The 105087-nt window shown below is 68.7% G+C and carries 95 protein-coding genes, 1 tRNA gene and 3 pseudogenes (1 of these 99 cut by a window edge); 47 read left to right on the forward strand and 52 right to left on the reverse strand.

The genetic code is table 11. From position 1 onward, the window contains the following. A protein-coding gene (locus ASV56_RS02415; protein WP_062560641.1) for an ABC transporter substrate-binding protein crosses the window boundary here: on the reverse strand, window positions 1–179 show its beginning. Its footprint begins 1432 nt before the window's first position; only the first 179 of its 1611 coding nucleotides appear in the window; the start codon lies at window positions 177–179; the stop codon falls past the left edge of the window. Window positions 180–351: 172 nt separating this feature from the next. Here ASV56_RS02415 and ASV56_RS02420 point away from each other — a divergent pair, with 172 nt between their 5' ends. From ASV56_RS02420 to ASV56_RS02435, 4 genes are all read left to right on the forward strand, one after another. Continuing rightward, window positions 352–1575 carry a glutathionylspermidine synthase family protein gene (locus tag ASV56_RS02420; protein ID WP_062560642.1) on the forward strand — a complete coding sequence of 408 codons (1224 nt, stop codon included), beginning with the start codon at window positions 352–354 and terminating at the stop codon, window positions 1573–1575. Window positions 1576–1578: 3 nt separating this feature from the next. After that, window positions 1579–2226, forward strand: coding sequence for a DUF1190 domain-containing protein (locus tag ASV56_RS02425; RefSeq protein WP_062560643.1), 648 nt, complete (start codon window positions 1579–1581; stop codon window positions 2224–2226). 177 nt (window positions 2227–2403) lie between these two features. Beyond that, window positions 2404–3042, forward strand: coding sequence for a bifunctional 4-hydroxy-2-oxoglutarate aldolase/2-dehydro-3-deoxy-phosphogluconate aldolase (gene eda / locus ASV56_RS02430; RefSeq protein ID WP_062560644.1), 639 nt, complete (start codon window positions 2404–2406; stop codon window positions 3040–3042). 7 nt (window positions 3043–3049) lie between these two features. Further along, a complete protein-coding gene (locus tag ASV56_RS02435) occupies window positions 3050–4276 on the forward strand; it encodes an MFS transporter (protein WP_062560645.1) in 1227 nt (408 codons plus the stop codon). An 87-nt stretch (window positions 4277–4363) separates the two neighbouring features. On the opposite strand, the gene xseA is transcribed toward ASV56_RS02435, so the two are convergent. Then, window positions 4364–5911 carry an exodeoxyribonuclease VII large subunit gene (gene xseA / locus ASV56_RS02440; RefSeq protein ID WP_062560646.1) on the reverse strand — a complete coding sequence of 516 codons (1548 nt, stop codon included), beginning with the start codon at window positions 5909–5911 and terminating at the stop codon, window positions 4364–4366. A gap of 93 nt (window positions 5912–6004) precedes the next feature. On the opposite strand from xseA, the gene purD reads away from it, so the two are divergent. Continuing rightward, window positions 6005–7267 carry a phosphoribosylamine--glycine ligase gene (gene purD, locus ASV56_RS02445; protein WP_062560647.1) on the forward strand — a complete coding sequence of 421 codons (1263 nt, stop codon included), beginning with the start codon at window positions 6005–6007 and terminating at the stop codon, window positions 7265–7267. Window positions 7268–7613: 346 nt separating this feature from the next. Further along, window positions 7614–9176 (forward strand): 2-isopropylmalate synthase, encoded by a 1563-nt coding sequence (locus ASV56_RS02450; protein ID WP_062560648.1) that lies wholly within the window; start codon window positions 7614–7616, stop codon window positions 9174–9176. A gap of 46 nt (window positions 9177–9222) precedes the next feature. On the opposite strand, the gene ASV56_RS02455 is transcribed toward ASV56_RS02450, so the two are convergent. Further along, complete coding sequence (locus tag ASV56_RS02455; RefSeq protein ID WP_062560649.1) at window positions 9223–10062, reverse strand: putative rhamnosyl transferase; 840 nt, start codon at window positions 10060–10062, stop codon at window positions 9223–9225. A 252-nt stretch (window positions 10063–10314) separates the two neighbouring features. Between ASV56_RS02455 and ASV56_RS02460 the strand changes: the two genes are divergently transcribed. From ASV56_RS02460 to ASV56_RS02495, 8 genes are all read left to right on the forward strand, one after another. Beyond that, the gene (locus ASV56_RS02460) at window positions 10315–11349 is read left to right on the forward strand and encodes a rod shape-determining protein (protein WP_017997914.1); all 1035 of its coding nucleotides are present in this window, start codon (window positions 10315–10317) and stop codon (window positions 11347–11349) included. A gap of 10 nt (window positions 11350–11359) precedes the next feature. Continuing rightward, window positions 11360–12298, forward strand: a complete 939-nt coding sequence (gene mreC, locus ASV56_RS02465) for a rod shape-determining protein MreC (protein ID WP_062560650.1) — start codon at window positions 11360–11362, stop codon at window positions 12296–12298. Further along, the gene (locus tag ASV56_RS02470) at window positions 12291–12821 is read left to right on the forward strand and encodes a hypothetical protein (protein WP_062560651.1); all 531 of its coding nucleotides are present in this window, start codon (window positions 12291–12293) and stop codon (window positions 12819–12821) included. Before mreC ends, ASV56_RS02470 begins: the two co-directional genes overlap by 8 nt. Then, window positions 12821–14767, forward strand: coding sequence for a penicillin-binding protein 2 (gene mrdA, locus ASV56_RS02475; protein WP_017997911.1), 1947 nt, complete (start codon window positions 12821–12823; stop codon window positions 14765–14767). The genes ASV56_RS02470 and mrdA overlap by 1 nt, the downstream gene beginning before the upstream one ends. A 3-nt stretch (window positions 14768–14770) precedes the next feature. Then, window positions 14771–15913 (forward strand): rod shape-determining protein RodA, encoded by a 1143-nt coding sequence (gene rodA / locus ASV56_RS02480; RefSeq protein ID WP_062560652.1) that lies wholly within the window; start codon window positions 14771–14773, stop codon window positions 15911–15913. A gap of 13 nt (window positions 15914–15926) precedes the next feature. After that, a complete protein-coding gene (locus ASV56_RS02485) occupies window positions 15927–16847 on the forward strand; it encodes a 2-hydroxyacid dehydrogenase (RefSeq protein ID WP_062560653.1) in 921 nt (306 codons plus the stop codon). 73 nt (window positions 16848–16920) lie between these two features. Then, complete coding sequence (locus ASV56_RS02490) at window positions 16921–18342, forward strand: mannose-1-phosphate guanylyltransferase/mannose-6-phosphate isomerase (RefSeq protein WP_062560654.1); 1422 nt, start codon at window positions 16921–16923, stop codon at window positions 18340–18342. Window positions 18343–18409: 67 nt separating this feature from the next. After that, window positions 18410–19396 (forward strand): ABC transporter substrate-binding protein, encoded by a 987-nt coding sequence (locus ASV56_RS02495; protein WP_062560655.1) that lies wholly within the window; start codon window positions 18410–18412, stop codon window positions 19394–19396. A gap of 112 nt (window positions 19397–19508) precedes the next feature. Here the strand turns inward: ASV56_RS02495 and ASV56_RS02500 are convergent, their stop codons facing one another. From ASV56_RS02500 to ASV56_RS02505, 3 genes are read right to left on the reverse strand one after another with little or no spacing between them, the layout of a single operon-like run. Continuing rightward, complete coding sequence (locus ASV56_RS02500; protein WP_253879832.1) at window positions 19509–19853, reverse strand: arsenate reductase family protein; 345 nt, start codon at window positions 19851–19853, stop codon at window positions 19509–19511. Then, entirely contained in the window at window positions 19853–19966 is a 114-nt protein-coding gene (locus ASV56_RS23370) for a lipoprotein (protein ID WP_156429050.1), read from the reverse strand. The genes ASV56_RS02500 and ASV56_RS23370 overlap by 1 nt, the downstream gene beginning before the upstream one ends. Continuing rightward, window positions 19950–21245 carry a DUF3422 family protein gene (locus tag ASV56_RS02505; protein ID WP_062560656.1) on the reverse strand — a complete coding sequence of 432 codons (1296 nt, stop codon included), beginning with the start codon at window positions 21243–21245 and terminating at the stop codon, window positions 19950–19952. The genes ASV56_RS23370 and ASV56_RS02505 overlap by 17 nt, the downstream gene beginning before the upstream one ends. Before the next feature lie 179 nt (window positions 21246–21424). Here ASV56_RS02505 and ASV56_RS02510 point away from each other — a divergent pair, with 179 nt between their 5' ends. Both ASV56_RS02510 and ASV56_RS02515 read left to right on the forward strand, forming a co-directional pair. Then, window positions 21425–21931: a L,D-transpeptidase family protein gene (locus tag ASV56_RS02510; protein ID WP_062560657.1), complete on the forward strand. Its 507-nt coding sequence runs from the start codon at window positions 21425–21427 to the stop codon at window positions 21929–21931. Between the two features lie 148 nt (window positions 21932–22079). Then, complete coding sequence (locus tag ASV56_RS02515) at window positions 22080–22349, forward strand: hypothetical protein (protein ID WP_062560658.1); 270 nt, start codon at window positions 22080–22082, stop codon at window positions 22347–22349. Window positions 22350–22413: 64 nt separating this feature from the next. Here ASV56_RS02515 and ASV56_RS02520 read toward each other — a convergent pair whose 3' ends face one another. From ASV56_RS02520 to ASV56_RS02540, 5 genes are all read right to left on the reverse strand, one after another. Further along, the gene (locus ASV56_RS02520) at window positions 22414–23847 is read right to left on the reverse strand and encodes an NAD(P)(+) transhydrogenase (Re/Si-specific) subunit beta (protein ID WP_062560659.1); all 1434 of its coding nucleotides are present in this window, start codon (window positions 23845–23847) and stop codon (window positions 22414–22416) included. A 13-nt stretch (window positions 23848–23860) separates the two neighbouring features. Further along, window positions 23861–25435 carry a Re/Si-specific NAD(P)(+) transhydrogenase subunit alpha gene (locus tag ASV56_RS02525; protein WP_062560660.1) on the reverse strand — a complete coding sequence of 525 codons (1575 nt, stop codon included), beginning with the start codon at window positions 25433–25435 and terminating at the stop codon, window positions 23861–23863. Between the two features lie 92 nt (window positions 25436–25527). Continuing rightward, window positions 25528–26208: a D-lyxose/D-mannose family sugar isomerase gene (locus tag ASV56_RS02530; protein ID WP_062560661.1), complete on the reverse strand. Its 681-nt coding sequence runs from the start codon at window positions 26206–26208 to the stop codon at window positions 25528–25530. Between the two features lie 100 nt (window positions 26209–26308). Further along, window positions 26309–28444, reverse strand: coding sequence for a malate synthase G (locus ASV56_RS02535; RefSeq protein WP_062560662.1), 2136 nt, complete (start codon window positions 28442–28444; stop codon window positions 26309–26311). Between the two features lie 167 nt (window positions 28445–28611). Beyond that, on the reverse strand, window positions 28612–29268 hold the full coding sequence (locus tag ASV56_RS02540; RefSeq protein WP_062560663.1) for a hypothetical protein: 657 nt from the start codon (window positions 29266–29268) through the stop codon (window positions 28612–28614). A gap of 175 nt (window positions 29269–29443) precedes the next feature. Between ASV56_RS02540 and pepN the strand changes: the two genes are divergently transcribed. After that, a complete protein-coding gene (gene pepN / locus ASV56_RS02545) occupies window positions 29444–31987 on the forward strand; it encodes an aminopeptidase N (protein WP_062560664.1) in 2544 nt (847 codons plus the stop codon). Window positions 31988–32040: 53 nt separating this feature from the next. Next, entirely contained in the window at window positions 32041–32946 is a 906-nt protein-coding gene (locus tag ASV56_RS02550) for a 1-acyl-sn-glycerol-3-phosphate acyltransferase (protein ID WP_062560665.1), read from the forward strand. Between the two features lie 144 nt (window positions 32947–33090). Here the strand turns inward: ASV56_RS02550 and proB are convergent, their stop codons facing one another. Further along, on the reverse strand, window positions 33091–34203 hold the full coding sequence (gene proB / locus ASV56_RS02555) for a glutamate 5-kinase (protein WP_062560666.1): 1113 nt from the start codon (window positions 34201–34203) through the stop codon (window positions 33091–33093). Further along, window positions 34191–35222 carry a GTPase ObgE gene (gene obgE / locus ASV56_RS02560; protein WP_062562201.1) on the reverse strand — a complete coding sequence of 344 codons (1032 nt, stop codon included), beginning with the start codon at window positions 35220–35222 and terminating at the stop codon, window positions 34191–34193. The genes proB and obgE overlap by 13 nt, the downstream gene beginning before the upstream one ends. A gap of 120 nt (window positions 35223–35342) precedes the next feature. Between obgE and ASV56_RS02565 the strand changes: the two genes are divergently transcribed. From ASV56_RS02565 to eno, 4 genes are all read left to right on the forward strand, one after another. Continuing rightward, window positions 35343–35681 carry a DMT family transporter gene (locus ASV56_RS02565; protein ID WP_062560667.1) on the forward strand — a complete coding sequence of 113 codons (339 nt, stop codon included), beginning with the start codon at window positions 35343–35345 and terminating at the stop codon, window positions 35679–35681. A 54-nt stretch (window positions 35682–35735) separates the two neighbouring features. Beyond that, window positions 35736–37151: a protein adenylyltransferase SelO gene (locus ASV56_RS02570; protein WP_062560668.1), complete on the forward strand. Its 1416-nt coding sequence runs from the start codon at window positions 35736–35738 to the stop codon at window positions 37149–37151. Window positions 37152–37165: 14 nt separating this feature from the next. After that, a complete protein-coding gene (locus tag ASV56_RS02575; protein ID WP_017997889.1) occupies window positions 37166–37945 on the forward strand; it encodes an endonuclease/exonuclease/phosphatase family protein in 780 nt (259 codons plus the stop codon). A 69-nt stretch (window positions 37946–38014) separates the two neighbouring features. Continuing rightward, window positions 38015–39292 (forward strand): phosphopyruvate hydratase, encoded by a 1278-nt coding sequence (gene eno / locus ASV56_RS02580; protein ID WP_062560669.1) that lies wholly within the window; start codon window positions 38015–38017, stop codon window positions 39290–39292. Window positions 39293–39339: 47 nt separating this feature from the next. Here eno and ASV56_RS02585 read toward each other — a convergent pair whose 3' ends face one another. From ASV56_RS02585 to cysS, 3 genes are read right to left on the reverse strand one after another with little or no spacing between them, the layout of a single operon-like run. Further along, on the reverse strand, window positions 39340–40194 hold the full coding sequence (locus tag ASV56_RS02585; RefSeq protein WP_062560670.1) for a squalene/phytoene synthase family protein: 855 nt from the start codon (window positions 40192–40194) through the stop codon (window positions 39340–39342). Then, window positions 40191–41807, reverse strand: coding sequence for a citramalate synthase (gene cimA, locus ASV56_RS02590; protein WP_062560671.1), 1617 nt, complete (start codon window positions 41805–41807; stop codon window positions 40191–40193). Before cimA ends, ASV56_RS02585 begins: the two co-directional genes overlap by 4 nt. 33 nt (window positions 41808–41840) lie before the next feature. After that, entirely contained in the window at window positions 41841–43226 is a 1386-nt protein-coding gene (gene cysS, locus ASV56_RS02595) for a cysteine--tRNA ligase (protein WP_062560672.1), read from the reverse strand. A gap of 156 nt (window positions 43227–43382) precedes the next feature. On the opposite strand from cysS, the gene ASV56_RS02600 reads away from it, so the two are divergent. Then, a complete protein-coding gene (locus ASV56_RS02600) occupies window positions 43383–43724 on the forward strand; it encodes an MmcQ/YjbR family DNA-binding protein (RefSeq protein WP_017997884.1) in 342 nt (113 codons plus the stop codon). An 88-nt stretch (window positions 43725–43812) separates the two neighbouring features. Here ASV56_RS02600 and ASV56_RS02605 read toward each other — a convergent pair whose 3' ends face one another. From ASV56_RS02605 to rmuC, 6 genes are all read right to left on the reverse strand, one after another. Further along, a complete protein-coding gene (locus tag ASV56_RS02605; protein WP_062562202.1) occupies window positions 43813–44280 on the reverse strand; it encodes a pore-forming ESAT-6 family protein in 468 nt (155 codons plus the stop codon). Window positions 44281–44377: 97 nt separating this feature from the next. Beyond that, entirely contained in the window at window positions 44378–45475 is a 1098-nt protein-coding gene (locus tag ASV56_RS02610; protein WP_172823753.1) for an ABC transporter ATP-binding protein, read from the reverse strand. A gap of 56 nt (window positions 45476–45531) precedes the next feature. Beyond that, window positions 45532–46338 (reverse strand): ABC transporter permease, encoded by an 807-nt coding sequence (locus ASV56_RS02615; protein WP_062560673.1) that lies wholly within the window; start codon window positions 46336–46338, stop codon window positions 45532–45534. Continuing rightward, entirely contained in the window at window positions 46335–47204 is an 870-nt protein-coding gene (locus ASV56_RS02620; protein ID WP_062560674.1) for an ABC transporter permease, read from the reverse strand. The genes ASV56_RS02615 and ASV56_RS02620 overlap by 4 nt, the downstream gene beginning before the upstream one ends. Before the next feature lie 93 nt (window positions 47205–47297). After that, the gene (locus tag ASV56_RS02625) at window positions 47298–47720 is read right to left on the reverse strand and encodes a secondary thiamine-phosphate synthase enzyme YjbQ (protein WP_062560675.1); all 423 of its coding nucleotides are present in this window, start codon (window positions 47718–47720) and stop codon (window positions 47298–47300) included. A gap of 63 nt (window positions 47721–47783) precedes the next feature. Beyond that, window positions 47784–49232 (reverse strand): DNA recombination protein RmuC, encoded by a 1449-nt coding sequence (gene rmuC, locus ASV56_RS02630; RefSeq protein ID WP_062560676.1) that lies wholly within the window; start codon window positions 49230–49232, stop codon window positions 47784–47786. A gap of 141 nt (window positions 49233–49373) precedes the next feature. Between rmuC and ASV56_RS02635 the strand changes: the two genes are divergently transcribed. Further along, the gene (locus ASV56_RS02635) at window positions 49374–49922 is read left to right on the forward strand and encodes an NADPH-dependent FMN reductase (RefSeq protein ID WP_062560677.1); all 549 of its coding nucleotides are present in this window, start codon (window positions 49374–49376) and stop codon (window positions 49920–49922) included. Window positions 49923–49993: 71 nt separating this feature from the next. Here ASV56_RS02635 and rpoD read toward each other — a convergent pair whose 3' ends face one another. The 3 genes from rpoD to ASV56_RS02650 form a co-directional block, all read right to left on the reverse strand. Beyond that, window positions 49994–51979, reverse strand: a complete 1986-nt coding sequence (rpoD, locus tag ASV56_RS02640) for an RNA polymerase sigma factor RpoD (protein WP_062560678.1) — start codon at window positions 51977–51979, stop codon at window positions 49994–49996. A gap of 150 nt (window positions 51980–52129) precedes the next feature. Further along, window positions 52130–54055: a DNA primase gene (gene dnaG / locus ASV56_RS02645; RefSeq protein WP_062560679.1), complete on the reverse strand. Its 1926-nt coding sequence runs from the start codon at window positions 54053–54055 to the stop codon at window positions 52130–52132. A 155-nt stretch (window positions 54056–54210) separates the two neighbouring features. Beyond that, window positions 54211–54795: a TetR/AcrR family transcriptional regulator gene (locus ASV56_RS02650; protein WP_062560680.1), complete on the reverse strand. Its 585-nt coding sequence runs from the start codon at window positions 54793–54795 to the stop codon at window positions 54211–54213. A gap of 100 nt (window positions 54796–54895) precedes the next feature. On the opposite strand from ASV56_RS02650, the gene ASV56_RS02655 reads away from it, so the two are divergent. Both ASV56_RS02655 and ASV56_RS02660 read left to right on the forward strand, forming a co-directional pair. Next, entirely contained in the window at window positions 54896–55246 is a 351-nt protein-coding gene (locus ASV56_RS02655; protein ID WP_062560681.1) for a hypothetical protein, read from the forward strand. A 10-nt stretch (window positions 55247–55256) separates the two neighbouring features. Then, window positions 55257–56420, forward strand: coding sequence for an alpha-hydroxy acid oxidase (locus ASV56_RS02660; RefSeq protein ID WP_062560682.1), 1164 nt, complete (start codon window positions 55257–55259; stop codon window positions 56418–56420). Between the two features lie 12 nt (window positions 56421–56432). Here ASV56_RS02660 and ASV56_RS02665 read toward each other — a convergent pair whose 3' ends face one another. Further along, on the reverse strand, window positions 56433–57431 hold the full coding sequence (locus ASV56_RS02665) for an acyltransferase family protein (protein WP_253879834.1): 999 nt from the start codon (window positions 57429–57431) through the stop codon (window positions 56433–56435). Window positions 57432–57612: 181 nt separating this feature from the next. Here ASV56_RS02665 and ASV56_RS02670 point away from each other — a divergent pair, with 181 nt between their 5' ends. The 3 genes from ASV56_RS02670 to gluQRS all read left to right on the forward strand — a co-directional run bounded on the left by ASV56_RS02670 (window position 57613) and on the right by gluQRS (window position 60509). Then, window positions 57613–58224 (forward strand): 50S ribosomal protein L25/general stress protein Ctc, encoded by a 612-nt coding sequence (locus ASV56_RS02670; RefSeq protein ID WP_062560683.1) that lies wholly within the window; start codon window positions 57613–57615, stop codon window positions 58222–58224. 105 nt (window positions 58225–58329) lie between these two features. Then, the gene (trmFO, locus tag ASV56_RS02675) at window positions 58330–59682 is read left to right on the forward strand and encodes a methylenetetrahydrofolate--tRNA-(uracil(54)-C(5))-methyltransferase (FADH(2)-oxidizing) TrmFO (RefSeq protein WP_062562205.1); all 1353 of its coding nucleotides are present in this window, start codon (window positions 58330–58332) and stop codon (window positions 59680–59682) included. Then, a complete protein-coding gene (gene gluQRS, locus ASV56_RS02680) occupies window positions 59670–60509 on the forward strand; it encodes a tRNA glutamyl-Q(34) synthetase GluQRS (RefSeq protein WP_062560684.1) in 840 nt (279 codons plus the stop codon). The genes trmFO and gluQRS overlap by 13 nt, the downstream gene beginning before the upstream one ends. Here gluQRS and hisI read toward each other — a convergent pair. After that, on the reverse strand, window positions 60498–60857 hold the full coding sequence (gene hisI, locus ASV56_RS02685; protein WP_062560685.1) for a phosphoribosyl-AMP cyclohydrolase: 360 nt from the start codon (window positions 60855–60857) through the stop codon (window positions 60498–60500). The two genes, gluQRS and hisI, sit on opposite strands and share 12 nt — an antisense overlap. Window positions 60858–60917: 60 nt before the next feature. Between hisI and ASV56_RS02690 the strand changes: the two genes are divergently transcribed. Beyond that, on the forward strand, window positions 60918–61355 hold the full coding sequence (locus ASV56_RS02690; protein ID WP_062560686.1) for an iron-sulfur cluster assembly scaffold protein: 438 nt from the start codon (window positions 60918–60920) through the stop codon (window positions 61353–61355). 359 nt (window positions 61356–61714) lie between these two features. Here the strand turns inward: ASV56_RS02690 and recG are convergent, their stop codons facing one another. From recG to sciP, 4 genes are all read right to left on the reverse strand, one after another. After that, window positions 61715–63829, reverse strand: a complete 2115-nt coding sequence (recG, locus tag ASV56_RS02695) for an ATP-dependent DNA helicase RecG (RefSeq protein ID WP_062560687.1) — start codon at window positions 63827–63829, stop codon at window positions 61715–61717. Then, window positions 63805–66201: an NAD-dependent DNA ligase LigA gene (gene ligA, locus ASV56_RS02700; RefSeq protein WP_082724712.1), complete on the reverse strand. Its 2397-nt coding sequence runs from the start codon at window positions 66199–66201 to the stop codon at window positions 63805–63807. The genes recG and ligA overlap by 25 nt, the downstream gene beginning before the upstream one ends. Window positions 66202–66317: 116 nt before the next feature. After that, the gene (gene ctrA / locus ASV56_RS02705) at window positions 66318–67034 is read right to left on the reverse strand and encodes a response regulator transcription factor CtrA (protein ID WP_062560688.1); all 717 of its coding nucleotides are present in this window, start codon (window positions 67032–67034) and stop codon (window positions 66318–66320) included. A gap of 83 nt (window positions 67035–67117) precedes the next feature. Then, window positions 67118–67402: a CtrA inhibitor SciP gene (gene sciP, locus ASV56_RS02710; RefSeq protein WP_062560689.1), complete on the reverse strand. Its 285-nt coding sequence runs from the start codon at window positions 67400–67402 to the stop codon at window positions 67118–67120. A gap of 165 nt (window positions 67403–67567) precedes the next feature. Between sciP and mnmA the strand changes: the two genes are divergently transcribed. Then, complete coding sequence (gene mnmA / locus ASV56_RS02715; protein ID WP_062560690.1) at window positions 67568–68737, forward strand: tRNA 2-thiouridine(34) synthase MnmA; 1170 nt, start codon at window positions 67568–67570, stop codon at window positions 68735–68737. 6 nt (window positions 68738–68743) lie between these two features. Here mnmA and ASV56_RS02720 read toward each other — a convergent pair whose 3' ends face one another. Next, window positions 68744–69157, reverse strand: coding sequence for a SufE family protein (locus tag ASV56_RS02720; RefSeq protein WP_062560691.1), 414 nt, complete (start codon window positions 69155–69157; stop codon window positions 68744–68746). A gap of 163 nt (window positions 69158–69320) precedes the next feature. Between ASV56_RS02720 and ASV56_RS02725 the strand changes: the two genes are divergently transcribed. Continuing rightward, window positions 69321–69803: a hypothetical protein gene (locus tag ASV56_RS02725; protein WP_062560692.1), complete on the forward strand. Its 483-nt coding sequence runs from the start codon at window positions 69321–69323 to the stop codon at window positions 69801–69803. A 912-nt stretch (window positions 69804–70715) separates the two neighbouring features. Here ASV56_RS02725 and ASV56_RS02730 read toward each other — a convergent pair. The 6 genes from ASV56_RS02730 to ASV56_RS02755 all read right to left on the reverse strand — a co-directional run bounded on the left by ASV56_RS02730 (window position 70716) and on the right by ASV56_RS02755 (window position 74300). Then, on the reverse strand, window positions 70716–71261 hold the full coding sequence (locus ASV56_RS02730; RefSeq protein WP_017997858.1) for a GNAT family N-acetyltransferase: 546 nt from the start codon (window positions 71259–71261) through the stop codon (window positions 70716–70718). Between the two features lie 111 nt (window positions 71262–71372). Then, a complete protein-coding gene (gene rpmA / locus ASV56_RS02735) occupies window positions 71373–71645 on the reverse strand; it encodes a 50S ribosomal protein L27 (RefSeq protein WP_026155066.1) in 273 nt (90 codons plus the stop codon). A gap of 12 nt (window positions 71646–71657) precedes the next feature. Continuing rightward, complete coding sequence (rplU, locus tag ASV56_RS02740; protein ID WP_062560693.1) at window positions 71658–72041, reverse strand: 50S ribosomal protein L21; 384 nt, start codon at window positions 72039–72041, stop codon at window positions 71658–71660. Between the two features lie 188 nt (window positions 72042–72229). After that, the gene (locus ASV56_RS02745; RefSeq protein ID WP_062560694.1) at window positions 72230–73294 is read right to left on the reverse strand and encodes a CaiB/BaiF CoA transferase family protein; all 1065 of its coding nucleotides are present in this window, start codon (window positions 73292–73294) and stop codon (window positions 72230–72232) included. An 18-nt stretch (window positions 73295–73312) separates the two neighbouring features. Continuing rightward, window positions 73313–73388, reverse strand: a tRNA-Val gene (locus tag ASV56_RS02750). Between the two features lie 45 nt (window positions 73389–73433). Then, window positions 73434–74300, reverse strand: a complete 867-nt coding sequence (locus ASV56_RS02755; protein WP_062562207.1) for an NAD(P)-dependent oxidoreductase — start codon at window positions 74298–74300, stop codon at window positions 73434–73436. Window positions 74301–74429: 129 nt separating this feature from the next. Here ASV56_RS02755 and ASV56_RS02760 point away from each other — a divergent pair, with 129 nt between their 5' ends. Both ASV56_RS02760 and ASV56_RS02765 read left to right on the forward strand, forming a co-directional pair. Further along, window positions 74430–76883, forward strand: a complete 2454-nt coding sequence (locus tag ASV56_RS02760; RefSeq protein ID WP_062560695.1) for a penicillin acylase family protein — start codon at window positions 74430–74432, stop codon at window positions 76881–76883. A gap of 73 nt (window positions 76884–76956) precedes the next feature. Next, entirely contained in the window at window positions 76957–77904 is a 948-nt protein-coding gene (locus tag ASV56_RS02765) for a nucleoside hydrolase (protein ID WP_062560696.1), read from the forward strand. 194 nt (window positions 77905–78098) lie between these two features. On the opposite strand, the gene ASV56_RS02770 is transcribed toward ASV56_RS02765, so the two are convergent. The 8 genes from ASV56_RS02770 to pyrH all read right to left on the reverse strand — a co-directional run bounded on the left by ASV56_RS02770 (window position 78099) and on the right by pyrH (window position 86690). Continuing rightward, window positions 78099–78782, reverse strand: coding sequence for an OmpH/Skp family outer membrane protein (locus ASV56_RS02770; RefSeq protein ID WP_062560697.1), 684 nt, complete (start codon window positions 78780–78782; stop codon window positions 78099–78101). Continuing rightward, on the reverse strand, window positions 78782–81118 hold the full coding sequence (gene bamA, locus ASV56_RS02775) for an outer membrane protein assembly factor BamA (RefSeq protein ID WP_062560698.1): 2337 nt from the start codon (window positions 81116–81118) through the stop codon (window positions 78782–78784). The genes ASV56_RS02770 and bamA overlap by 1 nt, the downstream gene beginning before the upstream one ends. Before the next feature lie 103 nt (window positions 81119–81221). After that, window positions 81222–82547, reverse strand: coding sequence for an RIP metalloprotease RseP (gene rseP / locus ASV56_RS02780; RefSeq protein WP_062560699.1), 1326 nt, complete (start codon window positions 82545–82547; stop codon window positions 81222–81224). After that, window positions 82544–83716: a 1-deoxy-D-xylulose-5-phosphate reductoisomerase gene (gene dxr, locus ASV56_RS02785; protein ID WP_062560700.1), complete on the reverse strand. Its 1173-nt coding sequence runs from the start codon at window positions 83714–83716 to the stop codon at window positions 82544–82546. The genes rseP and dxr overlap by 4 nt, the downstream gene beginning before the upstream one ends. 4 nt (window positions 83717–83720) lie before the next feature. Next, a complete protein-coding gene (locus tag ASV56_RS02790) occupies window positions 83721–84575 on the reverse strand; it encodes a phosphatidate cytidylyltransferase (protein WP_062560701.1) in 855 nt (284 codons plus the stop codon). After that, window positions 84572–85306 (reverse strand): polyprenyl diphosphate synthase, encoded by a 735-nt coding sequence (uppS, locus tag ASV56_RS02795; RefSeq protein ID WP_062560702.1) that lies wholly within the window; start codon window positions 85304–85306, stop codon window positions 84572–84574. The genes ASV56_RS02790 and uppS overlap by 4 nt, the downstream gene beginning before the upstream one ends. Window positions 85307–85311: 5 nt before the next feature. Continuing rightward, complete coding sequence (gene frr, locus ASV56_RS02800) at window positions 85312–85875, reverse strand: ribosome recycling factor (RefSeq protein WP_062560703.1); 564 nt, start codon at window positions 85873–85875, stop codon at window positions 85312–85314. A gap of 80 nt (window positions 85876–85955) precedes the next feature. Further along, window positions 85956–86690, reverse strand: a complete 735-nt coding sequence (gene pyrH, locus ASV56_RS02805; RefSeq protein WP_062560704.1) for a UMP kinase — start codon at window positions 86688–86690, stop codon at window positions 85956–85958. A gap of 84 nt (window positions 86691–86774) precedes the next feature. Between pyrH and miaA the strand changes: the two genes are divergently transcribed. From miaA to ASV56_RS25015, 3 genes and pseudogenes are all read left to right on the forward strand, one after another. After that, window positions 86775–87668: a tRNA (adenosine(37)-N6)-dimethylallyltransferase MiaA gene (miaA, locus tag ASV56_RS02810; RefSeq protein ID WP_062560705.1), complete on the forward strand. Its 894-nt coding sequence runs from the start codon at window positions 86775–86777 to the stop codon at window positions 87666–87668. Window positions 87669–87856: 188 nt separating this feature from the next. Next, window positions 87857–88846, forward strand: a complete 990-nt coding sequence (locus tag ASV56_RS02815) for a helix-turn-helix domain-containing protein (protein ID WP_253879836.1) — start codon at window positions 87857–87859, stop codon at window positions 88844–88846. A gap of 302 nt (window positions 88847–89148) precedes the next feature. After that, a pseudogene (locus tag ASV56_RS25015) lies at window positions 89149–89502 on the forward strand (integrase core domain-containing protein); the annotation flags it as partial. Between the two features lie 228 nt (window positions 89503–89730). Here the strand turns inward: ASV56_RS25015 and ASV56_RS02820 are convergent. Then, entirely contained in the window at window positions 89731–90519 is a 789-nt protein-coding gene (locus ASV56_RS02820) for an RlmE family RNA methyltransferase (protein ID WP_062560707.1), read from the reverse strand. A gap of 1 nt (window position 90520) precedes the next feature. Continuing rightward, on the reverse strand, window positions 90521–91645 hold the full coding sequence (locus tag ASV56_RS02825; protein WP_062560708.1) for a Ppx/GppA phosphatase family protein: 1125 nt from the start codon (window positions 91643–91645) through the stop codon (window positions 90521–90523). An 84-nt stretch (window positions 91646–91729) separates the two neighbouring features. Between ASV56_RS02825 and ASV56_RS02830 the strand changes: the two genes are divergently transcribed. The 5 genes from ASV56_RS02830 (at window position 91730) to ASV56_RS02850 (ending at window position 96473) form a co-directional block, all read left to right on the forward strand. Next, window positions 91730–91915 carry a hypothetical protein gene (locus tag ASV56_RS02830; RefSeq protein WP_017997838.1) on the forward strand — a complete coding sequence of 62 codons (186 nt, stop codon included), beginning with the start codon at window positions 91730–91732 and terminating at the stop codon, window positions 91913–91915. Continuing rightward, a complete protein-coding gene (locus ASV56_RS02835) occupies window positions 91915–93096 on the forward strand; it encodes a vWA domain-containing protein (protein ID WP_062560709.1) in 1182 nt (393 codons plus the stop codon). The genes ASV56_RS02830 and ASV56_RS02835 overlap by 1 nt, the downstream gene beginning before the upstream one ends. 87 nt (window positions 93097–93183) lie before the next feature. Continuing rightward, complete coding sequence (locus ASV56_RS02840) at window positions 93184–93867, forward strand: M48 family metallopeptidase (RefSeq protein WP_062560710.1); 684 nt, start codon at window positions 93184–93186, stop codon at window positions 93865–93867. Window positions 93868–93906: 39 nt separating this feature from the next. Continuing rightward, a complete protein-coding gene (locus tag ASV56_RS02845; RefSeq protein ID WP_253879838.1) occupies window positions 93907–95130 on the forward strand; it encodes a hypothetical protein in 1224 nt (407 codons plus the stop codon). Further along, window positions 95127–96473, forward strand: coding sequence for a cytochrome P450 (locus ASV56_RS02850; protein ID WP_062560711.1), 1347 nt, complete (start codon window positions 95127–95129; stop codon window positions 96471–96473). Before ASV56_RS02845 ends, ASV56_RS02850 begins: the two co-directional genes overlap by 4 nt. Before the next feature lie 75 nt (window positions 96474–96548). Here the strand turns inward: ASV56_RS02850 and ASV56_RS02855 are convergent, their stop codons facing one another. Genes ASV56_RS02855 through ASV56_RS02865 form a run of 3 tightly spaced genes read right to left on the reverse strand, consistent with a single transcriptional unit; the run spans window position 96549 to window position 99959 of the window. Continuing rightward, window positions 96549–98021, reverse strand: a complete 1473-nt coding sequence (locus tag ASV56_RS02855) for a carboxypeptidase M32 (RefSeq protein ID WP_062560712.1) — start codon at window positions 98019–98021, stop codon at window positions 96549–96551. After that, window positions 98018–99163, reverse strand: a complete 1146-nt coding sequence (gene ctaA, locus ASV56_RS02860) for a heme A synthase (RefSeq protein ID WP_062560713.1) — start codon at window positions 99161–99163, stop codon at window positions 98018–98020. The genes ASV56_RS02855 and ctaA overlap by 4 nt, the downstream gene beginning before the upstream one ends. Window positions 99164–99215: 52 nt before the next feature. Beyond that, window positions 99216–99959 (reverse strand): RNA methyltransferase, encoded by a 744-nt coding sequence (locus ASV56_RS02865; RefSeq protein ID WP_062560714.1) that lies wholly within the window; start codon window positions 99957–99959, stop codon window positions 99216–99218. Between the two features lie 75 nt (window positions 99960–100034). Here ASV56_RS02865 and ASV56_RS02870 point away from each other — a divergent pair, with 75 nt between their 5' ends. From ASV56_RS02870 to ASV56_RS24885, 4 genes and pseudogenes are all read left to right on the forward strand, one after another. Beyond that, window positions 100035–100646: a thiamine phosphate synthase gene (locus ASV56_RS02870; protein WP_062560715.1), complete on the forward strand. Its 612-nt coding sequence runs from the start codon at window positions 100035–100037 to the stop codon at window positions 100644–100646. 187 nt (window positions 100647–100833) lie between these two features. Continuing rightward, window positions 100834–102393 (forward strand): glutamine-hydrolyzing GMP synthase, encoded by a 1560-nt coding sequence (gene guaA / locus ASV56_RS02875; RefSeq protein WP_062560716.1) that lies wholly within the window; start codon window positions 100834–100836, stop codon window positions 102391–102393. Window positions 102394–102582: 189 nt separating this feature from the next. Beyond that, a pseudogene (locus tag ASV56_RS25020) lies at window positions 102583–102861 on the forward strand (Arm DNA-binding domain-containing protein); the annotation flags it as partial. Beyond that, the gene (locus ASV56_RS24885; RefSeq protein WP_437435915.1) at window positions 102795–103535 is read left to right on the forward strand and encodes a tyrosine-type recombinase/integrase; all 741 of its coding nucleotides are present in this window, start codon (window positions 102795–102797) and stop codon (window positions 103533–103535) included. The pseudogene ASV56_RS25020 and the gene ASV56_RS24885, both read left to right, overlap by 67 nt. Here ASV56_RS24885 and ASV56_RS22455 read toward each other — a convergent pair. After that, entirely contained in the window at window positions 103463–104056 is a 594-nt protein-coding gene (locus ASV56_RS22455) for a DUF6088 family protein (RefSeq protein ID WP_082724714.1), read from the reverse strand. The two genes, ASV56_RS24885 and ASV56_RS22455, sit on opposite strands and share 73 nt — an antisense overlap. Window positions 104057–104147: 91 nt before the next feature. Between ASV56_RS22455 and ASV56_RS02895 the strand changes: the two are divergent. Further along, window positions 104148–105087, forward strand: a pseudogene (locus tag ASV56_RS02895) (IS3 family transposase); the annotation flags it as partial.

Consider the following 105087-nt stretch of genomic DNA (forward strand, 5'->3'; position numbering starts at 1 on the left):
TGCCCCGACAGCTCGAAGCTTTGCGCCGGATCCATGCTGATGATGTCGTCGATCTGGCCCGCCACGACCAGCGTATCGGCCGGCGTCTCGGCCCAGGCCGCCGGCGCGGCCGCAGCCATGGCCACGGCCGAAGCCAGAAGCAGCGCGCGAAGCGGGAAACGGTTCTGCATGATGGTCATCCCTGTTGTCGCGCCCCGTTGTCCCGGGGCTGGAATGGCAGCAGCTTGGCCCGAAGCCTCGCGCCCCGCAAGCCCCCCGCAGGCACGGCACCCGGCCGGCGCCCGGCGAATTTCCAGATGCGGGCTTGCGCCCCCCGGCGCCCACGCCCTATCTCGGAACCAAGGAGTGACCATGGAAAAACGCAATCTTCCCGAACGCCCGGGCTGGCGCGACGAGGCGGTGAAGCTCGGCTTCACCTTCGCCGACATGGGCGGGGAACCCTATTGGGACGAAACCAGCGCCTATCGCTTCACCCTGCAAGAGATCGAGCAGGACATCGAGGCGCCCGCGACCGAACTGCATGCCATGTGCCGCGAGGCGGTGGCGCTGGTCGCGCGCGACGAGGCCTGGCTGACCCGGCTCGGCATCCCGCAGCGGCACTGGGACCTGGTCGCCGGCAGCTGGGCCGAAGGACAGCCCGAGCTTTATGGCCGCATGGACCTGGCCTATGACGGCACCGGCCCGGCGAAGCTGCTGGAATACAACGCCGACACCCCGACCGCGCTTTACGAATCCGCCAGCTTCCAGTGGCTCTGGTTCGAACAGCAGCAGGCGGCGGGCGTGCTGGACGAGGATTGCGACCAGTTCAACAGCATCCACGAGGCGATCGTGGCGCGCTGGACCCAGATCTGCGCCGATGGCGAGGACGTGCATTTCGCCGCCGACCCCGAGAACCCCGAGGATTACGCCACCGTCGAAACCCTGGCTTGGGCCGCGCGCGAAGCCGGCCTCGGCGCGCATTTCACCGCGCTGGCGCAGATCGGTCTGACCGATGAGGGCCAGTTCGCCGACGAGCAGTCCCGCGTCATCGGCACGCTCTTCAAGCTCTACCCCTGGGAGGACATGCTGCGCGACGAATTCGCGACGCATCTGCAAAGCGCCGGCGCCCGCTTCATCGAGCCGCCGTGGAAGGCGATCCTGTCGAACAAGGGCATCCTGCCGCTCTTGTGGCAGATGTTCCCCGGCCACCCGAACCTGCTGCCGGCCTTCTTCCTCGACGACGTGGCCGAGGCGATGCGCGGCGGCAGCCCCGCCCCCGCCGTGGCCCAGGCCTTCGCGGCCGCGCAGGACGACCTGGCGCGCGGCCATGTGCTGAAGCCGATCTTCTCGCGCGAAGGCGCGGGCGTCACCATCTTCGAGGCCGGCCGCGAGGTCGCCCGGACCGAGGACGACAGCTATTCGCATCACCCGATGATCGTGCAGGGCCTGGCGCCGCTGCCCACATTCGACGGCTTCCACCCGGTGCTCGGCGCCTGGATCGTGGGCGAAAGCTGCTGCGGCCTCGGCCTGCGCGAGGACCGCGCGCGCATCACCCACAACCTGTCGCGCTTCAAGCCGCATTTCATCGAGGGCTGATCCATGACCGCTCCCGCCACCCGCCCCGCCCGCAAACGCTCGCGCCATGTCGCCCTGGCGCTGGCCGGCGCCGCGACGCTCGCGCTCGCCGCCTGCAAGGACGACCAGGTCGACGCGCAAAGCTTTCCCGACCTCGAAAGCTGCATCGCGGCGGCCAAGGACAACAGCCTGTGGTTCACCGAACAGGACTGCCGCACCAATTTCGCCGCCGCCCAGCAGGAATTCCTGGAAACCGCGCCGCGCTACGAGTCGAAGGAGCTCTGCGAACAGGAACATGGCGCCGGCAACTGCGGCAGCGATCCCGCCGCCCAGCAGCCCGCGACGGGCGAGGCGCAGGCGCAGAACTCCGGCGGCGGCTTTTCCTTCATGCCGCTGCTCGTCGGCTACATGATGGGCTCGATGCTGTCGCGCGGCGGCGGCATCTTCTCGCAGCCGATGGTCAAGACCGCCGACGGCCGCTTCTCGACCCCCAAGGGCGACCAGAGCTTCGCCACCAACCGCGGCGCCGGCAAGGTCGCGCCCTCGACCTTCCAGCGCGCGCCCTCGACGCTGGGCAAGCCGCCGATGTCGGCCGCCCAGGTCAGCCAGCGGGGCGGCTTCGGCGCCAGCGCCACCGCGCGCTCGGGCAGCCGCACCAGCTTCGGTGGCTGATGGCTTCTCTTTTGTGGAAAAATATCCTCGGGGTGAATTGCGGCGAAGCCGCAAGAGGGGCGGAAAGCCCCTGCCCTTTCCGACGCGGTGCCGATTCCAGTTACCGCTAACATCAACCCTTGAAACGAGGCGCGGAAAAGCGCACCCTGCCGCCGAATTTTCAGGAACGAGGCCGCCATGACCCCAGAGATCCAGTCCCAGAAATCCCGTGCGCTTTGCGAGCTCGCCCCGGTGATCCCGGTCCTGGTGGTGGGCGACGCCGCCCGGGCCGAGGGCCTTGCCACCGCCTTGGTCGCGGGCGGGCTGCCGGTGCTCGAGGTGACGCTGCGCACCCCGGCCGCGCTCGCCGTGATCCGCGAGATGGCCAGGGTGCCGGGCGGCCATGTCGGTGCCGGCACCGTGCTGACCCCCGACGACGCGAAACGCGCCAAGGAGGCCGGCGCCAGCTTCGCCGTCTCGCCCGGCCTGACCGAGACCCTGGCTCGCGCCTGCGCCGAGATCGAGCTGCCGCTGCTGCCCGGCGCCGTCACCGCCTCCGAGGTGATGCGGGCGATGGAGCTTGGCTATTCCATGCTGAAATTCTTCCCGGCCGAGGCGGCGGGCGGGGCGAAATCGCTGAAATCCCTGGCCGGGCCTTTGCCACAGGTCAGCTTCTGCCCGACCGGCGGCATTACGCTCGCCAATGCCCCGGATTACCTGGCGCTGCCGAACGTGGTCTGCGCCGGCGGCAGCTGGATCGCCCCCGATGCCGATGTCGCCAGCGGCAACTGGCAGGCGATCGAGGCCCGCGCCCGCGAGGCCGCCGCCCTGAAATGAGCCGGTCATGATCGCCTCCGAACCGATGACGGATCCGATGCGCCGCGCCCGGCGCAATGTCGTGGTGCTGCTGATCGCCCAGGCGGTGATGGGGGCGCAGATGTCGATGATCTTCATCGTCGGCGGCCTGACCGGGCAGATGCTCAGCCCCAACCCCTGCATCGCCACGCTGCCCTTGTCGATGATCGTGCTGGGCTCGGCGCTGTCGGCGCGGCCGCTTGCCGGCTTCATGCGCCGGCACGGCCGGCGGGCCGGCTTCGTGCTGGCCTGCGGCGCCGGTGCGCTGGGTGCCGCCGCCGCCGCGACCGGCATGATGCTGGGGAATTTCTGGCTTTTCATGCTCAGCGGCCTGCTGACCGGAGTCTACCAAGCGGCGCAGGGCTTCTATCGCTTCGCCGCCACCGATTGCGCCCCGGCCGAGTTCCAGTCGCGCGCCATTTCCTGGGTGCTGGCCGGCGGCCTCGCCGCTGCCCTGACCGGCCCGCTGCTGGTGCGGCTGACCGCCGACCTGACCGCGGTGCCTTTCCTTGCCACCTATGCCGCCATCGTCGGGCTGAACCTGTTCGGGCCGCTGCTTTTCGGTTTCCTGGACATCCCGCGCCCGGCGGCGCCTGCTGCCGGCAGTCCCGCCGGCCGGCCGCTGCGCGAACTCATGCGCGAGCCGCGCATCCTGGTCGCGATGATCTGCGGCATGGTCGCCTATGCGCTGATGAACCTGGTGATGACCTCGACGCCGCTCGCCGTGGTCGGCTGCGGCTTCCAGACCGCGGATGCCGCCAATATCGTCTCGTTCCACGTGCTGGCGATGTTCGGGCCGTCCTTCTTCACCGGCCATCTGATCGCGCGCTTCGGGGCCACGCGCATCGTCATGCTGGGCCTCGCCATCCTGGCCGGCGCCGGCGCCGTGGCCCTGTCCGGGGTGGAACTCGGGCATTTCTACGCCGCGCTGGTGCTTCTGGGGCTGGGCTGGAACTTCGGCTATATCGGTGCGACCGCCATGCTGACCCGCGCCTATCGCCCCGAGGAGCGCGAGCGGGTGCAGGGCCTGAACGACGCGGTGGTGTTTTCCGGCGTGTTCCTGGCCTCGCTGTCCTCGGGTGGGCTGATGAACTGCATGGGCGGCTCGGCCCAGGCCGGCTGGAACGCGGTGAACTTGGCCATGCTGCCCTTCCTAGTGCTGGCGGGCGGCGCGCTTTTGTGGCTCATGCTGCGGCCGCGCGAGGTTGCGCGGTAACGGGGGGCTCTGCCCCCCGCGCCAGCCGCACCCCTCGACGGGGTGCGGCTGGCGCTCCCCCCGGGATATTTCCCCACAAAAGAGAAATCAGAACAGGGACTGCTGGCCCTTGGGATCCCGCGGCTTGCGGGCCGGTTTGGCCGTCGGTCTTTCGGGACGCGCGGCGATGCGGCCGTCGTGGAATTCGATCTCGAACCCGGGCGCCTTCTCGGCCTCGGTCGCGCTGGTCAGCAGGTGGTCCGGGCCGTGGACCACCGCGAAGCCGCGTTTCAGCGTCTCGGTATAGCCCAGGGTCTGGCGCAGGCGGTCCAGGCGGTCCAGGCTGTCGCGGCGTGGCGGCGCGATGCGGGCGGCCGTTGCCGCCAGCCGCGCCGAGAGCCGCGCGAGCTCGGTCCGGTCGCGGCTCGATCCGGCCAGCAGCCGTGCCCGGGCGCGGTCCAGGCGCGGGCCGAGATCGGCCAGGCGCTCGGCCTTGCGGCGGGCGAGCCGGGACAGCCCGGGGGCCAGGCGGTTCTCCTGGGCCTGCAGGTTCTGCCGGCGGTTGCGCAGGTTGCCGCGCAGCGCCGCCAGCGACAGCGGCAGCCCGGCCAGACGGTCGCGGCAGCGGCGGGTGAAGCCCTTCAGCGCCGGTTCCAGCCGCTCGGCAAAGAGGTCGAAGCGTTGCCGGGCCGGGTCGGTCAGCGCCTGCGGCCGGCCGAGCGCGCGGCCCAGATCGGCCAGGCGCTGCCGGTGGCGTTGGCGGGCCTGCTGGCCGGCGCGGATCATGCGCGTGCCGCATTCGCCCAGCCGCGCGGCCAGTTCGGTGCGCACCGGCACCGCCATTTCGGCGGCCGCCGTCGGCGTCGGCGCCCGGCGGTCCGAAGCGAAATCGATCAGCGTGGTGTCGGTTTCATGCCCCACGGCCGAGATCAGCGGAATGGCGCTTTCGGCGGCGGCGCGCACCACCGATTCCTCGTTGAAGCCCCAGAGATCCTCGAGGCTGCCGCCGCCGCGGGCGACGATCAGCAGGTCCGGGCGCGGAATCGGCCCCGCCGGGCCCAGCGCGTTGAAGCCGCGAATGGCGGCCGTGACCTGCGGCGCGCAGTCTTGGCCCTGCACCGCCACCGGCCAGATCAGCACCCGGGTCGGGAAGCGGTCGCGCAGCCGGTGCAGGATGTCGCGGATCACCGCGCCCGAGGGCGAGGTGACGACGCCGATCACCCGCGGCAGATAGGGCAGCGGCCGCTTGCGCGATTCGTCGAAGAGCCCCTCGGCCGCCAGCGCCTTGCGGCGCTTTTCCAGCATCATCATCAGCGCACCGGCGCCCGCAGGCTCGATCTCGTCGACGATCAGCTGGTATTTCGACTGGCCGGGAAAGGTGGTCAGCCGGCCGGTGGCGATGACCTCGATGCCTTCCTCGGGTCGGGTGGACAGGCGCGCGGCCTGGCCCTTCCAGGTCACGGCGGCGATGCAGGCGCGCTCGTCCTTCAGATCGAAATAGAGGTGACCCGAGGACGGGCGCGAGACGCGGCCGATCTCGCCGCGCACGCGGACGCGGCCGAACTGGTCCTCGAGCGTGCGCTTGATCGCCCCCGAGATCTCGGAAACGGTGAACTCATGGGCATTGCTGGCGGCGGCGTCGTCGATCAGGTCCATGGCTCTGGTTCTGGCGCGGGCGGGCCGCGGGATCAAGGCTTGATCCGGGGGGCCGCGCTTCCTAGAAGGCGGCAGGCAGCGGAAGGGGCGCGCATGAACATCCTGATCCTTGGCAGCGGCGGGCGCGAACATGCGCTGGCCTGGGCGGTGCGGCAAAATCCGAAATGCGACCGGCTGTTCGTCGCCCCGGGCAATGCCGGGATGGAACCCCTGGCCCGGCTGGCGGATCTGGACATCCTGTCCGGCGCCGCCGTGATCGGCTTTTGCGAGGAGAATGCCATCGACCTGGTGATCGTCGGTCCCGAGGCCCCGCTGGCCGCCGGGGTCGCGGACGATCTGCGCGCGGCGGGGCTCTTGGTCTTTGGTCCCTCGAAGGCGGCGGCGATGCTGGAAGCCTCGAAAAGCTTCACCAAGGCGGTCTGCGACGCCTGCGGCGCGCCGACCGCCGCCTGGGCGCGCTTCGACGCGGCTGAACCTGCGCGGGATTATATACGGGCGCAGGGCGCGCCGATCGTCATCAAGGCCGACGGGCTGGCCGCCGGCAAGGGCGTCACCGTCGCCATGACCGAGGCCGAGGCCATCGCCGCCGTGGACGACGCTTTCGGCGGTGCCTTCGGCGCGGCCGGGGCCGAGGTGGTGATCGAGGAATTCATGGCCGGCGAGGAGGCGAGTTTCTTCATCCTCTGCGACGGCACGGACTGCCTGCCCATTGGCACCGCGCAGGACCACAAGCGCGTGGGCGAGGGCGACAGCGGGCCGAACACCGGCGGCATGGGCGCCTATTCCCCGGCTCCGGTGCTGAGCCAGGCGATCCAGGACGCGGTCATGGCCGAGATCGTGCGCCCGACCGTGGCCGAGATGGCGCGGCGCGGCACGCCGTTCCAGGGCGTGCTCTATGCCGGGCTGATGATCGAGGACGGCCGCGCCCGGCTGGTCGAATACAACGTCCGTTTCGGCGACCCGGAATGCCAGGTGCTGATGATGCGGCTGGGCGCGCAGGCGCTGGACCTGATCCTGGCCTGCGCCGAGGGCCGGTTGCGCGATGCCAGCGTCACCTGGGCCGAAGACCATGCCCTGACCGTGGTGCTGGCGGCGAAAGGCTATCCCGGCGCCTATGAGAAGGGCAGCGAGATCCGCGGGCTGGAGGCCCTGCCCGAGGATTCGAGCCGCATGGTGTTTCATGCCGGCACCGCGCGCCAGGACGGCGCGCTGGTTGCGACGGGCGGCCGGGTGCTGGCGGCGACCGGGCGCGGTGCGACGCTGGCCCAGGCCCATGAGCGGGCCTATGCCCTGGCGGATGCAATCGACTGGCCCGGCGGATTCTATCGCCGCGACATCGGCTGGCGGGCGCTCTAGCGTCCTTTCGAGTATTTGGGAAACGGTGAAATTGCGGACCTCCGGCGTCGGTGTCGCGGTTGCATGGGTATTTCGGGAGCAAAGAAGCCCGGTATCGGCGCGGCGCGGGGGAATTTTCGGTCTTTTCAAGCGCGGGGCGGCGCGCTTATAGTCCCGGCATGACTCGGATGCGACAGATCATTGCCGGTATCGGGGACGCGCAGGACGGCGCGGCCTTTGGCATGCAATCCCGTGGTCTGCTTCTTCTTACGCTGCGCTGAGCGGGTCTTCCGGGCCGCCGCTCAGTCTGGTTCGTGCCCGGTTTCACGAACGAGCAACGATTCATGCGTAAGAAAGACCGACAGCCATGACCGACAAGAATCACGTCCTGATCTTCGACACCACCCTGCGCGACGGCGAGCAGTCGCCCGGCGCCACCATGACCCACCAGGAAAAGCTGGACATCGCCCAGATGCTGGACGAGATGGGCGTGGATGTGATCGAGGCGGGCTTCCCCATCGCCTCGGAGGGCGATTTCGCCGCCGTGTCCGAGATCGCCCGGCGCGCGCAGAACAGCATCATCTGCGGCCTGGCCCGCGCCCAGTTCCCCGACATCGACCGCTGCTGGGAGGCGGTGAAACACGCCAAGCGGCCGCGCATCCACACCTTCATCGGCACCTCGCCCTTGCATCGCGCCATTCCGAACCTGGACATGGACCAGATGGCCGAGCGCATCCACGAGACCGTGACCCACGCCCGCAACCTGTGCGACAACGTGCAATGGTCGCCCATGGACGCGACGCGGACCGAGCATGACTATCTGTGCCGCGTGGTGGAAATCGCCATCAAGGCCGGCGCCACCACCATCAATATCCCCGACACCGTGGGCTATACCGCGCCGCGCGAAAGCGCCGCGCTGATCCGCATGCTGCTGGAGCGGGTGCCGGGCGCCGACGAGGTGATCTTTGCCACCCATTGCCACAACGACCTGGGCATGGCGACGGCGAACAGCCTGGCCGCGGTCGAGGCCGGCGCCCGCCAGATCGAATGCACCATCAACGGGCTGGGCGAGCGGGCCGGCAATACCGCGCTGGAGGAGGTGGTGATGGCGCTGAAGGTGCGCCATGACATCATGCCCTTCACCACCGGCATCGACACCACCAAGATCATGGGCCTGTCGCGGCGGGTGGCGCAGGCCTCGGGCTTTGTCGTGCAGCCGAACAAGGCCATCGTCGGCAAGAACGCCTTCCTGCACGAATCCGGCATCCACCAGGACGGCGTGCTGAAGAATGTCGAGACCTTCGAGATCATGCGCCCCGCCGACATCGGGTTGAACGAGGCCAATATCGCCATGGGCAAGCACTCGGGCCGCGCCGCGCTGCGAGCCAAGCTGCGCGACCTGGGCTATGACGTCGGCGACAACCAGCTGAAGGACGTCTTCGTGCGCTTCAAGGCCCTGGCCGACCGCAAGAAGGAGATCTACGACGACGACCTGGTCGCCCTGATGCAGGACAGCGCCGCCAATACCGAGGACGACTATCTGCAGGTCAAGCACCTGCGCGTGGTCTGCGGCAGCGATGGGCAATCGGCCGACCTGACCATGAGCGTCGGGGGCGAGGAGAAGACCGTGCATGCCACCGGCGACGGCCCGGTCGATGCCTGCTTCAACGCGGTCAAGGCGATCTGGCCGCATGGCGCCCGGCTGCAGCTGTATCAGGTCCATGCCGTGACCGAGGGCACCGATGCCCAGGCCACTGTCAGCGTGCGGCTGGAGGAGGAGGGCCGCGTCGTCACCGGCCAGGCCGCCGATACCGACACCATCCTGGCCAGCGTCAAGGCCTATGTCGGGGCGCTGAACCGGCTGAAGGTCCGGCGCGAGATGGTCGGCGAAGGCGCCGATGCCAAGCAGGTCAGCATGTATTCGCACTGAAAAGTGCGGGCGTCGGGCTGCCTGCAAACGGCGATCGGGGGCGGCGTCAGGCCGCCCCTTTCCTTTCGACGAAGCCCAGGTCGAGCCCTTGCAGGAAGGGGAAATCCTCGGCCAGGTCGCGCTGGAATGCCTCGGCCGTCAGCGGCTGGAACCATTTCGGGAACTTGGCCCAGATGGTCGCGACCGAATCGCCCTCGTCCCAGCGGGTCTGCACATAGCCGAGCCCGCGCACGTCGGTCAGGCCGGGGAAGTGCTTGGGCAGCTGAAAATGGTTGAAGGCATAGATGCTGCGCCCCGGTCCCCGCATCCGCACCGCGGCGCCGGCGCCGATGAAGGGCTGGTGCGCGCGCCAGAAGCTGACCGGCTCGCCCTCGTAGCTGCCGAAGACCAGGCCCTGCGGATAGCTGATGGCGAAGGCCGGCAGGTCGGCGAAGCGGCGGGCATGGCGGCGCAGCCGGGCGACATGGTGGCGCGAGAAGGCGTCGTCATCGTCGACGCGGAACTGGATCAACGGCCGTCCCGCCGCCTCGGCCGCCTGCAACAGCGGCTGGCGCAGCGCGTCCTGGGTATCGCGACTGTCCGAGACGATCACCCGCACCTGCGGCAGGTCGGCGCACAGCCCGCGCAGCCGGGCAAGCCACTCGGCCGGCAGTTCGGGCGAGGTCAGCAGCCAGAAGCTGAAATCCGCATCGGTCTGCGCCCGGATCGAGGGCAGGCAGAGCCGCTCGAAGGCGGCGAAGCGCCGGGCCAGGCGCTCGGGCGCGTAGAGCATGGCGCGGCGGCGTTGCATGGTCTCGGCCGTATTGCCGTCCTTGCCCGTCGTCTCGGCCCAGTCGCATTTCCCAAGAAAGGAAAACCGGCAGATCCCCACGATATCGTCCCGCAATCCCTGCCCTTTCCCCGCCAACCGAACCCGGGGCAGGCTAGGCACCGGGCCCGGCGCGGTCAAGCGCGGGACGCCCGCGAAAGCCCGCCCAAGCCCGCGGCGCATCAAAATTTACGGGTTTTCCCCGGACAGGGCTCGGCCTATATGTCGCGCACCTTCGGCGGGGCGACTCATCGGGGCAATCGGGCAATGGCCGTCGGCAAACGACGGCGAACCGCCGTCATGGCAGGGACGGCAGAAGGGGTAGTCATCATGGCCTTTGGCGGGTTGTTTTCCACCGACATCGCAATCGACCTCGGGACCGCGAACACGCTGATCTACGTCAAGGGCAAGGGCATCATCCTGAACGAGCCTTCGGTCGTGGCCTATCACGTCAAGGACGGCAAGAAGCAGGTCCTGGCCGTGGGCGAGGACGCCAAGCTGATGCTGGGCCGCACGCCCGGCAGCATCGAGGCCATCCGGCCGATGCGCGAGGGCGTGATCGCCGACTTCGACAGCGCCGAGGAGATGATCAAGCATTTCATCAAGAAGGTGTTCAAGCGCACCAGCTTTTCCAAGCCCAAGGTCATCGTCTGCGTGCCGCATGGCGCGACCCCGGTGGAAAAGCGCGCCATCCGCCAGTCGGTGCTGTCCGCCGGCGCCCGCCGCGCCGGGCTGATCGCCGAGCCCATCGCCGCCGCCATCGGCGCCGGCATGCCGATCACCGAGCCGACCGGCAGCATGGTCGTGGACATCGGCGGCGGCACCACCGAGGTCGCGGTGCTGTCCCTGGGCGACGTAGTCTATGCCCGTTCCGTCCGCATCGGCGGCGACCGCATGGATGACGCGCTGATCAATTACCTGCGCCGCAACCACAACCTGCTGATCGGCGATTCCACCGCCGAGCGGGTCAAGACCCAGATCGGCACCGCCCGCATGCCCGACGACGGGCGCGGCGCCACCATCATGGTGCGCGGCCGCGACCTGCTGAACGGCATTCCGAAGGAAATGGAGATCACCCAGGCCATGGTCGCCGAGGCCCTGGCCGAGCCGGTGCAGCAGATCTGCGAGGCGGTGATGGTGGCGCTGGAGGCGACGCCTCCGGACCTGGCCGCCGATATCGTCGACCGCGGCGTGATGCTGACCGGCGGCGGCGCCATGCTGGGCGAGCTGGACCTGGCGCTGCGCGAGCAGACCGGCCTGTCGATCAGCCTGGCCGACCAGCCGATGAGCTGCGTCGCCCTGGGCACCGGCAAGGCGCTGGAGTTCGAGAAGCAGCTGCGCCACGTCATCGACTACGACAGCTGACCCGCGGATCATGGCGCGCAAGGGCCCCGACTACGCGGCTCCGGTCCGCCGCATCCTGGTGTCGCTGCTGGTTCTGCTGCTGCTGGCGGTCTTTCTGTTCTGGCAGATCGACAGCCCGCGAGCCGAGCGCATGCGGGCGGCCTTCATCGACCGTTTCGTGCCCAGCTTCGACTGGGCCATGGTGCCGGTGACCAAGCTGTCGCGCATGGTTGCGGGCTTCCAGTCCTATTCCCGGCTCTACGAGCAGAACCAGGAGCTGCGGCGCGAGCTGCAGAAGATGTCGGCCTGGAAAGAGGCCGCGGTGCAGCTGGAACAGGAAAACGCCAAGCTGCTGGCGCAGAACAACGTGCGCATCGACCCGGCGCTGACCTCGGTCTCGGGCGTGGTGATGACCGACAGCGGCACGGCCTTTCGCCAGTCGGTGCTGCTGAACGTCGGCGCGCGCGACGGCATCCTGGACGGCTGGGCGACCATGGACGGGCTGGGGCTGGTCGGGCGCATCTCGGGCCTGGGGCAGACCACCAGCCGGGTCATGCTGCTGACCGACCCGACCAGCCGGATCCCGGTGACGATCCTGCCCTCGGGGCAGCATGCGCTGCTGACCGGCGACAACACGGCCCTGCCGGCGCTGGACTTCATCGAAAGCCCGGAAAACATCCGCCCCGGCGACCGCGTGGTCAGTTCCGGCGACGGCGGCGTGTTCCCGGCCGGCTTGCTGGTCGGGCAGCTGGCGCTGGCCAGCGACGGCCGGATGCGGGTGCGGCTGGCGGCCGATTACGGCCGGCTGGAATTCCTGCGCGTGCTGCGCAGCCACCCGGCCGAGCAATTGCCCGACACCGGCCTGCTGATCCCGCCGCCGCCGAGCGATTTCATCGGCCCGCCGATGCCGCCGGTCATGGACCTTGATGCCGTGCGCGCCGCAACCGAGCCCGAGGTTGCGAATGATTGATCCGGGCCGGCGCCGGCGGATCCTGGGACAGGCGCTTTACGTGGCGCTGTTCCTGGCGATCCTGTTCTGGCGGCTTTTGCCGCTGGCACCGGGCCGCGTGGTCTGGCCCGGCCCCGACCTAGGGCTGTGCCTGACGCTGCTCTGGGTGCTGCGCCGGCCCGAGCAGGTGCCGGTGCTGACCATCGCCGCGCTCTACCTGATCGAGGACATCCTGCTCATGCGCCCCATCGGCCTTGCCGCCGCCATCGCCGTGCTAGGCACCGAGGCCGCACGAAAGCGCGAGCACCGTTGGCGCGAACTGCCATTCATGGTTGAATGGCTGCGGGTGACCATGCTTCTGGCGCTGATGATGCTGGCCTATCGCTTTGTGCTGACCACCTTCTTCCTGTCCCCGCCGCCGCTGGGCCAGGCCATGCTGCAATTCATCGCCACCACCGCCGCCTATCCGCTGGTCGCGGGGCTGGCCGCCTGGGGGTTGGGCCTGCCGCGCAGCACCGCCGACCGCGACGCGAGGGCCCGCTGATGCGCAAATCCGACCGCGAGATCGTCGAAAGCAGCCGCTCCATCACCCGGCGCGTGCTGATGCTGGGCGTGATCCAGGCCGCCGTCGTCTCGGTCCTGGGGCTCAAGCTGCGCTCGATGCAGATCGAGCATGCCGACGAATACCGCATGCTGTCGGACGGGAACTCGATCAAGATCCGGCTGTTGCCGCCGGCGCGCGGGCTGATCCTCGACCGCCACGGCACCATCATCGCCGGCAACGAACAGAACTACCGCGTCACCCTGACCCGCGAAGAGGCGGGCGACGTGTCCGCCGTCATCGCAAGGCTGCGCCGCATCATCCCGATGACCGACCGCCAGGCCGCCGAGATCCTGGAAGAGATCCGCAAGCGCAGCGCCGTCACCCCGGTCATGGTCGCCGACCGGCTCAGCTGGTCCGAATTTTCCTCGATCGCGCTCAATGCCCCGGCCCTGCCCGGCGTGACGCCGGAATCGGGCCTGTCGCGCAGCTATCCGCGCGGCGGCGATTTCTCGCATGTGCTGGGCTATGTCGGCCCGGTTTCGGATTACGACCTCTCGAAGATCGAGAACCCCGACCCGGTGCTGCGCCTGCCCGAGTTCCAGCTGGGCAAGGTCGGCATGGAGGCGAAGCTGGAAGAGGCGCTGCGCGGCAAGGCCGGCGCCCGCCGGGTCGAGGTCAACAGTGCCGGGCGCGAGATGCGCGAGCTGTCGCGGCAAGAGGGCCAGCAGGGCGCCACCGTGCAGACCACGCTGGACGCCGGGTTGCAGAATTTCGCCACCCAGCGTCTGGGCGAGGAAAGCGCGGCGGCCGTGGTCATCGACGTGACCAATGGCGATATCGTGGCGATCTCCTCCTCGCCGGTGTTCGATCCGAACAAGTTCGTGCGCGGCATCTCGGGGCCGGACTATCGGATGCTGATGAACCACGACCACCGGCCGCTGGCCGACAAGACCGTGCAGGGCGCCTATCCGCCCGGCTCGACCTTCAAGATGGTCACGCTGCTGGCCGGGCTGGAATCGGGCGTCATCAATCCCGGCTCGCGCTTCTTCTGCCCGGGCTCGCTGCAGGTCGCCGGCCGCAAGTTCCACTGCTGGAGCCGGGGCGGGCATGGCATGGTCGATGCGGTGCAAAGCCTCGAGCGGTCCTGCGACGTCTACTATTATGAGCTGGCGCAGCGCGTCGGCATCGACCGCATCGCCGCCATGGCCCGCAAGCTGGGCATCGGCGTCAAGCACGACCTGCCGATGTCGGCCATCACCGAGGGCATCGCCCCCGACCGCGCCTGGAAGCGGGAACGCTACGGCCAGGAATGGCAGGTCGGCGATTCCATCAACGCCTCGATCGGCCAGGGCTATGTGCTGGCCTCGCCCCTGCAACTGGCGGTGATGACGGCGCGGGTGGCGACGGGCCGCGCGGTCTCACCCCGGCTGGTCAAGGCCATCGACGGCGTGCCCGAGCCGGTGCCGGAATGGCCCGAGCTTGGCATCAACCCGCTGCACCTGCGCACCGCGCGCGGCGGCATGGATGCGGTGATGAACAGCAGCCACGGCACCGCGCGCCGCGCCCGCATCATCGCGCCGGAATGGCAGATGGCCGGCAAGACCGGCACCAGCCAGGTGCGCAACATCACCGCTGCCGAACGCGCGCGCGGCGTGATCTCGAACGACCAGCTGCCCTGGAACCGCCGCGACCACGCGCTTTTCGTCTGCTTCGCGCCCTTCGACATGCCGCGCTATGCGGTCTCGGTGGTGGTCGAACATGGCGGCGGCGGCGGTGCGGTCGCCGGCCCCATCGCCCGCGACATCCTGCTTTACGCGCTGGCCGGCGGGTTGCCGCCGATCTCCGCCTATCCCGACGACGGCACCCGCGCCAAGGTGCAGGAGATGTGGTCGAAGATGAACCTGGCCCCCTCTGCCCGCCCGGCCGAGACGCGCGCGAAAGCCTGAGCGATGAGCTATCTGAACTATCACGTCGCCCAGGTGCCAAGTGGCTGGCGCAAGATCCTGCACCTGAACTGGCCGCTCGTTTTTCTTGTGACAGCGGTCAGTTGCATCGGCTTCCTCATGCTCTATTCGGTCTCAGGCGGCGATATCGACCGCTGGGCCATGCCGCAGATGGAGCGTTTCGCTGCCGGCATGGTGCTGATGTTCGCCCTGGCCTTCGTGCCGATCTGGTTCTGGCGCTCGATCTCGGTGATCTCCTACGTGATCTGCGTGCTCTTGCTGGTGCTGGTCGAGATCATGGGCGACATCGGCATGGGCGCGCAGCGCTGGCTGGTGCTGGGGCCGATCCGCATCCAGCCCTCCGAGCTGACCAAGATCGCCTTCGTGATGACGCTCGCCGCCTATTACGACTGGCTGCCGGTCGAAAAGGTCTCGCGCCCGTTCTGGGTATTGATCCCGGTGCTGCTGATCCTGCTGCCGACCGGCCTCGTGCTGATGCAGCCCGACCTTGGCACCTCGATCATGCTGATCGCCGGGGGCGGCATCGTGATGTTCGCGGCCGGGGTCAGCCTGTGGTATTTCGCCGCCGTCATCGCCATCGTCGTCGCCAGCGTCACCGCGGTGATGGAGAGCCGGGGCACCGACTGGCAGCTGCTGCACGACTACCAGTTCAAGCGCATCGACACTTTCCTTGACCCCAGCTCCGACCCCTTGGGCGCGGGCTACAATATCGCCCAGGCGCAGATCGCGCTGGGGTCGGGCGGCTGGTCGGGGCGCGGCTTCATGCAGGGCACGCAGTCGCGGCTGAACTTCCTGCCCGAAAAGCACACCGACTTCATCTTCACCTCGCTGGCCGAGGAATTCGGCTTTGTCGGCGCCGGCTCGCTTCTGGCGCTTTACGTGCTGATCCTGGGCTTCTGCCTGCATTCGGCGCTGACCAACCGCGACCGTTTCGCCAGCCTGTTGACCATCGGCATCGCCGGGACGTTCTTTCTGTATTTCTCGATCAACATGGCCACGGTCATGGGCATGCTGCCCGCCAAGGGCTCGCCCCTGCCGCTGGTCAGCTATGGGGGGACCTCGCTGATGATCCTGCTGATGGGCTTCGGCATCCTGCAATCGGCGCATGTCCACCGACCTCGTGGATAAGGAGGCCCCGCGGATGAAGGTGCTGTTCGCCGCCCCCGCCCGGCTGTGGGACGCCTGGGCCCCCGCCCTGCGCGCCGCCTGCCCCGAGATGGCGCTTTGCCGCGACGGCGACCCGGCCGGTTTCGACGCGCTGATCTATGCCCCGGGCTATCCCGAGGGTGGCGCGGCGCTGGACTTTTCGCCCTTCACCCGCGCCCGCGTGGTGCAAAGCCTCTGGGCCGGGGTCGAGCGCATCGTCACCAACCCGACCCTGACCCAGCCCCTGTGCCGCATGGTCGATCCGGGGCTGGCGCAGGGCATGGCGGAATATTGCACCGGCTGGGCGCTGCGGGCGCATCTGGGCATGGACCGCTATGCTCAGGACGGCGTCTGGCGCAACGCCGTGACGCCGCCGCTGGCCAGCGCGCGGCGGGTGACGGTGCTGGGCATGGGCGAGCTGGGCCGGGCCGTGGCGGCGGCGCTGGCCGGGCTTGGCTTCCGCGTCACCGGCTGGTCGCATTCCGGCCGCGCCGTGCCGGGGATCGAGGTTCTGGCCGGCCCCGACCTTCCCCGGGCGCTGGCCCGGGCCGAGATCCTGATCTGCCTGCTGCCCGACACGCCCCAGACCCGCGACCTGCTCGACGCCGAACGGCTGGCGCTGCTGCCGGCGGGCGCCACGATCATCAACGCCGGGCGCGGCACGCTGATCGACGAAACGGCCCTGCTGGCGGCGCTCGACTCGGGGCATATCGCCCATGCGGTGCTCGACGTGTTCCGGCAGGAACCCCTGCCCCCGGATCATCCGTTCTGGTCGCATCCGCGCGTGACGGTGACCCCGCATGTCTCGGCCGAGACCCGCCCCGAAAGCGCCGCCGCCGTCGCGGCCGAGAACCTGCGCCGCGCCATGCGGGGCGCGCCGCTGCTCTACCGCGTGGACCGGGCGCGGGGCTATTGAAAGGTCAGGTTTACCGGCGGGCCGCGGCCATGCTATCCGGCGAAGGACCGCCTTGCGCCTTGGAGTTGATTTCATGACGATTACCCCCGTTCTTCTGGCCGGAGGCTCGGGCACGCGGCTGTGGCCGGTGTCGCGCAAGAGCTTTCCCAAGCAATTCGCCCCGCTGATCGGCGAGGAGAGCCTGTTCCAAGCCTCGGCCCGCCGGCTCAGCGGTCCGCGCTACGCCGCGCCGCTGGTCATGACCAATGCCGATTTCCGCTTCATCGTGGCCGAGCAGCTGGACCAGATCGGCATCGCGCCGGCAGCGATCCTGATCGAGCCCTCGGGCCGCAACACCGCGCCGGCGATCCTGGCCGCGGCGCTGACGGCGGCCGAGACCGATCCCGAGTCGGTGCTGCTGGTCGCGCCCTCGGACCATGTCGTGCCGGATGCCGAGGCCTTCGGCCGCGCCGTCGACCTGGGCCTGCCGGCCGCGCAGGCGGGCCGCATCGTCACCTTCGGCATCTCGCCGACCCGCCCCGAGACCGGCTATGGCTATATGGAGGCCGAGGCGGCCGGCGAAGGCCCGGTCACGCTGAAGCGCTTCGTCGAAAAGCCCGATGCCGAGAATGCCGCAAGGATGATCGCGCAGGGCAATTTCCTGTGGAACGCGGGGATTTTCCTGTTCTCGGCCCGGACCATGATCGAGGCCTTCCGCACCCATGCCCCCGAATACCTGGCCCCGGTGCAGGCGGCGCTGACCGAGGCGCGGCCGGATCTGGGTTTCCTGCGCCTCGCGCCCGAACCCTGGGACCGGCTGCCCGACCTTTCGATCGACTATGCCGTGCTGGAAAAGGCCGCGAACCTGTCTGTGGTGCGCTTCTCGGGCCATTGGTCCGACCTGGGCGGCTGGGACGCGGTCTGGCGCGAGACGCAGGACGCCGCGCCGGCCGAACGCGGCGCCGTCACCGACGACCGCTCGACCGCCATCGACTGCGACAACGTGCTCTTGCGCTCGCAGGACGAGGGTATCGAGGTCGTGGGCATCGGCCTGCAGGACGTGATGGTCGTCGCCACCAATGACGCGGTGCTGGTCGCCGGCATGGATCGCGCGCAAGAGGTCAGGAAGGCGGTCTCTGCACTGAAATCCAAAGGCGCGCGCCAAGCCGAAAGCTTCCTGCGCGACCACCGCCCCTGGGGCTGGTTCGAGACCCTGGCCCTGGCCGACCGCTTCCAGGTCAAGCGCATCGTGGTGAACCCCGGCGCGGCCCTGTCGCTGCAATCGCACTTCCACCGTTCCGAGCACTGGATCGTCGTTTCCGGCACCGCCCGGGTGACGGTAGACGAGACGGTGACGCTGGTGACGGAAAACCAGTCGATCTATGTGCCGCTGGGCGCCGTGCACCGGATGGAGAACCCTGGCAAGGTGCCGATGGTGCTGATCGAGGTGCAGACCGGCGTCTACCTGGGCGAGGATGACATCGTGCGTTACGAGGACGTCTATTCCCGCAACTGACCCTCGCGGTTTCGTGCGGCGGGCTTCGCTTGCAGGGCGCGGGCCGGCCGTCTAACCATGGCCGGCGATGAAACTGCGTGTTCTTTCCTTGTTGATCGCCCTGCTCGCGCCGCTTGCCGCCCGGGCCGACGCCCTGACCGTGCAGCTGCGCGGCCCGGCGCTGGCGGAATCGGCCGGCTTCCTGCTGGCGCAGGCGCGCGGGCATTACGCGACCGAGGGGCTTCAGGTCACGCTGCTGCCGGCCGATGACGCGCCGCCCTTCGAGTCGCTGGCGCGCGGCGCGGCCGACCTGACGGTCGAATGGATGCCCATGGCGCTGGTCGCGCGCGAAAACGGCCTGCCGGTGGTGAATGTCGCGCAGATCCTCGCCAAGCCGGCATTGCGGTTGACCTGCACCCGCGACAGCGGCGTCGCGGCGGCCGCCGACCTGCGCGGCAAGACCGTCGCGAGCCCGTTTCGCGGCGCGGACTATCCGCTGCTGGCCTGGCTGAACCGGCTGGGACTGAAACCCGATGACAGTCTTTCGGGGGTGGCGCTGCTGGGGCAATGGCCGGCGGCCGGCGAGATGCTGCGCCACCGCCAGGCCGCCTGCGCGACCACGCTGGCCTATGACCCGCTGCCGGGCGACGGGCTGGTGGTGCTGGACCCGGCAACCGAGGGGGCCGCGACCCTTGAAGACGGGCTCTATGCCCTGCCCGCCACCCTGTCCGACCCGCAGGCACAGGACCGGCTGGCCCGTTTCCTGCGCGCCAGCATGAAGGGCTGGCATGAGGCCGTGGCCGATCCCGAAGCCGCCGCCGGGCTGATCCTGGGTCCGGACCCGGACGCAGGCGCGCTGCGCCGCCAAGCGGCGATGATCGAGGCCATCGGGCCGCTGCTCTCGCCCTCGGGCGCATTGGACGAGGGCGATTACCGCCGCACTGTCGACAGCCTGCGCGCGGGCGGCGGGCATGCCGTCCTGCGGCGGGATCCGGGCGACGCCTTTACCTCGGCCGTCACCGCCCGGACGGCTTTGCCCGAAGCGGCGACCAGCACGGCAGACGCTGCGCCCTGAGCGCAGCCTCGGCATTTGGGTATTTAAGGAACAAAGAAGGCGGGGCGCGGCCTTGGTCTTCTTCGTTGCCCAAATACCCATCCTGCCGTGACGTTCCGGCCCAGTTCGCCCTTCAGGCGGCGACCCCCAAAGCGCGCTTGACGTTCGCGGTCCAGCCGAGCAGGTGCAGATCACCCGCGACAATCGCCGGCCGCTTCATCAGCGAGGGTTTCGCGGACAGCATCTGCAGGGGCGTGCCGGCGCGTTCCGCCTCGGACATGCCGCGCCAGGTCAGGCTGGCGCGGTTGACCAGCTTCTCGCCGAAATCGGCGATCATGCGCTGCCATTCGGCCTCGTCCAGTGGCGTCTTGGCGACATCGCGAAATTCGACCTGCCAGCCTTGAGCCTCAAGCTCGGCCTGCGCCTTCTGGCAGGTCGAGCAATGCGCCAGCCCGTACATCTGCAACGCCCCCGCCATCAGACCAGCGGGACCAGCGGCACGTTGCAACCCGACAGCGCCAGCATGGCGCCAAGCAGCAGGATGGTTTTCAAGATGGGCTCCTTCGTGGTGAAATCAGTGACCGCCGGCATGCAGCCGGGCCTTGATGCGGCGCATGGCCAGCCAGACGCCGGCGACGACCAGCGGTGTCAGCGCCGCGACCATCACCGCCTTGTCGACATGCAGCGCATGGGCGACCGGATATAGCGCATAGCCCAGAAGGCCCACGGCGTAATAGCTGATCGCCACCACCGACAGGCCCTCGACCGTGTGCTGCAGCCGCAGCTGCAGGTCGGCGCGCCGGTCCATGCGCTCCATCAGCTCCTGGTTCTGGGCGCTGCGCTGCACGTCGACCCGGGTGCGCAAGAGTTCGCCCGCGCGCTCGCTGCGGTCGACCATTGCCGCCAGCCGTTTCTCGGCCGATTTCGCGGTGCGCATGGCGGGATGATAGCGTCGCGCCATGAATTCGGTCAGCATCTGCCCGCCCATGAAGCGCGATTCGCGCAGCGAGGCGACGCGGTCCATCACGATCGCCTCGTAAGCCGCGGTGGCGCCAAAGCGGAACGCCTGCTGCGTCGCCGTGCGCTCCAGCCGGGCCGAGACCGTCAGCAGCTCGTGCAGCACCGCGTCGGCCGGCCGGCTCTCGTCGGCCATGCCTTGCAGGATGCCGTTCAGCTGCGGATCCAGCGCATTGAGCTGCTGCGTCAGCTGGCGCGCGCCGCCCAGGCCCAGCATGGACATGGCGCGATAGGTTTCCAGGTCGGTCAGCCGCTGCACGATGCGGCCGATGCGGCCCGATTGCGTCCCGGGCTTCACGAACAGCGCGAAGCGCATCCAGCCGTCGGGATCGATGCGGAAATCGCCCGCGACCACCGCCGCCTCTTCCAGCACCCAGACCGAGGCCAGGCTGTCGGCCGCGAACCATTCGCGCAGCCGCGGCATGATGGCGGCCGGATCCTCGGGCAGGAAATCGACCTGGATCATCACCGCCGCGATGCGCTTGCCCGGGGCGTGATGCTGCCAGTCCTCGGGAAAGATGGCGCCGGCCGAGGGGTCGAAGGGCCGCGGCGGCAGGCCGGGCGCGAAGGCGGCATAGGTCACGAATTCGGTATGGCTTTCCCAGCGCAGCTGATGCCGGCCCAGCTGCGCGGTGTAATGGCCGGCGCTGGTGTCGGGGCTGGGCGCGCCGTGGCGGGCGCAAAGCTCGGCCAGATGCGCGACATCGCGGGCGCGGTCGCGGTTCGCCGCGTCGCGCGGCTCCTTCACCGCCAGGAAGACGGCCGTGCAGGGCGCCTTGAGCCGCGGCGAGGGCCGGGCGTGCAGCTCGTTGACCAGCGCATAGCGCAGCGGGTGTTCGTCTTCGTCGTTCATGGCGGCATGTTTAGCCGCAGCCGGATTTCCCGCAAGCCGAAAGCCCAAGGCGCGGGCCGGCTTTGGCAATTCTGCCACCCGCCCGGGCAGCCGCATCAGGATTTCGTGAACCGCCGGCGGATTGCCCGTCACCCGCAGGACAGGCAAAATGCCGCAAAACACCGATCGAGGGGCATCACATGGGCTGGCTGGGCCGTATCGTCGCCATTGCGCTTTTGCTGGGGCTTGCCGCTTGCGGGCCCAGCAAGTTCAAGACCTATTCCGGCCCGCCGGTGACCCAGGTCGTGGTGAACAAGGGCGCGCGGCAGATGCTGCTGCTCAGCGGCAATAGCGTGCTCAAGGCCTATCGCATCGGGCTTGGCAACGAACCCCTCGGCCACAAGCAGTTCGAGGGCGACGGCAAGACCCCGGAGGGGCTTTACTATATCGACCGCCGCAACCCCGACAGCCGCTATCACCTGTCGGTCGGCGTGTCCTATCCGAACCCGAACGACACCGCCTTCGCGCTGGCGCAGGGCAAGGCGCCGGGCGGCGACATCTTCATCCACGGCCAGGGCCCCGAGGGCCGCGCCCTGTCGCAGCGCATGCAGGACTGGACCGCCGGCTGCATCGCCGTGCGCGACGAGGAGGTCGAGGACATCTATGCCATGGTGCGTGACGGCACGCCGATCCTGATCACGCCCTAGCGCGATACGACCAAGGCACGAAAGCCGGGTGTGCCATACGCGCTGAACTTGTATGGCACACCTGTTCAAAAGGGCAGATACAAATCCGCGCCGGCTCGGACTAACAAATTGGATGTATCCAATTTTAAGTTTCCGAGTAGCCGTGCCCATGTACCTGCCCCCCGTCATCAGTGAAGCGCTGATCGATTCGGCCGAAACCGAGGGCTATGTCCCCGGCGCCATCGAAAGCGTGCTGCGGTTCGGCCCGCATTCGCGCTGGCGGGCGGGGGCCATCGTCACCGGCTCGGCCAAGCATTCCCATGCCATCGCCACGCGCTGCGCGCTGCTGATCCCGCGCCGGGGCAAGCGCACGCGCAAGCTGGCGCTGCACCCGGCGCTGCCCACCGACGTGGTCAAATCCATGCTGGACGCTTATTAGCACCCGGAAAACGCGAAGGGCGGGCCGCGATGGCCCGCCCCTGTTTGCCTCGTGTCTCGCCCCTTCACTCGATCATTGGCAGGAGCTGGTCGAGGGATTTCTTGGCGTCGCCGTAGAACATGCGGGTGTTGTCCTTGTAGAACAGCGGGTTCTCGATGCCGGAATAGCCGGTGCCCTGGCCGCGCTTGCTGACGAAGACCTGCTTGGCCTTCCAGACCTCCAGCACCGGCATGCCGGCGATGGGGCTGTTCGGGTCCTCCTGCGCCGCCGGGTTCACGATGTCGTTCGAGCCGATCACGATCACCACGTCGGTCGAGGGGAAATCCTCGTTGATCTCGTCCATCTCCAGCACGATGTCATAGGGCACCTTGGCCTCGGCCAGCAGCACGTTCATGTGCCCGGGCAGCCGGCCCGCCACCGGGTGGATGGCAAAGCGCACGCTCTTGCCGCGCGCGCGCAGCTTGCGGGTCAGTTCCGACACCGATTGCTGCGCCTGCGCCACCGCCATGCCATAGCCCGGCACGATGATGATCTCGTCGGCGTCGTTCAGCGCCGCCGCGACGCTTTCGGCATCGATGGCGATCTGCTCGCCCACGATCTCCATCGCCGGGCCCGACTCGCCGCCGAAACCGCCCAGGATCACCGAGACGAAGCTGCGGTTCATCGCCTTGCACATGATGTAGCTCAGGATCGCACCGGACGAGCCGACCAGCGCGCCGACCACGATCAGCAGGTCGTTCGACAGCGAAAAGCCGATCGCCGCCGCCGCCCAGCCGGAATAGCTGTTCAGCATCGACACCACCACCGGCATGTCGGCGCCGCCGATGCCCATGATCAGGTGATAGCCGATGAAGAGCGCCGCCAGCGTCATCACCACCAGCGCCAGCGTCGAGCCATTGGCGAGATAGACCAGCAAGAGCACCAGCGACAGCGCCGCGGCGCCGGCGTTCAGCACATGGCCGCCAGGCAGCTTCCTGGCCTTGCCGTCGACCTTGCCGGCGAGCTTGCCGAAGGCGATGACCGAGCCGGTGAAGGTCACGGCACCGATGAAGACGCCGAGGAAGGTCTCGACCCGCAGGATCGACTGCTCGACCGGGGATTTATGCGCCAGCACGGCGGCAAAGCCGGTCAGCGCCTCGCGCGCCGTGGGATCGAGGCTCAGGACGCGCGCCAGCTCGATATGGGTGTTGAAGCCGATGAAGACCGCGGCCAGGCCGACCAGCGAATGCATGGCGGCGACCAACTGCGGCATCTCGGTCATCTGCACGCGGGTGGCGACGATCCAGCCGATGACGCCGCCGACCGCGACCAGGATCAGCGACAGCAGCCACAGGCCCGAACCGGGGCCGATCAGCGTGGCGGCGACGGCCAGCGCCATGCCCACGATGCCGTACCAGACCGCGCGCTTGGCGCTTTCCTGGCCCGAGAGCCCGCCCAGCGACAGGATGAACAGGATGGCCGCGACGACATAGGCGGCGGTGGTGAAACCGAATTCCATTGCGCCGGCCTCCTCAGGATTTCTGGAACATGGCGAGCATCCGGCGCGTGACCAGGAAGCCGCCGAAGATGTTGATCCCGGCCATGAACACCGAGAGCGCCGCCAGCACGATCACCAGCCCCGAGCCCGAGCCGATCTGCATCAGGGCGCCCAGGATGATGATCGAGGAGATCGCGTTCGTCACCGCCATCAGCGGCGTGTGCAGGCTGTGGCTGACGTTCCAGATCACCTGGAAGCCGATGAAGACCGACAGCACGAAGACGATGAAATGCTGCATGAAGCTCGCGGGCGCGACCAGCCCCAGCGCCAGCATCAGCACGCCGCCGACGACGAGCAGCCCGACCTGGTTGCGGGTCTGCGCCCTGAAGGCGGCGGTCTCGGCCGCGCGGCGCTCCTCGGGGGTCGGCTCCTTCGGCTTTTCCTTGGGCTTCGCGGCGGCGATGGCCGCGACCTTGGGCGGCGGAGGCGGCCAGGTCACGTCGCCGTCATAGGCCACGGTCGAGCCGCGGATGACGTCGTCCTCCATGTTCTGAACGATCACCCCGTCCTTGCCGGGGGTCAGGTCCGAGAGCATGTGGCGGATGTTGTTGCCATAGAGTTCAGAGGCTTGCGCGCCCATCCTCGACGGGAAATCGGTATAGCCGATGATGACCACGCCATTCTCGGTGACGATGCGCGCGTCCGGCACGGTCAGGTCGCAATTGCCGCCGCGCTCGGCCGCCAGATCGACGATGACGCTGCCGGTCTTCATCGCCTGGACCATGTCCTCGGTCCACAGCTTCGGCGCCGGCCGGCCGGGGATCAGCGCCGTGGTGATGACGATGTCCATCTCGGGCGCGAGCTCGCGGAACTTCTTCAGCTGCGCCTCGCGGAACTCGGGGCTCGAGGGCGCGGCATAGCCGCCGGTCGCGGCGCCGTCCTGGGCCTGTTCGGCGAAATCCAGATAGACGAATTCCGCGCCCATCGATTCGATCTGCTCGGCCACCTCGGGGCGGACGTCGAAGGCATAGACCTGGGCGCCGAGGCTGGTCGCGGCGCCGATGGCCGCCAGCCCCGCGACGCCGGCGCCGACGATCAGCACCTTGGCCGGCGGCACCTTGCCGGCGGCGGTCACCTGGCCGGTGAAGAAGCGGCCGAAATTGTTCGCCGCCTCGATCACCGCGCGGTAGCCGGCGATATTGGCCATGGACGACAGCGCGTCCATCTTCTGCGCCCGGCTGATGCGCGGCACCATGTCCATGGCGATGGCGGTGACGCCCTGCTCGCGCGCGAGCTCCAGAAGTTCGGCGTTCTGCGTCGGATAGAAATACGAGATCAGCACCTGGCCGCGCCGCATCGCCTTCAGCTCGGCAGCCTCGGGCGGGCGGACCTTGACCACGACATCGACGTCGGCGATCAGCGCCTGGGCATTCGGCGCGACCGCGACCCCGGCGGCCTGATAGGCGGCGTCCGAAAACCCCGCCCCCGCGCCCGCGCCCGATTCCACAAAGACCTCATGGCCCAGCTTCCTCAGATGCGCGGCCGAGGACGGCGTCACCGCAACACGCGCCTCACCCTCGTAATTCTCTCTCAATGCGCCGATCTTCACGAGGCGACCTCCCTGTTAGAGCTAGCAGCGATCTCTTAGCATCGCGCAACAATCTTTCACAAGAGCGCGAGGGCGCGGCTCATCCGTAAATGTTACGTAGCGTCGGAATCGTAATCGCTGACCAGCAGGTGGGTCGGCGGCTCGTCCTCGACGACATGGGCGAAGCGGCCGATGGGGGCGGCGAAGATATTGTCGGTCAAGTCGTCGTTCACGGTCGAGACCTCGCCGATCAGCACCGGCCCGCCCTCGGCCCAGAACTCGTGCCAGTCGCCCGGGCGCAGGGTGACGGATTCTCCGGGCGAAAGCCGCAGTACGCCGCCGGGCGCGATTTCGCGCGCGATGCCGTCGCAATCGACGCGGACGGGCGCGCGCCGGTCCATGCGCCCCTGCCCGTCCGAGCCGCAGAGCCGGATCGCCAGCACCGCGCCCGAGCGGTTGATGATGTCCTCGGTCTTGATGGCATGGGTATGCATCGGGCTGATCTGGTTTTCCTGCGAAATCAGCAATTTCTCGGCATAGACCATGCCCCGGCCCGCTTGCAGGTCTGAAAGCCGGCCGTTGCGCAGCGTGAACAGGAACAGGCCCAGCCGGTCGAAATCGCCTTGGCCGTAATCGGTGATGTCCCAGCCCAGCCTTCCGTCGCGGATCGCGGGGGTGGCGCGGGCGCGGAATTCCTCGGGCGACCAATGCGCGAAGGGTGGCAGGTGGAAGCCAGCCCCGGCGATCATCTCGGCCGCCTCGGCCATGATGCGGTTGATGCGCGAACGCTGCATGTCATTCCCTCCCCCGGTGCCTTGCGGCCGATGCCGGCATGAAAAGGCCTGCCCGATGCGAAGGCAAGGGGCAGGCTGCGGCTTGATCGCAAGATCGGGATCAGGCGGCTTTCTGCTCGGCCTTGGCCTGCAGGCGGCGGGCGTGCAGCACCGGCTCGGTATAGCCCGAGGGCTGGACCCGGCCCAGGAAGACCAGGTCGCAGGCGGCCTGGAAGGCCACGCCGTCATAGCCCGGCGCCATCGGCCGATAGGCCGGGTCGCCTGCGTTCTGGCGGTCCACCACCAGCGCCATCTTGCGGAAGGCGTCCATGACCTGGCCCTGGGTCACGATGCCATGATGCAGCCAGTTCGCCAGCGCCTGGGCCGAGATGCGCAGCGTCGCCCGGTCCTCCATCAGCCCGACGTCGTGGATGTCGGGCACCTTGGAGCAGCCGACGCCCTGGTCCACCCAGCGCACGACATAGCCCAGGATGCCCTGGCAATTGTTTTCCAGCTCGCGGGCGATTTCCACGTCGCTGTAGTTGCGGCCCAGGGCCAGCGGGATGGTCAGCAGGTCGTCGAGCCGCGCGGGCCGCTTCAGCGCCGCGATCTCGGCCTGGCGGGCGTGGACATCGACGCGATGGTAATGCGTCGCATGCAGGGTCGCGGCCGTCGGGCTGGGCACCCAGGCGGTATTGGCGCCGGCCATGGGATGGGCGATCTTCTCGGCCAGCATCTCGGCCATGCGGTCGGGGATCGCCCACATGCCCTTGCCGATCTGCGCGCGGCCGGAAAGGCCGCAGGCCAGGCCGATGTCGACGTTGCGATCCTCATAGGCCGAGATCCAGGGCTGGCCCTTCATCTCGCCCTTGGCGAGCATGGCGCCCGCCTCCATCGAGCTGTGGTATTCGTCGCCGGTGCGGTCCAGGAAGCCGGTGTTGATGAAGGCCAGCCGGTGCTTCGCGGCGCGGATGCATTCCTTGAGGTTGGCGCTGGTGCGGCGTTCCTCGTCCATGATGCCCAGCTTGACGGTATGGCGCGGCAGGCCCAGCACGTCCTCGACATGATCGAAGATCGCGCTGGCGAAGGCCACTTCCTCGGGGCCGTGCATCTTGGGCTTCACCACATAGATCGAGCGGGTGACGGAGTTCGCGCCCCGGTCGAGGTCGCGCATGGCGCAAAGCGTGGTGACCATGGCGTCGAGCAGCCCCTCGAACACCTCCTTGCCGTCGCGGTCCAGCACGGCGGGCGTGGTCATCAGGTGGCCGACGTTGCGCACCAGCAGCAGCGCCCGGCCCTTGGCGATGACGGTCGCGCCGTCCGGCGCGGTGAATTCCACGTCCGGGTTCAGCCGGCGGGTGAAGCTCTTGCCGTTCTTCTGAACCTCTTCGGCCAGCGAGCCGTCCATCAGGCCCAGCCAGTTCGCATAGGCCAGCGTCTTGTCCTCGCCATCGACGCAGGCGACGGAATCCTCGCAGTCGATGATCGCCGACAGGGCGGATTCGATGACGATGTCGGAAATGCCGGCCTTGTCCTGCCCGCCGACCGGGGTCGCGGCATCGATGACGATGCGGATCAGCAGGCCGTTGTTGCGCAGGAAAATGCTGGCGGGGCTGGCGGCATCGCCGATATGACCGGCGAATTTCGCCGGATCGCGCAGCGCCGGGACCAGCGCGCCGTCCCGGACGGCCAGCGCCTCGATCCCCGCCCAGGAGCCTTCGGCCAGCGGCGCGGCGGTGTCGAGGAACTCGCGGCCCCAGGCGATCACCCGGGCGCCGCGGGTGGCGTCATAGCCCTTGGCCTGCGGCAGGTCGCCCATGGCATCGGTGCCGTAAAGCGCGTCGTAAAGGCTGCCCCAGCGGGCGTTGGCGGCGTTGAGCACATAGCGCGCATTGGTGATCGGCACCACCAGCTGCGGGCCGGCGATGCGGGCAAATTCCGGATCGGTCGCCGGGGTCTCGATCTGGAAATCCTCGCCCTCGGGCACCAGATAGCCGATCTCGGTCAGGAAATCACGGTATGCATCGGCATCCGCCGGCTGGCCGCGATGCGCGATATGCCAGGCGTCCAGCGCCGACTGGATCTCGTCGCGCTTGTCCAGCAGCGCCCGGTTCTTCGGCCCGAAATCGTGGATCAGCGTCGAAAGCCCTTCCCAGAAGCGGCGCGGCTCGACGCCGCTGCCCGGCAGCGCGTGATCGTTGATGAAGCTGGCCAGGGTCTGATCGACCCGCAACCCTGCCTTTTCGACGCGGCCCATCGCAGTTCCCCTTCCGTCTGTCAGTCGATTTGGTGCACCGTGGTATGCCAAAGCCGAGCAGCATTCAACCGGGCTGGGTTTATCCGAAAGCTATATTCACAGTTGCGCCAAAATTGAAAATCCGCCGCCCGGGATGCGGGCGACGGAAGCGATGCAAAGCCTTGCGATCAGTTGGTCGAAGGCGTGGTCGTGGTATCGGTGCCGGCCGGCGGCGGGGTGGTCGGCGCGGTGGTCGCCGGTTCCTCGACCGAGACCGCGTCGTCCATCGCCTCGCCGGCGTTCTCGACGGCCTGGCCGGCGGCATCGGCCGCGCTATCGGCGGCGTTGGTCGCGGCATCGGCAGCCTCGCCCGCGGCATTGGCGGCGTCATTCGCCATGTCCTCGGCAGCCTCGGCGGCGTCCTGGGTGGCGTCGGTCACGGCGGCACCGGCCGCTTCGCCGGCGTTCTCGGCGGCGGTGGCGGCCTCGCTCGCGGCCTCGCCGGCGGCGTCGGCCGCATTCTCGGCCGCGGCCGCGGCATCGTCGGCGGCAGCCTCGGCCTCGGCGGCCGGGGCGGTCGCGGCGGGCGCGGTCGTGGTGGCGGTATCCGCCGGCGCGGTGGTCGTGGTGTCGGCCGGCGCGGTCGTGGTCACGGCGGCATCCTCGCCGGTGGTCGCGACCTCGTTGCGGACCATGAAGTATTGCAGCACGAAATAGGCGATCGCCAGGGCCAGCAGGATGCCGATGATCAGCGGCAGCGGCGATGCGCGGCGCTCGACCGGTTCGACATAGGTTTCGGGCTTGCCGGCCGGGCGCTGGGGATCGTTCGGGTCGTAATTGGCCATCGGGAGTTCCTCGTTTTCGGGGTCCGGGTTCTTGTCTTCCGGTCTTTGCGACGACATGGCCAAGGGCAATCTGCACCCCGGGTTGCGAGCCGGCGCTTCCCGCACTAACACTTGGGTTTCGCACAAGTTCCCCTGTGCCAGCGATTTTTTTCACCTGCGGAAAGGTGCCTGGGCCATGACCGTCACGCAATATCTCGCCGACTGGCGTCCCTATCCCTTCGCGATCGGCGAAACCCGGCTGGAATTCGACCTTGCGCCGCGCGCCACGCGGGTGCGCTCGCAGATCGACTTCCGCCGCAGCGGACCGGGCGACCTGGTGCTGGACGGCGCCGGGCTGAAGACCCTGTCGCTGGCCATGGACGGCAAGCCGCTGGACCTCGGCCTGGCCGGCGCGGATCGCCTGGTCATCCCCGCGGCCGACCTGCCCGATGCCTTCACCTTCGAGGCCGAGGTCGAGATCGACCCCGAGGCGAATACCGCGCTGGAGGGGCTCTATCTCTCGGGCGGCATGTTCTGCACGCAATGCGAGGCCGAGGGCTTTCGCCACATCACCTGGTATCCCGACCGCCCCGACGTGATGGCGCCCTTCTGCGTCACCATCACCTCGGACCAGCCGGTGCTCTTGTCGAACGGCAACCCGGCCGAACAGGCGCCGGGCCAGGCCGTCTGGCACGATCCCTGGCCGAAGCCGGCCTATCTGTTCGCGCTGGTCGCGGGCGACCTGCGCGCGATCTCGGACAGCTTCACCACAATGTCGGGCCGCAAGGTCGCCCTGAACGTCTGGGTGCGCCCGGGCGACGAGGGGCGCGCGGGCTATGCCATGGAAAGCCTGATCCGCTCGATGCGCTGGGACGAACAGGCCTATGGCCGCGAATACGATCTCGACGTGTTCAACATCGTTGCCGTGGACGATTTCAACATGGGCGCGATGGAGAACAAGGGGCTGAACATCTTCAACTCCAAGCTGGTGCTGGCGACGGCCGAGACCGCGACCGATGGCGACTATGAGCGCATCGAGGGCGTGATCGGCCATGAATATTTCCACAACTGGACCGGCAATCGCATCACCTGCCGCGACTGGTTCCAGCTGTGCCTGAAAGAGGGGCTGACGGTGTTCCGCGACCAGCAGTTCACCAGCGCCCTGCGCTCGGCCGCGGTCAAGCGCATCCAGGACGTGCAAACCCTGCGCGCGCGTCAGTTCCGCGAGGATGCCGGCCCGCTGTCGCACCCGCCGCGCCCGGATCACTACCAGGAAATCAACAATTTCTACACCGCCACGGTCTATGAAAAGGGCGCCGAGGTCATCGGCATGCTCAAGCGGCTGGTCGGGGACCAAGGTTATGCAGCGGCGCTGGACCTCTATTTCGCCCGCCACGACGGCCAGGCCTGCACCATCGAGGACTGGATCAAGGTCTTCGAGGATGCCACCGGGCGCGGGCTCACGCAGTTCAAGCGCTGGTATACCGACGCCGGCACGCCGCGCCTGACGCTCTCCGAGGACTGGCAGGACGGCGCGCTGACCCTGAACTTCCGGCAGGAAACCGCGCCGACGCCGGGCCAGCCGCAGAAGCCGCCGCGCGTCATCCCCATCGCCGTCGGCCTGATCGGCCCGAACGGCGACGAGGTGCTGCCGACCACGGTGCTGGAGATGACCGAAGCCGCGCAGAGCTTCCGCTTCGACGGCTTGGGCGCGCGGCCGGTGGTCTCGCTTTTGCGCGGCTTCTCGGCCCCGGTGACGATCGCGCGCGAGATCACGGCGGAGGAGCAGGCGCTGCTGCTGGCCCATGACACCGACCCCTACGCGCGCTGGCAGGCCGGGCACGACCTGGCGCTGGACGCGCTGATCGCCGCGGCGCAAGGGGCGCAGGCCGGTGCCGGCTTCAGCCGCGCGCTCGCCGGGCTCTTGGACGATGCCGAGGCCGACCCGGCCTTCGCCGCCCTGTGCCTGGCGCTGCCGGGCGAGGAAGAGATCGCCACCACCATCGCCGCCCGCGGCGCCACCCCCGACCCCGACGCGATCCACGCCGCGCGCGAGGCGCTGGCCCGCGACATCGCCGCCGCGCATGAACCCGCGCTGGCCCGGCTTTACGAGGCGATGGCCGATGCCGGCCCCTATCGCCCGGATGCCGAGGGCGCGGCCCGGCGCAGCCTGCGCCTCGCCTGCCTGGGTTATCTCAACCGCCTCGACACCGGCGCCCGGGCCGAGGCGCTGTTCGACGCGGCCGGGAACATGACCGAGCGGCAGGGCGCGCTGGAAAGCCTGATCGCCGCCGGCCGCGACAGCCGGGCGCTGGCCGATTTCGCGCGGGAATTCGCCGAAAACCGGCTGGTGATGGACAAGTGGTTCATGGTCCAGCCGCTGCGCGCCGCGCCCGGTCGGGCGGTGGCGCGGGCGCGGGAACTGGCGGCGCGGCCGGATTTCGACTGGAAGAACCCGAACCGCTTCCGCGCGCTGATTGGCGGGTTGACCGCGAACCACGCCGCCTTCCACGCGGCGGACGGCTCGGGCTATGACTTCGTCGCGGAATGGCTGATGCGGCTCGACCCGGTGAACCCGCAGACCACCGCGCGCATGTCCACGGCCTTCGAGACCATCGCGCGCTACGACGCCGCCCGCCAGGCCCATGCCCGCGCCGCGCTGGAACGCATCGCCGCCCGGGACGGGCTGTCGCGCAATACCAGCGAGATGGTTACGCGCATCCTTGCCGGTCTGGCATGAGCGCGGACGAACCGCTCTTGCGGGCATCCGGAGCGCACGGCAATACTGCCGGCATGGATGCCCGCGAGGACATGACCCAACGCCTTGATCCGCTGATCGCCGAGCGGGCGCCATGGCTTTTTTCCGGCCGCTGGCATCACGCCGCGGCGCGCCGGGCGCTGATGTGGCTCTTGCGCTATCCGCGCACGCTGGATCTCGCCGCCGAATATCGCGACCTGCCCACCGACGAGATCATGCGCCGGCTGGCGACGCTGATCGTGCGCGACCTGCAGGTCGAGGGGCTGGAGCAGATCCCCGCCACCGGCCCGGCGCTGATCGTGTCGAACCACCCGACCGGCATCGCCGACGGCATCGTGCTGAACGCGGTGATCGCGGCGGTGCGCGACGACCTGTTCATCTATGCCAACCACGACATCCTGCGCATCCTGCCGCAGTTCGAAAGCCTGGTGGCGCCGGTCGAATGGCGGATCGACAAGCGCAGCCACGCCAAGACCCGGGCGACGATGGACTATACCCGCGCGGCGCTTGAAAGGGGCCGCATCGGGCTGATCTTCCCCTCGGGCCGGCTGGCGAAGCGCCGCGGCTTGCAGCTGGACGAACGGCCCTGGATGGCCAGCGCGGCGATGATCGCGCGGAAGTTCGACGTGCCGGTGATTCCGCTGCGCATCCGGGCGCGCAATTCGGCGCTGTTCTACCTGCTCGACGCGATCCACCCGACCTTGCGCGACGTGACGCTGTTCAACGAGGTGCTGAACAAGGCCGGCCAGCCCTTCCGCGTCACCGTCGGCGCGCCGATCCTGCCCGCCACCCTGCCCAGCCGCAGCGAGGACAGCATCGCCGCCCTGCGCGACGCCGTGCTGGCCCTGCCCGCCCCGGGCGCCGGTGCCGCGCGGCTGTCGCAGCTGCGCCGGTTGTCGCAGGGCCGGCATGCGCTGGTCAAGGCGCGGCCGATCGACTAAGCGCAGTTCTCGCGGGCGTCGCCGTCGCAGGGTATTTTCAAAACGGAAAGAACAAGAAGCAAGCACCCCAGGCTTCAGACTTTCCGTTTTCCAAATACCCCGGCAAGGGCGACGTTCCGCTGCGGCGGCATGATACGCGGCGCGTCACACCACCATGTCGTCGCGATGGATCAGCGCGGCGCGGCCGGGATAGCCCAGGATCGCCGGGATCTCGTCGCTGCGGTGGCCGGCGATGGCGCGGGCCTCGGTCGAGGCATAGCGCACCAGCCCCGAGGCGAGCCGCGCACCGTCATGGTTCAGCACCACCACCGGATCGCCACGGCCGAAGCGGCCGGCGACCGCGGTGACCCCGGCCGGCAGCAGCGACTTGCCCTGCCCCAGTGCCCGGGCCGCGCCGGCGTCGACGGTGATCTCGCCCTTGGGCTTCATCGCCGCGATCCAGCGCTTGCGCGCCGCCTGCGGGTCGGTGTCGGGCAGGAACCAGGTCACGCGCGCCCCCCCTGCCACCGCCGCAAGCGGGTTCAGCACCGAGCCCTCGGCGATGGCCATGGCGCAGCCGCCGGCGACCGCGGTCCGCGCCGCCATCAGCTTGGTCTTCATGCCGCCCTTCGACAGGCCCGAGATCGGGTCGCCGCCCATGGCCTCGATCTCGGGGGTGATCTGCTCGACCACCGCAAGGTGCCGGGCGGTCGGGTCGGTCTTGGGATTGGCGGTATAGAGCCCGTCCACGTCCGAGAGCAGCAGCAACTGGTCCGCCCCGCAGGTCACCGCGATCTGCGCCGCCAGACGGTCGTTGTCGCCGAAGCGGATCTCGTCGGTGGCCACGGTGTCGTTCTCGTTCACGATCGGCACCGCGCCGAGGCCCAGGAGCGTCTGCATCGTCGCGCGGCTGTTGAGATAGCGGCGCCGGTCGGTGGTGTCGTCGAGCGTGACCAGCAGTTGCGCGGTCTTGACGCCATGCGGGGCCAGCGCCTCTTCATAGGCGCGGGCCAGGCGGATCTGGCCGACCGCTGCCGCCGCCTGCGACTGTTCGACCCGCAGCGGGCCGGCCGGCAGCTCCAGCACCAGCCGCCCCAGCGCGATGGCACCCGACGAGACCAGCACCACGTCCGTGCCCCGCGCCCGCGCCTCGGCCACGTCGTCGCAAAGCGCGCGCAGCCATTCGGTGCGCAGCCCGTTGCCATCGACCAGCAGCGCCGAGCCGATCTTGACCACCAGCCGCTGCGCCCGGTCCAGTTCGGGGATCAGGGCTGCCACGGCTTGTCTTCCTCGGTCACGGCCGGCCCGCGCGAGGGCAGGATCTGCGCCCAGAGCGCGCGCAGCACCTCGGGCACGCCTTGGCGCGAGACGCCCGACATCAGCAGCACCGGCCCGCCGATCTCGGCTTCCAGCGCGGCCTTGCGCTCGGCCAGGGTCTCGGCGTCCAGCGCGTCGATCTTGTTCAGCGCCGTCACCCGCGGCTTTTCGGCCAGGGCCGGGGAATAGGCCTGAAGCTCGGTCAGGATGGTGCGGGCGTCCTGGGCCACGTCCTCGGCAGTGCCGTCGATCAGGTGCAGGAGCACGCGCGAGCGTTCGACATGGCCCAGGAACTGGTCGCCCAGGCCGCGGCCCTCGCTCGCGCCTTCGATCAGGCCCGGAATGTCGGCCATGACGAATTCATGCCCGTCGATGCCGACCACGCCCAGGTTCGGGTGCAGCGTGGTAAAGGGATAATCGGCGATCTTGGGCCGCGCGTTCGACACCGCCGCAAGGAAGGTGGATTTCCCGGCATTGGGCAGGCCGACAAGGCCCGCGTCGGCGATCAGCTTCAGCCGCAGCCACAGCGTGCGCTCGACGCCCTCCTGCCCCGGATTGGCGTTGCGCGGCGCGCGGTTGGTCGAGCTCTTGAAATGCAGGTTGCCGAAACCGCCGTTGCCGCCCTTGGCCAGAAGCACGCGCTGCCCGGGTTCGGTCAGGTCGGCGATCACGGTTTCCTGGTCCTCTTCCAGGATCTCGGTGCCGACCGGCACGCGCAGCACGATGTCGTCACCGCTGGCGCCGGTGCGCTGCGCGCCCATGCCGTGCTGGCCCGACCTGGCGAAGAAATGCTGTTGGAAGCGGAAGTCGATCAGCGTGTTCAGCCCGCCCACCGCCTCGGCCCAGACGTCGCCGCCGCGGCCGCCGTCGCCGCCATCCGGGCCGCCGTATTCGACGAATTTCTCGCGGCGGAAGGACACGCAGCCGGCGCCGCCCCCGCCCGAGCGGACATAGACCTTGGCGAGATCGAGGAATTTCACGGGCAGCACCTCTGGGATTGGCAAGTCACCGGGATAGTCAGATCGCGACCCGGGTTCAAGGGCGGCGTGACTTTCTGTCCTGCGCCGGCTTAGATGGGGCCAGATTCGCCGGAGCCGCCCATGCCGATCAGCACCTATGCCACGCTTTTCACCGCCATCACGCTGGAGGTCATCGGCACGACCTTCCTGCAGCGCAGCCAGCAGTTCACCCAGCTTGTGCCGACGCTGGCGATGGGGCTGTGCTATGCGGCCTCGTTCTATTTCCTGTCGCATGCGCTGCGCAGCATGCCGCTGGGCATCGCCTATGCGATCTGGAGCGGGCTCGGCATCGTGCTGGTGTCGCTGATCGGACTGGTGGGTTTCGGCCAGAAGCTGGACCTGGCCGCGGTGATCGGGCTTTCGCTGATCGTCGGCGGCGTGGTGGTGGTCAACCTGTTCTCGAACAGCGTCTCGCATTGAGCGGGCCTTAACTTTTCCGCAAGGAAGGCTAGATAATGTCGAAAGGAGGGTCCGATGATCCACTTCGACAACAGCTATGCCCGGCTGCCCCAGGGCTTCTTCACCCGCACCCATCCGACGCCGGTGCGCGATCCGCAGCTGGTGGCGCTGAACCGGCCGCTGGCCGAACGGCTGGGCCTGGATGCCGATTGGCTCGCCGGCCCCGAGGGCATCGCCATGCTGGCCGGCAACGCCCTGCCCGAGGGCGCCGAGCCCATCGCCCAGGCCTATGCCGGCCACCAGTTCGGCGGTTTCGTGCCGCAACTGGGCGACGGCCGCGCCGTTCTGCTGGGCGAGGTGGTGGCGCCGGACGGCGCGCGCTTCGACATCCAGCTGAAGGGCGCCGGGCCCACGCCCTTCTCGCGCCGGGGCGACGGCCGGGCCTGGCTGGGGCCGGTGCTGCGCGAATACCTGGTCAGCGAATTCATGGCGGCCTGCGGCATCCCGACCACGCGGGCGCTGGCCGCCGTCGCCACCGGCGAGCAGGTGATCCGCGAGACCCTGCTGCCCGGCGCGGTGCTGACCCGCGTTGCCGCGAGCCATATCCGCGTCGGCACCTTCGAATTCTATGCCGCGCGCGGCGACCGCGACCGGCTGCAACTGCTGGCCGATCACGTCATCGCCCGGCACTATCCGGCTGCGGCCGACGCCGGCGAACTGCTGGAGGCCGTGGTGGCGCGGCAGGCCGCGACCATCGCCGGCTGGATGGCGCTCGGCTTCATCCACGGGGTGATGAACACCGACAACATGGCGGTCTCGGGCGAGACCATCGACTATGGCCCCTGCGCCTTCATGGACGAATATCGGCCGGACAAGGTGTTCTCCTCGATCGACGCCCATGGCCGCTATGCCTGGCGCGAGCAGCCGAACATCGCGGTCTGGAACCTGGCGCAGCTCGCGAGCTGCCTGGTGCCGCTGATGGGCAATGACGATGCCGCGGTTGAGCGCGCGACCCGCATCGTGCACGGCTTCCCCGAGATCTATCAGCGCGAATGGCTGGGCCGCTTTGCCGCCAAGCTGGGCATTTCCGATCCGCGCCCCGAGGATCGCGGCTTGGTCGAGCGCCTGCTGACGCTGATGGCCGAGACGCGGGCGGATTTCACCCGCAGCTTCGCCGGGCTGTCGGACGGCACGGCGCGGGCCGAGCTCGCCGATCCGGCCGGTTTCGACGCCTGGGTCGTCGACTGGCAGGCCCGCATCGCCGGGCTCGCGGATGCCCAGGCGGTGATGGCCGCGGCCAATCCGCGCCGCATCCCCAGGAACCACCGCATCGAGGCGGTGATCGCCGCCGCCCGGGACGGCGACTATGCACCGTTCCACGCGCTTGACGCGGCCTTGCGCGAGCCCTTGCAGGATCGTCCGGAATGGGACAGCTTTGCCCTGGCGCCGCGGCCCGAGGAACTGGTCCAGCGCACCTTCTGCGGCACCTGAAGAACGACAGGCCCATGGCGAAAAGTCCCGACCATCTGCGACTGGCCAGCTATAACCTGCACAAATGCCGCGGCATGACCGGCCCGCATGCGCCCGAACGCAACCTTGCCGTGATCGCCGAACTCGGCGCCGATGTCATCGCGCTGCAAGAGGTCGATTTCCGCTTCGGCGCCCGGCCCGAGGCGCTGCCGCGGGCGCTGATCGAGCGCACCACCGGCATGGTGCCCGCGCCCTTTCTCGGCACCGGCGAGAATTCGCTGGGCTGGCACGGCCAGACCATCCTTCTGCGCCCCGAGTTGCGCGACAAGGCCGAGATCCGCCGCCTGCCCCTGCCCGGGATCGAGCCGCGCGGCGCCCTGGTGCTGCGCCTGCCCGGGCTGACGGTGGTGGCGATGCACCTGGGCCTGATGCGCTCGTCCCGCCGGGCGCAGCTGTCGCGCATCATCGCCCAGGCCCGGCGCATCGGCCACGACCGCATGGTGCTGACCGGCGATTTCAACGAATGGCACGATTCGCGCGGGCTCGAGGCGCTGGAGCCCTTGCGCATCGTCACCCCCGGCCCCAGCTGGCCCGCGCCCTTTCCGCGGCTGCGCTACGACCGTTTCGCCATGTCGCGCAGCATCGAACTGCGGGATTGCGGCGTCCTTGACAGCGACATGGCTCGGCAAGCTTCGGACCACCTGCCGGTCTGGGCCGACCTGGTGGTCGATGCGCATGAGGACGTGCCGCGCGGCTATCACCCGGCCCGCATCACCTCGCGCATCCCCGGCGAGGATGATGCCGCAACGGAATAATGGCGCTTTTCCGGGCCGGCCGGCTCGGCTAAACAACGCCCAACCATTGTCACGAGAGGGACGGAAGCCATGACGGCCATCATCGACATCTTTGCGCGCGAGATTCTGGACAGCCGGGGCAACCCGACGGTCGAGGTCGACGTGACGCTGGAGGACGGCACCATGGGCCGCGCCGCGGTGCCCTCGGGCGCCTCGACCGGCGCGCATGAGGCGGTGGAAAAGCGCGACGGCGACAAGGCGCGCTACATGGGCAAGGGCGTGCTGGAGGCCGTCAATGCGGTCAATGGCGAGATCGCCGAGAATCTGATCGGCGAGGACGCGACCGACCAGATCGGCATCGACCGGCTGATGATCGAGCTCGACGGCACCCCGAACAAGGGCCGGCTGGGCGCCAATGCCATCCTGGGCGTGTCGCTGGCCGCCGCCAAGGCCGCGGCGGAAGCCTCGGCGCAGCCGCTCTACCGCTATGTCGGCGGCACGGGCGCGCATGTGCTGCCGGTGCCGATGATGAACATCATCAACGGCGGCGAACATGCCGACAACCCGATCGACATCCAGGAATTCATGATCATGCCGGTTTCGGCGGAGAACATCCGCGAAGCCGTGCGCATGGGTTCCGAGGTGTTCCACACGCTGAAGAAGGAACTCTCGGCGGCGGGTCTCGCCACCGGCGTCGGCGACGAGGGCGGCTTCGCGCCGAACCTCAGCTCGACCCGCGACGCGCTGGACTTCATCCTGAAGGCCATCGAAAAGGCCGGCTACGCGCCCGGCGACGACATCATGCTGGCGCTGGACTGCGCCTCGACCGAGTATTTCAAGGGCGGCAAATACGAGATGAAGGGCGAGGGCAAATCCCTGGCCCCGGCCGAAAACGTCGCCTATCTGGAAGCGCTCTGCAACGACTACCCGATCCTGTCGATCGAGGACGGCTGCTCCGAGGACGACTGGGACGGCTGGAAACTGCTGACCGAGCGCCTGGGCGACCGCGTGCAGCTGGTCGGCGACGACCTCTTCGTCACCAACCCTGAGCGTCTGGCCGAGGGCATCGCCAAGGGTTGCGCCAACTCGCTGCTGGTGAAGGTCAACCAGATCGGCACCCTGACCGAGACGCTGGACGCCGTGCGCATGGCCGACCGTGCCCGCTATACCTCGGTGATGTCGCACCGCTCGGGCGAGACCGAGGACGCGACCATCGCCGACCTCGCCGTGGCGACGAACTGCGGCCAGATCAAGACCGGCTCGCTCGCGCGCTCGGACCGGCTGGCGAAATACAACCAGCTGATCCGCATCGAGGAAATGCTGGGCGCCAGCGCAGTCTATGCCGGGCGCTCGATCCTGCGCGGCTGACCGACCGCGCAGAAACAAGGAAGGGCGGCCCGCAAGGCCGCCCTTTTTCACACCCACCAGCGATGGGTCAGGGCAAAGCGGGTCAAGGCCAGCCGTTTGCGGAACTCCGACACCTGCGCCCCGGCCAGGGCCTCGATGCCGCGCGGCGCCGCCTCCAGCACCGCCTTTACCTGCGCGCCCGGAAACAGCACCGGCGCCAGCCCGCGCGGCACTGCGCGCCGCCCGGCCCGCGCCTCGGCCAGCTTCGCCCGCGCCATGCCGGCAATCTCGGCCAGCACCGGCGCCGAAGGCTCCCAAAGCCCCAGTCCCAGCCCCTGCAAGGCCGGCAGCGCGGCCAGCCAGGCCGCCAGCCCTGCCCCTTCGGCCTGCGCGGCGATCACGCCCGCCACCGGCCCCAGGCTTCTTTGCTCCCCCAATACCCCGCGGGGGTCCGGGGGCGCGAAGCCCCCGGCGCCAGCCCAGGCAGCGACAGCGGGTGTCGCCGCCTTCGGCCCATCGAGGGCCTCGGCCGCGAACAGGACCAGCGGCACCGCCGTTTCCCGCACATAAGCCGCGACCGCCTCCGGCCCCTCATGCGGCTCGCGCGCCGCATCGCGCCGGCGCGGCTCGGCCAGACCGGCAAAGGCACCGGCGCGGTCGCCCCAAGCCTCGGCCAGCGGCGTCAGCAGCTCATGCGACGGCCGCTGGCCCTGCCCGATCGCCTGCAGCCGCTCGATCCACCATTGCAGCCGCATCTCGGCGATCAGCGGCTCGTGCGAGGCCAGCGGCGCCCGCGCCAGCTCCAGGCTCAGCGCATAAAGCGTCAGCAGCTTCGGCCGCGCCTCGGCCGGGGCCAGCAGGCAGATGCCGAAACGCTCGTGATCATGGGCGCGCAGGCTTTCGGCGCAGGCGTCAAGGCTCATGCCGGGACCACCCCGTCGCGGAGCAGCTTCCAGCGGATCGCGTCGACCAGCGCCTCGAAACTGGCATCGACGATATTGGGCGAGACGCCGACCGTGGACCAGCGGTTGCCTTGGCCGTCGGCGCTGTCGATGATGACCCGGGTCGCGGCATCGGTGCCGCCGCCGGTGATGCGGACGCGGAAGTCGACCAGATGCATGTCGTCGATGGCGGCCTGATAGGGCCCCAGATCCTTGGCGAGCGCCCGCCACAGCGCGTTGACCGGGCCGCGATCATGCCCTTCGCCGTCCATGCTTTCGCTGACCGAGAGCATGCGCGCGCCGCCGATCTCGACCACGACCACCGCCTCGGAAACCGAGATGCGTTTTCCCAGCGCGTTCGTCCTGCGCTCGACGGTGACGCGATAGCGCTCGACGTCGAAGAAATGCTGCATCCGCCCCAATTCGGCCAGCGCCAGCAGCTCGAAACTGGCCTGGGCGCCGTCATAGGCATAGCCCTGATCCTCGCGCGCCTTGACCAGGTCCAGGATCCGCACCAGCGCCGGATCGTCGCGGGCGATCTCGATCCCGGCATCCGCCAGACGCGCACGCAGGTTCGACTGCCCGGCCTGGTTCGACATCGGGATCACCCGCGCATTGCCGACCGCCGCCGGGTCGATATGCTCATAGGTCGCCGGGTTCTTCAGGATGGCGCTGGCATGCAGCCCGGCCTTGTGGGCAAAGGCCGAGGTGCCGACATAGGGCGCGGCACGCGCGGGCGCGCGGTTCAGGATCTCGTCGAGCCGGCGTGAGATCCGCGTCATCTCGGAAAGCCCCGCCAGCCCGGTCTCATAACCCGAGGCATAGGGCTCCTTCAGCAAGAGCGTCGGGATCAGCGTCGTCAGGCTGGCATTGCCGCAGCGCTCGCCGAGGCCGTTCAACGTGCCCTGGATCTGCCGCGCCCCGGCATCGACGGCGGCCAGCGTGCAGGCGACGGCGTTGCCGGTGTCGTCATGGGTGTGGATGCCCAGGCGCTCGCCCGGGATGCCCGCCGCGATCACCGCCCGCGTGACCTGCCCCACGCGGTCGGGCAGCGTGCCGCCATTGGTGTCGCACAGCACCAGCCAGCGCGCGCCCGCCTCCAGCGCCACCCGCAGGCAGCGGGTCGCGTAATCCGCATCCTCGGCATGGCCGTCGAAGAAATGCTCGGCATCGAACAGCGCCTCGCGGCCTTGGGCCACCAGATGCGCGACCGAGGCGCGGATGTTCTCGAGGTTCTCCTCCAGCGTGATCCCCAACGCCTCGCGGACGTGAAAGGGATGGGTCTTGCCGACGATGCAGACCGCCGGCGTGCCCGCATCCAGCACCGCCGCCAGCACGTCGTCGTTCTGGGCCGAGCGCCCGGCCCGCTTGGTCATGCCAAAGGCGGTCATGGTGGCGCGGGTCGCGGGTGCCGCGGCGAAGAAGTCGCTGTCGGTCGGATTGGCGCCGGGCCAGCCGCCCTCGATGTAATCGACGCCCAGGCTGTCCAGCATCAGGGCGATCTCGGCCTTCTCGGCGGCCGAGAACTGCACGCCCTGGGTCTGCTGCCCGTCGCGCAGCGTGGTGTCGTAGAGGTAAAGTCGCTCGCGCGGCATCGGGGCATTCCCCTTTCGGCTGGCTGGTTCGGATTATTGCGGCAGGCGGGCGGGATCGAAGCCGGCGCCGGGCAGAAGCTCGGTGCCGTCCTTGGTCATGCGGATCTCGACCCCGGCCTCGGCCAGCTGGCGCTTGAGCGCATCGACGGCCGAGAAATCCTTCTGCGCCTTGGCCTCGGCACGCAGGCTCTCCATCCGGGCGGCCAGGACCGAGAGGTCCGGCCCGCGCGCCCAATCGCCCAGCTCCTCGCCCAGCAGCCCCAGCAGTTGCGCCGAGGCCAAGAGCCCCGCCGCGTCGCCCTGCCCCGCCAGCTCGTGCAGCGCCGCGATCGCCCCCGCGGTATTGAGATCGTCGGCAAGCGCGGCGATGACGGCGGGGGCCGGGCTTGGCGCGGGGTCGATCCCCGCGACAAGCCCGCGCCACTTGCGCAGGCTCGCCTCGGCCTCGCGCGCCTTCTCGGCCGTCCAGTCCATCGGCTTGCGGTAATGCGTGGACAGCAGCACGAAGCGGATCACCTCGCCCGGGATGCCCTGGTCCAGCAAATCGCGCACGGTGAAGAAATTGCCCAGGCTCTTGGACATCTTCCGGCCCTCGACCTGCAGCATCTCGTTATGCAGCCAGACCCGGGCGAACTGCCCGTGCGGATGCGCGCAGCAGCTCTGCGCGATCTCGTTCTCGTGATGCGGGAATTGCAGGTCGATGCCGCCGGCATGGATGTCGAAGCTCTCGCCCAAAAGCTCGTAGGACATGGCCGAGCATTCGATATGCCAGCCCGGCCGGCCGCGGCCCCAGGGGCTGTCCCAGCCCGGCAGGTCACCGTCCGAGGGCTTCCACAGCACGAAGTCCATCGGGTCTTCCTTGAAGGGCGCGACCTCGACCCGCGCCCCGGCGATCATGTCGTCGACCGAGCGGCCCGAGAGCTTGCCGTAATCGGCATAACTCCGCACCCGGAACAGCACATGGCCGTCCCTGGCATAGGCATGGCCGCTTTCGATCAGCTGGCCGATCATGCGCTGCATCTGGTCGATGTAGTCGGTGGCGCGCGGCTCGTGATCCGGGCGCGCGGCCCCCAGCGCATCCATGTCGGCGTGATACCAGCCGATGGTCTCCGCGGTGCGCTGGCGGATCAGCTCCTCCAGCGTGCCCGGCGCGCCGGCTTCCTTGCGGGCCAGCGCGGCCGCGTTGATCTTGTCGTCCACGTCGGTGAAATTGCGCACATAGGTCACATGCTCCGGGCCATAGACATGGCGCAGCAGCCGCACCAGCACGTCGATCACCACCACCGGCCGGGCATTGCCCAGATGCGCGCGGTCATAGACCGTCGGGCCGCACAGATACAGCCGCACGTTCTGCGGGTCCAGCGGCTGGAAATCCTCTTTCCGGCGCGTCTTCGTATTCGTCAGCCTGATCTCGACCATGACTTCCCCTTTGCGGGCGTCATCCGGTCAATCTGGAACCGCCCGCCTGAAATTTCAGCCGGTAATGATGCAGCGGAGGGCGGCGGTTCTCACCTTCATGCGCCTGCCTTAACGCATTGTCTTGCCTCTGCCAAGAGAGGCTGCGACACTCGCGCCATGAGCCGCGAACTGGTGAACGAGATCTGCGCCGCCCAGCCCGGGGCCGAGTGGTCGGACCCCTGGGGCGGTGGCCATGATTGCTGGAAGATCGGCGGCAAGAGCTTTGCCGTGACCGGCGCCACCAACGGTCTGGTCTCGGTCAAGACCGACAGCGCCGAGACGGCACGCTTCCTGATCGAGACCGGCGTGGCCGAACGCGCGGCCTATCTGCATGCAAGCTGGGTGGCCCTGCCGCTGGATTCGGCGCCGGACGAGCTGGCGCATCGCATCCGCCATTCCTATCGGCTGGTGCGCGGCGCGCTGCCGAAAAAGACCCAAGCCACGTTGCCGCCGCTCTAGCCGTCGACGGCCGGCCCCGCCCCTCGCGGATCGGGACCGGCCGCAAGCCGGGGACCGAGCGACTGGCCCCCGGTTCACGAGACCGGCGTCAGGCCGGCACTTGCGAGGCGAGCTGCTGCAACAGCGCGTCCATCTGCTTGCAGAGCGCATCCTCGGTGGTGTTCTTTTCCTTGGCGGCATCGGCCAGGGTGCGCTCGACCCCCATGGCCGAAACGGTGCCTTCCTTGCCCTTGGCCTCGGCCGCATCGCCCTTGGCGGTATCGCCTGCCGGGATCATTGCCAGAAGCTTGGTCTGGGTCTCGACCGCCTTGGCGTCGATATAGCCCTTGTCCTGGCAATAACCCAGCACGCCCAGCTGGTTGCGGGCGCTTTCATAGGCGGCGCCGCTGTCCTGCGCGGCCGGGGCCGGCGCGGTGGCGGCCGGGGCTTCGGCCGTGGCCGCGGGGGCCGGGGTGGTGGGGGTCGCCGCCTCTTGCGCCAGGGCGCCGGCGGAAAGGCCGGCCACGGTCAGGGCCGACAACAGGGCCACGCGGAATGTTGCGGAACGTGCGATCATCTCGATCTCCGTCTGTTGCATTGTGCGGGGACTGTGGCATGGGCGGCGCCGGGCCGCAAACCGGCTCGGCGGAATGCCGCGGCCGGCGTCGGGCGTTTCAGCGGAAAAGCACCAGCGAGCCCGGCGACCAGCTCACATTCGCGCGCGTGCCCACGTCCTGCACCTCGCGGCCGAAGACGTTGCGCATGGCGATGCGGACCGGCCGGGCCTGGCCGTCGAACCCGGCCGAGCCGTCCAGCCGCACGTCGTAATAGGTCATGTCGCCGTAATAGACGACCTCGTCGACGACCCCTTCGGCGACCCGGGCCTGGCCCGGCGCGCCGGCCGAGACCAGCGACACCGCCTCGGGCCGGAAGCCGACCGAGGGGCCGTCGTCGCCGGGATCGGCATGGCTGACATTCGCCGCCGGGATCTCGACCCGGCCGAGGCCGGGCACCTCGACCTCGACCCCCGAGAGCGTTTCGCCCAGCACCCGCGTCGGCAGGAAATTCATCACGCCGATGAAATTCGCCACCCGGCGGCTGGTCGGGCGGGCATAAAGCGCCTCGGGCCCGTCGAGCTGGGCGATCTGGCCCTCGAACATCACCGCGATGCGGTCGGACATGACCAGCGCCTCCTCCTGGTCATGGGTGACCAGGACGAAGGTGATGCCGACCTGGCGCTGCAGCTTGATCAGTTCGACCTGCATCTGCTCGCGCATCTTGCGGTCCAAGGCCGACAAGGGTTCGTCCAGCAGCAGCACCTTGGGCTTCAGGATCAGCGCCCGGGCCAGCGCCACCCGCTGCCGCTGCCCGCCCGAGAGCGCATGGCTGGCGCGGGCGCCGTAGCCCTTCAGGCCGACCATGGCCAGCGCCTCCTCGACCGCGGCGGCCTTTTCGGCCTTGGAACGCGGGTCGCGGCGCAGGCCGAAGCCGACGTTCTCGGCCACGGTCAGATGCGGGAAGATGGCATAGGACTGGAACACCATGTTCGTGGGGCGGCGGTTTGCCGGCACCCCCTCCATGTCCTGGCCGTCGATCAGCACCACGCCCGAGGAAATATCCTCGAACCCGGCGATGGTGCGCAAAAGCGTGGTCTTGCCGCAGCCCGAGGGGCCGAGCAGCGAAAAGAACTCGCCCGCGCGGATGGTCAGGTCGATGCCGCGCAGCGCGTGATAGTCGCCATAGTATTTCTGCACCTGCCGGCATTCGATCATCGGCTTGGCCCCGGCCATGGCGGCGCGATGGGCGGCGGTGGTTTTCTGGCTCTGGCTCAAAGGAAGCCCCCCGTGTCCTTGGCGCCGGTCTTCGCGATGCCGCGACGGCGGAAATATTCTGCGACGCTCAGAAGCAGGATCGACATCACCACCAGCACCGTCCCCAGCGCCATGATCATCGGGATCTGCTTCGGAAAGCGCAGCTGGCTGAAGATATAGGTCGGCAGCGTCGGCTCGTTCCCGGCCAGGAAGAAGGCGATGATGAATTCGTCCAGGCTGATGGTGAAGCTCATCAGCAGCGACGAGATGATCCCCGGCATGACCAGCGGCAGGATCACCAGCCGGAAGGCGCTCCATCGCGTCTCGCCCAGGTCATAGGCGGCCTCTTCCAGCGAACGGTCGAGCGAGTTGAAGGCCGTGGACAGGATCACCGTCGCATAGGGCATGCAGATCAGCGTATGGCCCAGCATCACCGTCAGGATGCTGAGCTTGACCCCGACGGACAGGAGCACCACCAGAAGCGAGATCGAGACGATGATCTCGGGCAGGACCAGCGGCAGCATGATCAGCCCCATGATCGGCCCCTTGGCGGGAAACGCGAACCGGGTCGAGGCGCGGGCGGCGAAGATGCCCAAGCAGGTGGCGAAGACCGAGGAGCAGACCGCGATGGTCAGCGAGTTCAGCAGCGCCCGGCGCAGCGAGGCGTTCTCGGCCATCTGGGCGAACCATTGCGTGGTGAATTCCTTCAGCGGAAAGGCGATGATCGTGCCCGAGTTGAAGGCAAAGACCGGCAGCAGCAGGATCGGCGCATAGAGGAACAGCAGATAGGCGATCGCATAGGCGCGCAGCCCCCCGCCCTTCATTGCCGCACCTTCAGGAAGCGGCGGTTCAGCGCCACGAAGACCAGCGACAGCAGCGCGACGATCAGCATGGCGGTGACCGCCAGCGCCGAGCCCATCGGCCGGTTGTCCTGGTCCAGCATCTGGCTCTGGATCATGTTGGCGATCATCGGGATCTTGCCGCCGCCGATCAGCGCCGGGGTGACATAGTCGCCGATGGTCGGGATGAAGACGATCAGCGCCGCCGCCACCACCCCCGGCATGGCCAGGGGCAGCGTCACCCGCCAGAAGGTCATCGCCCGGCTTTCGCCCAGATCGCGCCCGGCCTCCAGCAGCGAGCGGTCGATCTTTTCCAGCGCGATGAAGATCGGCAGGATCGCGAAGGGCGCATAGGCATGCGCCAGCGTCAGCACCATGGAGTTCACGTTGTAGAGGATGAAGGTCAGCGGCTGCTCGATGATGCCCAGCGACTTCAGCCCCGAGTTGATGACGCCGTTATAGCCCAGGATCACCTTCCACAGGAAAACCCGGATCAGGTAGCTGGTCCAGAAGGGAATGGTGATCAGGAACAGCCACATGGACTTCTTGCGCGGGTCGACCGCGAAGGACAGGAAATAGGCCACCGGAAAGGCCAGCACCACCGTGACCAGCGTCACCAGCGCCGCGACGCCCAGCGAGCGCAGCATGATCTTGTGAAAGATCGGGTCGGACCAGACGGCGCGGTAATTCTCCAGCGTGAATTCGCGGATGACGGTCAGGTAGCCGTCCTTGAAGAAGGAATAGGCCAGGATGGTCAGGAGCGGCGCCGCCAGCACCAGCACCGCATAGCCCAGCGGCGGGGCGATCAGGCCCAGCCCCTGCGCCGCTTGTGATCGGTTTCCTGAAGCCATGCCTTGCCCCGGTTGCTTGCCCGTTTGTTACGCAGGTTTTCACAACAAACAATTAAGGGGAAGCGATTTTCGGTCGGTTCTCCACAGCTTTCGTCAGCCTGCCTGAAACTTGACCAGCACCTCGCGGCGATGCGGGGCGTGGCGATGCTCGACCAGATAGATGCCTTGCCAGGTGCCAAGCGCCATGCGCCCGTCCACGACCGGGATCGACAGGCTGACCGGCAGGACCGCCGCCTTCAGATGCACGGGCATGTCGTCGGGGCCCTCGGCGCGATGGGTCAACCAGGCCATCGACGGGTGATCGGCCGGCGGCGCGATGCGGTCGAGCCAGCCCAGCAGGTCGCGCTGCACGTCGGGGTCGGCATTCTCCTGGATCAGCAGCGAGCAGGAGGTATGGCGGACAAAGACCGTCAGCACGCCCTCCCCGGCGCCGACCTGGCGCAGCCAGCCGGCAATCTCGCGCGTGATCTCGTGGCAGGCGGGGCCATGCGTGGCGATGGTCAGGACCGTCTTCATCGCCGCCCTCTGGCGACGGCCGGCCGCAGCCTGGCCTTCTTTGTTGCAAAAATACCCAAAAGCCTACTCCGCCGCCTCGTCGGGCGCTTCCAGCATGGCGCCGTCATGGTCGAGCCCCAGCCGCTTCTGGGTGCGGGCGCCGAGTTCGCGCAGCATCTCGGCCTGGCGGATGACGTTGCCGGGGCCGCGCGTCAGCCGGTCGAGCGCGGTGGCATGGCTTTTCTGCGCCCGCTCCAGCGCCGTGCCGACATCCTCGATGGCGCCGACAAAACCGTGCAGCTTGTCGTAGAGCTGGCCGGCGCGAGCGGCGATCTGCATGGCGTTCGATTCGCGCCGCTCGACCGTCCAGATGTGATCGACGGTGCGCAGCGTCAGCATCAGCGTCGTCGGCGTGGTCAGCCCGACCCGGTTCTCCATGGCGAAACGCGCGAGGTCGGGATCGACCCGCAGCGCCTCGGAAAAGGCGCCCTCGACCGGGACGAACATCAGCACGTAATCGACCGCGCCCTCGTCCAGCGCCTGATAGCCCTTGGCGGCCAGGCCGGTGACATGGCCGCGCATCGCGGCGACATGCCGGCGCAGCGCCGCCTCGCGCACCAGCCCGTCCTCGGCATTCACCGCCTCTTCATAGGCGTTCAGCGACACCTTGCTGTCGATCACCAGGATCTTCTTCTGCGGCAGCTTCACGATCACGTCCGGCCGCCACAGCTTGCCGTCGCCGTCGCGGTGGCTGGTCTGGGTCAGGTAATGCGTACCGGAAAGCAGGCCCGAATCCTCGAGGATGCGCTCCAGGATCATCTCGCCCCAGGCACCGCGCTTCTGGCTGTCGCCCTTGAGCGCCCGGGTCAGCGCCACCGCCTCGCGCGAGATGTCCTCGGAACGCTTGTGCAGATATTCGATCTGTTCGCGCAGCCGGGCGCGCTCCTCGTCGGTGGCCTTGTTGCGGGCCTGCAGCTCGGTCTGGAAGCGGTGCACCTGGTCGCGGAACGGCGTCAGCAGCGCGGAAAGCTGCTCGCCATGCGTCTTTTGCATTTCGCTGCCCTGGGTCTTCAGCGTCTCATGCGCCATCAGCCGGAACTGGCCGGTCATCTCCTCGCGCAATTCGCGCAGGGTGGCGAGATCGCGCTCGGCCGCCTCGCGGTCCTTCTCGGCGGCCAGCCGGGTCTCGGCCAGCATGCGCTCCAGCCGCGAGACCGACTGGCGCTCGCCATGCAGCGCGTCGGTCAAGGCGTCGCGTTCCTCGATCAGCTCGCGCATGCGCTGGCCCAGGCCCTCGGCGCGGGTCTCCAGCCGGCTCGCGGCCAGCAGCTGATCGCGCAGCTGGGCCGCCTCGGCCTCCAGCCGCGCCAGCAGCGCCGATTCGCGCGCCGCGGACGCCTGCGCCGAACGCCGGGTTCGCCACAGCTGAACGAAGCACAGGGCCAGCGCGGCCAGCGCCACCGCCAGGGCCGCGCGCAGGTTGCCCGAATTCGCCAGCCAATCGTGCAATTTCACCGCCATGTCCTCGGGCATCCGCGCCTCGCTGTTTCGCGCCCCGGCGGGCGCCCGGCGCGACTGTTCACCTTTTCCCCCATGATTGCAAGCCGCACGGGTCTTTCATCCCGCCGCCGCCGCGCCTAGCTTCTGGCCACAAACCGTCAAAGGAGATCAGGCATGGCCAAGTCCGTCGCCGTCATCATCGGCTCGCTGCGCAAGGAGTCGATCAATCACAGGCTGATGCTCGCGCTGCAAAACCTGGCCGGAGACCGGCTGCAGTTCCACCCGCTGCATATCGGCGACCTGCCGCATTACAACGAGGAACTCTGGGCCGAGCCGCCGGTCCCGGTGCTGCGGCTCAAGGACCGGGTCGAGCATTCCGACGCGGTGCTGGCGATCACGCCGGAATACAACCGCAGCTATCCGGGCGTGATCAAGAACGCGCTGGACTGGGGCACCCGGCCCTATGGCGAGAATTCCTGGAAGGACAAGCCGGCGGCGATCACCGGCGCCTCGCCCGGCGTGATCGGCGCCGCCGTCGGCCAGGCCCGGCTCAAGACCGACATGCTGGCCGTCGGCATGGTGATGATGCCCACGCCCGAGGCCTATATCCAGTGGAAACCCGAGGCTTATGCCGCCGACGGCCACGTCACCGACCCGGCAACGGCGAAATTCCTTGGCGGTTTCGTCGACGCCTTCGCGGCCTGGATCGAGAAACACGGCTGAGCCGCAACCGATCCAAAGCGAAGCGGCCGCGCTTGCCCGGCGCGGCCGCTTTTCAGTTCGCGATAAGCGCCTTACTGGTCCAGGAAGGACCGCAGCTTGCGCGAGCGCGAGGGGTGCTTCAGCTTGCGCAGCGCCTTGGCCTCGATCTGGCGGATGCGCTCGCGGGTGACGCTGAACTGCTGGCCGACCTCTTCCAGCGTGTGGTCGGTGTTCATGCCGATGCCGAAGCGCATGCGCAGCACCCGCTCCTCGCGCGGGGTCAGGCTGGCCAGCACGCGGGTGGTGGTTTCCTTGAGGTTTTCCTGAATGGCGCTGTCGAGCGGCAGCACGGCATTCTTGTCCTCGATGAAATCGCCAAGCTGGCTGTCCTCCTCGTCCCCGATCGGGGTTTCGAGGCTGATCGGCTCCTTGGCGATCTTCATCACCTTGCGGACCTTTTCCAGCGGCATCTGCAGCTTTTCGGCCAGTTCCTCGGGCGTGGGCTCGCGGCCGATCTCGTGCAGCATCTGGCGGCCGGTGCGCACCAGCTTATTGATCGTCTCGATCATATGCACCGGGATGCGGATGGTGCGGGCCTGGTCGGCGATGCTGCGCGTGATCGCCTGGCGGATCCACCAGGTCGCATAGGTCGAGAACTTGTAGCCGCGCCGATACTCGAACTTGTCCACGGCCTTCATCAGGCCGATATTGCCTTCCTGAATGAGATCAAGGAATTGCAGGCCCCTGTTCGTGTATTTCTTGGCGATCGAGATCACCAGCCGCAGGTTCGCCTCGACCATTTCCTTCTTGGCCTGGCGCGATTCCTTCTCGCCGCGCTGGACCTGGCTGACGATGCGGCGGAATTCCTCGATGTCGACGCCGACATGCTGGCCGACCATGGCCATGTCGCCGCGCAGCTGCTCGACCTGGGCGCGCGAACGCTCGAACAGCGCCTGCCAGCCGCGGCCCTTGTGCTCCATCATGCGCTCGACCCAGGTCGGGTCCAGCTCGCTGCCGCGATAGGCGTCGATGAATTCGCGGCGGTTGATGCGGGCGCCGTCGGCCAGCTTCACCATGCCCGAGTCGATGGTGACGATGCGGCGGTTGATGCCATAGATCTGGTCGACCAGCGCCTCGATCCGGGCATTGTGCAGGTGCAGTTCGTTGACCAGCCCGACGATGCGCGAGCGCAGCACCTGATAGGCCGATTCCTGCGCGGCCGAGAAGGTGCCGTCCTCGTTCAGCGTGGCGGACATGCGGTTGTCCTGCATATGCGCCAGCTCTTCATAGCCCTGGGCGATGGCTTCGAGCGTCTCGAGCACCTTGGGCTTCAGCGAGGCTTCCATCGCGGCCAGCGACAGGTTCTGGCCGTCGTCGTCCTCTTCCTCGTCGTCGCGGCCGATGGGGTTGCCGTCGGCGTCCAGCTCCTCCTCTTCCGAGGTGCCGGCATTGCCGGAAGCGGCCGGGGCGGCGGCGGTGTCGAGCACCTCTTCCTCTTCGCCCTCCTCGTCCATCGAGCGGCCGAAGGTGGTTTCGAGGTCGATCACGTCGCGCAGCAGGATGTCCTCGTCCAGAAGCTCCTGCCGCCACAGCGTGATGGCCTTGAAGGTCAGCGGGCTTTCGCAGAGCCCGGCGATCATGGTGTTGCGGCCGGCCTCGATGCGCTTGGCGATGGCGATCTCGCCCTCGCGGCTCAGCAGTTCGACCGAGCCCATCTCGCGCAGATACATGCGCACCGGGTCATCGGTGCGGTCCAGCTTTTCGGTTTCGGCCGTGGCGACGGCGATCTCGCGCGAGCCCGAGCCGGTGGTCGCAACCTCGCCGCCGGTCTCGGCTTCCTCGGCGTCCTCATCGCTTTCGACCACGCGGATGTCCATCTCGGACAGCATGGACATCACGTCCTCGATCTGGTCCGAGCTCACCTGCTCGGGCGGCAGCACCGCGTTCAGCTGGTCATAGGTGATGAAGCCGCGCTCGCGCCCTTCGGCGATCATGCGCTTGACCGCAGCCTGCGACATGTCCAGCGAGTGATCGTCGTCCTTGGTGTCGGGCTTCTGGTCGTCGTCGTTGGCTGCCATGCTGGCTCCCTTGAGGCAGTGATTCGCGAATCGGCGAATCGGGATCGGCTATCGGTCGTTTCTAGCGCGAGTCGCAGGCGAATCAAAGCCTGCGGCCCGGCCCCGGACCGGGGTGATTCGAAGCGGGCAATTCGGCCCCTCCGACCCATTTCAGCGGCGCGGCTTGCGCCAGATCTCGTTCTTCAGCGCCGCATCCAGGATGGCCCGGAAGGCGTCGCTGTCCTCGCCCAGGTCCGACAGGTCGGCCAGCGAGGGATGGTCGGCCTGCTGGCGGGCGCGGGCGGATTGCGCCATGCGCCAGGTCAGCCCCTCGTCGGCCAGACCCTGGATCTCGGTCTCGGCGCGGGCGATTTCCTCGCGCGCGGCGCGGCGGGCCTCGATGCGGTCGAGCGCATTGGCAAGGATGCCGGCGGCGGCATCGCCGTCATGGGGGCGCAGAATCGCCGGGGCCGCCCTCACATGGGGCTCGGCGAGGATCGATTCAAGGGCGCGCTGGCCGGCCTGGGACGGGGTGCCCGAGAGCAGGTCGTGGATCAGCGCGGCGCGCTCGGGGTCCTGCGGCTCCAGCCGCTCCAGCCGCGATTCGACCGGGCCGATCAGGTCGGGATGGGTGGCGCAGATCGCCAGCACCATGGCCTCGATCAGCAGTTCGGCGTCATGCTCGCCGGCCTCGGGCGAGGACAGGCGCGAGGCCCGGGTCGGCGCCGCCGGCGCCACCGGCAGCGCGGGCCGCATGCCGCGCGGCTGCCAGCCGGCCTGCGCGGGCCGCGGCTGGGCGGAATCGCGGCGGCGGTTGCCGAACAGCTCCCATTTCAGGTTCTTCAGCGTGGCGAAATAATGATCGCGCGTGTCCTTGTCGGGGATCCGCGCCACCGCCTCGCCAAGCGCCTTGTCGAGCGCGGCGCGGCGTTCGGGGCTGTCGAAGACCCGGCCCTCGGTCTCGCGCCGCCAGAGCAGGTCGACCAGCGGCCGCGCCTCGTCCAGCACCGCCGCCATGGCGCCGGCGCCGCGGGCGCGGATCAGGTCGTCGGGGTCCAGCCCCTGCGGCAGGAAAGCAAAGCGCAGCGCCTGCCCCGGCCCGGTCATCGGCAGCGCCAGGTCGATCAGCCGCATCGCCGCGCGCAGCCCCGCGCTGTCGCCGTCGAGCGCGATCACCGGCTCGGGCGAGATGCGCCACATCAGCCGCAGCTGGTCCTCGGTGATGGCGGTGCCCAAGGGCGCCACCGCGCCTTCGAAACCGGCGCGGACCAGGGCGATCACGTCCATGTAGCCCTCGGCCACCACCAGCGGCTTGCCCTTGGCCACCGCCGCGCGCGCCGGTCCGGCGTTGTAGAGGTTGCGGCCCTTGTCGAAGAGCGCGGTTTCGGGCGAGTTCAGGTATTTGGCGCGGGCATTCGGGTCCATGGCCCGGCCGCCGAAGGCGATGCAGCGGCCGCGGCCGTCGCGGATCGGAAAGATGATCCGGCCGCGGAAACGGTCGAAGGGCGCGCCGCCGCCGTCGGGCTTGGCCGCGAGTCCCGCCTCGACGATCAGCGCCTCGGCGATGCCCTTGCTGCGCAGTGCGTTGAACAGACCCTGGCGCTGGTCGGGGGCGAAGCCGATGCCGAATTGCTCGCAGGCGGCGGGGTCGAGGCCGCGCCGGGCGAGATAGGCGCGCGCCTGTTCGGCCGCGGCCATGCCCAGTTGCATGCGGAACCAGCGCACCGCCTGCTCCATGACCTCGACCAGTTCGCTGCGGCGGTCGGCGCGCTGCACCTGGCGCGGATCACGTTCGGGCATCTGCAAGCCGGCCTCCGAGGCGAGCAGCTCGACCGCCTCCAGGAAGCCCATGCCCTCGGCCTCGCGCAGGAAGGTCAGGGCGTCGCCTTTGGCGTGGCAGCCGAAGCAGTAATAGAAGCCCTTCTGGTCATCGACGTGGAAGGAGGCGGTCTTTTCGCCGTGAAAGGGGCAAGGCGCCCACCAGTCGCCCTTGGCCTGATTCGAGCGACGCAGGTCCCAGGTCACCTTGCGCCCGATCACGCGCGACAAAGGCACGCGGGCGCGGATCTCGTCGAGGAACTGGGGCGGAAGGCTCATGCCGTCTTATATCCGGCTTGGCCCGGGGTTGAACAGGCTTGTGCGCGGCGCTGCGTCCGGGGGGCGCCGCCCCCCGCGCCTCTGCGGCCCCTCGATGGGGCCGCAGAGGCGGTCCCCCCGGGGTATTTGGAGAGCGGAGAAGGGCTGGGCGCAGGTCAGGCGCCCACCGCGCCGCGGACCAGTTCCCAATAAACGGCGGCAACGCGGACCTGGTCCAGGCGGCCGCCTTCGCGATACCAGTTGGTGATGCCGGTCAGCATGGCGATCAGCGCCATGGTGGCGAGACGCGAATCGGGGATGCGCATGCTGCCCTGAGCCATGCCGGCGATCAGGATCGCCTCGAGCGCATCCTCGTAGCGGCGGCGCAGCGCGGCGATCTCGGCGCGGTTGTCGGCTTCGAGGTTGCGCAGCTCCATATAGGACAGGAACACCGCCTCGGGCCGTTCCAGGCTGGTCTGGATGTGGAAGCGCAAAAAGGCCTTCAGCCGGTCGAGCGCCGGGCGCGCCGGGTCGTCCTGCCAGGCGGCGAGCAGCTCCTCCATATGGCTGCGCAGAAGGTCGGCCAGCAAAGCCTGCTTGTCGGGCGTATAGGCGTAGAGCGCGCCGACCTGCAGGCCGACCTCGGCCGCGATCTGGCGCATCGAGACGGCGGCATAGCCGTGGCGCGCGAACAGCCTGCGCGCCGCGTCGCGGACCAGCGGTCCGGTGATCTCTGCCCTGGAGCCCTGCCTGCGTGCCATAACGCCTTCTAGGCAGGGAGGGCCGGCAAGGAAAGAGCGCATCTTGTCCCGGCGGCCCGGCCGGGCCTATGGTGCGGCCCGAAACAGCAGGGGAAACGGCATGAGGCTGGCCGGCATCATCGGCATCGCGGCGCTGGCGGCGCTGGCGGGTTGCGAGGACGGGCGCGACTATCCGGCGCTGATGCCGACCGAGCAGGTGCTGGCGCAGCCCGCCCTGCCCGGCCATGCCGCGGATGCCCTGCGCGACCCCGATGCCGCGACCGGGGCGCTGGCCGCCCGCGGCGCGGCGCTGGCCGGGCGTGGCGGCGGCGGCAGCGTCGCCGATGCCGCGACGCTGGACCGTCGCGCGGCCGCCCTGCGCACCCGCTCCAAGGCGCTGTCGCAGCGGTCGCTGGACGATGCCTGCCCTGAGGATCAGCCCGATTGCGCCGCCCTCACGGCGTCAGAATAAGGAAAGCCCCATGCCGGTCATCACCTGCATCGACGACCTCAAGGCGATCTATCGCCGGCGCGTGCCGCGCATGTTCTACGACTATGCCGAGAGCGGCAGCTATACCGAGGGCACCTTCCGCGAGAATTGCTCGGATTTCCAGCGCATCAAGCTGCGCCAGCGCGTCGCCGTCGACATGACGAACCGCAGCACCCGCAGCACCATGATCGGCCAGGACGTCGCCATGCCGGTGGCGCTGGCCCCGGTCGGGCTGACCGGCATGCAATCCGCCGACGGCGAGATCAAGGCCGCCCGCGCCGCGCGCGATTTCGGCGTGCCCTTCACGCTGTCGACCATGTCGATCTGCTCGCTCGAAGACGTGGCGCAAGAGGTGCCGCATCCGTTCTGGTTCCAGCTTTACGTCATGCGAGACCAGGAATTCCTGGAGGCGATCATCGAGCGGGCCAGGCGCGCCGGCTGCTCGGCCCTGGTGCTGACGCTGGACCTGCAGATCCTGGGCCAGCGCCACAAGGACCTGAAGAACGGCCTGTCCGCGCCGCCCAAGCTGACGCTGCCGGTCATGCTGGACCTGGCGACGAAATGGCGCTGGGGCATCGAGATGCTGCAAACGAAGCGCCGCTTCTTCGGCAATATCGTGGGTCACGCCAAGGGTGTCGGCGACACCTCCTCGCTGTCGAGCTGGACCGCCGAGCAGTTCGACCCGCAGCTCGACTGGGACAAGATCGCCCGCATCCGCGACCTCTGGGGCGGCAAGCTGATCCTGAAGGGCATCAACGACCCCGAGGATGCCCGCATGGCCGCGGGCTTCGGCGCCGATGCGATCATCGTCAGCAACCACGGCGGCCGGCAACTGGACGGCGCGGTGAGTTCCATCCGCATGCTGCCCGAGATCGTCGCGGCGGTCGGCGACCAGGTCGAGATCCACATGGACAGCGGCATCCGCTCGGGCCAGGACGTGCTGAAGGCGCTGGCGCTGGGGGCGCATGCGACCCATATCGGCCGCGCCTTCATCTATGGCCTGGGCGCCATGGGCCAGGCGGGCGTGACCGCGGCGCTGGAGGTGATCCAGAAGGAGCTGGACATCACCATGGCACTGTGCGGCGAACGCGATGTCAGGAACCTCGGCCGCCACAACCTGCTGTTGCCGCCGGACTTCCTGACCCCTTGGGCGTGATGCGCCCGGGACTCAGGGCTGGGCGGTGTCGCGGCCGTGGTCGTGGTGGCGATGCGCCGGCTTGCCGAAGCCCGGAATCGGCAGGCGCTGCAACAGCAGCGCCACCAGCGTCGGCAGCCCGACCGCAAACAGCATCAGGTCCATGAGATGGGTGAACCCCAGCGCATGCGCGAGGTGCAGCGCCAGCACATGCATGAAATAGATCCCGGCCGAGATCGGGTCCAGCCGGATCGGCGGCGCCGGCAATCGCGTGCCCAGCGTGGCGATGAACAGCGCCGGCGCCGCGATATAGGAGCTGGCCGGGATGTCCAGCATCACGTCGTCGGTCCAGCGCGCCTGTACCAGCCAGGCCTCGATCATCAAAAGCCCGAGCCCGCCGATGGTCAGCGACAGCACCAGCCAGCGCGGCGGCAGCCCCAGGGTTCCCAGCCGCGCCACCCGCCGCCCGCAGAGATAGCCGATGGTGACGAAGGGGAAGCACATGAAGAGCCCGTTCGAGAACTTCTTCACCCCGATCTGCGCCACGCCCGACAGCGCCATGTATTGCAGCGTCACGCCGATCACGGCGCAGACCAGCGCGGCGCCCAGCAGGATGCGGTATTCATAGGCCGGCGCCAGCACCCGGCCCAGGGCGCGCAGGACCAGCAGCAGCGCCCCGGCGACCAGGATCCCGGCCATGAACCACAGGTGGAAATAGCCCCAGAGCAGCTCCTTGACCAACGAGGCCAGGCCGTGGATCTCGTTCAACCAGAACGGGAAATAGACCGCCATCCAGAACAGGTAGAGCGCCAGCACGCGCCACAGCCACTTGACGCCCTTGCCGCGCGCCACCGCCGAATAGAGGAAATAGCCCGCGACGATGCAGAACACCGGCACCATGACCCGCATCAGCCCGTTGCCGATCAGGAACAGCCGCGGCGTCATGTTGGTCTGCAGCCAATAGGTGTGGGCAAAGGCCACCAGCACGGCCAGACCCAGCTTGAGATAGTCGAGAGAATGAATACGATGCAATTTTGAAACGCCCCGGCACCTCTGGCGATGCATGAGGCTTCGGATGCGTTGTGGCAAGCGAATTCCCGCCTATGGCGATCATTTTTCGTGCTTCACATCGCGCCCCGTTCGGGATATAGGCGCGGCTTCGGCCATGCACCCTTGGAGGATGGCCGCGAACGCTTAGCAAAGGAATAGCAAAATGGCCAAAGAGATCCCGGATCTGGTGGCCGAGGCACGCGCGGGGACAGGCAAGGGGGCCGCCCGCCAAGCTCGCCGCGAAGGCAAGGTGCCCGGCATCGTTTATGGTGACGGGAAAGACCCGCAGCCGATCCAAATCGAGTTCAACTCGCTGCTGACCAAGCTGCGCGCCGGTCGCTTCCTGTCCACGCTGTGGAACCTGAAGATCGACGGCCAAGACGACGTGCGCGTCGTCTGCCGCGGTGTCCAGCGCGACGTGGTCAAGGACCTGCCGACGCATATCGACTTCATGCGCCTGCACCGCAACACCCGGGTGAACCTGTTCATCCACGTGACATTCGAAGGCCACGAAGCCTCGCCGGGCCTCAAGCGCGGCGGCACGCTGGTCGTGGTGCGCCCCGAGGTCGAGCTGGTGGTGACCGCGTCCGAGATCCCGGATCACATCACCGTGGACCTGACCGGCAAGCAGATCGGCGACACCATCCACATCAGCGACGTGACGTTGCCGGCCGGCGTCAAGCCGACCATCGACCGCGACTTCGTGATCGCCAATATCGCCGCGCCCTCGGGCCTGCGCTCGGAAGAGAACGAGGAAGCCGCCGCCGAGGCCTGATCTGGGGCTGACGGCTTGGCATCGGGCGGCATCCCCAGCGGATGCCGCCCTTTCTCATGCCGCCCGGCGATGCTATGAGGCGCGCCTGACGCGAAGGGGATGAAGATGGAACCGATCCACATCATCGGCGCGGGGCTGGCCGGCTCCGAGGCCGCCTGGCAGATCGCCCGCGCCGGCGTGCCGGTGGTGCTGCACGAGATGCGGCCCCAGGTCGCGACCTTCGCCCATCGCACCGGAGATTGCGCCGAGATGGTCTGCTCGAACAGCTTTCGCTCGGACGACGACCAGATGAACGCAGTCGGGCAGCTGCATTGGGAAATGCGGGCGGCGGGCGGGCTGATCATGGCCATGGCCGACCGCCACCGCCTGCCCGCCGGCGGCGCGCTGGCCGTGGACCGCGACGCCTTTTCCACCGCCGTGACCCAGGCCCTGCGGGACGAGCCACTAATCAGCTTCGCCCCGGGCGAGATCGCCGACCTGCCGACCGACGGCCGCTGGATCGTCGCCACCGGCCCGCTGACCTCGCCCGCCCTCGGCCAGTCGATCCTGCAGGCCACCGGCGAAGGCGCGCTGGCCTTCTTCGACGCCATCGCCCCCATCGTCCATGCCGAGACCATCGACATGTCGGTCTGCTGGCGCCAGAGCCGCTATGACAAGGGCGAGACCGAGGAAGAGCGCACCGCCTATATCAACTGCCCGATGACGCGCGAGGACTACGAAGGTTTCATCGACGCGCTGCTGGCGGCGGAGAAGACCGAGTTCCACGAAGGCGAGACCGCCGGCTATTTCGACGGCTGCCTGCCGATTGAGGTCATGGCCGAGCGTGGCCGAGAAACCCTGCGCCACGGCCCGATGAAGCCGGTCGGCCTGACCAATGCCCACAATCCCGCCGAAAAGCCCTATGCCGTGGTGCAGCTGCGTCGCGACAATGCGCTCGGCACACTCTACAATATCGTCGGCTTCCAGACCAAGATGAAATATGGCGCGCAAGTCGATGTTTTTCGCCGTATTCCCGGCCTGGAAAACGCCAGTTTCGCCCGGCTGGGCGGCATCCACCGCAACACTTTCCTGAATTCGCCGCGGCTGATCGACCACCGGCTGCGACTGCGCGCGCGCCCGAACCTGCGCTTCGCTGGCCAGGTGACGGGCGTCGAGGGCTATGTCGAATCCGCCGCCATGGGCCTGCTGGCCGGCCGCATGGCCGCGGCCGAGGCGCAGGGACGCGACCTGGCCCCACCACCGCAGACCACCTCGATGGGCGCGCTGGTCAACCACATCACCGGCGGCGCCGATGCCAGGACCTTCCAGCCGATGAACGTGAACTTCGGCCTCTACCCGCCGCTGGACGAGATGCGCGGCGGCCGCAAGGGGCGCAAGGACCGTTATCCGGCCTATACCGACCGCGCCAAAGCGGATTTCCAAGCCTGGCTGGCGGTCCAACAGCCTTGGAAACAGTAACCCGCTTCGCCCCCTCGCCGACCGGGCCGCTGCATCTGGGCCATGCCTTCGCTGCCCTGACCGCCGCGCGGCTGGCCGACCCCGGCCGCTTCCTGCTGCGGATCGAGGACATCGACCAAAGCCGTTGCCGCCCGGAATACGAGGCGATGATCGCCGAGGATCTGCACTGGCTCGGCCTCGACTGGCCGCTGCCGGTGATGCGGCAATCCGAACGCCTGCCCGCCTATCGGGCCGCACTGGACCGGCTGGCGGCGCTTGGCCTGACCTATCCCTGCCAATGCCGCCGTGCCGACATCCGCGCCGCCCTTTCGGCCCCGCAAGAAAGCGTGATCGGTCCCGACGGCCCGGTCTATCCCGGCACCTGCCGCCATCGCAGCATGGCCGAGACCGGGCCCGAGGACGCGATCCGCCTGAACGCCGCAGCCGCTTTCGCCCATCTTGGCGCGAACGAAATCGCCTTCGAGGACGAAAACATCGCCCCCGGCATGCCGCACCGCCTGACGGCCGCGGATTTCATCAGCGGCGTCGGCGACGTGGTGCTGGCCCGGCGCGGCATGGGCACCAGCTACCACCTCTCGGTGGTGGTGGACGATGCCGCACAGGGCATCTCCTTGGTGACGCGCGGCAAGGATCTGTTGGATTCCACATGGATCCACGTCCTTCTTCAGAAACTGCTGCAACTTCCGACGCCGCGCTATCATCACCACCGCCTGATCCGCGATGCCAGCGGCAAGCGCTTGGCCAAGCGCGACGACGCCCGCGCCCTGCGCCTCTACCGGGCCGAGGGCGCGACGCCGGAGGACATCCGCCGCATGCTAGGTCTCTAGGGGCGCCATGATCACCACCTCGGTCGCGTCCCGCACGGCGGTATAGAAGCAGGACCGCCGATTGGTGTGGCAGGCCGGCCCGGTCTGCTCGACCAGCAAGAGCAGGCAGTCGCGGTCGCAGTCCACCCGCAGCTCGACCAGCCTCTGGACATGGCCCGAGCTTTCGCCCTTGGTCCAGAACGCCTGACGCGAGCGAGACCAATAGGTTACGCGGCCATCCTCAAGCGTTTTCGCGACGGATTCGGCATTCATCCAGGCCATCATCAGCACCTCGCCGCTGAGATGATCCTGGGCGATGGCGGGGATCAGCCCGTTCGCATCGTATTTCAGGCTGGCGGGATCGAACATCGGCTTTCCTTTCGGCTTGGCGATGCCTATCTAGACCCGACGGCAGCAAGGGAAAAGACCATGTCCGACAGCGACCTGATGCAGCTCTACTCGCGGCGCATCCTCGCGCTGGCCTCGGACATCCCGCATCTCGGCAAGCTGGCCGCGCCGACCGGCAGCGCGCACAAGCGCTCGCCGCAATGCGGATCGTCGGTCACGGCGCATGTCGTGATGCAGGACGGCCGCATAGCCGATTTCGGACAAGAGGTGCGCGCCTGTGCCCTGGGCCAGGCCTCGGCCGGCGTGCTCGGCCGCAACGCCCTCGGCCGCTCGCGCGCCGAGATCGCCCGCGCCCGCGACGAGTTGCAAGCCATGCTGAAACAGGACGGCCCCGCCCCCTCGGCCCCTTTCGAGGAACTCGAGGCGCTGCTCCCGGCGCGCGAATTCCCGAACCGCCACGCCTCGATCCTGCTGGCATGGGAGGCGCTGCTCGGCGCCATCGACGCCTCGCCCAGCTGAGACTTTCTCCGTTTTCCAAATACCCCCGCCGGAGGCGTCGCGACCGCGCAAGCCGCGGCACCGCCGGCACATGAAAAAGCCGGCCCTTCGCGGGGCCGGCCAGTTGCGCGCATGATCGTCCGGGGGAAATCGCGGCACCCAGGCGAAGGGGCCGCCATCAGCGCGGGGCAGTGAGGGATCAGGCTGCCAGGATCGAGGGCAGCGAAAACAGGATGATGGCCGTCACGGAAATGGCGACGGTGCCCAGAAGGTCGGACAGGGATTCGCGGGTCATAGGCGTTCTCCACGGTTTGTTTATACTTTGTTCTCATCAATGCGGAACAAAGTAAAGAACTTTTTAAGAACATCCGGGGTCGCACCTAGCCGGCGGTGATCAGCCGCACCGCGCGGTCCTGCTCCATCAGCCACAAAAGCAGCCGGATCGCCTGGCCGCGCGGGCTCTCCATGCCCGGGTCGCGCTCCAGGAAGGCCTGCGCATCCTTGCGCGCCAGCGCCATCAGCGCGCCCTGGCGCTCCAGGTCGGCGATGCGAAAGCGCGGCAGGCCGGATTGCGCGGTGCCGATCACGTCGCCCGCACCGCGCATCGCCAGGTCTTCCTCGGCGATGCGGAAGCCGTCCTCGGTCTCGCGCAGGATGCCCAGGCGGCGGCGGCCGGTCTCGGACAGCGGCTCGTGATACATCAGCAGGCAGCTCGAGGCCTCGCTGCCGCGCCCGACCCTTCCGCGCAGCTGGTGCAGCTGCGCCAGGCCGAAGCTCTCGGCGCGCTCGATGACCATGATCGTCGCCTCGGGCACGTCGACCCCGACCTCGATCACCGTGGTCGCGACCAGGATCCGCGCCCGGCCGGCGGCGAAATCCGCCATGGCGGCGTCGCGTTCCTCGGGCGGCATCTGGCCGTGGACCATGCGCACTTCGGCGCCAAAGCGGGCGCGCAGCTCCTGGAAGCGGGCCTCGGCAGCGGTCAGGTCGACCGCCTCGCTTTCCTCGACCAGCGGGCAGACCCAATAGGCCCGCGCGCCGCCCTGCAGGGCGCGTTCCAGATGCGCCAGAACCTCGGCCATGCGGCTGTCCGGCACCACCGTGGTGCGCACCGGTTGGCGCCCTGCCGGCTTTTCGTCCAGCACCGACAGGTCCATGTCGCCGAACTGCGCCAGCGCCAGCGAGCGCGGGATCGGCGTCGCCGTCATCACCAGCATGTCGGGCGGCAGGTGGTTGCCCTTGGTGCCCAGCTCCATGCGCTGGTTAACGCCGAAGCGATGCTGCTCGTCGATGATCGCCAGCCGCAGGTCGGCGAATTCCACGGTCTTCTGGATCACGGCATGGGTGCCGACCAGGACGTCGATGCGGCCCATGGCCAGGTCGGCCAGGATATTCGCGCGCGCATCGCCCTTGTCGCGGCCGGTCAAGACCTCCAGCCGAATCCCGGCCAGCTGCGCCAGCGGCTCCAGCGCGCGGAAATGCTGGCGCGCCAGGATCTCGGTCGGCGCCATCAGCACGCCCTGCCTGCCCGCCTCGACCGCGACCAGCAGCGCGAGGAATGCGACCAGGGTCTTGCCGGCCCCGACATCGCCCTGCAACAGCCGGTTCATCCGCCGCGGCGCGGCCATGTCGCCGGCGATTTCGTCGACCGCGCGGCGCTGCGCCCCGGTCGGCGGCCAGGGCAGACCGGCCAGCACCCGCTCGCGCAAGCGGCCATCGCCCTGCGTCGCCAGCCCCGCCTGCCGGCGCCGGTCGCGGCGCAACAGCGCCAGCGTCAACTGATGCGCGAAAAGCTCGTCATAGGCCAGCCGCGCCCGCGCCGGATCGGTCGGCGACAGCCCCTCGGGCCCCGAGGGGGCATGGGCCTGCGCCAGGGCGGCATGCCAATCCGGCCAGCCCTCGCGCGCAAGCAGGCCCGGGTCGATCCACTCCCCGGCCGCCGGCAGTTTCGCCAGCGCGCCGCGCACCGCCTTCTGCACCACGCCCTGCGTCAGCCGGCCCGAGAGCGGATAGACCGGCTCGAATTCCGGCAGGGGCGGGCCGTCCTCGGAGCCGATATGGTCGGGATGCACCATCTGCGCCATGCCGTCGAACAGCTCAATCTTGCCCGAGACCAGCCGGCGCGCGCCCGCCGGCAGCTGGGTCTCGATCCAGTCCTTGCGGGCATGAAAGAACACCAGCTGCAGATCGCTGGAGCCGTCCGAGCAATGCACCCGCCACGGCCGGCCCTTGCCGCTGGGCGGGCTGTGACGCTCGACCCGGACCAGCAGGGTGACGATCTCGGGCGGCCGGGACTCGGCCAGCCGGGCGATGCGGCGGCGGCGGATGCCGGAATGCGGCAGGGTCAGCACCAGGTCGCGCAGCCGGGTCGCGCCCATCTGGGCAAAGCTCTCGGCGGCGCGCGGACCGACCCCGGGCAGGGTCTCGACGCCCGCGAACAGGGGAAACAGCGCCTCGGGCCGGCCGGGCTTCACCGCTGCGCGATCGCCAGCCATTCGTCCTCGTCGATGACCTTGATGCCCAGTTCGGCGGCCTTCTTCGCCTTCGATCCCGCGCCCGGGCCGGCGATCAGCAGATCGGTCCGGGCCGAGACCGAGCCCGCGACATGGGCGCCAAGCGCCTCGGCCCGGGCCTTGGCCTCGGCGCGGGTCATCTTCTCCAGCGTGCCGGTAAAGACCAGCGTCTTGCCGGTGATCTCGCTGTCGGTGGCGCGCGCCTCGGGCGGCAGCACCGTCAGGAAACCCGCCAGCCGGTCGATCGCGGCGCGCTCGGCGGGGTTGGCAAAGGCGTCCGACAGCGACATGGCAAGCGTCGGGCCGACGCCATCGGCGGCGATCAGGTCGGACCAGGCCGCGGTGCTTTCCGGCGACAGCTCGACATGGGCCAAAAGCGCAGCCCGGGTTTCGGCAATGCGGGCACGGCGGTTTTCGGCCTGCGCGGCGGCGCGTTCGGCCTGGGCGGCCTCATCGGCCTCGCGATGCGCCAGCGCGGCGGGGCGCGACAGGTCCAGCGCCGTTTCGAGGGCCTGCCAGCTGCCGTAATGCCGCGCCAGGTCCTGGGCCGCAACCTCGCCGACATGGCGGATGCCAAGCGCGAAAAGCAGCCGCGACAGCGGGATCTCGCGCCGCTTCTCGATGGCCTGGAAAAGGCTGGCGGCGCTTTTCTCGCCCCAGCCCTTGATCTCGGCCAGGCGCGTGCCCGACAGCCGGGCCAGGGCCGCCGCAGCGCCACCCGAAAGATGCAGCCGATCGATGCCAAGCGAGAGCAGCAGATCCTCATCGGCGTCGCCGCGGCTATCCGCCCGCATCTTGGCGCCCTCGGCATCACGCCGGGCCAGGGTAAAGATATCCGCCGGCTCGGCGATCCAGCCCAGGCGATAGAACAGCTCGACCTGCTTCGCGCCCAGCCCCTCGATGTCGAAGGCGGCGCGCGAGACGAAATGGCGCAGCTTTTCCACCGCCTGCGCCGGGCAGATCAGCCCGCCGGTGCAGCGGCGCACCGAGTCGCCCTCTTCCCGAATAGCGGGCGAGCCGCATTCCGGGCAGCGGTCGGGAAAGACATAGGGCACGGCTCCCGCCGGCCGCTTGGCCAGGTCGACGTCCGCGACCTTGGGGATCACGTCGCCGGCGCGATAGACCTCGACCCAGTCGCTGATGCGGATGTCCTTGCCGCCGCGGATCTCGCTGCCATCGGCGCCGCGGCCGGCAATGTAATCCTCGTTGTGCAAGGTCGCGTTCGAGACCACGACCCCGCCCACCGTAACCGGCGTCAGCCGTGCGACCGGGCTCAGCGCCCCGGTGCGGCCGACCTGGATGTCGATGGATTCGAGCCGGGTCCAGGCGCGTTCGGCCGGGAATTTGTGCGCCAAGGCCCATCGCGGCGTGGTCGAGCGCATACCCAGCCGCGCCTGATAGCCGAGGTCGTTGACCTTGTAGACCACGCCGTCGATGTCATAGCCGAGCGTGGCGCGCATCTGTTCGATCTCGGCCCAGGCGGCCAGCATCTCGGCGACGGAACGGCAGATCCGGGTCAGCGGATTGATCTGGAAGCCCATCGCGGCGAGGCGCTGGACCGCCTCGAACTGGGTCGGGGCCAGGGGTTCGCTGATCTCGCCCCAGGCATAGGCGAAGAAGCGCAGCGGCCGGGCGGCGGTGATGGCCGGATCCAGCTGGCGCAAGGAACCGGCGGCGGCATTGCGCGGGTTGGCGAAGACGCGGCCGCCCTCGGTCTGGTTCAGCCGCTCGAAATCCGCGTGGGACATATAGACCTCACCGCGGATCTCCAGCACCTCGGGGAAATCGCGGCCGGCGAGCACCTGCGGAATATCCGCGATGGTGCGGGCATTGGCGGTCACGTTCTCGCCCACCGCACCGTCGCCGCGGGTCGCCGCCTGGACCAGCCGCCCGCCTTCGTAACGCAGCGACAGGGACAGGCCGTCGATCTTGGGCTCGGCGGTGAGTTCCAGCGCGGCATCCGGGCCGAGGTTCAGGAACGAGCGCACCCGCTGCACGAAGGCCTGCACGTCATCGGCGGCAAAGCCGTTTTCCAGCGACAGCATCGGCAGCCGGTGCATGACCTTGGCAAAACGGCCGTCCGGCGCGGCACCGACCTGGGCCGAGGGGCTGGCCTTGGCGGCAAGATCGGGAAAACGGCTTTCGATCTCCAGAAGGCGGCGCTTCTTCGCGTCATAATCGGCATCGCTGATGAAGGGCGCGTCGTCGCGGTGATAGGCTTGGTTCGCGCGGTCCAGGACATCGGTCAGCGCGGCGAGCTCGGCCAGGGCCGCGGCCCGGTCCAGCGTCTCGACCGGCTGCGGCGATGGCGATTCGGCCCTGTCCGCGGCCTGGTTCTCGTCCTCTGCGGTCATCGCGCCCTCCGCCAGCCTGCCTGCCCCGCCGGGCCTGTCCGAAAGACGGTGATACCGGGGCCGGGGCCGGATTGTCCAGCGCCCGACCCGGGTTCAGGCTGGTAACGCCACGCGGATCAGGCGCGCAGCGCCAGGCGCTCGGGGTTCTGCATCTCGGCCACCGGGTCGCGCAGGACATAGCCCCTGCCCCAGACGGTCTCGATATGGCTTTCGCCGCTCATCGCCGCCGCCAGCTTCTTGCGCAGCTTGCAGACAAAGACGTCGATGATCTTCAGCTCGGGCTCGTCCATGCCGCCGTAGAGGTGGTTCAGGAACATCTCCTTGGTCAGCGTCGTGCCCTTGCGCAGGCTGAGCAGTTCGAGGATCTGGTATTCCTTGCCGGTCAGGTTCACCGGCCGTCCCCCGACCTCGACCGAGCGCGCGTCGAGGTTCACCACCATCTCGCCGGTGCGGATCACCGATTGGCTGTGTCCCTTGGAGCGGCGGATGATCGCCTGGATGCGCGCCACCAGCTCATCGCGGTTGAAGGGCTTGGTCATGTAGTCGTCGGCCCCGAAACCGAAGCCGCGCAGCTTGCTTTCGGTATCGTCCGAGCCGGTCAGGATCAGGATCGGCGTGTCGACGCGCGACATGCGGATCTGGCGCAGCACCTCCATGCCATGCATGTCGGGCAGGTCCAGGTCCAGCAGGATCAGGTCGTAGTCGTAGAGCTTGGCAAGGTCGATCCCCTCCTCGCCCATGTCGGTGCGATAGACGTTGTAGCTTGCGTGGGTCAGCATCAGCTCGATGCTGCGCGCCGTGGTCGGATCATCCTCGACCAGAAGAATTCGCATAATATGTCCCCTTGCCAACCATCTGACTGGTAAAATTTCCGCGCAAAAGGTTAATATCACGTTACCGAAGATACCGGCAAATGTTATTCAACCTCAGGTTGTCGAAATTTTTGCAGCTGGGTGATCTTCAGCGCGTTGCGGCCATGGCGGCGAAAGGCCTGCATCCAGGCATCGAACTCTTCTCCGGTCAGGCCATAGCGGCGAAGCGCCTCCTCTCGCGACAAGAGCCCGTATTGCACGGCATCGACGACGGCGGCCTTGCGGCTGGCGACCCAGCGGGTCTGCGGCGACGGCAGGTCGGCCAGCGTCAGGATGCTGCCATCGGGCAGGGTCGCGGTGCGCGGTCCGGGGGCTTTTCTCAAAAACATCGGCAAGTTCCTGTGATCCTTGCCTTGTTGTGGCGCAAACTTCTTAAATCCCGGTGAAGTCACGCCGGGTTTTCCCGCCCGGCCCTTGAGAAACCCGGAAATTTTCCTATAAATGTAGGCAACAACGCCGCCCGTCTTCGCGCGCGGCCGCGACAAGGACGATCCATGACAGCGCCCCGCCCGAACTTGCGCCCCGACGCGCCGGCCATGACCATGAATTCGCTGGGCTTTGCCAAGCCGCCGGCGCAGACCCGCGTGGTCGTCGCCATGTCGGGCGGCGTCGACAGCTCGGTCGTGGCGGCGATGCTGGCGGCGCAGGGCTATGACGTGATCGGGGTCACGCTGCAGCTTTACGATCACGGCGCGGCCCTGGCGAAAAAGGGCGCCTGCTGCGCCGGCCAAGACATCCACGATGCCCGCCGCGTGGCCGAGCGCATCGGTTTCCCGCATTATGTGCTTGATTACGAAAGCAAGTTCCGGGAATCGGTGATCGAGGAATTCGCCGATGCCTATCTGGCCGGCGCCACGCCCGTGCCCTGCATCCGCTGCAATGAGCGGGTGAAGTTCCGCGACCTGCTGCAGACCGCGCGCGAGCTCGACGCCGATTGCATGGCGACCGGGCATTACATCCGCCGCTTCGACGGTCCGGCCGGGGGCGAACTGCACATGGCCGCCGACCCGAACCGCGACCAGAGCTATTTCCTGTTCTCGACCACGCAGGAACAGCTGGATTTCCTGCGCTTTCCGCTGGGCGGTCTTGCCAGCAAGGCCGAGACGCGCGCCCTGGCGGCGCAATACGGGCTGGCGGTGGCGGACAAGCCCGACAGCCAGGACATCTGCTTCGTGCCGAACGGCGACTATGCCAGCGTGATCGAGAAGCTGCGTCCCGGCGCCGCCGACCCGGGCGAGATCGTCGACCTGGACGGCAATGTGCTGGGCAGCCATCGCGGCGTGATCCATTACACCATCGGCCAACGCCGCGGCCTCGGCATCGGCGGCCTGGGTGATCCGCTTTACGTCGTGCGGCTGGAGCCCGAGACCCGGCGCGTCGTCGTCGGCCCCAAGCAGGCGCTGGCGACGAAGATCGTGCCGGTGACCGAGGTGAACTGGCTGGGCGACGAACCCTTCGCGGGCGAGATCAGCATCACCGCCCGCATCCGCTCGACCCGGCCGCCGCGGCCGGCGATCCTGCGCGTGACCGGCGCGCGCCGCGCCGAGATCGAGTTGCTGGCACCGGAGGAAGGCGTCAGCCCGGGCCAGGCCTGCGTCTTCTACGCCACCGAGGGCACGCGGGTGCTGGGCGGCGGCTGGATCTCGCACCGCCGCGGCGGCTGAGGCGCCTCAGGCGGCGTGACTGGCGGCCAGCAGCCGGATGCGCTCGACCATCGCGCGCAGCCCGTTCGAGCGTTGGGCGGACAGATGCCCCTCCAGCCCCAGCCGGGCCAGTTCGGCGCTGGCGTCGATGCCCCGGACCTGCCTCACCGGCACGCCGGAATAAAGCGCATGCAGGATGGCGATCAGCCCGCGCACGATCAGCGCGTCGCTGTCACCCTGGAAGTCGAACCTGCCGCCCTCGATGCGGGGCATGATCCAGACCTGGCTGGCGCAACCCTCGACCTTGGTCGCCGGAACCTGCAGCGAGGCGTCCATCGCCGGCATCGCCTTGCCCAGTTCGATGACATGGCGATAGCGTTCTTCCCAATCCTCGAGGAAATCGAAGGTTTCGGCGATGTCTTCAAAGGCGGGCGTGGCCATGGCGCTTCCTTTCCGCAGGGCCGCAGGCGGGCGGCCGGTGATGGCATAGCGCGCGGCGCCGACAAGGTCAAAGAGGCTTTCACCGCCGCGCGACTTGCCCTATCACTGCGCCAACGAGACCAGGGACACGGGGGCGGCACTCATGCGGACGGGAACTTTGGGCATGCTTGCCTGCGCGGCTCTGGTGCTGGTCGGCTGCGGCCGCATGGGCGACAGCAGCTGGAACCCGATGCGCTGGGGTGGCGCGCAGCAGCCGCAAAGCCTGGCGCCCGAGGGCGGCTACCCGACCAGCACGAACGACGGCCGCGTGCCGCTGGCGCATGTCACCAGCGCGAAATGGGATCCGATGTATGAGGGGCGGCTGCTGGTCGTCACCGGGCTTGGCGCCAGCAAGGGCTGGTGGGACGTGGCGCTGGTGACCGAGGTGCCGATGCCGCCGGGCCGGATCCGCCCCGACGAAAACGGCGTGCTGCGGCTGCGGCTGGTCGGCAAGCCGCCGCTGCCCGACACCTTCGCCGCCGCCAACCCGCCGAATCCGGCCAGCGACACCATCACCGCCGCCCTGACCATTCCCAACGCGGTGCTGCCCAGCCTGCGCGAGGTGGTGATCTCGGGCGCGGGCAATGCGGTGACGCTGCGGCCCTGACGCTGCGGCCCCGAGGGTTTCTTCGTTCTGAAAATACCCATGCGAACCGCGCCAAAGGGCCGGGGCGAACGAGCCCCCATGCAAGTGGAATGGCGCCCTCCAGCTGAGCCTGCGATCGGACGCAGCTCAGCAGCACTGTCAACGCCCAAACAGCCTTATCAAGCGCCGCGGCCGAATGCGCCTGCAAACCGCGTCGCACAGCCGGGTCCCGCTAAACCTTGCAAAACGCAAGGTGCGTCCCATCGTGCGCGCATGTCCGGCACCTTCGGCCCGTCCGGTGCCGAGCAGCTTGCCAAGCATCCCCCCGCTCTCAGCGGCGAACCGAGCGCTGCAAAAACATGCATTCGCTTGTTCCATCCGCCATGGCGCGCGACTGGGCCGCCTTGTGGACCTTGGCTCCGGCCTGATGCGGCAGGCGCTGCCCTCCTGCTTCCCGCATCGCCAGGACCCGCAAACCCCCGCGCTGCGAAAAAGCGTTCGCTGTGTCCTTCACCGGCCAGGCGCGCGACGTGCGCCTCTGGCCATGTCTCAAGCGGCACGCGGCACCAATCCGCTTAGCTCGGGCATGAGAAGGCGCCTGACCCGCGGACAGATCCTCGCGTTACGAACACCTCTCGATGCGTCTCCGGGGATGATGGCTCGCGACGAAACCGTCTGCCCGCCTTGGCGCATGTCCCAGCCGGTGCGCTCTTCAACCCCGCCGCTGACCCCAAGCACGAGACCGCGCCGGCAAACCTACGCGCAACGAAAGGTCCATCCCGCTGCCGGATGTCCGCCGGTCATCGCAGGCCACCGAAACCGTCCTGCAAACGCCGATCCAGATCGGCCCCGCTTCACACCGACCCGGCCGCGCCCTGGCGCCAAGCAAAAGGCCCGCCGCAAAGGCGGGCCTTTACCCCAGGATTGCGCCGTTCAGCCCATCTTGCGCAGATAGGTCCAGGTCGGCACCCGCGCATCGCGCGCCACCGACCAGCTTTCCGCATCGCCCAGATATTCGAAGCCGCAATTGGTCAGCACCCGGGCCGAGCCGGGATTATCCTGGAACGCCTCGGCAAAGAGCGTGCGCGAGCCATGCGGATTGGCCTCGACCAGCGCCGAGACCGCCTCGGTCGCGAAGCCGGTGTTCCAGAAGCCGGCACCGACCCAGAAGCCCAGCTCCGACTGCTCCTGGTCGATGCGGGTCAGCGAGACCACGCCCAGCAGTTCGGCCAGCTTGTTCGTCGAGCCGTCGATGGCCCAGACATCCTCGTCGCGATCCGCGGCCATGGCCCGGCGCACATAGGATTCGGCCGCGCCCGGCGGCAGCGGATGCGGGATCGAGCGCGTGCCCTCGGCCACCCGGCGGTCGGCGGTGTAATGCGCGATCAGCCCGGCATCCGACATGCGCAGCGGGCGCAGCACGAACCGTTCGGTGGTGATATCGACCTGCCGCGCATCCGAGGCGATCAACTCGTTCATGTCACTTCTCTCCCCCATTCCTCGAAACCATATGGGTGCTGCGCGCCGAAACGCGAAGGGGACCGGCCTGCGCCGATCCCCCTTTTTTAGCACCAGAGTGTTAAAATCGGCTTACTCGGCAGCCTCGAGATTGGCGGGCAGCACGGAGATATAGGTGCGGCCCTTGAGGCCCTTGCGGAAGCTTACCTGGCCATCGGCCAGCGCGAACAGCGTGTGGTCGCGGCCCATGCCGACGTTGGCACCGGCCCACCAGGTGGTGCCGCGCTGACGCACGATGATGTTGCCGGCGACAGCCTGCTGGCCGCCGAACAGTTTCACGCCAAGACGACGACCGGCCGAATCGCGACCGTTGCGGGACGAACCGCCTGCTTTCTTATGTGCCATGGGTCAGTCTCCTCAGTTGGCGGTTTCGACGTGGTCATGGCGACGCGCGATGCGCGCACCGACGGCGGCCTTGACGTCGGTCTTGTCGCCGCCGTTTTCCAGCAGGTCGGTGATGCGGACCAGGGTCAGCTGCTGGCGATGGCCGCGCGTGCGCTGCGAGGAATGCTTGCGGCGGCGCTTGACATAGGTGATGACCTTGTCGGCCTTGATGGTGTCGATCACCTCGGCCTGCACGGCGGCACCGGCCACCAGCGGCGCACCGACGGTCGCGCCGATCATCAGCACGTCGTTGAACTGGATCTTGTCGCCGGCTTCGGCGTTCAGCTTTTCGACGCGCAGCACGTCACCGGATTGGACCCGGTATTGCTTGCCGCCCGTCTTGAGAACTGCGAACATTCGCTTCTTCCTTGTTCTGCCGCGTCCTTCGGCCCCTGCGGCGCAGGAGTTCGTGGGGTCGGCCCCCGCCTTCGGACAGCGCACCCGTCGATTGGGTGAGGTTCAAAATAACGCACCGGCAACGGGCGCCTGCCCGGCCGGTCGCGGGTATATCGCGGATTCGGCCGCGCAAGTCAACAGGAATGCCGTCACCGCGCCCATGCCGCCCGCGCCTCGGCCAGCGACAGCTGACGGCCCGGCCGCAGCGCGCCGGGCGTCTCCGACAGCCGCGGTGCCGGCGCCGGCTCGCTGCCGTGAAAGGTGCCGCGCGCGACATTATGCGGATGGCGCGGCGCCTCGTCCAGCGACAGCACCGGCGCGGCGCAGGCGTCCGAGCCCTCCAGCACCGCCGCCCAGTCATCGCGCGAGCGGGTGGCGATGCGGGCGGCCAGCGCCGCGCGCAGCGCCGGCCATTGCGCCGGATCGGCGCGGTCGGGCAGCACGGCCGGATCCAGTTCCAGCCGCCGCAGCAACTCGGCCCAGAACTGCGGCTCGATGGCGCCGATGGCCAGGAAGCCGCCGCAGGCGCAGGCATAGCAGCCGTAATAGGGCGCGCCGCCGTCCAGCAGGTTCGCCTGCCGCGCGTCCTGCCAGATCCCCGCCGCCCGCATCCCAGAGATCATCGCCATCAGATGCGCCACCCCGTCCGAGATCGCCGCATCGACCACCTGGCCGCGCCCGGTCTCGCGCGCCGAGAGGATCGCCGCCAGCATGCCCGCGACCAGATACATCGAGCCGGCGGCAAAATCCCCGACCAGGTTCAGCGGCGGCACCGGATGCGCCGCCGGGCCGATGGCATGCAGCGCGCCGGTGATGGCGATATAGGTCAGGTCGTGGCCCGCCGAATGCGCCAGCGGACCCGCCTGCCCCCAGCCGGTCATGCGGCCATAGACCAGCCGCGGATTATCCGGAAAATCCCCAGGCCCGAGGCCGAGCCGTTCCATCACCCCCGGCCGCATGCCCTCGATCACCGCATCGGCACCGGCGATCAGCGCATGCGCGGCGGCCCGGCCGTCGGGGGATTTCAGGTCCAGCTCCAGCCAGTCGCGGCCGCGGTCCAGCACGTCGCGCTCGAGCCCGAAGATATGGCGTAAGCCGGGCCGGGTAATGCGCAACACCCGCGCGCCGTGATCGGCGAGCCACATGGCCGAGAAGGGCGTCGGGCCAAGCCCGGCGATCTCGACGATGCGCAGGCTGGAAAGCGCGCCGCTCATGCGGAAAACCGGGGGGTATGGTGGGCGGTGAGGGACTCGAACCCCCGACATTCTCGGTGTAAGCGAGACGCTCTACCAACTGAGCTAACCGCCCCCGCGTCGGCTGATAGCCCGAGCCGGCGGCACTTGGCAAGCCGGCTCATTTGCGCAGCCGCGCGATCAGCGACGAGGTGTCCCAGCGCCCGCCGCCCATGTTCTGCACCTCCTTGTAGAACTGGTCGACCAGCGCCGTCACCGGCAGGGTCGCGCCGGTCTCGTCGGCGGTGGCCAGGCAGATGCTCAGGTCCTTGCGCATCCAGTCCACCGCGAAGCCGAAGTCGAAGCGGTTCTCGGCCATGGTCTGGTGGCGGTTCGCCATCTGCCAACTGCCGGCGGCGCCCTGGCTGATGACCTCGACCACCGAGGCGATGGAAAGCCCGGCCTTCTCGGCGAAATGCAGCGATTCCGACAGGCCCTGCACCAGCCCGGCAATGGCGATCTGGTTGCACATCTTGGTCAGCTGCCCGGCGCCCGAGGGGCCCATCAGCCGGCAGATCTTGGCATAGGCGGCGATCACCGGCTCGGCGCGGGCGTAATCCGCCTCGGCGCCGCCGCACATCAGCGAAAGCTGGCCGTTCTCGGCCCCCGCCTGCCCGCCCGACACCGGCGCATCGACGAAGCCGATGCCCGCGCCCGAGGCGACCTCGGCCAGCTCGCGCGTCACCGCCGCCGAGACCGTGGTGTGATCGACGAAGACCGCGCCCGCCGCCATGCCGGCAAAGGCCCCGGCCTCGCCCAGGCAGACCTGGCGCAGGTCGTCGTCGTTGCCGACGCAGGCCATGACGAAATCGGCGCCCTCGGCCGCTGCGCGCGCGGTCGCGGCGGCGCGGCCGGCGTGGCGGGCGACCCAGGCCTCGGCCTTGGCGGGGCTGCGGTTCCAGACCGTCACCTCATGCCCGGCCGCGGCCAGATGGCCCGCCATGGGAAAGCCCATCACCCCAAGTCCCAGAAATGCAACGCGCGCCATCACTTTCTCCGCTTCCATGTGAAAGGCGCGTTGATCCGGCCCGCGCCCTGTCCTATTCACCCCGATGAATTCCACCACGAGGCGCAAGGGTCAACCTCTGCGCCCAAAACCTCGGGACAGCACCGCGCCATGGTGACAATTTTCCGCTGGCTTGTGCGCCTGACGGTCGGGCTGATCCTGCTGGCCCTGGCGCTGGTGGTGCTGGCCTGGTATTTCGCCATCCGCTCGCTGCCAGATTACGACGGGCGCTACGAGGTCGCGGGCATCTCGGCCCCGGTCGAGATCGTGCGCACGACCGAGGACGTGCCGCATATCTTCGGCAAGACCGACCGCGACGTGTTCTTCGCCCTGGGGCTCGCCCATGCCCAGGACCGCCTGTTCCAGATGACCGTGCTGCGCCGCGCGGCGCAAGGCCGGCTGGCCGAGATCTATGGCCCGGGCGCGATCCGCGCCGACGACCTGGCGCGGCGGCTGGGGCTTTACCGCAATGCCCGCGCCTCGCTTCAGGCGCAGGACCCGCAGACGCGCGAGGCGCTGCAGGCCTATGCCGACGGCGTGAACGCCTGGATCGGCCAGGTGAACCTGGGCGCGCGCGGCCGCGGCGCGCCGGAGTTCTTCCTTTATCCCGAGGACATTTCCTATTGGGAGCCGGCGGATTCGCTGGCGGTGCTGAAGCTGCTCGCCGCCTCGTCCACGGTTCAGATGCGGCGCGAGATCCTACGCGCCCGGCTGTCGCTGGCCGACCCCGCGCGCGGGCAGGACCTGGTCGCCGAAGCCGGCGAGCCGGCGATGCCTTCCTATGCCGGGCTGTTCCCGGGCGCGCGCTTCACCGGGCCCGAGCGCGGCACCGGGCCGCAGGACTGGACCGCGACTCTGGCGGGCTATCTTGCACCCTCGGCCGGGGCCTCGGCCAATGGCTTCGCGGTGGCGCGCGGGCGCACGGCGGCGGGCGGCGCCCTGCTCGCCAATGATCCGCAATTCGCCCTGACCGCGCCGGGCCTGTGGTATCTGGCCCGGATCGAACTGGGCAGCGGCGGGGTGATCGGCGGCACCATCCCGGGCATCCCGGCCATCCTGTCGGGGCGCAACACCCGGCTCGCCTGGGGGATCACCCCGGCGCAGATCGACGACCAGGACCTGTTCATCGAAGAGGTGCAGCCCGGCGACGCCGGCCGCTATCGCGGCGTGGACGGCTGGACCGAATTCACCACCCGGCGCGAGACGCTGAGGATTCGCGGCGCCGCGCCGCAGACGATCACGCTGCGCGAGACCGCGAACGGCCCGATCATCCCGGCGGCGCATCTGGATCTTGCCACGGTGCTGCCCGCGGGCCATGTCGCCGCCCTGTCCTGGACCGGCGGCTTCGGCGAGGACCGCAGCATGAGCGCGCTCATCGGGCTGATGCAGGCGCCCGACCGGGCCGGCGCCGCGGCGGCGCTGCGCGACATGGTCGCGCCCGCGATGGTGGTGACGCTGGCCGACGCCCAGGGCGTGGCCGAGGTGCTGGCCGGCGCCCTGCCCCGTCGCGCGCCCGCGCACCAGACCGCCGGGCGCATGCCCGCGCCGGGCTGGATCGCGCAGAACCGCTGGCAGGGCCAGGGGCCGGTGCCCGAAAGCCTGGCTCAGATGGACCCGCCGGGCGGCATGGTCGCCTCGACCGGCGCCGCGGCGCCCGGCCAGGGCTTGGGTCATGACGGCGCCGACGGCTATCGCCAGGCCCGGCTCGCGCATCTGATCCAGTCGCGCGAGGTGCATTCCCGCGACAGCTTCATCGCCGCGCAGAACGACATCGTCAGCCCCATCGCCCGGGCGCTGCTGCCGCTGGTCGGGGCAGACCTGTGGTTCACCGACGAGCCCGCCGCCCAAGGCACGCCCGAGCGCCTGCGCCAGGACGCGCTGGCGCTGCTGGCGAACTGGGACGGCGCCATGAACGAACACCTGCCCGAGCCGCTGATCTATGCCGCCTGGATGCGGGCCTTGCAGGACCGGCTGCTGCGCGACGACCTCGGCCCCCTGGCCGACGACCTGACCGAGCTTTATCCGCGCTTCATCGACCGGGTGTTCCGCAACCTCGGCGGCGCCGGCGTCTGGTGCGACATCCGCCAGTCGGCCCCGGTCGAGACCTGCGCCCAGATCGCCCGCCAGGCGCTGGACGCGGCGCTGCTGGATCTGTCGGCGCGTTTCGGTCCCGATCTTGCCAGCTGGCGCTGGGGCGACCTGCACCGCGCCCGGCACGTCCATCCGGCGCTCGGCGACATGCGCGGCCTGTCCTATATCGTGAACCTGATCCAGCCGACCTCGGGCGCCGAAAGCACCATCGCGCGGGCCGGCATGCTGGGCCATGGCCGCAATCCCTGGCTCAACGTCACCGGCGCGGCCTATCGCGGCGTCTACGACCTGGCCGACCCCGACAGCTCGGTCTTCGTGATCTCGACCGGCCAGTCAGGCCATCCGCTGTCGCGTCATTACGACGACATGGCCGAGCTGTGGCGGCGCGGCGAATATGTCGGCATGTCGCTGGACCCCGATCTGGCGCGTGCCGCAGCGACCGGCATCACCCGGCTGGAACCGGCCGCGAACTGAGGCGCGCACTGACCCCCTTGCATCTTCCGCGGCAGCGGGCTTCCCTCGCGCCACGATACCGCAGGAGAGACGCATGGCCCGCAAGATCATCATCGACACCGACCCGGGCCAGGACGACGCCGTCGCCATCCTGCTGGCGCTGGCCAGCCCCGAGATCGAGGTGCTGGGCCTGACGGCGGTGGCCGGCAACGTGCCGCTGCATCATACCCAGCGCAATGCCCTCGTGCTCTGCGAGCTGGCCGGCCGGCCCGACCTGCCGGTCTACGCCGGGGCCGAGGCGCCGCTGTCGCGCCCGCTGGTCACGGCCGAGCATGTGCATGGCAAGACCGGCCTCGATGGCGTCACCCTGCCCGACCCGAAGAAGGCACTGGCCCCCGGCCATGCCGTCGATTTCCTGATCGAGACGCTGCGCCGCGAGCCCGCCGGCACGGTGACGCTGGTGCCGATCGGGCCGCTGACGAATATCGCCATGGCCTTCCAGCGCGCGCCCGACATCATCCCGCGCGTGCAGGAGATCGTGCTGATGGGCGGCGCCTATTTCGAGGTCGGCAACATCACCCCCACCGCCGAATTCAACATCTATGTCGACCCCGAGGCCGCCAGCCTGGTCTTTGGCGCCGGCGCGCCGCTGACGGTGATGCCGCTCGACGTGACGCACAAGGCGCTGACCAGCCGGCCCTGGGTCGAGCAGATGCGCGCCATGGGCCGTATCGGCCAGGCCATCGCCAGCTGGACCGATTTCTTCGAACGCTACGACCGCGAGAAATACGGCAGCGAGGGCGCGCCGCTGCACGACCCCTGCACCATCGCCTGGCTCTTGGCGCCGCAGCTGTTCTCGGGCCGGTTCATCAATGTCGAGATCGAGACCCGGGGCGAATTCACCTTGGGCATGACCGTCGCCGACTGGTGGCGGGTCAGCGGCCGCACGCCGAACGCCACCTTCATCCGCGACGTCGATGTGAAGGGCCTGTTCGAACTGCTGACCCGGCGCATCGGCGAGCTGGACCGCCGGCTGGGCTGATCGGGGCCCCTGCCTCTGAAGAATGCCTGCATCACTGTCCGTCGCCGCATCCAGGTCGATCCCGCTGCCGCCGGCTCCAGCTTGGCCGTCAGCAGGACGGCCCTGAAGCAAACCGCGATGGCCAACCCATGGGTCGAGGCGGCGGGTCACGGTGCCATATGCAGCATGAAAGTCATGCCGCCGCGGCTGTGGACCTAGTCGGCCGGCGCGGATTCGGGTGCGGCTTCGGACGGCTCGGCCGGCTCTTGCGGCTCGGGCAGGTTCGGGCCCTGTTGCAGCGGGCCGGCGCCGATCTCGCTGTCGATGCGCTGGATCAGCGCCTCGGTCACGTCGATGGATTGCGCCGCAACCAGGATCGCGCGCTTGTCCAGCACCGCGACCGCGCCACGCTCGCGCATCAGCGCGGCCAGCACCGGCAGCATCGCCCGGGAAAACGCATAATATTCGTCGGCAGCGCGCTTGTTCAGCTCATCCGCCGCGGCCTCGCGCTGGCGGCGCACCTCGACCGCGCGCTTGTCGAATGCCTCGGCCTGCTTGCGGAATTCGTCGGCGGGCATGGTCTGGCGCAGCAGGGTCAGCGACTGCTCCTCGGCGGCGAACTGGTTGGCCAGCCGGTCGTTCTCGGCCGCTATTTCCTGGCCGCGCTGTTCCAGTTCCGCCTTGACGCGCTGGCCCCATTTCGTGCCGGCGTAAAGCGCCTCCTGGTCCAGCGTTATCACCGGCAGCACGCCCTCGCCCCGGGGCTCGGGCGCATCCACGACCAGCGGCGCGGCCGAGGGGCCGCCGGCCAGCGGCGCCGCCGTCTGCGCCAGCGCGGCCGGCGGGCCGGCCAGCAGGACGGCCAGCCCGAGCAGCGCGACCTGACGCCCTGCCCGCATCAGAACTTGGTCGAGATGGTCAGGTCGAAGGCCTGTTCCTCGTCGTAATCCTCTTTCTTCAACGCCTTGGCGAAGTTGAAGCGCAGGGGACCGATCGGCGTGGTCCAGAACAGCGAGGCCCCGACCGAGGCGCGGATATGCATGCCGTCATCGACCGGCGTGTCGAAGGCGCCGATCTTGTTGTCCAGCCCCCAGACCGAGCCGGCATCGGCAAACAGGCCGCCCTTGATGCCATATTCCTCGGGCAGGCCCAGCGGGAATTGCAGTTCCGTGCGCAGCGCCCAGAAATAGTTGCCCCCCAGCGCGTCCTCGTTCGGCGCGGCCAGGTCGCGCGGACCCATGCCGTTCGGCTCGAAGCCGCGGATCTTGCCGTTGCCGGTATAGCGGTTCAGGAAGCGGCTGTTCTGGTCGCCCAGCATATGCACGGCGCCGGCCTCGAATTCGGCCAGCATGGTCACGCTTTCGCGCCAGGCCCGGCTTTCGATCCCGGCGTAAAGCGAGCTGGTGACCGATTTCACGTCGCCGCCGACGCCGGCGAAGTCCTGGCTGAAGCGCAGCCGATAGCTGGTCAGCGGGTCCAGTCCGGCAACGCGGCTGTCATAGCTGTAGGTATAGCCAAGCGCCGAGGTGAAGAAGCCGCCCTGCTCGTTGTAGAGGATCGGCGAGGAGCCGGTATCCTCGCCGGTCTCGGGGTCCACGCCATACAGTTCCACGTCATAGAGCGTGTCCTTGCTGAGCTTGTAGCGCAGCTCCAGCCGGCCGTTTTCCGAAATCGGGAATTCCATCCCGGTCTGGAAGCCGACGGTGCGGGTGTTGTATTCCGAATTCAGCCGGTCGGTAGTGTTGTACCAGGTCTGGAAGCGCGCCTTCAGGTCGCGGCCCAGGAAATAGGGCTCGACGAAGGTGAAGCCCGAGCTTTTCGTGCCCGAGCCGGTGGCGAAGGACAGGTCCACCTGCTGGCCGCGGCCCAGGAAGTTCTTTTCCGACAGCGAGGCGTTGAAGCCCACGCCGGTCGAGACGCCGTAGCTGACGCCGAAGTTCAGGCTGCCGGTCGGCTGTTCCTCGACGTTCACGTCGACGATGACCTGCTCGGGCGAGGTGCCCTGCCGGCTTTCGGCCTGCACGTCCGAGAAATATCCCAGCGCCCGCAGCCGTTCGGCCGAGTTGCGGATCTCGCGCGGGTTGAAGGGGTCGCCCTCGACCGTGGCGAATTGCCGGCGGATCACCTCGTCCAGCGTCGTGGTATTGCCCTCGATGTCGATGCGCTCGACGAAGACGCGCTGGCCGCGGGTCAGGGCAAAGGTCAGGTCCAGGGTCTGGTTGCGCTCGTTGCGGGTGATGCGCGGCTCGATATTGACGAAGTCGAGCCCCTTGCGCAGCGCCAGCGCCTCCATGCGGCGGATGGTGGTGTCGATGATGGTCGGGTTGTAGACCGCGCCGCGCTTGACCCGGTTCTGCGCCGCGAATTCGCCGGCATCGACGCCGGGGATCTCGCTCACCGTGTTCACGGTGCCGAAGGTATAGCGCGGGCCTTCCTGGATCTGGAAGGTGATGTAGAAGGCGTCGCGTTCGCGGGCCAGCTCCGGCGCCACCGCCTGGACCTTGAAATCGGCATAGCCGCGCGAGCGATAGAAATCGGTCAGCAGCTTTTCATCGACCGGCAGCCGGTCGGGCGCGAAGGTGTCGCGCTTGATGAAGGTGCGCAGGACGCCGGCCTGCTTGGTCTGCAAGACGTTGCGCAGCCGGCGGTCGGAAAAGGCGCGGTTGCCGACGAAGCCGATGCGCTCGATCTCGGTCACCTTGCCCTCGGCCACTTCGAAGACCAGGTCGACCTGGTTGCTGCCGCGGCGGATGATGCGCGGGTCGACGCGGGCGGCCAGCCGCCCTTCCGAGGCATAGACCTGGCTGATGGCGGCGGCATCGGCCTCGGCCTGGGCCGGGGAATAGACGCGGCGGGCCTTGGACTTGACGATCTCGGCCAGGTTCTCGTCCTTGAGGCGCTTGTTGCCCTCGAAGGAGATGACGTTGATCGTCGGATATTCGGCGACGCGCACCACCAGCGTGCCGCCCGAGGGCACCAGCTCGACCTTTTCGAACAGGCCCGAATTCTGCAGCCGCTGCATGGCGTCGTTCAGCGCGCCGCCCGAGACGTCCTGGCCGCGCGGCAGATCCAGATAGGACAGGATCGTCGCCGGTTCGATCCTCTGGTTGCCCTCGATGCGGACATTGCTGAAGACATAGGCCGAGGCGGCGCTTGCCACCAGGCCGACGGGCGCGGCCACAGCCAGCGCCGAGATCAGCGCCAGCGCGCCCTTGCCGAGTTTCCTGTCCGTCATCGCCGCCCCTCGCGCGTAATGCATGGCCCGGCGGGTTGGCCCCACCGGATTTGTTCCGATGGATACAGCGAAGCGGGCGGGACTGTCAAAAGCCCATGCCGGCTCAGGGGCAGAAAAGATCGTTGCTGAGGCCGAAAACCATCAGCGACAGCACCGCGGCCATGCCGAGCGCCGACAGGATGTCGATCACCCGGGCCGAGGGCCGGCGCCGCGCCACCGCCTCGTAAAGGTAGAACATCAGGTGTCCGCCATCCAGGACCGGCACCGGCAAGAGGTTCAGGAAGCCGATCGCCGCCGACAGCACGGCGATCCACCAGATGAAATTGCCGCCCCCGGCCGAGGCCGCCTGCCCGGTCGTCTCGGCGATGGAAATCGCCCCGCCCAGGTTGCAGCTGCCGATCTGGCCGGTGACCATGGCCCACAGCCCCGAGACCGACGAGGCGATGATGTCCCAGGTCCGCGCCGCGCCCAGGGCCAGCGATTCCAGCGGACCGGCCGAACGGATCGCCGGGTCGAAATAGCTGCCGCCGCCCTGAACGCCGATCATCCAGCGCCGTTCGTAGCCGGCTTCGGTCCGCAGGTCCTGTTCGCGCGGGATCAGCGTATAGTCGGCCTCGCCCTCGCCCTCGCGCCAGACGCGCAGCACCACCGGCTTGCCGGCCGCGGCCGCGACATGGCCGCGCAATTCGTCGAAGCGCCGCACGGGCTGGCCGTCCACCGCCAGGATCACGTCGCCGGGCTGCAGCCCCGCCGCGACCGCCGGGCTGCGCGGCGCGACGCCGCCGACCAGCGGCGGCACCGGGTCGGGTCCGGGCACGGTGATCTCGGCACCCTCGCGCAGCACGGTCCAGTCATGGCTCGGCCGCGCCGGCAGGCTTTCGGCCAGCAGGCCGAGGTCGCGCCAGCTGGCGACCGGCCGGCCGTCCACCGCCAGGATGCGGTCGCCGGGTTGCAGCTGCATCGTCACGCCCGGCGGCACCGGATGCAGCTTGCCGACCTGCACCTGATCGACGGGCAGGCCCTGCCAGATCGCCATGCCGGCAAAGACCAGGATCGACAGGATGAAGTTGAACACCGGCCCCGCCGCGACGGTGGCGAAGCGCGCACAGAGCGGCGCCCCGTTCAGGCTTTGCCGGGCGCGTTCGGGCGCGACCGCGACCGAACCGGCGCTGGCGGCATCGGCATCGCCCAGGAAACGCACATAGCCGCCCAGCGGAATCGCCGCCACCTGCCACAGCGTGCCGCGCCGGTCGCGGCGCGCGCACAGCCGCGGGCCGAAACCCAGCGAGAACACCTCGGCCCGGATGCCGCAAAGCCGGCCGATGATATAATGGCCGTATTCATGCACCGTGACGATGATCGACAGCGCCAGGACAAAGGCGGCGGCGGTCCACAGGAACCCGCCCAGCATCTCGACGGCCGCGCTCATGCCGCGCCCCGGCCTTGCGCGGCGGCCCGGCGGCCGAAACCGTCCCAGGCCAGCACGGCGTCCAGATCGCCGGGACTTTGCGCGAATCCGGCCTCGCGCGCCGCCTGCTCCAGCGCCCGCTCGACCGCCGGGGCCATGTCGGTGAAGCGGATATGGCCTGCGATGAAATCGTCGAGCGCCTGCTCCTTGGCGGCGTTCAGCACCGCGCCGGCGGCACCGCCGGCCTGCATCGCCTCGCGCGCCAGGCGCAGGGCGGGCCAGCGCGCCTCGTCCGGCGCGGCGAAGCTCAGGCTGCCGAGCGCGGCGAGGTCCAGTTTCGGCACCGGCAGTTCGGCGCGCGCCGGCCAGTTCAGCGCATAGCCGATGGCATGGCGCATGTCGGGCGCGCCCAGATGCGCGATGCTGCCGCCGTCGCGATGCGTGACCATGGCATGGATGATCGACTGCGGATGCACCAGCACGCGGATCCGCTCGGACCCGAGGCCGAAGAATTCATGCGCCTCGATGACCTCCAGCGCCTTGTTGAACATGCTGGCGCTGTCGATGGTGATGCGCTGGCCCATGGCCCAGTTCGGATGCCGGCTGGCCTCGGCCACGCTGGCCTGGGCCAGGCGCTCCAGCGGCCAGTCGCGGAAGGCGCCGCCCGAGGCGGTGATGGTCACATGCTCGACGCTTTCGAGGTCTTCGCCCTGAAGCGCCTGGAAAATCGCGGAATGTTCGGAATCGACCGGCAGGATGCGGGCGCCGGTGCGGCGGGCGCGACCCATGACCAGCGGCCCGGCGGCGACCAGGGTCTCCTTGTTCGCCAGCGCCAGCGTGCCGCCCCGGTTCAGCACCGCGAGCCCCGGCGGCAGGCCGGCGGCGCCGACGATGGCCGAAAGCGTCCAGTCCGCCGGCCGCGCCGCGGCCTCGGCGACGGCCTCGGCCCCCGCCGCGCAGGCGATGCCGCTGCCGGCCAGCAATGCGCGCAGCTCGGCCAGCTTTTCCGGCCAGGCGGTCACCGCGATCTCGGCCCGCAGGGCGCGCGCCATCTCGGCCAGCCGCGCGACATTGGCGCCGCCGGTCAGGGCGACGGTGCGGAACGCCTGTGCGCCGCCCGCCCGCATCAACAGGTCGAATGCGCTTTCGCCGACCGATCCGGTCGCGCCCAGCACGGATACGCTGCGCATGATCTCAGCCTCCGATCACCGGCAGAAGGTTCGCCATCAGCAGGGCCAGCGCCAGCAGCAGCGCCCCGGACATGGCGTCGAAACGGTCCATCGCCCCGCCATGGCCGGGGATCAGGTCGGAACTGTCCTTGGCGCCGACCCGGCGCTTGAGCCAGCTTTCGGCAATATCGCCGAATTGCCCGGCCAGCGCCAGCAGCGGCCCGACGATCACGATGGGCCAGCCGGCCAGGCCGGACATCCACAGCGCCCCCGCCAGCACCAGCGCACCGACCCAGCCGGCGATGGTGCCGCTCCAGGTCTTCTTCGGGCTGATCGCCGGCCAGAACCGCGCGCCGCCCAGCTTGCGCCCGACGAAATAGCCCAGCACGTCCGAGGCGACCACCGTGCCCACGATCCAGAACAGCGTCGGCAGGCCCATCGCCTCGCGGATCACCACCAGGCCGTAGCCGGCCCCGAGGATCGCCAGCGTGAACAGCAGATAGGCCGGGCGCTCGTGCTCATGCGTGCCGTGCCAGCCGGCGGCCATCGGCACCAGCGCCAGCGCCATCGGCCAGTCGCCCGGCAGCACCAGCATGGCCAGCATCACCAGCCCGGACAGCACGCCGATCAGCACCGGATGGCGCGGGCTGTGAAACTCGGGGTGGCGCCAGCCGGTCAGCCGGGCCAGTTCCCACATCATAAGCCCGGTCACCGCCGCGACGCCAAAGCGCAGCCACAGCCCCGAGGACAGCAGCAGCACCAGCCCCAGCACCACCAGGACGGCACCCGAGATCAGCCGTGGCCGCAGATCCGCCCATTTGTCGCGGCCGCGTTGCAGCGCGCCCCGCAGCCGGTCGCGCTTTGAGCCCTCGCCGGTCATGCGCCGCCGAAGCGCCGCTCGCGCAACCCGAAACGGTCGAGGATCTCGGCCAGGTGCTCGGGCGTGAAATCGGGCCACAGCACCTTGGTGAATTCATATTCGGAATAGGCCGCCTGGAAGGGCAGGAAATTCGAGGTCCGCGTCTCGCCCGAGGTGCGGATCACCAGGTCGGGGTCGGGATGGCCGGCGGTGTCCAGGCAATCGGCCAGGTCGGCCTCGGCCGGCTCGGCGATCTCGCCCCGGGCCATGCGCTGGGCCAACCGCGCGGCCGCCCGCACCAGCTCGTCCCGGCCGCCGTAATTGATCGCCACGGTCAGGTTCAGCCGGGTATTGCCGGCGGTGCGCGCCTCGATCCCGGCCATCAGCCGTTGCAGCTTGGGGTCCAGCCGCTCGCGCCCGCCGATGAAGCGCATGCGCACGCCCTCGGCCGCCAGCCCGTCGGCCTCGCGCTCGATATAGCGGGCGAAGATGCCCATCAGGCCCAGCACTTCCTCGGTCGAGCGCTTCCAGTTCTCGGTCGAGAAGGCATAGACCGTCAGCCAATTCACCCCCATGTCGGGACAGGCGCGCACGATCTGCTTGACGCGCTCGGCGCCGCGCCGGTGGCCGACAAGCCGCGGCCAGCCCTTGTTCTTGGCCCAGCGGCCGTTGCCATCCATGATGATGGCGACGTGACGGGGGCGCTGCTCCCCGCCGCCGGTATTGCTCAGGCTGGCTGCGGTTTCGGCCATCCGGGTCAGACCTGCATGATTTCGGCTTGCTTGCTCTCAAGCGCCTGATCGACCGCGGCGATCATCTTGTCGGTCAGCTCCTGCACGGCCGATTCCCAGAACTTCTGGTCGTCCTCGGACATGCCCGAGCCCTTGGCCTTCTTGATCTGGTCCATGCCGTCGCGGCGCACGTTGCGGATGGCGACGCGGGCATGCTCGGCATATTGCGCGGCGACGCGGGTCAGGTCGCGGCGGCGCTCCTCGTTCAACTCGGGGATCGGCAGCATGATGATGGTGCCGTTGAGCTGCGGGTTGATGCCCAGGCCGGAATCGCGGATCGCCTTTTCGGCCTTGTTGACCAGCGCCTTGTCCCAGATGTTGATCGTCACCATGCGCGGCTCGGGCACGTTCACGGTGCCGATCTGGTTGATCGGCGTGGGCGAGCCATAGGCATCGACCATGATCGGCTCGACCATGCTGGCCGAGGCGCGGCCGGTGCGCAGCGAGGCGAATTCATGGCGCAGCGAATCCATCGCGCCCTTCATGCGGCGTTCCAGGTCGTCGGTGTCGATCTCGATCTCGTCGGACATGTAGGGTCATGGCCTCTGTGCTGTGGTTTTCAGCGTTCTTAGCCGAGCCGGGCCGGCATGGCAAAGCCTATGCGGGCATTTTAACCATGCACCCGCGTATAAGTGCCGCTTCCGGCGAGAATCCCCCGGAACCCGCCCGGCTCGTCCAGCGAAAAGACGATGATCGGCAGGTCGTTGTCCCGCGCCAGCGCGATGGCCGAGGCGTCCATGACACCCAGGTGCTTCTGCAGCACCTCGTCATAGGTCACGTCGTCATAGCGTTTCGCGTCGGGGAATTTCTTCGGGTCCTTGTCATAGACGCCGTCGACCTTGGTGCCCTTGAAGATCGCCTCGCAGTTCATCTCGTTGGCGCGCAGCGTTGCCGCCGTGTCGGTGGTGAAATACGGGTTGCCGGTGCCGGCGGCGAAGATGCAGACGCGCTTCTTTTCCAGGTGGCGCACGGCGCGGCGGCGGATATAGGGCTCGGCCACCTCGTCCATGCGGATCGCCGAGATGACGCGGGTGTGGATCTTTTCCGCCTCCAGCGCCGCCTGCATCGCCAGCGCGTTCATCACCGTCGCCAGCATGCCCATGTAGTCGGCGGTCGCCCGCTCCATGCCCTGGGCGCTGCCCTGCAGCCCGCGGAAGATGTTGCCGCCGCCGATGACCATGCAGATCTCGACCCCCATGTCATGGACCGAGCGGACCTCTTGCGCGATGCGGGCGACGGTCGGGGGATGCAGGCCGTAGCCCTGGTCGCCCATCAGCGCCTCTCCCGAAATCTTCAGCATGACGCGAGAGTATTTTCCGGGATTCTGGAGGGCGCTGTCCGACATGGTTCTACCTTTTCGCGGCGGTTTCATTGCCGCGCAAAATGTCGCAAACAGGGGCCATGTTCAACAGCCCGCTTTCCCTCCCGCATGGATAGTCTGATCGCCACGCTGGATCCCGCCCGCCACGTGCTGATCGCCGGCCCGACGGCCAGCGGCAAATCCGCGCTGGCGCTGCGCGTCGCCGAGGCGCAGGGCGGCACCGTGGTCAATGCCGATGCCTTGCAGGTCTGGTCCTGCTGGCGGGTGCTGACCGCCCGGCCCGGTCCCGAGGACGAGGCGCGCGCGCCGCATGCGCTTTACGGCCATGTCGCGCCCGGCCGGGACTATTCGGTGGGCGTCTGGCTCTCCGAGGTCGCGGCCCTGCCCGGCCGGCTGATCGTGACCGGCGGCACCGGGCTTTACATGCATGCGCTGACGGCCGGGCTGGCCGCGATCCCGCCGACCCCGCCGCAGATCCGCGCCCGCGCCGATGCGCTGAACCGCAGCCCCGAGGGCCTGGCCCGGATGATCGCCGATCTGGACGCGGCCACGCGGGCACGCATCGACCTAAGGAACCCGGTGCGGGTGCAGCGCGCCTGGGAGGTGCTGCAGGCGACCGGCCGCGGCATCTCGGCCTGGCAGGACGAGACCCCGCCGCCGCTGATCCCGCCCGGGCGCGCGCATCGGCTGGTCCTGCAGGCCGATCGCGACTGGCTTGCGGACCGCATCGAGCGGCGCTTTCGCCAGATGCTGACGCAGGGCGCGCTGGACGAGGTGCGGGCCATGCTGCCGCGCTGGGATCCGGCGGCGCTTTGGGCCAAGGCCATCGGCGCGCCGGAACTGGTCGCGCATCTGCAAGGCCGCTGCAGTCTGGACGAGGCCACCGCGCAGGCGATCATCGCCACGCGACAATATGCCAAGGCGCAGCGCAGCTTCTTTCGCGGCCGGTTGCGCGACTGGCAGCCGGTCCCGATCGGACCGCGATCCGTCACGGAAATGTGACATATTGAACAATTCGCAACCGCAGGCTGAATAAACTCTTCAGGAACCCTGGTCCGAAGTTTACGTTATCTTCATGGATTTGCTGGAAACCATGCCAGATGAACGAAGCTATTCGCGCCTTTGTCAATTTTGATTCGGATCCCGGCACACAACGGCTACGGGCAGCCGGCATCAGTGCGCCGGGGATTATGGACCCGGCCGCCACCGACCCGCGCCTGCCGCAGGCCGAGGCAACGGCCACCCCCGCCGACGACAAGCCGGTTTCGGTGCTGGCGCCGGTGATCGCCGCCCCGTCCGGGCCAGCCGAGGCCGCTCCGCCGCGGGCCCGGATGCTGCCGCGCGGCCGTCCGGGCGACGGGCTGCGGCTGCTGCCGCTCTCGGGGTTCCACTGGGGCGGGCCGGTGCGGAGCCGCCAGACGCCGCCCAGCCCGCGCGTGCGCGGCGACCATGTGCTGATCCGCCCTGTCGCCGGCGCGGTCAGCATCGAATTTCCGCGCCAGGCCCATGTCCTGACCGCCGGCCGCATCGCCTTCATCCCGGCCGGCACCGCCTTTTCCCTGAAGCCGCCGCCCGATGTCCAGGGCCAGGTGCTGCTGATCCCGCCCGCCTGGGTCGGCGCGCAACCGCTGCCCAAGGCGTTTCGCAGCGGCTGGCCGGCGTCCGAGGACGCGGCGCTCATCGACCCCGCCATCCTGGCGCTGGCCGAGGGCGCGGCCCGCGATCCCGGCGGCAATGGCGCCACGCCCTATCAGCTGGGCCTGATCGCGGTGGCGCTGTCGCGGCTCGAGGATCGTCAGGGCCATGCCGACCCGCGCCGCGACAGCCTCGCCGGGGCGCGGCCGCTGACCGAGCGGTTCCTGGCGCTTGCCGGCTGCGACATGGCGGCCAATCGCACCATCGCCGAAATGGCGCGGGCCCTGGGCTGTTCGCTGGCGCAACTCGACCGCGCCTGCCGGCAAAGCCGGGGGCGTAGCGCGCTGGAGCTGCTCTACGACCTGCGGCTGCAACTGGCGACCGAGGCGCTGCGCGGCAGCACCCGCCCCATTCCCGAGATTGCCGAGGCATTGGGCTATGCCGGGCTCGGCCATTTCATGCGCGCCTTCCTGGCCGCCACCGGACGCACGCCCGAAGGCTATCGCGCCCTGATGCGCGGCGCGCCGCCGGCGCAGGAGGGCTGACCGCGCACCGGTTGCCCGACTCGTCAGCGCGCGGCGTCGCCGCCACGCCCAAGCCGGGCCCGACAGTCCCGCGACGTCATCTTCACCGCCCGACGGCGAAATCTCTGTGCGACAGGCCGCTTCTCGGAGAACCCCTTAGCCGCTCAATGCGCGGCGTGAACGCCAGCACCGGGCAGATCTCGGCATCCGCCCTGCACCACCTGCATCCCAGCCGCGAAAGCCCTGTCTCACGCCAAGCGTCTCGGCGGAACCAACCCGCCCGCCCGACGCCAAGCGAGTGCCTTCCCCGGGGGCCAAGTTTCGAATCCGCCGCCGCACCGACAGCCTGGGAATTCCTGCAGGGTATGCTCGAAGCCGTGCCCTACCGGGTCCATACCATTCTCACCGATAACGGAATCAGTTCGCAGAGCAGCCTCGAAACCGGACACCATCTCTTCCCGGTCGACGCGCTTCGGGATCGAGCATAGGCTGACCAAGCCCAATCACCCGTGGACCAATGCCCACGTCGAACGCATGAACCGCACCATCAAGGAGGGTGAAGCGGATCAGAAACGATCGGGGGATCGTTTTCCCGCTGAACGTCAAGCGCTTCCATTACGATAGCCACGTCCAGTTGCAAACGCACCTCGCCGACTGTGGTGGCATACAACTTCGCGGGTAGCCCGGCGGTCTCACCCCTTTACGAATACCCGTCGGCGCACTCGAAGCGGAACTGGCAGAATCCGCTGACGGGAAGAAGGCCTTCGCCGGTTCTTCCGGCCCACCTGCTGGCTGAGTGCCGGGACGGGGCCGGATGACTCGACCGGCCTGCTCCGCCGCTGCCGCATGCCGACCACGGCCTCCCATCCCACGACGAGCGTCTCGGGGAAGCCCAACCTGCCCGCTCAACGCGCGGCGTCGCCGTCCTCGGGCCACACCTCGGCAGTGCGCTCCTCATCGCCCGCATCCCGGCCGCGGAATCCCTGCGCCACGACGAATTTCTCGGAGGAATCCGACCGGCTGGCCGGCGGCTTCACATTCGCCACCTTGCGGAAATTGCGCTTCAGCATCGCCTGCATCTCGTTTTCCGCGCCCCCCGCCAGCACCTTGGCGACGAAGGTGCCGCCCGGTTCCAGCACGTCGAACGCGAGCTGCGCCGCCGCCTCGACCAGCGCCACGATGCGCAGATGGTCGGTGCCCTTGTGCCCCGACGAGGCCGCCGCCATGTCCGACATCACCACGTCGGCGTTGCCGCCCAGCCAGGCCTTGACCTGTTCGTCCGCACCTTCGGACAGGAAATCCAGCTGGTGGATCTCGGCCCCGGCGATGGGATCGACTTCCTGCAGGTCCACGCCCAGCACCGTGCCGACTTTCTTGCCGGATTTCTCGCCCAAGGCATTCACCCGCGCCACGGCGACCTGGCACCAGCCGCCGGGCGCGCAGCCCAGGTCGACTACCCGCGCCCCAGGGACAAGGAAATGATACTTGTCGTCCAGTTCCAGGATCTTGAAGGCGGCGCGGCCGCGATAGCCCTCGCGTTTCGCCCGCGCGACATAGGGGTCGTTCAGCTGCCGCTCCAGCCACAGCGTGCTCGACAGCTTGCGCCCCTTGGCGGTCTTGACCCGCACCCGCAGGTCGCGCTGGCCGCGCCCCGAGCTTTTCTTCGTGCCGCCCGGCTTCTTGTCGTCGCTCATCTCACGCTACCCCGTTCATTCCATCCGGGGCCAGCACCCCGTCCTTGACCATCTGCGCATAAAGCAGCCCCTCGCGCAGGCCGCGATCCGCCACCGACAGCCGTGTCGTCGGCCAGACCCGCATCAGCGTCTGCAGGATCGCAGCGCCCGACATGATCAGCGCATGCCGCTCGCGCCCGATGCGCGGATCGGCGCGCCGGCCCTCGGGGCCCAGCGACAGATAGTCGCGGATCACCCGGTCGATCTGGGTCGAGGTCATGGTCAGCCCGTCCACCTTGGTCCGGTCATAGCGGCGCAGGCCCAGGTGGCTGGCCGCCACCGTGGTCACGGTGCCCGAGGTGCCGATGACCTGGAAACTGTCCTGCAAGCCGCCGGTCAGCGAGTAAGGCGCGAAATCCGACAGCATCTCCTCAAAATGCCAGGACATCAGCGCGAAACGGCCCTGGTCGTCCTCGACATCCTCGAACTGGTCGCGCAGCGTGGCCACGCCCAGCGGCACCGAGATCCAGTCCACCACCCGCGCGCCGCCGGGCTGCGGATCGCGAAAGCCGTCCGCCAGCCGCATGATGGCGCGCGAGCGCTCCTTGGGGTCCACGTCCTCGAGGTCGATCCAGACCAGCTCGGTCGAGCCGCCGCCGATGTCGACGACCAGCAATTGCTCGGTGCGCTGGCTGACCAGAGGCGCACAGGAGATCACCGCCAGCCGCGCCTCCTCCTCGGCGTCGATGATCTCGACCGGCAGGCCGGTCTCGCGCCGGATCATGCGCAGGAAGTCACGGCTGTTTCGCGCGCGGCGACAGGCCTCGGTCGCGACCAGCCGCATATGCACGACCTTATGCGCCTCGAGCTTGCGCCGGCACACCTGCAAGGCATGCACCGTCCGCGCCATGGAAGGACGCGACAGCCTGCCTGATGCCTCGAGGCCATGGCCCAGCTGGACCGGCTTCGAGAAACTGTCGACCACCTGGAACTGGCTGCCCGCGGGGCGGGCAATCAGCATCCGGCAGCTGTTGGTGCCAAGATCCAAGGCCGCATAAAGCGGCCCGTCCTCGGCCGGGCGGGTGGCGAAAGGCTCGACCGTTTTTCTCGGGAACGCGTCCGCACCCGCAGGACGCCTGGGCGCCATCGTCACGCCCTCCGAATAGTAAGTTGCAACAAAACTAACCCGCCCCCCGCCCGCGTTCAAGGGGTGCCCCTCGACAGGGGCGCCGTGCGGGGCTATGCCGGCCCCATGATCGTGATCGCCGCATTCATCCTTGGCGCAGCGATCGGCTGGATCCGCGCCGCGAAAGCCGGCGGCGGCACGGCCGACAAGCTGCAATATGCCGCCGCCCATGGCCTGGCGCTGACCGTGGCCGGGCTGTTCCTGACCGTGCTGCTCAGCCGGATGGGCTGATGTTCCGGCCCTTCCTCGACAGCCTGCGCCGGCACGGGGTTCCGGTCAGCTTGCGGGAATACCTGGACCTGCTGGCCGGGCTGAAGGCAGGGCTGTCGGACTGGTCGCCCGAGGGCTTCTATCACCTGGCCCGCGCCACGCTGGTCAAGAACGAACGCCACATCGACCGATTCGACCGCGCCTTTGCCGAAGCCTTCGCCGGGCTCGACGAGATCCCCATCGAATCGCTGGTCGATCAGGTCGAGATCCCCCGCGAATGGCTGGAGAAGCTCGCCGAGAAGCTGCTGACGCCCGAGGAACGCGCCGCCATCGAGGGCCCGGGCAGTTTCGACGAGCTGATGAAGCGGCTGCGCGAGCGCCTGGCCGAGCAGCAGGGTCGGCACCAGGGCGGCAGCAAGTGGATCGGCACCGCCGGCACCTCGCCCTTCGGCGCCTATGGCTACAACCCCGAGGGCGTGCGCATCGGCCAGGCCGAAAGCCGCCACCGCCGCGCCGCCAAGGTCTGGGACAAGCGCGAATTCCGCGATTTCGACGATACGGTGGAACTCGGCACCCGCAACATCAAGGTGGCGCTGAAGCGGCTGCGGCAATGGGCCCGCCACGGCGCCCTGGAAGAGCTGGACCTGCCCGGCACCATCCGCGCCAGCGCCGAGCACGGCTATATCGACGTGCAGACCCGGCCCGAGCGGCACAATGCGGTGAAGGTGCTGTTGTTCCTCGACGCCGGCGGCAGCATGGACGATCATTCCCGGCTGGTGGACGAGCTGTTCTCGGCCGCCCGCGCCGAGTTCAAGCACCTGGAGCATTTCTATTTCCACAACTGCGTCTACGAGGCGCTGTGGAAGGACAACCGCCGCCGCTGGACCGAGACCACGCCGACCTGGGAGGTGCTGAACCGCTTCGGCCGCGACTACAAGGCGATCTTCGTCGGCGATGCCTCGATGTCGCCCTATGAGATCGCCGTGCCCGGCGGCGCCAACGAGCACTGGAACCCCGAATCGGGCGAGACCTGGCTCAGGCGGCTGCGCGAGACCTGGCCCGACCATGTCTGGCTGAACCCGGTGCCGCGCGCGCATTGGGGCCATACCCGTTCCATCGCCATGGTCCGCGAGATCTTCTACGACCGCATGCAGCCCCTGACACTCGAGGGGCTGACCCAGGCCATGCGCCTGCTCGGCTAGACGCGCCATCATGCCGGCGCCTGGCCAGCCGCCGGCGCGACGACACCCTGGCTTGGCGAACCGCCAAAGCGGGCCCATATTGGGGCCATGCTGCGCTATACCCCGATCCTGCTGATCATCCTTTACATGGCCGCGATGTGGTTCTTTTCCATGTGGCGGCTCAAGGCCGAGCTCAACACCCGCTCGACCCCGCTGACGCATCCGCGCCTGACGCCGATGCTGGAACGGCTGGGCCGCGCCATGAACCTGCCGCCGATCCGCGCCCATGTCTACGAGGTGGCGCCGGTGAACGGCATGGCGGTGCCGGACGGGCGCATCTTTCTGACCCGCGGTTTCCTCGACAAGCTGGACGAAGGCCGCGTGACCGAGGCCGAGCTCGCCTCGGTGATCGCGCATGAGCTGGGCCATGTCTCGCTGGGTCATTCCCGGCGCCGGATGATCGACTTCGCCGGCCAGAACGCCATCCGCATGGCGCTGGCGGGCGTGCTGGGGCGCTTCCTGCCCGGCATCGGCGGCTGGATCGCCAACCTGGTCGCCGCAGCCGTTGCGGCCCGGCTGTCGCGCCAGGACGAATTCGAGGCCGACGCCTTTGCCAGCGCCCTGATGGTCAAGGCAGGCCTGGGCACCGACCCGCAGAAAAGCCTGTTTCGCAAGCTGGACCGGCTCGCCGGCGGCCGCGGCACGGCACCGGCCTGGCTGCTGTCGCACCCCCCGACCGCCGCCCGCATCGCCGCCATCGAGAAGCTGGAGCGCCGCTGGGGCGTGGCCTGACTTGCCGCCTCGCGACTTGTCCGCTCGCCCGGATGGGTTATGCTGCACCGGCAAAACAACCGCCGTGACATGACCCGCCCCTTTCGCCGCCGCGTCCTCTATATCCCCGGCTATGACCCGATCCCGCCGCGCCGCTACCGCGAGCTTTACAAGCGCGAGGGGGCCGAGCAGGCGCGGATCTCGGGCTACGGGCTGGAATTCGGCCCACGCCGCGACCGCAAGGGCTTCGGCTGGGGCGTCAGCGGCGACTTCGACGGCGCGCGGGCCGAGGCCGAGTTCGAGGTGCTGGTCTGGGCCGACATCGTGCAGGGCTCGATGGGGCAAAGCATCGCCGCGACCTATGGCCAGCTTTGCCGCACCGCCTGGGCCTATATCGGCTCGGGGGCGCTGTTCCGGCTGATGCGCCTGCGCCGCGGTCCGGTGATCGCGGCGCTCTACCCGGTGGTGGTGCTGCTGGCGCAACTGGCCGTGGCGCTGCTGGTCGGCGCGGGCCTGGGCTGGGTCGTCGGCCGGCTGACCGGCCTGGCCTGGCTGGCGCTGCCGGTCACGCTGGCGGTGGCCTGGGCCGGGCTGCACCTGTGGCGGCGGCTCGACGGCAAGATCTTTGCCTGGTACCTGATGCACGACTATGCCTTTACCGCCCAAGGCGGCGGCGGCTATCCCCCGGCGCTCGAGGCGCGGTTGACGCAATTCGCCGACCGCATCGCCGAGGTGCTGGCGGATGATTGGGACGAGGTGCTGGTCGTCGGCCACAGCTCCGGCGCCTATCTGGGGGTCTCGGTGCTCTCGGACCTGATCCGCTCGGGCCGGGTGCCGGCTGGGGCGCGGCTCTCCTACCTGTCGCTGGGCCATGTCGTGCCGATGGCCGCTTTCCTGCCACGCGCGAACCGGCTGCGGGCGGATCTCGCCTATCTCTCGGCGCGAGAGGAGCTCGAATGGGTCGATGTGACGGCCCCGGGCGACGCCTGCTGCTTCGGGCTCTGCGACCCGGTCGCGGTCTCGGGGGTCGAGCCGCCGGGCCGCCGCCAGCCGCTGGTGCTCTCGGCCGCCTTCACCCAGACGCTCACGCCGGAAAAGCGCCGCAGCCTGCGCGGGCGCTGGTTCCGGCTGCATTTCCAGTATCTCTGCGCCTTCGACCGCCCCGGCGACTACGATTATTTCGCCATCACCGCCGGGCCGCTGCCGCTTGGCGCGCGCTTCGCCGGCCGCGACCATTCGCCGGGCCGCATCGCCCGGCCGGTCAACCGGTTCACCGCGACATGATCCCGCCGAAACCCGCCTCGCGCCCGGGCAAGCCCTCGCTCTGGCGCTTCCTGCGCGATTTCCGCCAGGACATCCTCTCGGCGCAGTCCGACCGGCTTTATCGCGCCTGGATGGCCGAATTCCGCGCGCCCTTCATCCGCAGCTTCACCTGCAACGACCCCAGGCTGATCGACCTGATCCTGAAGCAGCGGCCGATGGATTTCCCGAAATCGCCGCGCATGGCGGCCGGGCTGCAACCGCTCTTGGGCAATTCCAGCTTCATCTCGAACGGCGCGACCTGGCAGCACCAGCGCCGCATCATCGACCAGGCCTTCGAGGGCGGCCGGCTGCGCGAATCCTTCGCCGCCATGTGGGACGCGGCGCAATCCGGCGTGGCCCGGCTGGCACCGCTGGCCGACGGCGCGGATCTGGACATCGAGCCGCTGACCAGCCACATCGCCGCCGACGTGATCTTCCGCACCCTGTTCTCGATCCCGATCGAGGACCGCATCGCCGCCGGCGTGTTCCAGTCCTTCCGCGAGCATCAGGACGCGCAGCCGATGGTGAACCTGGGCGGTCTGCTGCCGCTGCCGCGCTGGGCGCGGCTGCACAGCCGCCGCACCCGCACCAGCGCCCGCCGCATCCGCGACCTGATCCGGCAGCTGGTGGCGGAGCGCGCGGCGCTGATCGCCCAAGGCCAGGCACCCGCCGATCTCGCGACCCGGATCATGACCACGACCGATCCCCAGACCGGCGCGGTCTTCACCGCCGCCGAGATGGTCGACGAGGTCGCAACCTTCTTCCTGGCCGGGCACGAAACCGGCGCCTCGGCGCTGGCCTGGGCGCTCTACCTGCTGGCCGAGCATCCCGACTGGCAGGACCGGCTGGCCGAGGAAGCCCGCCGCAACCTCATCCCCGATTTCGCCGCCATCAAGGCGCTGCCGCTGTCCCGCGCCGTGTTCCGCGAGGCGCTGCGGCTTTATCCCCCGGTCGCCATGACGGTGCGGCAATGCGCCCATGCCGAGACCCTGCGCGACCGCAAGGCCGCCAAGGGCGCGCAGCTGGTCCTGTCGCCCTGGCATCTGCATCGCCACGAGCGGCTGTGGGACAATCCCGACGGCTTCGACCCCGACCGCTGGCAGACCGAGAACGGCAAGGCCTGCATGCGCGACGCCTATATTCCCTTCTCGGCCGGCGCCCGCGCCTGCCCCGGCGCCGGCTTCGCCATGATCGAGGGGCCGCTGCTCCTCTCGACCCTGGTCCTCGCCTACCGGCTGGAACCCGGACCCGAAAGGCCCGTCCCGATCATGCGCCTGACGCTGCGGGGCAAGAACGGCATCCACCTGCGCCTGTCGAAGCGTTGAATGGGTATTTGAAGAACGAAGAAGACCAAGGCGCAGCGCCCGGCTTCTTTGCTCTGCAAATACCCGAATCCAAGCTCAAAGCCGGTAGATGCCCGAGAATTTCTCTTCCAGATAGTCCAGCAGCGGCGCCTCGCTGATCTCGGCGCCGGTGGCGCGCTCGATCAGGTCGCGCGGCGGATAAAGACCGCCATGGCGCTGCATGTTCTCGCGCAGCCATTCCACCGCCGGATCGGCCTCGCCGCGCGCCAGCGCCGCGTCGAGATCGGGCACGGCGGCGCGCATGGCCGCGTTCAGGCAGCCGGCATAGACGTTCCCCAGCGCATAGGTCGGGAAATAGCCGAAAAGCCCGACCGCCCAATGCACGTCCTGCAGGACGCCATTGGCGGGCCGGTCCACGGCCACGCCGAAATCGTTGAGGAAGCGCGCGTTCCAGGCCTCGACCAGGTCGCGCGTATCCAGCCGGCCGGCGATCAGGTCGCGCTCCAGGTCGAAGCGCAGCATGATGTGCAGGTTGTATTGCACCTCGTCGGATTCGGTGCGGATGAAGCCCGGCGTCACCCGGTTGACCGTGGCATGGAAGGCATCCGCATCGGGCAGCGACAGCCCGCCGAAGGCATCCGACATGCGCTGATAGAGCCAGCCGGTGAAGGCGCGGCCGCGGCCGATCTGGTTCTCGTAGATCCGGCTCTGGCTTTCGTGGGCGCCCATCGAGACGCCGCGGCCCAGCGGCGTGAAGGCATAATCGGGGTCGATGCCCAGTTCATAGCTGGAATGGCCGACCTCGTGGATGGTCGAATAGAGGCAGTTGAACGGGTCGGTCTCGACCACCCGCGTGGTGATGCGGCTGTCCTGCCAGCGCCCCGAGCTGAAGGGGTGCACGGCGATGTCCATGCGGCCGCGGGTCCAGTCGTAGCCGAAGGCGGTGGCACAGGTCCGCGCCAGGCGAAGCTGGGTTTCCTGCGGGAAATGCCCGGTCAGCGGCTCGGGCTGATAGTCGGCGCCCAGCACGTCCTCGCGCAGCGCAACCAGGCGCGGGCGCATGGCGTCGAACAGCCGCGCGATCTGCGCCTGGGTGGCGCCGGGCTCGTAATCGTCCAGGAGCGCGTCGTAGAGGTCGCCGCCATCGGCCAGCGCCGCGGCCTCCTCGCGCTTCAGCATCAGGATGTCGCCCAGCACCGGCAGGAATTCCTCGGGCGCGTCCTTGGCCCGGGCCTCGGCCCAGACGCCCTGCGCCAGCGAGGTCTGCCGCGCCAGTTCCGTCGCCAGCCGCGCCGGAATGCGCGAGGCGCGGCGGAAATCGCGGGCGATCAGCTCGATGATGCGGGCGTCCTCAGCGTCCTCGGGCACCGCCTGGTCCAGCCATTCGCCGATGCGCGGATCGGTGCGCCGCTCGTGCAGCACCGATTCCATCGCCGCCATCTCTTCGCTGCGCTGCTCGGTCGCGCCGCGCGGCATCACGGTTTCCTGGTCCCAGCCCAGCCGTTCGGCGACCGAGGACAGCGCCTCGGTCTGGCGCTGGAAGGCGAGAAGATCGTCGAAGGCGCTCATCGGATGGTTCCCCTGACCGAGGTTTCATAAGGATAGCGCGCATGGTGGCGCGCGCGCAGGATCAGGGTGAAGAGTGCCACGGCCATGACCTGATGCGCCAGCGCCAAGGGCAGCGGCGCGGCATGGATCACGTTCATGATGCCCAGAAGCACCTGTACCGCCACCGCCGCGATCATCGCGAGATAGGCGCCGCGCGTCTGCGGATGCGGCGAGCGCCGGGCGCGCAGGAACACCACCAGAGCAAAGATCGCCAGCAGATAGCCCACCATGCGATGGATGAACTGCACCAGGGCCGGGTTCTCGAAGAAGTTGCGCCAGCCCAGGGCGGCGTCCCAGATCTCGGCCGGGATCCATTCGCCGCCCATGGTGGGCCAGCCGGTATACATGCGCCCGGCGTCGATGCCGGCGACCAGCGCCCCCAGCAGGATCTGCACGAAGGCCAGGTGCATCAGCCCGGTGGTCATGGAAAACAGCTTCGCCTCGCCCGCCCGGCGCGCGCGCAGCAGCGCCGCCTCAGAGCGGGAAAGCTGCATGACATACCAGGCGATGAAGCCCAGGATCGCGAACGCCAGCCCCAGGTGCAGCGCGAGGCGATAGGAGGCCACGCGCACCATCTCGCCCGACAGGCCCGAATGCACCATCCACCAGCCGATGGCGCCCTGCGCCCCGCCAAGCACACCCAGCAGCAACAGCCGCGGCACCCAGCCGGTCGGAATGCGGCGGGCGGCCAGGAAGCCCAGGAAGCCCACCGCCCAAACCAAGCCGATCAGCCGGCCCAAGAGCCGGTGCGACCATTCCCACCAGTAGATCTGCTTGAAGCCCGCCAGGTCCATGTCCGGATTCACCCGCTGGAACTGCGGGATCAGCTTGTATTTGTCGAACTCGGCAGCCCATGCGGCGGCGTCCATCGGCGGGATCGCCCCGGTCACCGGCTTCCACTCGGTGATCGACAGCCCCGAGCCGGTCAGCCGCGTGGCGCCCCCCAGCGCGATCATCGCCGCGACCAGCACGAAGATGACGATCAGCCACAGCCGGATCGCGCCGCGGGCGCCGCGATGGCCGGCGTCGATCATGCCGCCCGAGGGCTGCGTGGCCTTGGGGCTCGTTTCGGTGACTTCCTGAAAGACGGGGCGTCTTGCCATGTCAGCTTCCTTGTTCGAACAGGCGCGACCTTGGCCCGGGCGCGCCCGGAAATCAATCGGCGCGCCGGACCAGCTGGCGCAGCATGCCGTGGAAGATGCGCGTATCGGCCCGGGTCAGCGGCAGCCGCGACCACAGGTTGCGCAGCGTCAGCTTCATCGCCGGCGCCTTCTCGGCCGGGAAGAAGAAGCCCGCGGCCTCGAGCCGTTCCTCGTAATGGTCGGCCAGCTTCTCGATCTCGATGCGGGTGGCGGGCGCCTCGCCATCGGGGCGGCGGCCATGCGGGGCGGGCTCGGGCGGCAGGCTCTCGCGCGCCCATTCATAGCCGTTGAGCAGCACCGCCTGCGCCAGGTTCAGCGAGGGGAAATCCGGGTTCACCGGCACGGTGATGATGGCATTGGCGCGCGCCACGTCGTCGTTTTCCAGCCCCGCACGCTCGGGGCCGAACAGGATCGCGGTGCGGCCGCCCTGGGCATGGCGCTGCCGGGCATCGGCCATGGCGGTGGCGGGGGTCAGCACCGGCTTCGTCAACTCGCGGCCGCGCGCGGTAGTGGCATAGGCGTAATCGACGTCCGCCATGGCATCGGCCAAGGTCGGAAACACCCGCGCCCGGTCCAGCACCCGGCCTGCGGCCCCCGAGGCCATGGCCACGGCGCGCGGATTGGGCCAGCCGTCGCGCGGCGCCACCAGGCGCATGTCGGTCAGGCCGAAATTCAGCATGGCGCGCGCCGCCGCGCCGATGTTCTCGCCCATCTGCGGGCGCACGAGGATGATCGCGGGTTCCATGGGCGGGGCCATATCCTTCCCGGGAAGCACTGGCAAGGCGCGCGGCGCTGCGCTATCTGCTGGGGCGAACCTCAGGATGACAGCGCCATGACAGACCAACCGAATTCGCCGCAGCTCTATCTGATCACCCCCGTCGGCGCGGCGGCCTCGACGCTGGGGCCGATGCTTGCCGATGTCATGGACCGCTTTCCGGTGGCCTGCCTGCGCATCCCGGGCGCCGGCTCCGAGGAAGAGCTGGGCCGCATCGCCGACCTGGCGCGCGAGATCGCCCATGCCCGCGACGTGGCGGTGGTGATCGACGATCACGTGGCGCTGGCGCAGCGCCACGGGCTCGACGGCGTGCACCTGACCGACGGCGCGCGCTCGGTGCGCTATGCCAGGAAAGAGCTGGGCCAGGACGCCATCGTCGGCGCCTTCTGCGGCGCCTCGCGCCACGACGGCATGAACGCGGCCGAAGCGGGGGCGGATTACGTCAGCTTCGGCCCCTGCGGCGCCTCGGCGCTGGGCCATGGCGCACCGGCCGAGCTGGACCTGTTCCAATGGTGGTCCGAGGTGATCGAGGTGCCGGTGGTGGCCGAAGGCGCGCTGACGCCGGCCCTGATCGGCCAGCTGGCGCCGGTCAGCGACTTCATCGCGCTCGGGCCCGAGATCTGGTCCGAACCCGATCCGGTCGAGGCGCTGGGGCATCTCTGGCGCTGACGGCGCCGGCGGCATGGTCGGCATGGGTATTTATGCAACAAAGAAGGCGATTGGTTCCGATTGGATGGCACCGTCGGCTCAGGCGCGACGACCGGCCTTCTTTGTTGCGAAAATACCCCTGCGGCGCTGCGGCCGGCGATGCGTCAGCCCTCTTGCGAAGCGCATTGCCGCAGCCTAAAGCCTTGCCATGACCCAGCATCAGCGCCTTCTCATCATCGACTTCGGCTCCCAGGTGACGCAGCTTATCGCGCGGCGCCTGCGCGAATTGAACGTCTATTGCGAAATCCATCCCTTCAACGCGGTGGATGACGCCTTCCTGAACGCTTTCGCCCCGCAGGCGGTGATCCTGTCGGGCGGTCCGGCCTCGGTCACCGAAGCCGGCTCGCCGCGTTGCCCGCAGGCCGTGTTCCAGATGCGCGTGCCGGTGTTCGGCATCTGCTACGGCCAGCAGGTGATGATGGAGCAGCTGGGCGGCCGCGTCGAATCCGGCCATCACGCCGAATACGGCCGCGCCTTCATCGCCCCGGCCGAGGGCCACAAGGGCGACGGCATCTTCGCCGGCCTGTTCGATACCGGCCGCGAGGAAGTCTGGATGAGCCATGGCGACCGGGTGACGCAGCTCGCCCCCGGTTTCGAGGTCATCGGCACCTCGCCCAATGCCCCCTATGCGATGATCGCCGATGAATCGCGCGGCTTCTATGCCGTGCAGTTCCATCCCGAGGTGCACCACACCCCGAACGGCCGGCGGATGCTGGAGAATTTCGTCCGCATGGCCGGCTTCACCGGCGACTGGACCATGGCCTCCTATCGCCAGGAAGCGATCCGCAAGATCCGCGAGCAGGTCGGGACCAAGCGCGTCATCTGCGGCCTGTCCGGCGGCGTCGACAGCTCGGTCGCCGCGGTGCTGATCCACGAGGCGATCGGCGACCAGCTGACCTGCGTCTTCGTCGACCACGGGTTGCTGCGGCTGAACGAGGCCGAGGAAGTCGTGACCATGTTCCGCGACACCTACAACATCCCGCTGATCCATGCCGACGAGGCCGACCTGTTCATCGGCGCGCTCGAGGGCGTTTCGGACCCCGAGGTCAAGCGCAAGACCATCGGCCGCCTGTTCATCGACGTGTTCCAGAAATACGCCAACGGGATCGAGGGTGCCGAATTCCTCGCCCAAGGCACGCTCTACCCGGACGTGATCGAATCGGTCAGCTTCTCGGGCGGCCCCTCGGTCACCATCAAAAGCCATCACAATGTCGGCGGCCTGCCCGAGAAGATGGGGCTGAAGCTGGTCGAGCCGCTGCGCGAGCTGTTCAAGGACGAGGTGCGCGCGCTCGGCCGCGAGCTGGGCCTGCCGGAAAAATTCATCGGCCGCCACCCCTTCCCCGGCCCCGGCCTCGCCATCCGCTGCCCGGGCGAAATCACCCGCGACAAGCTCGACATCCTGCGCAAGGCCGATGCGGTCTTCATCGACCAGATCCGCAAGCACGGGCTCTACGACGAGATCTGGCAGGCCTTCGTCGCCATCCTGCCGGTGCGCACCGTGGGCGTGATGGGCGACGGCCGCACCTACGACTATGCCTGCGCGCTGCGGGCGGTGACCTCGGTCGATGGCATGACGGCGGATTACTATCCCTTCACGCATGAGTTCCTTGGCGAAACCGCAACGCGGATCATCAACGAGGTCAAGGGCATCAACCGCTGCACCTATGACATCACCTCGAAGCCGCCCGGCACCATCGAGTGGGAATGATTCAGACCCATCTGAACGCCGCCAATGACCGCCGATTGCCCTCCGTAATGCGCTGAAAATAAATAAATTTATCCCGCCATCTCTCGCCGTCAATCACCGGGCAAGCCTCGTGATCGACGGCGGAGCGGACGGTATGGGGCGTTTTGTGACATCGCGGAATTGCATATACCGTCATGGTCTAGAGAGCTTGTGACGGTATTTTTAGGGGCTCTGGCTTTTTTGAACGATCCAGGAGGGTCCGGCGCTTACCGATGCAGCAATCAAGACACTGAAACCAAAGACAAATTACACAAGATCTCTGACCGTGACGGTATGTATGTCGTCGTGAACCCGTCGGGCACCGTCATGTTCCGCTATGACTACCGTATGCACGGTCGACGCGAGACCTTGACCCTCGGCCGATACGGGCTGGCGGGCCTCTCTCTGGCCCGTGCGCGGGAGAAGCTGATCGACGCGCAGCGTTCGAAGGGCGGTCACCCGCCCAGGAGAAGCAGCGCGAGAAGCGCCGCGTCAAGGAAGCAAAGAGCTTCGGCGAGTTTGGCGAACGCTGGCTGCAAGAGCACCGGATGGCCGAAAGCACGCGCGCGATGCGCCGCTCGATCTACGAGCGGGACATCCTGCCGACGTTCCGCAATCGGCTACTGACGGAAATCACGCCCGAAGATCTCCGCGCGATGTGCGACAAAGTGAGGAAGCAGGGAGCGCCGGCCACGGCGGCGCATGTTCGTGACATCGTGAAGCTGGTTTTCGCCTTCGCGAAGCTGCACGGGAGAAGGTGCCGAACCCCGCCGAAGAGGTCGGGCCGGCGTCGATCGCGACGTTCGTTCCCAAGGACCGCTCTCTCTCTCTCGCCCGCCGAAATTCGGGTGATGCTCGGCCAGCTAGAGCATGTGGCGACTCTGCCGACCATCCGGCTCGGCTTGGCCGTCGTCCCCTTTGGCAGCCCGAAGACACGCCTGAGGGTCCAGCAGACCCAGAAATCCTTTTCGATGATCGTGTCGGTGACACCCCGGCCGGCACCAGTCTCCCCGAAAAGGGCGGCGCGGTTGTCAGCGGGAGCAGGGCGACCTTATCCATCGATATCGGCCATCGCTCCGTTGGCGATCGAGACGAGGGTAGGCCGCATCCAGGCCGGAGCCTGAAAGGCGGTCGAAGCCAGTGTCTTCTTGTCGATGGCCGACAGCCGGCGCGCGGCGACTTGCACGACGTCGGCCGCCCGCACAGGGCCAACATGGCGAAGGGCCTGAACGACCGTTCCGGCAGGGCTTCCGGGGGCGATGAGATGCTTGGGCGAGGCGTGACGAAGATCAACGACGCGCTTGCCCAGCACGACGCGCCGGGAGGGACCGTCGGTCAGGTAAGTGCTTTGGGCCGGGACCTGTGTCGAAAGGCCAAGTGCGTTCGCCGCCCGCGCGCCGGCGATCTGAACCTGCGAGCCGGTCTCCCGGGCGAGCGCCTTGGCGACATCGTCGGGAGCGGGAGAGAGCGGGCCGAGCTTCGGATGCAGCTTGGGGAAGTCATAGAGTCCACGGGCGAGGCGGCGAAGCTGACCACTCTTAACCAGCCGGGACAGCGCTTGATCGATGGACGGGCGAGCGGCGACGGCGAGGAAGTCGCTGGGCGTGAAGACGCTGCCGCGCCCGCTTGCGCGGACACGTCTCATCACTCGATCAGGAACGGATGCGGTCTGGAGTGCCCCCACTGAAGTGGTCCACCCACTGGGATAGAAATATCCTGTTCAGGAGGACCATCAGATGGCAGGCAAGCGAGACAAACCGGAAGACATCGTTCTGAAGCTTCGACAGATTGAAGTGCTTCATGGACAGGGAATGGCAATTTCCGACGCGGTGCGGCAGATCGGCGTGACCGAGCCGACGTATTATCGCTGGCGCAAGCAGTATGGCGGCATGAACCGGGATCAGCTGAAGCGTCTCAAGGAGCTTGAGGCGGAGAACCAGCGGTTGCGGCGCGCGGTGTCAGATCTGACCTTGGACAAGATGATCCTGAGCGAGGCTGCACGGGGAAACTTCTAAGCCCTTCGCGCCGTCGCCAGTGCATTGACCATGTGCGGCAGGCGCTCGGCATATCCGAGCGCCGCGCCTGCCGCATCCTCGGGCAGCACCGCTCGACGCAACGCAAGGTTCCTTGCGGCGCCCCGGACGAAGAACGGCTGACGGAAGACATCATCACGCTCGCTCGCACCTACGGGCGATATGGCTATCGGATGATCACCGGATTGCTGAACAACGCCGGTTGGCATGTAAATCATAAACGCGTGGAACGGATATGGCGGCGTGAAGGGCTGAAGGTCCCGCAAAAGCAGGCAAAGAAGGGTCGGCTCTGGTTGAACGACGGGTCCTGCGTCCGTCTCCGGCCGGAGCACCCGAACCACGTCTGGTCCTATGATTTCGTTCAGGACCGGACACATGACGGACGGCTGTTTCGGACGCTCAATATCATCGACGAATTCACGAAGGAGGCGCTGGTGATCCGTGTAAACCGCAGGCTCAATTCCACCGACGTAATCGACGCCCTGACGGATCTGTTCATCTTGCGTGGCCCGCCTGCGTTCATAAGGTCCGACAATGGCGCGGAATTCATTGCCAAGAAGGTGCAGGGCTGGATCGGCGCAGTTGGTGCCAAGACCGCGTTCATCGAGCCGGGTTCACCCTGGGAGAACGGGTATTGCGAGAG

This window comes from Paracoccus aminovorans (genome assembly GCF_001546115.1).
Taxonomy (GTDB): Bacteria; Pseudomonadota; Alphaproteobacteria; order Rhodobacterales; family Rhodobacteraceae; genus Paracoccus; species Paracoccus aminovorans_B.

Bases quoted from the DNA above. Each gene is read 5' to 3' on its own strand.
- ASV56_RS02420 (WP_062560642.1), top strand. From the start codon at position 352: ATGGAAAAACGCAATCTTCCCGAACGCCCGGGCTGGCGCGACGAGGCG.
- ASV56_RS02425 (WP_062560643.1), top strand. From the start codon at position 1,579: ATGACCGCTCCCGCCACCCGCCCCGCCCGCAAACGCTCGCGCCATGTC.
- eda (WP_062560644.1), top strand. From the start codon at position 2,404: ATGACCCCAGAGATCCAGTCCCAGAAATCCCGTGCGCTTTGCGAGCTC.
- ASV56_RS02435 (WP_062560645.1), top strand. From the start codon at position 3,050: ATGATCGCCTCCGAACCGATGACGGATCCGATGCGCCGCGCCCGGCGC.
- xseA (WP_062560646.1), bottom strand. From the start codon at position 5,911: ATGGACCTGATCGACGACGCCGCCGCCAGCAATGCCCATGAGTTCACC.
- purD (WP_062560647.1), top strand. From the start codon at position 6,005: ATGAACATCCTGATCCTTGGCAGCGGCGGGCGCGAACATGCGCTGGCC.
- ASV56_RS02450 (WP_062560648.1), top strand. From the start codon at position 7,614: ATGACCGACAAGAATCACGTCCTGATCTTCGACACCACCCTGCGCGAC.
- ASV56_RS02460 (WP_017997914.1), top strand. From the start codon at position 10,315: ATGGCCTTTGGCGGGTTGTTTTCCACCGACATCGCAATCGACCTCGGG.
- mreC (WP_062560650.1), top strand. From the start codon at position 11,360: ATGGCGCGCAAGGGCCCCGACTACGCGGCTCCGGTCCGCCGCATCCTG.
- ASV56_RS02470 (WP_062560651.1), top strand. From the start codon at position 12,291: ATGATTGATCCGGGCCGGCGCCGGCGGATCCTGGGACAGGCGCTTTAC.
- mrdA (WP_017997911.1), top strand. From the start codon at position 12,821: ATGCGCAAATCCGACCGCGAGATCGTCGAAAGCAGCCGCTCCATCACC.
- rodA (WP_062560652.1), top strand. From the start codon at position 14,771: ATGAGCTATCTGAACTATCACGTCGCCCAGGTGCCAAGTGGCTGGCGC.
- ASV56_RS02485 (WP_062560653.1), top strand. From the start codon at position 15,927: ATGAAGGTGCTGTTCGCCGCCCCCGCCCGGCTGTGGGACGCCTGGGCC.
- ASV56_RS02490 (WP_062560654.1), top strand. From the start codon at position 16,921: ATGACGATTACCCCCGTTCTTCTGGCCGGAGGCTCGGGCACGCGGCTG.
- ASV56_RS02495 (WP_062560655.1), top strand. From the start codon at position 18,410: ATGAAACTGCGTGTTCTTTCCTTGTTGATCGCCCTGCTCGCGCCGCTT.
- ASV56_RS02500 (WP_253879832.1), bottom strand. From the start codon at position 19,853: ATGGCGGGGGCGTTGCAGATGTACGGGCTGGCGCATTGCTCGACCTGC.
- ASV56_RS23370 (WP_156429050.1), bottom strand. From the start codon at position 19,966: ATGCCGGCGGTCACTGATTTCACCACGAAGGAGCCCATCTTGAAAACC.
- ASV56_RS02505 (WP_062560656.1), bottom strand. From the start codon at position 21,245: ATGAACGACGAAGACGAACACCCGCTGCGCTATGCGCTGGTCAACGAG.
- ASV56_RS02510 (WP_062560657.1), top strand. From the start codon at position 21,425: ATGGGCTGGCTGGGCCGTATCGTCGCCATTGCGCTTTTGCTGGGGCTT.
- ASV56_RS02515 (WP_062560658.1), top strand. From the start codon at position 22,080: ATGTACCTGCCCCCCGTCATCAGTGAAGCGCTGATCGATTCGGCCGAA.
- ASV56_RS02520 (WP_062560659.1), bottom strand. From the start codon at position 23,847: ATGGAATTCGGTTTCACCACCGCCGCCTATGTCGTCGCGGCCATCCTG.
- ASV56_RS02530 (WP_062560661.1), bottom strand. From the start codon at position 26,208: ATGCAGCGTTCGCGCATCAACCGCATCATGGCCGAGGCGGCCGAGATG.
- ASV56_RS02535 (WP_062560662.1), bottom strand. From the start codon at position 28,444: ATGGGCCGCGTCGAAAAGGCAGGGTTGCGGGTCGATCAGACCCTGGCC.
- ASV56_RS02540 (WP_062560663.1), bottom strand. From the start codon at position 29,268: ATGGCCAATTACGACCCGAACGATCCCCAGCGCCCGGCCGGCAAGCCC.
- pepN (WP_062560664.1), top strand. From the start codon at position 29,444: ATGACCGTCACGCAATATCTCGCCGACTGGCGTCCCTATCCCTTCGCG.
- ASV56_RS02550 (WP_062560665.1), top strand. From the start codon at position 32,041: ATGGATGCCCGCGAGGACATGACCCAACGCCTTGATCCGCTGATCGCC.
- ASV56_RS02565 (WP_062560667.1), top strand. From the start codon at position 35,343: ATGCCGATCAGCACCTATGCCACGCTTTTCACCGCCATCACGCTGGAG.
- ASV56_RS02570 (WP_062560668.1), top strand. From the start codon at position 35,736: ATGATCCACTTCGACAACAGCTATGCCCGGCTGCCCCAGGGCTTCTTC.
- ASV56_RS02575 (WP_017997889.1), top strand. From the start codon at position 37,166: ATGGCGAAAAGTCCCGACCATCTGCGACTGGCCAGCTATAACCTGCAC.
- eno (WP_062560669.1), top strand. From the start codon at position 38,015: ATGACGGCCATCATCGACATCTTTGCGCGCGAGATTCTGGACAGCCGG.
- ASV56_RS02585 (WP_062560670.1), bottom strand. From the start codon at position 40,194: ATGAGCCTTGACGCCTGCGCCGAAAGCCTGCGCGCCCATGATCACGAG.
- cimA (WP_062560671.1), bottom strand. From the start codon at position 41,807: ATGCCGCGCGAGCGACTTTACCTCTACGACACCACGCTGCGCGACGGG.
- cysS (WP_062560672.1), bottom strand. From the start codon at position 43,226: ATGGTCGAGATCAGGCTGACGAATACGAAGACGCGCCGGAAAGAGGAT.
- ASV56_RS02600 (WP_017997884.1), top strand. From the start codon at position 43,383: ATGAGCCGCGAACTGGTGAACGAGATCTGCGCCGCCCAGCCCGGGGCC.
- ASV56_RS02605 (WP_062562202.1), bottom strand. From the start codon at position 44,280: ATGATCGCACGTTCCGCAACATTCCGCGTGGCCCTGTTGTCGGCCCTG.
- ASV56_RS02610 (WP_172823753.1), bottom strand. From the start codon at position 45,475: ATGATCGAATGCCGGCAGGTGCAGAAATACTATGGCGACTATCACGCG.
- ASV56_RS02615 (WP_062560673.1), bottom strand. From the start codon at position 46,338: ATGAAGGGCGGGGGGCTGCGCGCCTATGCGATCGCCTATCTGCTGTTC.
- ASV56_RS02620 (WP_062560674.1), bottom strand. From the start codon at position 47,204: ATGGCTTCAGGAAACCGATCACAAGCGGCGCAGGGGCTGGGCCTGATC.
- ASV56_RS02625 (WP_062560675.1), bottom strand. From the start codon at position 47,720: ATGAAGACGGTCCTGACCATCGCCACGCATGGCCCCGCCTGCCACGAG.
- rmuC (WP_062560676.1), bottom strand. From the start codon at position 49,232: ATGCCCGAGGACATGGCGGTGAAATTGCACGATTGGCTGGCGAATTCG.
- ASV56_RS02635 (WP_062560677.1), top strand. From the start codon at position 49,374: ATGGCCAAGTCCGTCGCCGTCATCATCGGCTCGCTGCGCAAGGAGTCG.
- rpoD (WP_062560678.1), bottom strand. From the start codon at position 51,979: ATGGCAGCCAACGACGACGACCAGAAGCCCGACACCAAGGACGACGAT.
- dnaG (WP_062560679.1), bottom strand. From the start codon at position 54,055: ATGAGCCTTCCGCCCCAGTTCCTCGACGAGATCCGCGCCCGCGTGCCT.
- ASV56_RS02650 (WP_062560680.1), bottom strand. From the start codon at position 54,795: ATGGCACGCAGGCAGGGCTCCAGGGCAGAGATCACCGGACCGCTGGTC.
- ASV56_RS02655 (WP_062560681.1), top strand. From the start codon at position 54,896: ATGAGGCTGGCCGGCATCATCGGCATCGCGGCGCTGGCGGCGCTGGCG.
- ASV56_RS02660 (WP_062560682.1), top strand. From the start codon at position 55,257: ATGCCGGTCATCACCTGCATCGACGACCTCAAGGCGATCTATCGCCGG.
- ASV56_RS02670 (WP_062560683.1), top strand. From the start codon at position 57,613: ATGGCCAAAGAGATCCCGGATCTGGTGGCCGAGGCACGCGCGGGGACA.
- trmFO (WP_062562205.1), top strand. From the start codon at position 58,330: ATGGAACCGATCCACATCATCGGCGCGGGGCTGGCCGGCTCCGAGGCC.
- hisI (WP_062560685.1), bottom strand. From the start codon at position 60,857: ATGTTCGATCCCGCCAGCCTGAAATACGATGCGAACGGGCTGATCCCC.
- ASV56_RS02690 (WP_062560686.1), top strand. From the start codon at position 60,918: ATGTCCGACAGCGACCTGATGCAGCTCTACTCGCGGCGCATCCTCGCG.
- recG (WP_062560687.1), bottom strand. From the start codon at position 63,829: ATGGCTGGCGATCGCGCAGCGGTGAAGCCCGGCCGGCCCGAGGCGCTG.
- ligA (WP_082724712.1), bottom strand. From the start codon at position 66,201: ATGACCGCAGAGGACGAGAACCAGGCCGCGGACAGGGCCGAATCGCCA.
- ctrA (WP_062560688.1), bottom strand. From the start codon at position 67,034: ATGCGAATTCTTCTGGTCGAGGATGATCCGACCACGGCGCGCAGCATC.
- sciP (WP_062560689.1), bottom strand. From the start codon at position 67,402: ATGTTTTTGAGAAAAGCCCCCGGACCGCGCACCGCGACCCTGCCCGAT.
- mnmA (WP_062560690.1), top strand. From the start codon at position 67,568: ATGACAGCGCCCCGCCCGAACTTGCGCCCCGACGCGCCGGCCATGACC.
- ASV56_RS02720 (WP_062560691.1), bottom strand. From the start codon at position 69,157: ATGGCCACGCCCGCCTTTGAAGACATCGCCGAAACCTTCGATTTCCTC.
- ASV56_RS02725 (WP_062560692.1), top strand. From the start codon at position 69,321: ATGCTTGCCTGCGCGGCTCTGGTGCTGGTCGGCTGCGGCCGCATGGGC.
- ASV56_RS02730 (WP_017997858.1), bottom strand. From the start codon at position 71,261: ATGAACGAGTTGATCGCCTCGGATGCGCGGCAGGTCGATATCACCACC.
- rpmA (WP_026155066.1), bottom strand. From the start codon at position 71,645: ATGGCACATAAGAAAGCAGGCGGTTCGTCCCGCAACGGTCGCGATTCG.
- rplU (WP_062560693.1), bottom strand. From the start codon at position 72,041: ATGTTCGCAGTTCTCAAGACGGGCGGCAAGCAATACCGGGTCCAATCC.
- ASV56_RS02745 (WP_062560694.1), bottom strand. From the start codon at position 73,294: ATGAGCGGCGCGCTTTCCAGCCTGCGCATCGTCGAGATCGCCGGGCTT.
- ASV56_RS02755 (WP_062562207.1), bottom strand. From the start codon at position 74,300: ATGGCGCGCGTTGCATTTCTGGGACTTGGGGTGATGGGCTTTCCCATG.
- ASV56_RS02760 (WP_062560695.1), top strand. From the start codon at position 74,430: ATGGTGACAATTTTCCGCTGGCTTGTGCGCCTGACGGTCGGGCTGATC.
- ASV56_RS02765 (WP_062560696.1), top strand. From the start codon at position 76,957: ATGGCCCGCAAGATCATCATCGACACCGACCCGGGCCAGGACGACGCC.
- ASV56_RS02770 (WP_062560697.1), bottom strand. From the start codon at position 78,782: ATGCGGGCAGGGCGTCAGGTCGCGCTGCTCGGGCTGGCCGTCCTGCTG.
- bamA (WP_062560698.1), bottom strand. From the start codon at position 81,118: ATGACGGACAGGAAACTCGGCAAGGGCGCGCTGGCGCTGATCTCGGCG.
- rseP (WP_062560699.1), bottom strand. From the start codon at position 82,547: ATGAGCGCGGCCGTCGAGATGCTGGGCGGGTTCCTGTGGACCGCCGCC.
- dxr (WP_062560700.1), bottom strand. From the start codon at position 83,716: ATGCGCAGCGTATCCGTGCTGGGCGCGACCGGATCGGTCGGCGAAAGC.
- ASV56_RS02790 (WP_062560701.1), bottom strand. From the start codon at position 84,575: ATGACCGGCGAGGGCTCAAAGCGCGACCGGCTGCGGGGCGCGCTGCAA.
- uppS (WP_062560702.1), bottom strand. From the start codon at position 85,306: ATGGCCGAAACCGCAGCCAGCCTGAGCAATACCGGCGGCGGGGAGCAG.
- frr (WP_062560703.1), bottom strand. From the start codon at position 85,875: ATGTCCGACGAGATCGAGATCGACACCGACGACCTGGAACGCCGCATG.
- pyrH (WP_062560704.1), bottom strand. From the start codon at position 86,690: ATGTCGGACAGCGCCCTCCAGAATCCCGGAAAATACTCTCGCGTCATG.
- miaA (WP_062560705.1), top strand. From the start codon at position 86,775: ATGGATAGTCTGATCGCCACGCTGGATCCCGCCCGCCACGTGCTGATC.
- ASV56_RS02815 (WP_253879836.1), top strand. From the start codon at position 87,857: ATGGACCCGGCCGCCACCGACCCGCGCCTGCCGCAGGCCGAGGCAACG.
- ASV56_RS02820 (WP_062560707.1), bottom strand. From the start codon at position 90,519: ATGAGCGACGACAAGAAGCCGGGCGGCACGAAGAAAAGCTCGGGGCGC.
- ASV56_RS02825 (WP_062560708.1), bottom strand. From the start codon at position 91,645: ATGGCGCCCAGGCGTCCTGCGGGTGCGGACGCGTTCCCGAGAAAAACG.
- ASV56_RS02835 (WP_062560709.1), top strand. From the start codon at position 91,915: ATGTTCCGGCCCTTCCTCGACAGCCTGCGCCGGCACGGGGTTCCGGTC.
- ASV56_RS02840 (WP_062560710.1), top strand. From the start codon at position 93,184: ATGCTGCGCTATACCCCGATCCTGCTGATCATCCTTTACATGGCCGCG.
- ASV56_RS02845 (WP_253879838.1), top strand. From the start codon at position 93,907: ATGCTGCACCGGCAAAACAACCGCCGTGACATGACCCGCCCCTTTCGC.
- ASV56_RS02850 (WP_062560711.1), top strand. From the start codon at position 95,127: ATGATCCCGCCGAAACCCGCCTCGCGCCCGGGCAAGCCCTCGCTCTGG.
- ASV56_RS02855 (WP_062560712.1), bottom strand. From the start codon at position 98,021: ATGAGCGCCTTCGACGATCTTCTCGCCTTCCAGCGCCAGACCGAGGCG.
- ctaA (WP_062560713.1), bottom strand. From the start codon at position 99,163: ATGGCAAGACGCCCCGTCTTTCAGGAAGTCACCGAAACGAGCCCCAAG.
- ASV56_RS02865 (WP_062560714.1), bottom strand. From the start codon at position 99,959: ATGGCCCCGCCCATGGAACCCGCGATCATCCTCGTGCGCCCGCAGATG.
- ASV56_RS02870 (WP_062560715.1), top strand. From the start codon at position 100,035: ATGACAGACCAACCGAATTCGCCGCAGCTCTATCTGATCACCCCCGTC.
- guaA (WP_062560716.1), top strand. From the start codon at position 100,834: ATGACCCAGCATCAGCGCCTTCTCATCATCGACTTCGGCTCCCAGGTG.
- ASV56_RS22455 (WP_082724714.1), bottom strand. From the start codon at position 104,056: ATGAGACGTGTCCGCGCAAGCGGGCGCGGCAGCGTCTTCACGCCCAGC.